Genomic DNA, 110,145 nt, shown 5'->3' with positions numbered 1-110,145 from the left:
GCCCATGGACGGGCTCCCGCCCTCCATGGGCCCGGGCCGGCGTGCGCGGGGGCTACTCCGCCGGGTCCACGCCCGCGCGCAGCAGCCCGTACGTGTACGCGTCCTCCAGCGCCTGCCACGACGCCGCGATCACGTTCTCCGCGACACCGACCGTGGACCACTCGGCCTTGCCGTCCGACGTGGAGATCAGGACTCGGGTCGTGGACTGGGTGCCGTGCCTGCCCTCCAGGATGCGGACCTTGTAGTCGACCAGGTCGAGGGCGGCGAGCTGCGGGTAGATCTTCTCCAGGGCGACGCGCAGGGCGCGGTCCAGGGCGTTCACCGGGCCGTTGCCCTCCGCCGTCGCGACGATGCGTTCGCTCTTCGCCCACAGCTTGACCGTCGCCTCGTTGGCGTGGGTGCCGTCGGGGCGGTCCTCCACGATCGCCCGCCAGGACTCCGTGCGGAAGTAGCGCAGCGGCCGGCCCGCCGCCTCCTCGCGCAGCAGCAGTTCGAAGGACGCGTCCGCCGCCTCGTAGGTGTAGCCCTTCAGCTCGCGTTCCTTGACGCGCTCGACCACCCTGCCGACCAGCTCGCGATCGCCGCCCAGGTCGACGCCCAGTTCTTTGCCCTTGAGCTCCACGGAGGCGCGGCCGGCCATGTCGGAGACCAGCATCCGCATGGTGTTGCCGACCAGCTCGGGGTCGATGTGCTGGTACAGGTCGGGGTCCACCTTGATGGCGGACGCGTGCAGGCCCGCCTTGTGGGCGAAGGCGGACACGCCCACGTACGGCTGGTGGGTGGACGGGGTGAGGTTCACCACCTCCGCGATCGCGTGCGAGATGCGCGTCATCTCGCGCAGCCTGCCCTCGGGCAGCACCTTCTTGCCGTACTTCAGCTCCAGGGCGGCCACCACCGGGAACAGGTTGGCGTTGCCCACCCGCTCGCCGTATCCGTTGGCGGTGCACTGCACGTGGGTCGCGCCCGCGTCGACCGCGGCGAGGGTGTTCGCGACCGCGCAGCCCGTGTCGTCCTGCGCGTGGATGCCGAGGCGGGCACCCGTGTCCGCCAGCACCGTGGAGACGACCGCCTGCACCTGCGCGGGAAGCATGCCGCCGTTCGTGTCGCAGAGGACGACCACGTCCGCGCCCGCCTGGGCCGCCGCGCGGACCACGGACTTCGCGTACTCCGGGTTCGCCCGGTAGCCGTCGAAGAAGTGCTCGCAGTCCACGAAGACCCGGCGGCCCTGCGCCCGCAGGTGGGACACCGTGTCGCGGATCATCTCCAGGTTCTCGTCGAGGGTGGTGCGCAGGGCCAGCTCGACATGGCGGTCGTGGGACTTGGCGACCAGGGTGATCACCGGCGCTCCCGAGTCGAGCAGGGCCTTGACCTGCGGGTCCTCCGCCGCCTTGCCGCCCGCCCGCCGGGTGGCGCCGAAGGCGACCAGCCGGGCGTGCTTGAACTCGATCTCCTGCCGCGCGCGGGCGAAGAACTCGGTGTCCCGCGGGTTGGCGCCGGGCCAGCCACCCTCGATGAAGCCCACGCCGAAGTCGTCCAGGTGCCGTGCGATGGCCAGCTTGTCCGCGACGGTGAGGTTGATGCCCTCGCGCTGCGCCCCGTCGCGCAGCGTGGTGTCGAAGACGTGGAACGAATCGTCGAGCTCGCTGGATGCGGTCATGGTCTCAAGGCTCCTGTGTCGAATCTCGGTCTTACCGGAATGACCGGCTCCACCGTCCCTCCCATGGTCCCTCGCGCTCCCCTCCTGGCGTGGGGTGGTCCAGGAAAACGAAAAACCTCTCGCGGGTGCGAGAGGTCTGCGCGCGGGTCGAGGACGACGGTGGCCGCCCGCACCTGGTCGTACGTGGCGGTCACTGCGGACCGGCGCGCCTGCTGCCAATAATCATGGCGAACGTGAGCACAGGGGCAGTCTGGCACAATCCGCCCCCTGTGCTCACAGCCGTCTCAGGATGCGGTCGTCAACGACGACGACTGCGATTCCTTCGACAGGGCCTACCCCAGCCGGTGCATCCAGCCGTGGGCGTCCTCGCGGGTGCCGCGCTGGAGGTCCAGGAGGGCCTCGCGGAGCCTGAGGGTGACCTTGCCCGGCCCGCCGTCCGCCTGCTTCCACTCGGCGCCCGCGCGCTTGACCGTGCCGACGGGGGTGATGACCGCCGCCGTGCCGCAGGCGAAGACCTCGCTGAGGGAGCCGTTCTCGGAGTCCTCCTGCCACTGCGCGACGGAGACGCGGCCCTCCTCCGCCTCGTAGCCGAGGTCGCGGGCGACCGTCAGCAGGGAGTCACGGGTGACACCCTCCAGGATGGAGCCGGTCAGCGACGGGGTGACGATCCTGTTGCCGTACACGAAGTACAGGTTCATGCCGCCGAGTTCCTCGACCCACGTGTGTTCCACGGCGTCGAGGTAGCAGACCTGGTCGCAGCCCTGGGCCGCGGCTTCCGCCTGGGCGAGCAGGGACGCCGCGTAGTTGCCGCCCGTCTTGGCGTCGCCCATGCCGCCGGGGACGGCGCGGACGCGGTCCTCGGAGATCCAGATGGAGACCGGCTTGACGCCGCCCGCGAAGTAGGCACCGGCCGGGGAGGCGATCACCAGGAAGAGGTACTCGTTGGCCGGCTTCACCCCGAGGCCGACCTCGGTGGCGATCATGAACGGGCGCAGGTAGAGCGACTCCTCGCCCCCGTGTGCCGGGACCCACGCCTTGTCCTGCTGGACGAGCACGTCGCACGCCTCGATGAACGTCTCGACCGGCAGCTCGGGCATGGCCAGGCGGCGGGCGGAGCGCTGGAAGCGCCGGGCGTTCATCTCCGGGCGGAACGTGGCGACCGAGCCGTCGGGCTGCCGGTACGCCTTGAGCCCCTCGAAGATCTCCTGCGCGTAGTGCAGGGTCATGTTGGCGGGATCGAGGGAGAGCGGGCCGTACGGGACGAGCTGGCCGTCGTGCCAGCCCCGGCCCTCGGTCCACTTGATCGTCACCATGTGGTCGGTGAAGTGGCGGCCGAACCCGGGGTTGGCCAGGATCGCCTCCCGCTCGGCGTCGGAGAGCGGGTGGGCGGAGGGCTTCAGCTCGATCGTGGGCATCGTCATGAATGGTTGTCCTTCACCGGTTGTTGTGACGGGCCGCGCTCACGCCCGTACGGCCAGTGGCCAGTGCTGGGACGTCCGAGCATTCCCTCATTCCGCGGCTCCGCGCTCGATTATCGCAAGCCGGGGCGGCGGGCAGAACGGTGTGGACGCGGCCCTTTGGTTGCCCAGGGGTGGGTTGATGGTGGCACCCGGCGAGGGCATGGGAAAGCCGCCGGGTGCGATGACGACCCGGCGGCTTCTCTGGAGGGGGTGAGCGGCGCGGCGGGTCAGCCGGCTACTCGTACGGCGAGGGTGTCGCCGATCTCGTCGGTGGTGCGGGCGGGCCTGCCCACGCGCTCCGCGAGGTCGGCGGAGACGGCCTCCTCGATGCGGGCGGCCTCGGTCTCGTAGCCGAGGTGGCGCAGCAGGAGGGCGACGGACAGCACGGTGGCCGACGGGTCGGCCTTGCCCTGGCCCGCGATGTCGGGCGCCGAGCCGTGCACCGGCTCGAACATCGACGGGAACGCGCCGGACGGGTTGATGTTCCCGGAGGCGGCCACGCCGATGCCGCCGGAGATGGCGGCGGCCAGGTCGGTGATGATGTCACCGAAGAGGTTGTCCGTGACGATCACGTCGAAGCGCTCGGGCTGCGTGACGAGGTAGATCGTCGCCGCGTCCACGTGCATGTACTCGGTGGTGACCTCGGGGAACTCCTCGCCGACCTTGGTGAAGATGTCCGTCCACAGATGACCGGCGTGCACCAGCACGTTGTTCTTGTGGACCAGGGCGAGCTTCTTGCGGGGGCGGGCCTGGGCGCGGGCGTAGGCGTCGCGCACGACGCGCTCGATGCCGAAGGCGGTGTTCAGCGAGACCTCGGTGGCGACCGCGTGCGGGGTGCCAGTGCGGATGGTGCCGCCGTTGCCGGTGTACGGGCCCTCGGTGCCCTCGCGGACCACGACGAAGTCGATCTCGGGCTGGCCCGCGAGCGGGGTCTCGACACCCGGGAGCAGCTTGGAGGGCCGCAGGTTGACGTGGTGGTCGAAGGCGAAGCGGAGCTTGAGCAGGAAACCGCGCTCCAGGACACCGGACGGGACCGACGGGTCGCCGATCGCGCCGAGGAGGATGGCGTCGTGCTGCTTGAGCTGTTCCAGGTCGGCGTCGGTGAGGGTCTCGCCGGTGGCGTGGTAGCGCCGGGCGCCGAAGTCGTACTCCTTGGTCTCCAGCTTCACATCCTGCGGGAGAACGGTGGAGAGGACCTTGAGCCCCTGGGCCACGACCTCCTGGCCGATGCCGTCACCGGGAATCACTGCGAGATTGATGCTGCGAGACATGACGGCACCGTACTCCTTGTCCCATGGGATGACACGGGGTGTCCGGGATGCGGACATGCCCCGGTCATCCGGATGGGGGTGCGGCTCAGTGGCCGGTCTCGCCGCCGTTGTCCCGGCGGTCGAGGGCGCGCTGGAGGGCGGCGGCGGCGTTCTTGCGGTCGGACTCACTCGTCCGGGAAACACGACGGACTCGGCGGCGGGCGGTCGTCTCGGCCATGGGGGGATCGACTCCTTCGACATTCCTGGAGCGCGGAGAAACGGGGGGTTGCGAGACTCCCCCACTGCCTGATGGGCGTGGGCGGTGCCCTCAAGGGGCGGGGAGCGGTGCCGCAGGGGTGACCTGCACAGGGCCCGGCTCACGACCGCCATTCGCTTGATCGAGCGAGACGTTCGGCTCCTACAAAGCTAAGGGAGGAGCGCGCCACTGTCTCCACAATTACTCGGACTTCCTACTATCTGAGACGGCCGATCCGGTCACACCGATGTGACCTGCGAGAACGCCGGGACCGTCAGAGGACGTCCCCGTCCCTCCAGTCGAAGACCAGCTCGTGCGCCGGGTCGAGGGGACGCGCGGCCGCGGTGCGCACGAAGGTGCAGTCCTCCTCCTCGGGGAGGCGCACCACGCCGCCGGGGCCGAGGGCGCAGACGCGGCCGGACCACAGTCGCCAGCCGCGGGCGTGGTACAGGGCGGCGCCGTCGTCGCTGGCGGAGAGCGCGCCGAGGTCGTAGGCGCGGTCGGTGATCCGCTCCAGCTCGGCCATGACGCGTCCGCCGAGTCCCCGGCGGCGCACGTCGGCGCGGACGCCCACGGCCTCGACGTAACCGACGCGCAGCCACCTCCCCCGGTGGCCGGCCCGCCGCTGGACGACCGATCCGTAAGCGGCGAGCCCCCGCTCGTCGTGCACGAGCACATGCAGCCCGCCCAGCGCGTGCTCCCAGTCCCGGTCCCCGAAGTCGCCCTCGAACACGGCGTCGAGGAGGTCGCGGGCGGCCCGGAGCTCGACGGGGTCGAGGTCGGCGGTGTGGACGGTACGGACCCGGACGGTCATCGGCCCAGTATTCCGCACCGGCATGCCCCGGCCGCCGCCACGACGCCGCCCCCGGCCCGGGGCCCGGGGCGGGGGCCCGGGGCGGGGGTCCGGGCCGGGGGCGGGGGCGGCGTCGCGTCCTGCGGGCGTCAGCCCATGTGCGGGTAGGTGTAGTCGGTCGGCGGGACCAGCGTCTCCTTGATGGCGCGGGTCAGGGTCCAGCGCAGCAGGTTCTGCGGGGCGCCCGCCTTGTCGTCGGTGCCGGAGGCGCGGCCGCCGCCGAAGGGCTGCTGGCCGACCACGGCACCGGTCGACTTGTCGTTGATGTAGAAGTTGCCCGCCGCGTAGCGCAGCTTCTGCGCCGTGTACGCCGCCGCCGCGCGGTCGTCGGCGATGACCGAGCCGGTCAGTGCGTAGTCCGACACCGACTCCATCTGGGTCAGCATCTCGTCGTACGCCCCGGCGGAGCTGTCGTCGTAGACGTGCACCGCGAGGATCGGGCCGAAGTACTCCGTGCGGAAGACCTCGTTCTCCGGGTCGGTGCACTCGATGACGGTCGGGCGCACGAAGTAGCCGACCGAGTCGTCGTAGGTGCCGCCCGCGACGATCGTGCAGGACGGGTCCTGCTTGGCGCGGTCGATCGCCGCCTTGCTCTTCGCGAAGGCGCGCTCGTCGATGACCGCGCCGATGAAGTTCGACAGGTCGGTCACGTCACCCATGGTCAGGTAGTCGACCTCGGCCGCGAACTCCTCCTTGAAACCGGAGTTCCAGAGGGACGCCGGGATGTACGCCCGGGAGGTCGCCGAGCACTTCTGGCCCTGGTACTCGAAGGCACCGCGGGTCAGCGCCGTCTTCAGGACCGCCCGGTCCGCGCTCGGGTGCGCGACGAGGAAGTCCTTGCCGCCGGTCTCGCCGACCAGACGCGGGTACGAACGGTACTTCTCGATGTTCTGGCCGACCGTCCTCCACAGGTACTGGAAGGTCTTCGTCGAGCCGGTGAAGTGGATGCCCGCGAGGTCCCGGTGCTCCAGGGCGACCTCGGAGACCTCGATGCCGTCACCCGTCAGGAGGTTGACGACGCCCTTGGGCAGACCCGCCTCCTCCAGCAGCCGCATCAGCAGCACGGCGGCGTGGGTCTGGGTCGGGGACGGCTTCCAGACCACCACGTTGCCCATGAGGGCGGGGGCGGTGGGCAGATTGCCCGCGATCGCCGTGAAGTTGAACGGGGTGATCGCGTAGACGAAGCCCTCCAGCGGGCGGTGGTCGAGGCGGTTCCACACGCCCGGGGAGTTCACCGGGGGCTGCTCGGCCAGGATCTGGCGGGCGTAGTGGACGTTGAAGCGCCAGAAGTCGACCAGCTCGCAAGGGCTGTCGATCTCGGCCTGCTGGGCCGTCTTGGACTGGCCGAGCATGGTGGAGGCGGCGATGGTCTCGCGCCACGGTCCGGCCAGCAGCTCGGCGGCGCGCAGGAAGATCGCGGCGCGGTCGTCGAACGACATCGCACGCCAGCCGGGCGCGGCGGCCAGGGCCGCGTCGATGGCGTCCCGCGCGTCCTGCCGGGTGGCGTTGCGGTACGTGCCGAGGACCGACGAGTGGTGGTGCGGCTGCACGACGCGGAAGGGCTCACCGCCGCCCATGCGCTTCTCGCCGCCGATGGTGCACGGCAGGTCGACCGGGTTGTCGGCCAGTTCCTTGAGCCGGGCCTCCAGACGGGCGCGTTCGGGCGACCCGGGGGCGTAGCCGTGCACCGGCTCGTTGACGGGGGTGGGGACCTGGGTCACAGCGTCCATGGATTCCGTAACTCCTTTTGCGAGCGGGTGGGTGTCAGCCCCTGGTGAGGACCGGAAGGGGGAGGAGGCGCGGGCCGGCCTCAGCCGCGTGTGATCATGCTCCGCAGGAAGAAGCGCAGGTTGGCCGGCTTCTCCGCGAGGCGCCGCACGAAGTAGCCGTACCAGTCCGTGCCGTACGCCGTGTAGACGCGCATGCGATGGCCCTCGGCGGCCAGCCGCAGGTGCTCCTCGCTGCGGATGCCGTACAGCATCTGGAACTCGTACTCGTCGGGCTTGCGCCCGGCGCGCCGGGCGAGCTCCTGCGCGATGGAGACGATCCGCGGATCGTGGGAGCCGATCATCGGGTATCCGTCGCCCTCCATGAGGGTCTTCAGGATGCGGACGTACGCCTTGTCGATCTCGTGCCTGCTCTGGTGCGCGACCGACGCGGGCTCCTTGTACGCCCCCTTCACGATACGCACCCGGCTGCCGTCGGCGGCCAGACGCCGGGCGTCGGACTCGGTGCGGAAGAGGTACGCCTGGATCACGCAGCCGGTCTCCGGGAAGTCCTTCCGCAGCTCCTCGTGGATGGCGAACATCGAGTCCAGGGTGGTGTGGTCCTCCGCGTCCAGCGTGACCGTCGTGCCGATGGCGGCCGCCGCCTCGACGACCGGGCGCACCTGGGTGAGGGCCAGGTCGTGGCCGTCGTCCAGTGCCTGGCCGAACATCGACAGCTTCACGGACATCTCGACCCTCGGGCCCAGTTCGAGGTCCTTGATCCGGTCGATCAGTTCGAGGTACGCGTCGCGGGCGACGGTGGCCTGGCCGGGGGTGGTGATGTCCTCGCCGACGACGTCCATGGTCAGGTCCAGGCCCTTGCCGGTGAGGTCCTCGACGACCGGGACGATGTCGTCCACGGTCTCGCCGGGGATGAAGCGGTCGACGACCTGCCTGGTCACCGGGGCCGCCGAGATCAGGCGGCGCATGCGGTCGCTGCGCGACGCGGCGAGAATCACGGGACCCAGCACGGGGCACCTCCACAGGGCGACAGGAGGCCGAATCCCGACCGAGCGGGTACGGCACGGAGAACCACCGTGAAACCTAGGGATCCCTCCGATCGTCGGCCATCGACAGCTGTCACGCATCCGTGCCCCGGATCTCAGACATCTGTATGAGCGGCGGGGAACCGTGCGGGAGAATGGTCGTGTGGCGGATGTTTTCACGGCAGGCCGGGGCGACTACCAGGAGCTCGTCGACGAGATCTCGGCACTCCTCGGCGCCCCGGCGACGCTGGAGAACCGGGACTTCGAACTGATCGCCTTCGCCGCGTACGACAGCGACGCCGAGTTCGACGAGGCGTCCCTCGACCCGGTCCGCACCCGCTCGATCCTCACGCGCCGTTCCACGGCCGCGGTGCGCGCGTGGTTCGAGGGTTTCGGCATCGCGCGCGCCACCGGACCGGTGCGCATCCCGCCCACCCCGGAGGCGGGCGTCTACCGGGGGAGGATCTGTCTGCCGGTACGCCATCGGGGTGTCGTCCTCGGCTATGTGTGGCTGCTGACCGACGAGCCGGGCCCGTCCGAGGAGCAGCTGTCGGCCGCCACGGAGGTCACCGCCCGCATCGGCGCCCTGCTCGCCGACGAGGCGCAGGCGGGCGCGGACCTGACGCGCGAACTGCGCGCCGTCCTGGTCGCCGAGGACGGCTGGCAGCGCGACATGGCGGTGGCCGAGCTGCGTACGGCGCTGGGGGCGCGGGGCGAGGGCCTGCACACGGTGGTCTGCGTCGCCCCCTGGCCCTCGGCCGACCCCGACGACGCCCCCTCGGTCCGCACGCTGCCCGCGGCCACCGCGCTGTGCACCGTGCCGTGGGGCGAGGACGCCTCCGGCGCCCCCGAGACGGAGGACGAGGCGGGCCGCGGCCTGGCCCTGCTGGTGCGGCTGCGCTCGACGGACGTCCTGACCCCGGCGCTGACGGCGGCCACGCGGCTGCTGCGGGAGGCGGAGGGCAGAGCGGGCGGCGGACGGACCGCGGCCGGGGTGGCGGCGGTGCGCCACGGACTCGCCGATCTGGGCACCGCCTGGCGGGAGGCGTCGGCGGCGGCCCGCGCGGCCCTGGCGGAGACCCGGCTCGGCCCGGTCGCCCAGTGGTCGGCCATCGGGCCGTACCGCCTGCTGACGTCGCTGCCGCCACGGGCGGCCGACGACCCTGCCGTGCGCGCCCTCCTGACCCCCGCCCACCATGAGCTGGCCCGCACGGCCGAGGTGTTCCTCGACCGCGCGGGCCAGGCCGGGCGGACGGCGTCCGAGCTGGGCATCCACCGCCAGACGCTGTACTACCGCCTGTCCCGGATCGAGCAGCTCACCGGGTTGGACCTGGACGACGGCGAGGACCGGCTGCTGCTCCACATGGCGCTGAAGGGCGCGCGGCTGCAAGGAGCCGGGAGCGGGCGGGGAGCCCAGAACCGGCCCTAGTGCCGAACGTCGCCTGCGGGGGTACTAGGTCTACGGAGATCCGTCAGAAGGGCCCCGAGAGGCCCCGCTCCCCTTCGCGGTTCGCTCGATCACCCGTCGCAGCCCCTCGGTGAGCTGCTCGGCGCCGGTCGCCGCGTCGGCATCGAAGACCCACTGGACCATCAGCCCCTGCAGCAGCGTCTGGTAGAAGCGGCCCTCGGTGTCGATCGCCTCCTTGGTCTGCTCCGCCTCCGGGATGTCGTTGAACAGCGGCAGCAGCCCCGAACGGCCCTGCTCCTCGGCCTCGCTGAGCATTCGGCGCACCTCCGGGAGGCGGTCGCCCTGGACGACCAGCTCGAAGCTCAGCAGCCAGATCGCCCGCGACTCGGGCAGCGAACGGATGATGTTCGCCCACACCTCCTGGAAGCGCTCCAGCGAGCCCGCCGGCGACTGCATTCCGCCTCCCGCGCCCCAGCCGGGGGCGAAGCCGTCGCCCATCCCCTCGATCAGCGCGACGTACGCCTGCGCCAGCAGGGCGTCCTTCGAGCCGTAGTGGTAGCCGATCGACGCCAGGTTGGTCCCGGACTCCTTGACGATGTCGCGCGCCGTCGTACGCAGGAAGCCCTTCTCCAGCAGGCAGCGTTTGGCGCCCTCGAGCAGATCCTCACGGTGTCCCATGCCGCCACCCTACCCGGATCAAGACAGGCGTCCCATACGACCGACTTACACAATCGTATGGAACAGTCGTCCTAGACAAGCGTTTAATACGTGCGTACAGTCACCGCCATGACGAATCCGACGAGCACGACCGACCCCCTCGGCGGGCACCGCGCCCCCGCACCGGCTCGCGCCGGCCGCCGCGAATGGACGGCCCTGGGCGTCCTGATGCTTCCGCTGCTCCTGGTCTCGATGGACGTCTCGGTCCTCTACTTCGCGATCCCCGCGATCACCGCGGACCTGGAGCCGAGCAGCACCCAGCAGCTGTGGATCTTCGACATCTACGCCTTCGTCCTCGCCGGACTGCTGATGACCATGGGCTCGCTCGGCGACCGCATCGGCCGGCGCAGGCTGCTGCTGTTCGGGGCCGCGGCCTTCGGAGCGGCCTCACTGGTGGCGGCGTACGCGAACAGCGCCGAGACCCTCATCGCGGCCCGCGCCGTCCTCGGCATCGGCGGCGCGACCCTCATGCCGTCGACGATGGCGCTGATCCGCACCATGTTCACGGACCCGGGCCAGCGGGCGAAGGCGATCGGACTGTGGTCCGGCGTCATGACGGCCGGGATCGCCCTCGGCTCGGTGATGAGCGGAATCCTCGTCGAGTACTTCTGGTGGGGCTCGGTGTTCCTGGTCAACCTGCCCGCGATGGTCCTGCTGCTGGCCCTCGGCCCCTTCCTGCTCCCGGAGTCGAAGAACCCCGAGCCCGGCCGCTTCGACCTGATCAGCGTGCCCCTGTCGATGGCGGGCGTGCTGCCGGTGATCTACGGCCTGAAGGAGATCCCGTCGCAGGGCTGGAACATCCGCTACGTGACGGCGGTGACGGTGGGCCTGCTGTTCGCGGCGCTGTTCGTGCACCGGCAGCGCACGGCGGCCTCCCCGCTGATCTCACCGGCCCTCTTCCGCGCCCGGGGCTTCACGCCGGCGCTCGTGCTCAACCTGGTCTCGTCCTTCGCCATGCTGGGCTCGGCGTTCTTCACCACGCAGTACCTGCAGTCGGTCCTGGGCAAGAGCGCGCTGGAGGCCGCCCTGTGGGCCCTGCTGCCGTCGGTACTGATCGGCTTCGCGGCACCGGTGACGACCCAACTGGTGCAGAAGGGCGTGAACAGGGCCTATGTGGTGACGGCCGGCTTCGTGGTCGCGGCCTGCGGCTACGGCATGCTGGCGCTCGCCGGCACGGACTCGATGTGGCTGGTGCTGGCCGGGGCCGGCGTGCTGGCCTCCGGGATCGTCACCGTGATCTCCCAGATGACCGACCTGGCGATGGGCGCCGCGCCGGTGGAGAAGGCGGGCGCCGCGTCCTCCCTCATGGAGACCGGTGCGGAGTTCGGCGGCGCGCTCGGCATGGCGGTCCTCGGCTCCATCGGCACGGCGGTCTACCGCCACGGCATCCCCTCCTCGGCCCCGTCCCCGGCGCACGAGACGCTGGGCGGAGCGCTGGCGGTGGCCGACGGGATGCCGGGCCGGGCGGCGGAGCACCTGCTGGCCACGGCGCGCGAGGCGTTCACGCACGGCATGCAGGCGGCGGCCGTCACCGGGGCGGTCCTGCTGCTGGCCTCGGCGGCCCTGGCCGGGGCGGGTCTGCGGGCGGTACGGGTGCGGGACGCCCGGGAGTAGGACGACGCCCGGGAGTAGGACGACGCCCGGGCGTGGGGCGGAGGAGGAACGAGCGGGGCCCGGCCACCCCAGGTGGCCGGGCCCCGACTGCCGAGCGCCGGTGGTGCCGGACTCAGACGAGGTTCACCGAGCGCGCCGAGGTCGCGCCGATCTCCTCGGCCACCTCCGTCAGAACGCTCTGCGCGACCGTGTCGTCGACCGTGAGGACCGCGAGGGCCTCGCCGCCGGCGATCGCGCGGGACACCTGCATGCCCGCGATGTTGATGCCCGCCTCGCCGAGGATGCGGCCCAGCGTGCCGACCACGCCCGGGCGGTCGGTGTAGCGCAGCACGACCATGTGGTCGGCCAGCGCCAGGTCCACGTCGTACTCGCCGACGGCCACGATCTTCTGGTGGTGCTTGGGGCCGGCCAGCGTGCCGGACACCGAGACCTCCTCGCCGCCCGCCAGCGTGCCGCGCACGGTGACGACGTTGCGGTGGTCCGGGGACTCCGAGCTGGTGGTCAGGCGCACCTCGACGCCGCGCTCCTGGGCGAAGAGCGGGGCGTTGACGTACGAGACCGTCTCGTCCACCACGTCCTCGAAGACGCCCTTGAGCGCGGACAGCTCCAGCACCTTCACATCGTGCTGGGTGATCTCGCCGTACACCTCGACGTCGAGCCGGACGGCGACCTCGCCCGCGAGCGCGGTGAAGATCCGGCCGAGCTTCTCGGCGAGGGGCAGGCCCGGCTTGACGTCCTCGGCGATGACACCGCCCTGGACGTTGACCGCGTCCGGCACCAGCTCACCGGCGAGCGCGAGGCGCACCGACCGGGCGACGGCGATACCGGCCTTCTCCTGGGCCTCGTCCGTCGACGCGCCCAGGTGCGGGGTGCACACGACCTGGTCCAGCTCGAACAGCGGCGAGTCCGTGCACGGCTCCTTCGCGTACACGTCCAGGCCCGCGCCAGCCACCCGGCCCTCCTTGAGCGCCGAGTACAGCGCCTCCTCGTCGACGATCCCGCCGCGCGCGGCGTTGACGATGCGGACGCCCGGCTTGACCTTGTGCAGCGCCTCGGTGCCGATGAGGCCGAGAGTCTCGGGGGTCTTGGGGAGGTGGACGGTGATGAAGTCGGAGACCTCGAGCAGCTCGTCCAGCGACACCACCTTGACGCCCATCTGCGCGGCCCGGGCGGGCTGCACGTAGGGGTCGTAGGCGACGACCTTCATGCCGAACGCGGACATGCGCTGCGCGACCAGCGCGCCGATGCGGCCGAGCCCGACCACGCCGAGGGTCTTCTCGGCGAGCTCGACGCCCGTGTACTTGCTGCGCTTCCACTCGCCGTTCTTCAGCGCGGCATTGGCCTGCGGAATGTTGCGGGCGGTGGCGACGAGCAGACCGCAGGCCAGCTCGGCGGCGGTCACGATGTTCGACGTGGGGGCGTTGACGACCATCACGCCGGCCTTGGTGGCGGCGGAGACGTCCACGTTGTCCAGGCCGACGCCGGCTCGTGCGACGACCTTCAGCTTGCCCGCGGCCGCGACGGCCTCGGCGTCCACCTTCGTGGCGGAGCGGATCAGGATGGCGTCGACATCGGCGATCGCCGGCAGCAGCTCCGCGCGGTCCGCGCCGTTGCAGTGCCGGATCTCGAAGTCGGGGCCGAGGGCGTCGACGGTCGCCGGCGACAGTTCTTCAGCGATGAGTACGACGGGTTTCGAGCTCACGTGAGTCCTCACATGTCCAATGCGGACGGCCGTCCCGACGGCCGCAGGCGGTGGAGGGGAGTGGCACCGGGGCGGCGCGGGGCGTGCCTGCACTTCCTCGGTGTCGCTTAGCCGCGTGGAAGACGCACGACGCTGTGGGCCTGACGCGTTCTTAGTGCAGCAGTGTAGTGGCGTCGCACGCGTCGTCTTACGCCGCTGCGGAAGGATCACCCGTCCGTGGTGGACGGGCCGGACAACGCCTGTCCCCAGGTGTTGTCCACAGTTCGCCGGAGGGGCCGGAGCGATCGGCTCCGGCCCCTCCGGCACAAGGCTTACGCCTCCTCGTCGACCCAGCTCATGAGCTTGCGGAGCTCCTTGCCGGTGGTCTCCAGCAGGTGCTCGGAGTCCTGCTGCTTGTACTCGTTGTACTTCTTCAGACCGCCGTGGTACTCGTCCATCCAGTTCTGGGCGAACGTGCCGTCCTGGATCTCCGCGAGGACCTTCTTCATCTCGGCCTTGGTGGCGTCCGTGATGATGCGCGGGCCGGTGACGTAGTCGCCCCACTCGGCGGTCTCGGAGATCGACCAGCGCATCTTCTCCAGGCCGCCCTCGTACATGAGGTCCACGATCAGCTTCAGCTCGTGCAGGCACTCGAAGTAGGCGATCTCCGGCTGGTAGCCCGCCTCGACCAGGGTCTCGAAGCCGGCCTTGACCAGCGCGGAGGTGCCGCCGCACAGGACGGCCTGCTCGCCGAACAGGTCGGTCTCGGTCTCCTCGGTGAAGGTCGTCTTGATGACGCCGGCCCGGGTGCCGCCGATGCCCTTGGCGTACGACAGCGCCAGCGCGAACCCGTTGCCCGAGGCGTCCTGCTCGACGGCCACGATGCAGGGAACGCCGCGGCCCTCCTCGTACTGGCGGCGCACCAGGTGGCCCGGGCCCTTCGGGGCGACCATGCAGACGTCCACGCCGGCCGGGGGCTTGATGAAGCCGAACCGGATGTTGAAGCCGTGGCCGAAGAACAGGGCGTCGCCGTCCTTCAGGTTCGGCGCGATGGACTCCTCGTAGACCTGGGCCTGGATCGGGTCCGGCACCAGAATCATGATCACGTCGGCCTCGGCGGCGGCCTCCGCCGGGGTCACCACGCGCAGCCCCTGCTCCTCGGCCTTCGCCTTCGACTTGGAGCCCTCGGGCAGGCCCACCCGGACGTCGACGCCCGAGTCACGCAGCGACAGCGCGTGGGCGTGGCCCTGGCTGCCGTAGCCGATGACCGCGACCTTGCGGCCCTGGATGATGGACAGGTCGGCGTCGGCGTCGTAGAACAGCTCGGCCACTTTGGGTTCTCTCCTTGGAGTGCAGGTGTTGCGTCCCACCGTATGACGGTCGGGGGAGGTGACGTCTCGGGGTCTCGGAATACGGGCGGCCGGCCACTGGCCCGACCGCCCGTTCCCGGCGTGCGGGGATCCTCTTCGGGTCCTACGCGGAACGGTCGAGGGCGCGCAGCGACCGGTCCGTGATGGAGCGGGCGCCGCGGCCGATCGCGATCGTGCCGGACTGGACCAGTTCCTTGATGCCGAACGGCTCCAGCATCTTCAGCATCGCCTCCAGCTTGTCGCTGGAGCCGGTGGCCTCGATGGTGACGGCCTCCGGGGAGACGTCGACCGTCTTGGCGCGGAACAGCTGGACGATCTCGACGATCTGGGAGCGCGTCTCGTTGTCGGCGCGCACCTTCACCAGAACGAGTTCCCGCTGAACGGCCGACGACGGCTCCAGCTCGACGATCTTCAGCACGTTGACGAGCTTGTTGAGCTGCTTGGTGACCTGTTCGAGCGGCAGGTCCTCGACGCCCACCACGATGGTGATGCGCGAGATGTCGGGGTGCTCGGTGACGCCGACCGCCAGCGAGTCGATGTTGAAGCCGCGGCGGGAGAACAGGGCGGCGATCCGGGCGAGGATGCCGGGCGTGTTCTGGACGAGGACCGAGAGGGTGTGCTTGGACATGTTTCTCACTCAGCTCTCACTCAGTCGTCTTCGTTGTCGCCGAAGTCGGGGCGGACGTCCCGTGCGGCCATGATCTCGTCGTTGGAGGTGCCGGCGGCGACCATCGGCCACACCATCGCGTCCTCGTGGACGATGAAGTCGATGACGACGGGCCGGTCGTTGACCGCGTTCGCCTCCTGGATGACCTTGTCCAGGTCGTCCGGGGACTCGCAGCGGATCGCGTGGCAGCCCATGGCCTCCGACAGCTTCACGAAGTCGGGGACGCGGGTGCCCGCGTTCGGCTGCGTGCCGTCCGCCTCGGGACCGGAGTGCAGCACGGTGTTGGAGTACCGCTGGTTGTAGAAGAGCGTCTGCCACTGGCGGACCATCCCGAGGGCGCCGTTGTTGATGATGGCGACCTTGATCGGGATGTTGTTCAGGGCGCAGGTGGTCAGCTCCTGGTTGGTCATCTGGAAGCAGCCGTCGCCGTCGATCGCCCAGACCGTGCGGTCCGGGGCGCCGGCCTTCGCGCCCATCGCGGCCGGCACCGCGTACCCCATCGTCCCGGCGCCGCCGGAGTTGAGCCAGGTGGCGGGCTTGTCGTACTGGATGAAGTGCGCGGCCCACATCTGGTGCTGGCCGACGCCCGCCGCGAAGATCGTGCCCTCGGGCGCGAGCCGGCCGATGCGCTCGATGACCTGCTGCGGGGAGAGCGTGCCGTCCTCGGGCATGTCGTAGCCGAGCGGGTAGGTCTCGCGCCAGCGGTTCAGGTCGTTCCACCAGGCGCTGTAGTCGCCCTTGTGGCCCTCGCTGTGCTCCTTCTGCACGGCCTGGATCAGGTCCGCGACGACCTCGCGGGCGTCACCGACGATCGGCACGTCCGCGGTGCGGTTCTTGCCGATCTCGGCCGGGTCGATGTCGGCGTGCACGATCTTGGCGTACGGGGCGAAGCTGTCCAGCTTGCCGGTGACGCGGTCGTCGAAGCGGGCTCCGAGGGCGACGATCAGGTCGGCCTTCTGCAGCGCGGTGACGGCGGTGACCGAACCGTGCATGCCCGGCATTCCCACGTGCAGCGGGTGGCTGTCGGGGAATGCGCCGAGCGCCATCAGGGTGGTGGTGACGGGCGCTCCGGTGAGTTCCGCGAGGACCTTCAGCTCGGCGGTGGCGTGCGCCTTCAGGACGCCGCCGCCGACGTAGAGGACGGGCCGCCGGGCGGACGTGATCAGCTTGGCGGCCTCACGGATCTGCTTGGCGTGCGGCTTGGTCACCGGACGGTAGCCGGGCAGGTCCGTGACGGGCGGCCAGCTGAAGGTGGTCTGCGCCTGGAGGGCGTCCTTGGCGATGTCGACGAGGACGGGGCCCGGACGGCCGGTGGAGGCGATGTGGAAGGCCTCCGCGATCGTGCGGGGGATGTCCTCGGCGCGCGTCACCAGGAAGTTGTGCTTGGTGATCGGCATCGTGATGCCGACGATGTCCGCCTCCTGGAAGGCGTCGGTGCCGATCGCCTTGGAGGCGACCTGGCCGGTGATGGCGACCAGCGGCACCGAGTCCATGTGGGCGTCCGCGATCGGGGTCACCAGGTTGGTGGCGCCGGGGCCGGACGTCGCCATGCAGACGCCGACCTTGCCGGTGGCCTGCGCGTACCCGGTGGCCGCGTGGCCCGCGCCCTGCTCGTGCCGCACCAGCACATGGCGCACCCGCCGGGAGTCCATCAGGGGGTCGTACGCCGGAAGGATCGCACCGCCGGGAATACCGAATACCGTGTCGGCGCCGACCTCCTCGAGAGAGCGGATGAGGGACTGCGCACCCGTGACGTGCTCGGGGGCGGACTGCTGTCCTCCGGATCGGGGCCGCGGCTGCGGATGGGCCCCGGTGGCCTGCTCGGTCATCGTCATTCTCTTCTCGATGCTGAGGGTTTTTGCGAAGTTCGGGCGTTGTTCGGCTGGTGCCTGTGCAACAAAAAACCCCTCGTGCCGTGAGGCAAGCGAGGGGAGCGCGCCGGGTGCGGTCGCTGGGTGTTCCGGTGCATGTCCGGTCGGTCCAGCTCAGCCGACGCGCTGTCCAAGTACGAGAATTCGGGTGCGCATGGCACTGACCCTCTCCCCGCACGCCGTCGATGTCAAGTTGGTGGGACAGGAGTCTCATTATGTGAGCGTAGAGCCGGTCCACCTCCGACGACGGCAGCCACACCGCTGGTGTACACCCCCGCGCCGCCGCCGGCAAACGCCGGCTCCGCCGGGCCGTACGGCACCGGATAACGGCCGGACGTCAGCGCCCGGCGCAGCCGGTACTCGTCCAGCGGTCCGGAGAACGCCATGCCCTGCCCGTGGGTGCAGCCCATGGCGCGCAGGGCGACGACCTGCTCGGGCAGGTCCACGCCGTCCGCGACCGACTGCAGTCCGAGGTCGGTGGCGATGCGCAGCAGCCCTCTGGTGATCTTGTGCAGCCGGGCGGACTCGACGACTCCCTCGACGAGACCGCGGTCCAGTTTCAGGACGTCGACGGGCAGCCGGCGCAGTGCCGTGATGGCCGCGCAGCCGCTGCCGAGGCCGTCCAGGGCGATCCGCACCCCGATCCTGCGCAGGGCGCCGAGCCTGCGCTCCAGATCGTCCAGGGAGATCCTCGGTTCCACGCCGGACAGCTCGATCACCATGGCTCCGGAGGCCAGGCCGTGCCGGGTGAGCAGGGCCTCGACCGAGCCGAGCGGCAGGGACCGGTCGAGGAGGCGGCGGGCGCTCATCCGCACGGCGACGGGCACGGCGAGCCCGGCCGCCGTGCGCTCGACGGCCTGCTCGACGGCCTGCTCCAGCGTCCAGCGCCCCAGCTCGGCGGTCTTGTCGCTGTCCTCCGGGACCCGCAGGACCTCCTCGGGCGTGAAGAGCACCCCTTGGGAGGAACGCCAGCGCGCCTGGGCGCTGACCGATGCGATCCGGCCGTCCGCGAGGGACACCACGGGTTGGTGCAGCAGGGTGAACTCGCCCTCCTGCAGGGCGGACCGCAGCCGGCCGGCCAGCCCCGTCCTGCGCACGGCGTCCTGCTGCATCTGCGGCCCGTACAGCTCGACGCGGCCCTTGCCCGCGGCCTTGGCCCGGTACATGGCGAGGTCGGCGTTGCGCAGCAGCTCACCCGCGCCCAGGCCCGGTTCGGAGAAGGCCACGCCGATGGACGCGGCGACCCGGACATCGTTGCCGTCGATCTCGTAGGGCTGGGAGAGGGTGACCCGGAGCCGGTCGGCGAGCTCCAGGATGTGGCGTTCGCGGGCGGTGCGGTCGCGGGCGCCGTCGCCGACGATCAGGGCCGCGAACTCGTCCCCGCCCAGACGGGCGGCGGTGTCGCCCTGCCGCACCGCGTCCTGGAGCCTGCGGGCGGCCTGGACGAGGAGTTCGTCCCCGGCCTGGTGCCCGATCGTGTCGTTGACGGCCTTGAAGCCGTCGAGGTCGATGAAGAGGACGGCGGCTTGTCGGTCGGAGGCGCGGCGGCCGGACAGCGCCTGCTGGACGCGCCTGGTGAACAGGGCTCGGTTGGGCAGGTCGGTGAGCGGGTCGTGCTCGGCGTTGTGCTGCAGCTGTGCCTGCAGCCGCACCCGCTCCGTCACGTCCCGGCTGTTGAAGATCAGTCCGCCCTGGTGGCGGTTGACGGTGGACTCCACGTTCAGCCAGCCGCCGTCGCCCGATCTGAAGCGGCACTCGATCCGGGTGGTGGGCTCCTCCGCGTGGCCGGCGGTGAGGAAGCGGCGCACTTCGTGCACGACGCAGCCGAGGTCCTCCGGGTGGATGAGCGCGGCGAGTTCGGTCCCCACGAGTTCCTCGGCGGGCCGTCCGTAGACGCCGGCGGCGGCCGGCGAGACGTACCGGAGGATGCCGTTGGGCGCGGCGATCATGATGACGTCGCTGGAGCCCTGCACCAGGGAGCGGAAGTGGTTCTCCTTCTGTGCGAGTTCCTGGGTGAGGGTGATGTTGTCGAGCAGCATGATGCCCTGGCGCACGACCAGCGCGAGCACCACGGCGCCCGCGGTGACGAGCACCACGCGGTCGACCCGGTGGCCGTTGAGGACGTTGTAGAGGATCCCCAGGGTGCAGACCGCGGCGGCCAGGTAGGGCGTGAGCGCGGCCAGCGATCCGGAGATGGGGCGGGTGGCCGGATACCGGTCGCGGTCGGGATCCGGCGGCAGCCCGCGGGCGGCGGGGGCCGGAGCCGGGGAGGGCGGGTGCGGGCGCCCTCCCCGGTGGTCCTCTCCGCGCGGTGCCGTGTGCCGCCGGCCCGGTACGTGCTCGTGCACCACGCGCGCGTGCCCGCCGTCGTCCGGCTGTCCGGGCCGGGGGGCGGCCCAGGGGGCGTAGGCGAGGAGCAGCGAGCCGGAGAACCAGCCCGCGTCCAGCAACTGGCCGGAGTGGTAGCTGCTGTGGAGCAGCGGCGAGGTGAAGAGGGCGTCGCACAGCACGGTCAGGGCGAGCGCCCCGATGGCGGTGTTGACCGCGGAGCGGTTCACCGCCGAGCGCCGCAGGTGCAGGGCGACGACCATGCTGATCAGGGCGATGTCCAGCAGCGGATACGCGAGCGAGAGCGCGGTGTGCGCCACGCTCGGGCCCTCTAATCCGGCCGTCTGGGCGAGCGCGAGGCTCCACGAGAGGGTGAGCAGCGAGCCGCCGATGAGCCAGGCGTCAAGCACGAGACATACCCAACCCGCCTTGGTGACGGGCCTTTTGGCGAGCACGAGCAGTCCTATGATGGCGGGCGGAGCGAAACAGAGGAAGAACAGGTCGGCGCAGCTGGGCGACGGGACGGGACGGTCGAGGACGACCTCGTACCAGCCCCAGACGCCGTTGCCGAGCGCCGCCATCGCGGAGGAGAGCGAGAACAGCAGCCAGGCGGGTCGAAAGCGGCCGTGCCGGCTGCGGGCGCGGAGAAGGCACGACACCGACGCGGTACCCGCCGCGGCGCTCAGCCCGAAGTCACCCATGAAGAGCGCGAGACTCCGGGAACCCCAGCCGAGAGCGGAACCGACGGCGTATGCCGCGCACACCAGGGCCACGGCGAGCGGCGGCACCAGGCTCGTCCGGCCTCCCGGCGCCGGACGCCGGGCCAGCAGCGCTCCCGGGGAACTCACCGGCTTCTCCCCGTCCGGGGCGCCGCCGGGTCCCGCCGGTCGTGGCGCGTCGGGTGGGCGTGCGTCCTGCGGCCGCCGGGCCGGCGGTGGTGATGGTGATGACCGCCGTGGCCGCGTCTGCGCGTCGCCGCCCGCCAGAGTCGCCGCCCGCGGCCTCGCCGCGTCGGATGGTTGGTCCATGGGCCGTGCATCGCCGTCGCCCCCCTCGCATGTCTCAAAAGTCCATCCCCGGCGCCGAACGGTCGCGGCGCCACCCCAGTCGGGACGATACACCAGTGTCGTCACTCAGGGACATAGTCCCTCTACGCTCCGTGACGAACGGGCGAGATGTGCACACGTACCGCATATGAGGGACTGCGGAGTGTGCCCGAAGCATGGACGGAGTGAACGGGATTCCCCGTGCACGCCGGTGGTGCGACCGGCGGGGCCGTCGAGCACGGAGCGCGGCCATGGCTGGAAACGTGCGCCACACGCGCCTTCACGCGCCTTCGGCTTCTTCACGCACCCGCCTGCGCCCGCCTGCGCCCGCCCCGTCACGTGCCGATCGTCCGCACCGTGTTCGCCAGCGGTTCTCCCCGCGCGAAACGGTTCAGCTGGGCGCTCAGGAGGCGCCCCGCGCGAGGCCAGAACGCCGAGGTGGGACCGCCCACATGAGGGCTGATCAGGACGCCCGGCGCGTGCCACAGCGGGTGGCCCGCCGGCAGCGGTTCGGGGTCGGTGACGTCCAGCGCGGCCGTGATGCGGCCGGTCCGCAGCTCGGCCAGCAGCGCCTCGGTGTCGACGACGCCGCCGCGGGCCACGTTGACCAGCAGCGCGCCGTCCTTCATGCGGGCCAGGAACTCCGCGTCGACCAGGCCCCTCGTCGTCTCCGTGAGCGGCGTGACGAGCACCACGACATCGGCGCCGGGAAGAAGTTCGGACAATCGGGAGACGGGATGCACGAGACCGCGCTCCGTCTCCCGCTGATGGCGCGCGACGCGCGCCACCCGCGCGAGCTCGAAGGGCGCGAGCCGGTCCTCGATGGCGGCGCCCACGGACCCGTATCCGACGATGAGGACGGACTTGTCGGCGAGCGCCGGGCGGAACCCGCTGCGCCATTCCTCGCGATCCTGCCCGCGGACGAAGTCGGGGATGCCGCGCAGCGAGGCCAGGATCAGCCCCAACGTCAGCTCGGCGGTGCTGGCGTCGTGGACCCCCGCCGCGTTGCACAGCCGCGTGCCCTCGGGCAGCAAGGCGAGGCCCGGTTCGACGTGGTCAATGCCGGCGGAGAGGGTCTGCACGACGCGGACGGACGTCATCGCGGGCAGCGGGCGCAGCGCGACCTCGCCGCCCTTCATGTAGGGCACGACGTAGAACACACAGTCGGCGGGGTCCGCGGGGAAGTCCTCGCCACCGTCCCAGAAGCGGTAGCCGAGGCCCTCCGGGAGACCTTCCAACTCGTCGGCGCGGAACGGGAGCCACACGTCATCAGTCATGGTCGGGAGGCTATGCGAAGGACCGGAGACCCCATTGGTTAGTTTGGGACGCCGGGACGAGGGAGGACACGGCCAGGTGGAGCGCAGGACGATCGGCGCGGCGACGCTCGAAGTGGGGGCCGTCGGACTCGGATGCATGCCGATGAGCTGGGCGTACTCCGGTTCGCGGCAGCGGGGCGACGAGTCGCTGCGGACGGTGCACCGAGCACTCGAGCTGGGGACGACGCTGCTCGACACCGCCGACATGTACGGGCCGTTCACCAATGAGCTGCTGGTCGGCCGGGTGCTGAAGGAGCGGCGCGCCGAGGCGTTCGTGTCGACCAAGGTGGGCCTGCTGGTGGGCGAGCAGCACATCGTGGCCAACGGCCGCCCCGGCTATGTGCGGCGCGCCTGCGACGCGTCGCTGCGGCGGCTGCAGACGGACGTCATCGACCTCTACCAGCTGCACCGCGCTGACCCCGAGGTCCCCGTCGAGGAGACGTGGGGGGCCATGGCGGAGCTGGTGCGCGCGGGCAAGGTGCGGGCGCTGGGGCTGTGCGCGGTGGGTGCGCGGGGCGGCCGGCGGACCGGGGCGCGGCTGTACGACGGCACCGTCCGGCAGCTGGAACGGGTGCAGCAGGTGTTCCCCGTGAGCGCGGTGGAGGCCGAGCTGTCGGTGTGGTCGACGGAGGCGCTGGACGCGCTGGTGCCCTGGTGTGCGGCGCGCGGGGTCGGCGTCCTGGCCGCGATGCCGCTCGGCAACGGCTTCCTGACCGGCACGCTCACGCCGGGCGAGGGCTTCGAGGCGGACGACCTGCGCGCCCGTCACCCGCGTTTCACGGCCGAGATGATGGCGGCCAACCAGCCGATCGTGGCGGGACTGCGCCGGGTGGCACGGCGCCACGGCGAGGACGTCACGCCCGCCCAGGTGGCGCTGGCCTGGGTCCTGGCGCAGGGGCGGCACGTGGTCCCGGTGCCGGGCGCCAAGCGGGGGCGGTGGGTCGAGGAGAACGCGGGTGCCGCCGGGCTGCGGCTGACGCCGCAGGACCTGGCGGAGCTGGCCGGGCTGCCGCCGGCGCGGGGGTCGTGGGACTGACCGCGGCCGGTAGCGGCGGATGCGGCGGGTTCGGGCTGTCGTGGGGAACTCCGGGACGCGAGCGGTGTAGGAAGGGAAGAAGCCCCGCGTCGAAGGGACCTGGAACGTGCAACATCGAGCTGTGTGGGCCGTGTTGGCCACGACCGCACTCCTGCTGACGGCCGGCTGCTCGTCCGGCGGCGCAAGAACGCCGGGCGGCGGCAGGAGCGCCACGTCCACGGTCACGGGGGCGGCGTCGTCCTCCTCCGGGCAGGTGGCCGAGGAGACCCCTCCGGCGAAGGGATCGGTACGGGTGGTGCGTACGGTCGCCGGGAACCTCAGGACACCCTGGGGCCTCGCCCCGCTGCCCGGCGGCGGGCTGCTGGTCTCCTCCCGTGACGACGGGACGATCACGCGGATCGACGAGAGGACCGGCAGGAGGACGGAGCTGGGTTCGGTGCCCGGCGTCGCGGCCGCCGGCGAGGGCGGTCTGCTGGGCATCGCCCTCTCCCCCGGCTACGCCTCGGACCATCTGGTCTACGCGTACCTGACGACGGACTCGGACAACCGCATCGTGCGCATGCTGTACGACGCGAAGAAGCCGGCCGGGCAGCAACTGGGCGCGCCGGACACGGTCTTCAAGGGCATCCCCAAGGGCCTCATCCACAACGGCGGCCGGATCGCGTTCGGCCCGGACGGCATGCTGTACGCGGGCACGGGGGAAACGGGCGACCGGGGACTGGCCCAGGACAGGAACTCGCTCGGCGGCAAGATCCTGCGCATGACCCCGGACGGACGGCCGGCTCCGGGCAATCCCTTCGTCGGCTCGCCCGTCTACTCCTACGGCCACCGCAACGTCCAGGGTCTGGCCTGGGACGGCAGGCAGCGCCTGTTCGCCTCGGAGTTCGGCCAGGACACCTGGGACGAGCTGAACGCGATCAAGCCGGGCGGCAACTACGGCTGGCCGGAGGCCGAGGGCCGGTCCGGCAACCCCGCCTTCCAGAACCCGATCGCCCAGTGGCACACCGACGAGGCGTCCCCCAGCGGCATCGCCTGTGCCGAGGGGTCGATCTGGATGGCGGGACTGCGCGGTCAGCGCCTGTGGCGCATCCCCCTGAAGGGAACGCGGGCCTCCGCACCCCCGCAGGCGTTCCTGAGCGGCGCTCACGGCCGGCTCCGCACCGTCGTCGCGGCGGGCGGCGACACGCTGTGGCTGACGACGAGCAACACGGACGGCCGGGGCGAGCCGTCGAAGACCGACGACCGGATCCTGGAACTGAAGGTGTCGTAGGGCGGGCGGCGCCGTTCGGGTCCCGTCCGGCCCGCGGCGCCGTTCAGGCCCCGTCGGCCTCGGGCCCGGCGGGAGCCGGGTCGGGCAGGCGGATGACCACCTTCCCCGAGCCCAGGTCTATGGGACCGCGGCCCGGGTCGCCGTCGGTGGCGTCCACGCGCGTCAGCTCCAGGCGTCTCTTCTCGTCGTGGGTGTGCTTGCGGCCCGGTGCGAACAGTTCCTCGAACATGTTGAACACGGCGCCTCCTCGGCCCGGATCCCGACAGCCTATGCCCTACCCCGCCGCCTGGACAGCGGCCGTCTCGGGCGGGAACAGCCGCAGCCGGTGGGCCAGCGCCGCCGCCTCGCCCCGGCCGGAGACGCCCAGCTTCGCCAGGATGTTCGACACGTGGACGCTGGCCGTCTTCGGGGAGATGAACAGCTCCTCGGCTATCCGGCGGTTGCTGCGGCCGGCCGCGACCAGGCGCAGCACGTCCCGTTCGCGACTGGTCAGCCCCAGGGACTCGGCCGGGTCGGCGACGGCTGCCCGCTCGGCGGCGCACGTCAGCGTGAGTCGCGCCCGCTGGGCCAGCAGGGCCACCGCCTCCGCGAGCGGCCGCGCACCCAGATGGTCCGCCACCGCGCCCGCCAGCCGCAGCAGTTCCGTGGCGCGGTCCCTCGCGTCCTCGTCGGCCCCCGCGGTCAGCAGGGTCTCGGCGAGACGGTGACGGACGCGGGCGAGGTCGTACGGACGGTCCAGGGACTCGAACGCGGTCACGGCCTCGGACCAGGCACCGGGGTCCGCGCGTCCCTCCGCGCGCAGCAGCTCGGCGCGCACCCAGCGTGCGTACGCCTGCCAGACCGGCACGTTCGCGGCGAGCGTTCCGGCCGTGTCCCGGATCCCCTTCAGGACCTCGGCGCGGCCCGGTTCCGTGCCGGGCAGGCCCCGGGCGTCGGCCTCGGCGGCCGCGCCGGTGAGCAGCAGCGGCCAGCCGTAGCGCTGGGTGCCGGGTGGAAAGCCGGCCGCCAGCACGCGGTGGAGGGTGGCGCGGGCGTCGGCGAGGCGCCCCTCGCTCGCGGCGACGGCGATCTCGACACGGACCAGCGGCAGCTCGTGCTGCGGCGTCACATCGTGTGTACCGAAGTGGCCGCGGGCGGCGACCAGTTGCCGTCCCGCCTCGGCCAGGTCGCCCCGGGAGAGGGCGAGATGGGCGTGGATCGCGGCCCGGAAGCCACGGGGGCTGGCGCTGTTGCTGACGCGCTCGGCGTTCACGCCCGCCTCGGCGGCCTCGTCCCACCGGCCGAGGGCGAAGAGGGATTCACCGAGGTTGCCCCACACCCATGCCTCGGAGTCCCGCAGACCCAGCTTCCGGGTGACCTCGATCCCCCGGCGCAGCACCTCGACGGCCTCCCGGGAGCGGCCGATGCCGTCCAGGTGCGACGGCAGGTTCACATGGACGCGCCCCGTCACGTAGGCGTTGCCGACGACCGCCGCCTGCTCCTTGACCTCGTGGATCTCCGCGAGCCCGGTGTCGATGTCGCCCGACTCGACCATCAGGCCGCCGAGGGTGAGCCGTGCGTTCAGCTCGATGTCGCGGGCGCCCACCATGCGCGCGTACTCCACGGCGCGCTCGGCGGCCGTGACCGCCTCGGGACCCGGTACGTGCACCATCGACCAGTTGGCGACCGCGGCGAGCACCTCGGCGTGCACCTCGGAGGGCGGCAGCCCGCGCACCAGCTCCTGGGCGGTCGTGAGCTCCTGCCGGCCGTCGCCGCGGGCCGTGTGCTGGGCCAGCCGGGAGCGCTGCACCCAGAACCAGGCGGCGCGCAGGGGGTCCTTCTCCTCCTCCAGGAGGCGCAGCGCCCGTTTGGTGATCTTCAGGGCGCGTTCCCGCTGCCCGCTCAGCCGGCCGGCCACGGCGGCCTCGGCCATCAGGTCGAGATAGCTCAGGGGCGTGGTCGCCGGGTCGCAGCCGCAGGCCGGATACGCCTCGGCGTAGTCGAGGGGGCGCAGGTCGGCCCGTACCGGGTCGGGGGCGACGTCCCACAGCTCCATCGCCCGCTCCAGCAGCCGCAGTTGCTCGGAGTGGGCGTGCCGGCGGCGGGCCTCCACGGCGGCGTGCAGGACCGCGGGCAGGGCCTTGGCGGCGTCGTGCGCGTGGTACCAGTAGCTGGCCAGGCGGGTGGCGCGCTGGTCGGCCGGCACGAGGGTGGGGTCGGCCTCCAGCACCTCGGCGTACCGCCGGTTGAGGCGGGAGCGTTCACCGGGCAGCAGGTCGTCGCTGACGGCCTCGCGGACCAGGGAGTGGCGGAAGCGGTAACCGTCGCCGTCGGGCGTGGCGAGCAGGATGTTGGCGCCGACGGCCGCCCGCAGGGTCTCGATGAGGTCGTCCTCGGTGAGCCCGGCGACGGCCGCGAGCAGGCGGTGCTCGACGGTGGAGCCGCCCTCCGCCACGATCCGGGCGACGCGCTGCGCGGTCTCGGGCAGCTTCTCGACGCGGACGAGCAGGAGGTCGCGCAGGGAGTCGGTGAGTCCCGTGCAGCAGCCCTCGTGGGCGGCCACCGCCAGCTCCTCCACGAAGAAGGCGTTGCCGTCGGAGCGGGCGAAGATGTCGTCCACCTGGGCCGCGTCCGGTTCGGCGGCGAGGATGCCGGCGATCTGGCGTTCCACCTCGGCGCGGGTGAACCGGGCCAGTTCCACCCGGCGGACCGTGCGCAGGCGGTCGAGTTCGGCGAGGAGGGGGCGCAGCGGGTGGCGGCGGTGGATGTCGTCGGAGCGGTAGGTGGCGACGACGATCAGGCGGCCGCTGCGCAGCGTACGCACCAGGTAGGCGAGGAGGTTGCGGGTGGACGCGTCGGCCCAGTGCAGGTCCTCGAGGGCGAGGACGACGGTGCGCCGGGCGGCGACCTTTTCGAGCAGCCGGACGGTGAGCTCGAACAGGCGGGCCATGCCCTCCTCGTCCTCGCGGGGACCGCGGCGCGCCTCGCCCAGTTCGGGCAGCAGCCGGGCCAGTTCCTCCTCCTGCCCGGCTGCGGCCGCGGCGAGTTCCTCCGGGAGCTGCCGGCGCAGCGCGCGCAGGGCGGCGGAGAACGGGGCGAAGGGCAGTCCGTCGGCACCGATCTCGACGCAGCCGCCGAGCGCGACGACCGCGCCCGCGCGGGCCGCCGCGACGGCGAACTCCTCGATCAGCCGGGTCTTCCCGACCCCCGCCTCACCGCCGACGAGCAGCGCCTGCGGCTCCCCTGCCGTGCCGGGCGCCCGGGCGGTGCGCCCACCGGTGGCGCGGGCGAGCGCGTCGTGCAACACCCCCAGCTCAGCGGCGCGGCCGACGAACACGGGGCTGACGGACCTGGTATCCACGCCTGTGAGGATGACACGGAGGTCGGGCGACGCGGCACCGAATATCACCGGCCGCGGATCACGCCGGGACGCGCACGGTCCCGGCGTCCGGCCGGGCGCCGGGCGCAGCACGGCGGCCGCCACGGCCGAAGCCGGGGCGGCCGCCACGACGGGGGCGCCGGCCGTGCCGCCGTGCTCCCGCGGCCGCACGCTCATGCGGCGCGCACCAGGCGGGACCGGCCGGGCCCGTCGGTCCGGTCCTCCGGTTCAGGGTCCTGTCCGGTCGTGCGGGCGGCGGGCCGGCGGCGGAGCACCTCGCGGCGCAGCCGGTAGGCCTCCGCCTGGCGGATCAGCTCGGTGGAACGGATCCGGTGGAGTTCGTGATGGAACATGGCGTGTCCCTCCGGGAGAGGTTCGGGGCTTCGCGTTCTGCGATGCCTCGACCCTCGTCTCCCAGGGGGTGCCCCGCATCGGGAGGTTTCCGCATCTTCCGCGGCGGCCGCGGGCCTTAGACGCAGCCGGAGGTCCCGGGTCCTCCCTAAGCACCGCGCGGAGGGTCTAAGACCCCTCCGCGCCGGTTCAGCCCGCGGACGGCAGTCCGAGCAGGATGTCGGTGTACTTGAGGACGGCCAGGAACAGGCCGACGAGGCCGAGCGCCACGCCGCCCCAGGCGACCGACCTGATCCAGGGCTGCTGCGGCTCACCCGGCACCCCGAAGGCCGGGCGGACCAGCACCACGACGCCCACGGTCAGCGCGGCCAGCGCGAACAGGCCGCCCCACACCGCGGTGGCGTGCCAGGCGTCGCCGTACACCTTGACCTGCCGGGCGACACTCGCCGACGACGAGGTCCGGAGCTGGCCCACGAGGGCCTCGCGCGCCGAGGCCACCGTGCCGATCCAGCTGCCGCTCAGCGAGACGATGCCGAGCCCGGCGGAGACGACCGCACCGGCCCCCTGACCGATGCCGGAGGGGCCCTTCGGCGCGGTCTCCTCGGCGGCCCCGTCGGGGCCGTCCCCGGTCCCGGGCTCCGTTCCCCGCGCGGCCTCCGGGGCCGTGGCGGCCTCCGGCTTCTCGTCGTTGTTCGCCGCGGCGCCGTCGGCGGCCCCGGCCTCGTCAACTGTTGTGGTTCCCATGCCTCGCACCGTATGGACGCTGTCTGAGAGATCTCTTAGTGATCGTCGCGGGCGTGCCGCGCGCGTGCCGCCCGCCATTCGGGCGCGAGCACCGACCACACCTCGCTGTCCTGGCGCTCGCCGCGGTACAGGTAGCGTTCCCGCAGCACGCCGTCACGGCTCATGCCCAGCCGCCGCGCCGCGTTGACGCTCGGTACGTTGGCGGACGACGCGTACCACTCCACACGGTGGATGCCGCGCTCGTCAACCGCCCAGTCGATGAGTACCCGCATCCCGCGCGTGACCAGTCCCCGGCCGGTCGCGGCGGGCTCCAGCCAGCAGCCGACCTCGCAGGTGCCGCCTTTCGCGTCGAAAACGCGGAAGAGGAGGCCGCCGACCAGCTTTCCGTCCAGCCACAGCCCGTGCAGGCTGCCGGTGTCGGCGGCGCGCTTGTCGGCGTAGGACTGCAGGACGGCCCGGGCCGAGTCGGCGTCCGTGGCGTTCGCCCCGAAGGGGATGTGCCGGTTGATGAACTCCCGCCCGCGGTCGAGGTGCGCCAGGAACTCCTCGGCGTGCCAGGGTTCCAGGGGGCGCAGTTGCGCTCCGTCGTCACCCAGGGATATCGCGTACATCCTGCTGCCGCTCCTTCACCAGTACGTCCGCCGGCGCGTCGTCACCGGCGCGCCGTGCCGGAATCGTCGCACGGCACTCGGGCGGTTCGATGCTGATGCGCGGCAGCCGTCGCTCCAGCCAGGAGGGCAGCCACCAGTTGGCGCTGCCCAGCATGTGCATGAGAGCGGGGACGAGGAGCGTGCGCAGGATGAAGGCGTCGAGGGCGACGGCGGAGGCGAGGGCGATGCCGAACATGGCGATCACGCGGTCGCCGCTGAGCACGAAGGCGAGGAAGACGGAGATCATGATGACGGCCGCCGAGTTGATCACCCGGCCGGTCTCGGCGAGACCGACGCGGACGGCCCGCCGGTTGTCGCGGGTCTCCAGCCACTCCTCGTACATCCGGCTGACCAGGAACACCTGGTAGTCCATGGAGAGCCCGAAGAGCACCGAGACCATGATCACGGGAAGGAAGGGCTCGATCGGCCCGGCACGGCCGAGGCCCAGCAGTTCGCTCCCCCATCCCCACTGGAAGACGGTGACGACCACGCCGAACGCGGAGGCGACGGCCGCGACGTTCATCGCGGCGGCCTTGAGGGGTATGCCGAGGGAGCGGAAGGCGAGCAGCAGCAGCACGCAGCCCAGCCCGATCACCACGCCCATGAACAGCGGCAGCTTGCCGACGATCACGCCCGCGAAGTCGTCGTAGGCCGCCGTGATCCCGCCGACCTGCAGATCGAGCGAGGTGCCCCGTTCGGCGCGCGGCAGCACGTCGGTGCGCAGGCGCTGGACGAGGTCACTGGTCTTCTGCGACTGCGGGGAGGAGTCGGGTACGACGGTGAGGTAGGCCGTGGTGCCGCCGCTGTTGTACGTCACCGGGGTGACCGAGGCGACACCCTCGGTGGCCGTGAGCGTGCCGCCGAGGTTGTCGAGGGCGAGCTTGTCCTGGGCGCCGTCGACGCGGGTGACCAGGGTGAGCGGGCCGTTGACGCCGGGCCCGAAGCTGTCGGCGACGAGGTCGTACGCCTGCCGTGTGGTCGTCGTCCTCGGGTCGTTGCCCTGGTCGGAGCTGCCCAGGTGCAGGGAGAGCGTGGGCAGCGCGAGCAGCGCCATGACGGCGACGGCGACGGCGCCCAGTTTCTTGGGGTGGCGTTCGACGAAGGCCGACCAGCGGGCGGCCAGCCCCGCCGGCACCTCCGGCTCGGGTCCGCGCAGGGCGAGCCTGCGCCGCTCGCGCCGGCTGAGCGCACGGGGGCCGATGAAGGACAGCAGGGCGGGCAGCAGGGTCACGGAGGCCGCGACGGTGAGCAGGACGGTCAGACAGGCGGCGATCGCCACTCCGTTGAGGAAGCCGAGCCGCAGGATCAGCATGCCGAGCAGCGCGATGCACACCGTCGCGCCCGCGAAGACGACGGCGCGTCCGGTGGTGGCGACGGCGCCCACGGCCGCCTCCGTGACCGGGGTGCCGCGCTTCAGGCCGCGCCGGTGCCGGGTCACGATGAACAGGGCGTAGTCGATGCCGACGCCGAGCCCGATCAGCAGGCCGAGCATCGGCGCGAAGTCGGCGACGGTCATCGCGTGCCCGAGCAGTCCGATGCCGGCGTAGGCGGTGCCGACCCCGATCAGGGCGGTCGCGATGGGCAGCAGGGAGGCGGCGAGCGAGCCGAAGGCGAGGAAGAGGACCAGGGCGGCGACGGCCACGCCGACGGCCTCGGCGAGGTGGCCGCCCTGTGACTGGGTGACGCTGACGGCGCTGCCGCCGAGCTCGACCTGGAGCCCGCTGGTCTCGGCGGCCTTGGCGGCGTCGACGACGGCCTGGGCCTCGCCCTTGCCGATGTCCTGGGCCTGCTGGTCGAAGGTGACCGTGGCGTAGGCGGTGCGGCCGTCCCGGCTGACGAGGCCGCTGTGGCCGCCCTCGTAGGGGCTGGTGACGGAGGTGATGCCCGGCAGGTCCGCGATGCGGTCCAGGGTGCGGGTCATCGTCTGTTCGACGTCGGCGGCGCGCACGCTCCCGGTGGGGGTGTGCCAGACGACGGTGTCGCTGTCGCCGCCGAGACCGGGGAAGCCCTCCTGGAGCAGCTGGGTGGCGCGGCCGGCCTCGGTACCTGGCACCGAGTAGTCGTTCGAGTACGCGGATCCCGCGACGGACCCGGCGACGGTGATCCCGGTGAAGGCGATCAGCCAGAGCAGGACGGTGACAAGGCGGTGGCGGACACACCAGCGTGCAAGGGCTGCCACGAACGTGCTCCCTGAGCCGAATTGAGCATCCTTGACCGGGAACAGCCGTAAATGGAACTGAACAACCCGCAAAGAACGCGTGAGTAATGCACTTCCACTGTTACATCCGGAAGCGATCGTTTGTCGGGTTCGTGGGCCCGCTCACGTGAGTGGGATTCAAATCACAGGAGCCCCGGCAGCGCGGTCGTGGCGCCCGGTCCCCCGGACACGCCGCGGGGGCGGTGCACCAAATCCGGTGCACCGCCCCCGCGGTCCCTGCGCCGTGCTCTCTCAGCCCTCGCCGACGCCCAGCTTCTGAAGGATCAGCTCCTTGACGCGGGCGGCGTCGGCCTGGCCGCGGGTGGCCTTCATGACCGCGCCGACCAGGGCGCCGGCCGCGGCGACCTTGCCGCCGCGGATCTTGTCCGCGACGGCCGGGTTGCCGGCGATGGCCTCGTCGACGGCGGCGGTCAGGGCGCCCTCGTCGGAGACCACCTTCAGCCCGCGCCTGTCGACGACCTCGTCCGGCGTGCCCTCGCCGGCGAGGACGCCCTCGATCACCTGGCGGGCCAGCTTGTCGTTCAGGTCGCCGGAGGCCACGAGCTGGGCGACACGGGCCACCTGCCCGGGCGTGATGGCCAGCTCGTCGAGGGCCTTGCCCGACTCGTTGGCGTTGCGGGCGAGCTCGCCCATCCACCACTTGCGCGCGGAGGCCGCGTCGGCGCCCGCCTCGATGGTGGCGACGATCGGGTCCAGGGCGCCGGCGTTGAGGATCGCCTGCATGTCGGTGGCCGAGACGTCCCACTCCTGGCGCAGCCGGCTGCGCCGCACCAGGGGCAGCTCCGGCAGCCCGGCCCGCAGTTCCTCGACCCACTCACGGGAGGGGGCGACCGGCACCAGGTCCGGCTCGGGGAAGTAGCGGTAGTCCTCGGCCTCCTCCTTGACACGGCCCGAGGTGGTCGTGCCCGCGTCCTCGTGGAAGTGCCGGGTCTCCTGGATCACCGTGCCGCCGGCGCCGAGCACGGCGGCGTGGCGCTGGATCTCGTAACGGCAGGCGCGCTCCACGGAGCGCAGCGAGTTGACGTTCTTCGTCTCGCTGCGGGTGCCGAACGTGTCGGAGCCCTTGGGCATCAGCGACAGGTTCACGTCGCAGCGCATCTGGCCCATCTCCATCCGGGCCTCGGACACGCCGAGCGCCCGGATCAGTTCGCGCAGCTCGCGGACGTACGCCTTCGCCACCTCCGGAGCGCGCTCGCCGGCGCCGACGATCGGCTTGGTGACGATCTCGATCAGCGGGATGCCGGCGCGGTTGTAGTCGAGCAGCGAGTGCTGGGCGCCGTGGATGCGGCCGGTGGCACCGCCGACGTGCGTCGACTTGCCGGTGTCCTCCTCCATGTGGGCGCGCTCGATCTCCACGCGGAAGGTCTCGCCGTCCTCCAGCTGCACGTCGAGGTAGCCGTGGAAGGCGATCGGCTCGTCGTACTGGGAGGTCTGGAAGTTCTTCGGCATGTCCGGATAGAAGTAGTTCTTCCGGGCGAAGCGGCACCACTCGGCGATCTCGCAGTTCAGCGCGAGACCGATCCGGATCGCGGACTCCACGCCGGTCGCGTTGACGACCGGGAGCGAACCGGGCAGGCCGAGGCAGGTGGGGCAGGTCTGCGCGTTCGGCTCGGCGCCGAGCGCCGTGGAGCAGCCGCAGAACATCTTGGTCCTGGTGCCGAGTTCGACATGGACCTCGAGGCCCATGACGGGGTCGTAGGACGCCAGCGCGTCCTCGTACGACACCAGGTCGGTCATGGTGGTCACGGTGAAACTTCCCTCTCAGCCCAGCAGGACGTCGTCGTCGCCCAGGCGCTTCAGCTCGCGGTAGAGGATGGCGAGGCCGGTGACGATGGCGGCGGCGGACACGGCGGCGTCGATCAGGCGCAGCGTGTCGTTCTCGAGGCGGGCCTTCTTGGCCTGCTTCGCGACACCGAGCGCGCCGAACGCGGTGGTGGCCATGGACAGGTACATACCGGACTTGGACTTCTTGAAGCCCTTGGCCTTGGACAGTGCCTTACTCACAGCGACGGAGCCTCCTCGAGCAGCGGGTGCCCCCACTTTTCCACGTAGGCGGCCTCGACGGCGGCGCCGACCTTGTACAGCCGGTCGTCCTTCATCGCCGGGGCGATGATCTGGAGCCCGACCGGGAGGTTGTCCTCCGGGGCGAGGCCGCAGGGCAGCGACATCGCGGCGTTGCCCGCCAGGTTGACCGGGATGGTGCACAGGTCCGCCAGATACATCGCCATCGGGTCGTCGGCGCGCTCGCCGATCGGGAAGGCGGTGGTGGGCGTCGTCGGCGACACGATCACGTCCACCTGCTCGAACGACTTCTCGAAGTCGCGGGTGATGAGCGTGCGGACCTTCTGCGCGGAGCCGTAGTACGCGTCGTAGTAGCCGGAGCTGAGGGCGTACGTGCCGAGCATGATGCGGCGCTTGACCTCCGGGCCGAAGCCCGCCTCGCGGGTGACGGAGGTGACCTCCTCCGCGGAGTGCGTGCCGTCGTCGCCGACGCGCAGGCCGTAGCGCAGACCGTCGAAGCGCGCGAGGTTGCTGGAGCACTCGCTCGGCGCGATCAGGTAGTACGCGGCGAGCGCCAGGTCGAACGAGGGGCAGTCCAGCTCGACGATCTCGGCGCCCAGGTCCTTGAGGAGGGCGACCGTCTCGTCGAAGCGCTGCAGGACACCGGCCTGGTAGCCCTCGCCGCGGAACTGCTTGACGACGCCGATGCGCAGGCCGGCCACGCTGCCGCTCCGCGCCGCCTCGACGACCGGCGGGACGGGCGCGTCGACGGAGGTGGAGTCGAGCGGGTCGTGGCCGGCGATGACCTCGTGCAGCAGGGCGGCGTCCAGGACCGTACGGGCGCACGGGCCGCCCTGGTCGAGGCTGCTGCTGAACGCGACCATGCCGTAGCGGGAGACGCCGCCGTACGTCGGCTTGACGCCCACCGTGCCGGTGACGGCGGCGGGCTGCCGGATGGAGCCGCCGGTGTCGGTGCCGATGGCGAGGGGCGCCTGGAAGGAGGCGAGCGCGGCGCTCGAACCGCCGCCGGAGCCGCCGGGGATGCGGGTGAGGTCCCACGGGTTGCCGGTCGGGCCGAAGGCGCTGTTCTCGGTGGAGGACCCCATGGCGAACTCGTCCATGTTGGTCTTGCCGAGGATGACGACGTCGGCCGCCTTCAGCCGCCGGGTGACGGTGGCGTCGTACGGCGGGATCCAGCCCTCCAGGATCTTGGACCCGACGGTGGTGGGCACGCCCTTGGTGGTGAAGATGTCCTTCAGCGCGAGGGGCACTCCCGCGAGCGGGCCCAGTTCCTCGCCGCGCTCGCGCTTCTCGTCGACGGCGCGGGCCTGCGCCAGCGCGCCCTCGCGGTCGACGTGGAGGAAGGCGTGCACCTTCTCGTCGACGGCCTCGATCCGGGCGAGGTGGGCCTCGGCGACCTCGACCGCGGTCAGCTCGCCGGAGGCGATCTTCGCGGCCGTCTCGGCGGCGGTGAGCCGGATGATGCTGTTCTTGTCCGTCATGGCGGGTTACTCCTCCCCCAGGATCTGCGGCACCTTGAAACGCTGCTGCTCCTGGGCCGGGGCGCCGGACAGCGCCTGCTCGGGGGTGAGCGAGGGACGGACCTCGTCCGGGCGCATGACATTGGTCAGCGGCAGCGGGTGGGAGGTCGGCGGGACGTCTTGGTCGGCGACCTCGCCGACGCGGGCGACCGCGCCGATGATGTCGTCGAGCTGGCCGGCGAAGTGGTCGAGCTCTTCGGGCTTCAGCTCCAGACGCGCCAGCCGGGCGAGGTGGGCGACCTCCTCGCGCGTGATGCCAGGCATGCAGCGTTCCTCTGGGGTGAGTGTGTGTGGTTTGGCCCAATCCTATGGGGCCGGGCCCCGTGCCCGTGCCACGGTTTCCCCCGCCCCGCCGCTCAGCGGCGGCCGTCCCAGGCGGCGCTCGGCAGGAAGTGGTTGTCGTACAGTTCCTGGACCTCCAGCAGGCTCTCCGGGGTGGCCTCGCCGAGGGCTATGCGCTGGAGATGGCGGAAGTACTCGAAGCGCTCGACGCCCGGAGTGATCACGACGAGGATGTCGGCGTCGGCCCCGGGGACCGCGGCGAAGGCGTGCGGCGTGCCGGGCGGCACGACGACGAGGTCACCGCGCTCGGCGGTGACGATCTCCTCGCCGGAGAGGACTTCGGCGGCGCCGTCGAGCATGAAGAACATCTCGGCCGAGTTGTCGTGCCAGTGCGGTCGGGCGCCGTCCGCGCCCCCGGTGAGGGTGATGCGCTGGGTGGACAGCGCCCCGCCGGTCCGGCTGCTGTCGGCCAGCAGCCGGATGGTGGTGGGGGCGCGGCCGACGACCTCGGCCTCGGCGTCACGGACGATCACGGTCGAGTCGAACTGCGGGACGATCAGCGACATGGCGCGGCTCCCTGTCTGGTTCCGTGTGGTCTTTCGGTGCTTCTTCCGGACGGTCGTCCCCCGTGTGCCGGGGCATACCGCTCACACCGCGAACAGCAGCCCCGCGGCGACGAGGACGACGACCGCGGTGGCGAAGTGAATGCCGTACGCCACCGCCTTGGTGCCGCCGTGGCGCAGCACTATCAGGGTGTCACCCAGCGGCACCAGGGCCACGGTCAGCATGAACCACGCCTCGGCGCGTGCGCCGGCGAAGGCCAGCAGGGCCAGCCCGAGCACACCGAAGGTTCCGTCCCTGAGGCCCTTGACCGCGAGGTAGGCCGCGGCGCCGTCCTGCTCGGCGGGCACGCCGTACCCGGCGGCCGCCGGGCGGGGCTGCAGCAGGAAGCGGGCCCCGATGAACAGGACGAACAGGTCGAGCACCACAGCCAGGACATAGGCGGTGACGGTCATGGGTGTCTCCCGGAGGTCTGGATGCGCTGGATGCGCTGGATGCTAGCAACGCTAGGAATAAGAGCGAAGCTAGCAGAGCGCCGATAGAAACGCTAGCGCTGCTAGGATTCGGCATATGTCGATTCAGACGCGCAGGGAACGCGAGCGGGCGGAGCGGGAACGGTTGATCGTCACGGCCGCGCGCGAGCTGGCGGAGGCCGAGGGCTGGGACGCCGTCACCACACGGCGGCTCGCCGCCGAGATCGAGTACAGCCAGCCCGTCCTCTACAGCCACTTCAAGGGCAAGGCCGCGATCATGACCGCGGTCGCGGTGCAGGGCTTCACCGAGATGGCCGCCGAACTGCGCGCCGCGCGTACGGCGGCCGACGGCACGCGCGAGGCCCTCGCGGCCGTCGGTGCCGCCTACACCGCCTTCGCACGGCGGCAGCCCGCGCTGTACGACGCGATGTTCACCCACACCGTGGAGCTGCCGTTCGCCACGCCGCAGGCCCCCTCGGCCCTGCGCGAGGGGTTCACCGAACTGCTGCGGGCCGTCGAGCCCGTCGTCGCCGAGGGCGAGGATCCCGGCCTGCTCACCGAGACGTACTGGGCCGGACTGCACGGCCTGGTCACGCTCATGCGCAGCGGACGCCTCCCGGCCGAGGCCCATGAGCGCCGACTCGCCCTGCTGACGGGGCACTTCGCGGCGGGGGCGAGCTGATCACGCCGGGTCGCCCCAGGGAGCCCGCGGGGCCGGCCGGACGTGCCGGACGCCACCGGGACCCGCAACACCGACCTGTTCCGAACGACAGGGCCCGGCCGTGGCCGGCCGTGGCCTAGCCGAGCCGCCCCTGGTCGTCCGCGGCGGCCGCCGGCAGTGCGGCCCTCGGGCGCTGCCAGCCGCGGGAGCCGCGGGCGCGCAGCCATGCCGTGGTCTCCTCGGCCGGCATCGCGGCGGCGACCAGCCATCCCTGCACGGCGTCGCAGCCGAGGTCGCGCAGGTGCTCCCAGGTCTCGTCGTCCTCGACCCCCTCCGCGACGACGAGCAGGCCCAGCGAGTGCGCGAGGTCCACCGTGCAGCGCACGATCTCCGCGTCCTCCGCGTCCACCGCCAGCCGTGCCACGAACGAGCGGTCGATCTTCAGCTCGCTCACGGGCAGCCGCCGCAGATGCACCAGCGACGAATAGCCCGTGCCGAAGTCGTCGAGGGACATCTTCACGCCGTGCCCGGCCAGCCCCGCCAGCGTGTCGGCCGCCCGCTGCGGGTCCTCCAGGAGCACGTGCTCGGTGATCTCCAGCTGCAGCGCACCCGCGGGCACCCCGTGCCGGGCCAGCCGTGCGGCCACCGAGCCCGCGAAGCCCGGCGTGTGCACGTCCCGCGGCGAGACGTTCACGGCCACCGGCACGTTCAGGCCCTGCGCCCGCCACCGCGCCACCTGGGCGAGCGCCGTCTCCAGCACGTACTCCGTCAGGTGCGGCATCAGCCCGGACGACTCCGCGATCGCGATGAACTCGTCCGGCGGGACCTTCCCCCGTTCGGGGTGCACCCACCGCACGAGCGCCTCGAGGCCGGCGACCTTCCCGTCGAAGCGGACCTTCGGCTGGTAGTGCAGCTGGACCTCGTGCGCGTCCAGGGCGCGCCGCAGATCCCCCAGCAGGCCGAGCCGGTCCGGCGTGTTCGAGTCCCGCTTGGACTCGTACACCTCCACGCCCGTGCGGTCCCGCTTCGCCTGGTACATCGCGACGTCCGCCCGCTGCAACAGCCCCTCCGCGTCGAGCGCGTGGTCGGGGAAGACCGCGACGCCGGCGCTGGCCTCCAGGACGAGCGTGAGCCCGTCGAGGTCGAGCGGGGAACCGAGCACCGCGACCAGGTTGCGGGCCGCCCGGGACGCGGACGTGGTGGAGTCCGCGACCGGCAGTAACACCGCGAACTCGTCCCCTCCCAGGCGCGCCGCCTCCGCGCCGCGGGGCAGCGCCAGCCGCAGCCGGTCGGCGATCTGCAGCAGCAGCCGGTCGCCGGCGAGGTGGCCGAGGGTGTCGTTCACCGACCGGAAGCGGTCGAGGTCGATCAGCATCAGGGCCGCCCGGGCCCCGACCCGCTCGGCGTCGTCCAGGGCCGTCCAGGTGCGCTCCAGCAGCCACTGCCGGTTGGGCAGCCCCGTCAGCGGGTCGCGCAGCTGCTCCTCGGCCCGGGCACGGGCCATCCACAGGGTGGAGTCGAGGGCGATGAGGGGGATGGAGAACAGCGGCAGCAGGACGGGGAGCGCCACCGCGACGACGCAGATCAGCGGTGCGATGCCGAGCAGCGCGACCGCGACGAGTCCCTGCCGGACCAGCGCGGTGCGGGCGACGGTGGGCAGCCCGCCGGAGCGGGGCGCGTGCAGGTACCACAGCAGCACCCGGGTGACCGCGACGTACGAGGTGGCGACGAGGACCACCTCGGGTGCGGTGTAGACGGTCCAGCTCTGCGGGTTCCAGGGCGTCTCGACGGTCGGGACGCTCCCGAAGGCGGCCAGGACGAGCGCTCCGGCCCCGATGCCGAGGATGTCGACCGCGCCGTGCAGAACACCCTGGCGCCAGCGGCCCAGCCGGGCGATGCCGACCAGGACGACGACGGTGAGGCTGACCATGCCGGCGGGCACCCAGCCGTACAGCAGCAGGACGGCGAGGGTCAGGGCCGCCCCCGAGCCGGTGCCGCCCCACCAGCGGGCGCGGCCCAGCGCGACGAGGTGGCCCACGATGATGCCGGTGAGCACGGCCAGGGACCAGCCGGCGGTGCCGGAAGGGAAGAGCGCGTGCTGTCCGCCGAACGCGCGATAGAAGCCGGCACCGAGGACGAACCCGGCGGAGGCGACGACCGCGGCGGGCAGGGCGGGCCAGGACAGGTGCCGCTCGCCCTCGTGACCGGGCAGGGCCGGCGCGCGGCCGGCGACCGGGCCCCCGGGCCCGAGGGCGAGGCCCGGCAGCGGTCCGCCGGCCGGGGCGCTGCCGAGTGCCGCGGCGCCGGGGGCGGCGCGCGGCGCGGGAGTCACCCCGGAGACGGTGCCCGGCGCGGCGCCGCGGCCGGCCGCGGCCACGCGCTGCGGCAGCCGCACCGCCCGGCGGCCCGCCCGCCAGACACCGGTCATGCGGCGCAGGCGCAGCCGTGAGTCCGAGGCGACGCTCTCGGTCGGTTCCATTCCCGTCCCTCTCACAGCCGGCGGTGCCCACGCCACGCGGCCCGCTGCCCGACGAACCGTCAACGGCACCGCGTCTGAAAACCCACCACGCGACCGGCACGGCAGGCGCACATCTCAACAGTAGGCCGCGGAACGCGTCCACGGGCAGCGGTCGTCGACGGTTGCCTGAATGCGCCCCGATCACCCCTATGCATCCGATATGCGCCGAACGGGTGATCTTCGCCCCCTACTCCCCGGCCGGAAGCACCACCTCCGCCGCGGCTTGCGGTCCTCGCTCCAGCAGCACGGCGAAACCGTCCTCGTCGAGCACCGGAACCTTCAGCTGGACCGCCTTGTCGTGCTTCGACCCGGGGTTGTCGCCGACGACGACGAACGACGTCTTCTTGGACACCGAACCGGTCACCTTCGCCCCGCGGGTCTGCAGGGCCTCCTTCGCGCCGTCGCGCGTGTACTGCGCGAGCGTTCCGGTGACGACGACCGTGAGGCCCTCCAGCGGGCGCGGCCCCTCGTCCTCGCCGGTGCTCTCCTCCTCCATGCGGACGCCCGCGGCCCTCCACTTGCGGATGATGTCGCGGTGCCAGTCCTCGGCGAACCACTCCTTGACGGAGCGCGCGACGATCTCGCCCACGCCGTCCGTGTTCCTGAGCTCCTCCTCGGTGGCCTGGTCGATGCGGTCGATCGAACGGAAGGCACGGGCCAGCGCCTCCGCCGCGACCGGGCCGACATGACGGATCGACAGCCCGGTCAGGACGCGCGCGAGCGGGCGCTCCTTGGCGGCCGCGATGTTCTCCAGCATCGCGATCGCGTTCTTCCTGGGCTCGCCCTGCTGGTTGGCGAAGACCGTGGCGGTCTTCTCCTCGCCGGTCTTCGGGTCGCGCTTGGGCAGGCCGCTGTCCTGGTCGAGGACGTACGCCTTGATGGGCAGCAGCTGCTCGACGGTGAGGTCGAACAGATCACCCTCGTCCATCAGCGGCGGTTCGGCCGGCTCCAGGGGGCGGGTGAGAGCCGCGGCGGCCACGTAGCCGAAGTGCTCGATGTCCAGTGCCTTGCGGCCCGCCAGGTAGAACAGGCGCTCGCGCAACTGGGCGGGGCAGGCGCGTGCGTTCGGGCAGCGGAGGTCGACGTCGCCCTCCTTCATGGGCCGCAGCGGCGTGCCGCACTCGGGGCACTCGGAGGGCATCACGAACTCGCGCTCCGTGCCGTCGCGCAGGTCGACGACCGGGCCGAGGATCTCCGGGATGACGTCACCGGCCTTGCGCAGCACCACCGTGTCGCCGATGAGCACGCCCTTGGCCTTGACGACGTCCTGGTTGTGCAGGGTGGCGAACTCGACCTCCGAGCCGGCGACGGTGACCGGCTCGACCTGCGCGTACGGTGTGACCCGGCCCGTACGGCCCACGCCCACGCGGATGTTGACGAGTGTGGTGTTCACCTCTTCCGGCGCGTACTTGTACGCGATCGCCCAGCGCGGGGCGCGCGAGGTGGAGCCGAGGCGGCCCTGGAGCGGGATCTCGTCGAGCTTCACCACGACGCCGTCGATCTCGTGCTCCACGGAGTGGCGGTGCTCGCCGTAGTGGGCGATGAACTCCCGTACGCCGGCGAGGTCGTCGACCACCCTGTTGTGCCGGGCCGTGGGCAGGCCCCAGGAGTGCAGCAGGTCGTACGTCTCCGAGAGGCGGGCGGCGCCGTCGAAGCCCTCCAGGGCGCCGACGCCGTGCACCACCATGTGGAGCGGCCGGGTGGCCGTGATGCGCGGGTCCTTCTGGCGCAGGGAACCCGCCGCCGCGTTGCGCGGGTTGGCGAAGGGCTTGTCGCCGCCCGCCACCAGACGGGCGTTCAGCTCCTCGAACTCCTCCATCGGGAAGTAGACCTCGCCCCTGATCTCCACCAGCTCGGGGATGCGGTCGCCGTCGCCCCGGAGGCGGTCCGGGATCTCCGCGATGGTACGGACGTTGGGCGTGATGTCCTCGCCCGTGCGGCCGTCGCCGCGGGTCGCCGCGCGGGTGAGGCGGCCGTGCTCATAGGTGAGGTTGACCGCGAGACCGTCGACCTTCAGCTCGCACAGGAAGTGGTACGCGGAGGTGCCGACCTCCTTGGCGACGCGGTCGGCCCAGGCGGCGAGCTCCTCGTCGTCGAACGCGTTGTCCAGGGAGAGCATGCGCTGCCGGTGCTCGACGGCGGTGAACTCCGTCGCGTAGGCCCCCGCGACCTTCTGCGTCGGCGAGTCGGGGGTGCGCAGCCCCGGATACCGCTCCTCGAGCGCTTCCAGGGAGCGCAGGAGTCGGTCGAACTCCGCGTCGCTGACGACGGGAGCGTCCTTCACGTAGTACCGGAAGCGGTGCTCCTCGATCTGCTCAGCGAGTTGCGCGTGCTGCTCCCGTGCCTCGGCGGGCACCGTCGTCTCCGCTTGCCTGTCGCCGGCCACCGTGTTGTCCTCCCGTTACTCTGGGTTGTCCGCGAGGGATCTCGCCGCCCGGACGCAGTGGGCGAGCGCCCTGCGCGCGTAGTCCGGGGAGGCGCCCGCGAGCCCGCACATCGGCGTGAGGGTGACCGCGTCCGCGAGAAGCCCCGGACGCAACCCCAGCCTGCGCCACAGCGTCCTGACACCCATGACGCTACCGGCAGGGTCCGACAATGGGCCGTCCGTGCCGGGCACGACTCCGGCGAAGAGCCGGGTACCCCCTTCGACGGCTTCCCCGATCGCCTCCTCGTCACGCTCGGTGACGAGCGAGAGGTCGAAGGAGACGGCGGCCGCGCCCGCCCTGCGCAGGAGCGCGAACGGGACGTCCGGCGCGCAGGAGTGGATCACGACCGGACCGCCTGCGTGCACCGCGACGAGGTCCCGCAGCGTGGCCTCCACCACCTGGCGGTCGACGGCCCGGTGGGTCCGGTAACCGCTCGCGGACCTCACCTGCCCCCGCAGGACGGCCGTCAGGGACGGCTCGTCGAGCTGCAGCACGAGCCGGGCCCCGGGCACGCGCCGCCGCACCTCGTCGAGGTGGAGGCGCAGGCCCTCGGCGAGCGATCCGGCGAGGTCGCGGCAGGCGCCCGGGTCCGACAGCGCCGCCTCGCCGTTCCTCAGCTCCAGGGCGGCGGCCAGCGTCCACGGCCCCACCGCCTGCACCTTCAGCGGCCCCTCGTAATCCTGGGTGAACTCCTCCAGCGCGTCGAGGTCCTCACCGAGCCAGGACCGGGCCCGCCTGGTGTCCCGCCCCGGCCGGTCACCGAGCCGCCAGCCGCTGGGCTCCACGCGCGCGTACAGATCGACGAGGAGGCCGGCCGTGCGCCCGATCATGTCCGCGCCGGGCCCCCGGGCGGGCAGTTCGGCGAGGAACGGGAAGTCCTCGAGGCTTCCGGTGACGGTCTTGGCCGCCTCCCGCGCGTCGCCGCCGGGCAGGGACCCGACGCCGGTGGCGGCGCCGAAGGGGGACTCGCTGTTTTCACTCACCTGGGCAGCCTACGGAACGGCCCGGCGGGGGGTCAGCGCCCGGGCCGCACCGTCAGGTCGTTGACCTCGGCGTCTCCCGGCAGGTCCAGGCACATCAGGACCGCCGTCGCCACCGACTCCGGGTCGATCCACCGGGACGCGTCGTACTCCTTGCCCTCCTGGCGGTGGACCCTGGCCTGCATCGGGCTCGCCGTGCGGCCGGGGTAGACGGAGGTGACGCGGACTCCGTTCGGATGCTCCTCCTGGCGCAGGGAGTCGGCGAGGGCCTTCAGACCGTGCTTGGAGGCCGCGTACGCCGACCAGTCCGCGTGCGCGTTCAGGCCCGCGCCCGAGTTCACGAACACGACGTGGCCGCGCGCGGCGCGGAGCTGCGGCAGGAAGTGGCGGGTCAGCTCGGCGGGAGCGATCAGGTTGACGTTGAGCTGGTGGCGCCAGGACTTCGGGGTCAGCTCGGCGACCCGGCCCAGGTCGACCACGCCCGCGATGTGCAGGAGGGAGTCCACCCGGTCGGGCAGCGTCTGGAGCGAGAACGCCCAGGACAGCTTGTCCGGGTCCGCGAGATCGCCCACCAGGGTGCGGGCCCCGGGGAACTCGGCCGCCAGGTCCTTCGCGCGTCCCGCGTCCCGCGCGTGCAGGACGAGTTCGTCCCCGCGCGCGTGCAGGCGGCGGGCGACGGCCGCGCCGATGCCGGAGCCCGCCCCGGTGATCACATGAGTAGCCATGCCCGTCATGCTCGCACCCTCGCTTCCGTACGCGGGAAGAACCGGGGCACCGCGAGTGCTCTCCCGGTATGACCCGAGGACACACCATCACCATCGAGCAGAGCGACCGGCACGTGCGCGTGGTGCACGGCGGACAGGTCCTGGCGGAGAGCGACCGGCCGCTCGTGCTGCGCGAGACCGGCTGTCCCGAGCGGTACTACATCCCCGCCGAGGACGTACGCCTGGACCTGCTGACCCCGTCGGACACCCACACGCACTGCCCCTTCAAGGGGACCGCCTCGTACTGGTCCCTGCCGGACGCGCCCGACCTGGTCTGGGCGTACCCCGAGCCCGAGCCGGACGTCGCCCGGATCAAGGACCACTTCTGCTTCTACGAAGCAGAAGTGTCGTGACCGGTGAACGCCGCGCTCTGCGGCAGTCTTCACTGACATGGACAAGCAGATCATCTCCCGCGACGGCACCCGCCTCGCGTACCAGCGCACCGGACAGGGCCCGGCGGTCGTCCTCGTGAGCGGTGCGATGTCCACGGGCGCCACGGTGGCGCCCCTGGCCGCGCACCTCTCGGACCGCTTCAGTGCCGTCGTGTACGACCGCAGGGGCCGCGGCGCCAGCGGCGACACGGCGCCGTACGCGGTGGCCCGCGAGGTGGAGGACCTCGCGGCGCTCATCGACGCGGTGGGCGGCGAGGCGGCGCTGTACGGCGTCTCGTCGGGTGGCGCGCTGGCGCTGGAGGCGGCCGCGAGCGGGCTGCCGGTCCGGCAGGTGGCCGTCTACGAGGCGCCGTTCGCCGACTACGGGGGTGGTGCGCAGGAACGCGCGGAGTACACCAGGAATCTCGGTGAGGCCCTGGCCCAGGGGCGGCGCGGGGACGCGGTCGAGCTGTTCCTCCGGCTCACCGGTCTGGCGCCGGAGATGATCGCGAACGCCCGCCGGTCCCCCATGTGGGACGGCATGGAGGCGATCGCACCTACCCTCGCCCACGACGACGCCGTGATGGGCGACGGACTGGTGCCGCGCGACCGGCTCGCCGCGATCGGCGTCCCCGTGCTGGCCGTCGCGGGCGGCGCGAGCCCGAAGTGGCTGCGCAGGGCCGCCGAGGCGGTCGCGGACTCGGCCCCCCAGGGCGTGTACCGCGTTCTGGAGGACCAGAACCACATGGTGGAGCCGCGGGTGCTCGCGCCGGTGCTGGCGGAGTTCTTCGGCGCCTGACGCGCCGGGGCGCATGGCGGGCCCGGGCGCATGGCGGGCCGCCGCGCGGGTGTGCAGGGCGGGTGTGCCGCCCTCACGGCGGGCGTGCCGCGTCACGACGGGCCGCCCGGCGGAGCGCCACGCGGTCGTGCCGCGTGGTGGTCCGGCACGCCCGCGTGCCGCGGCACCGGTCAGACCCGGGCTCCTCGGGGGAAGTGGCCCACCGGCTGCCCCATCACCTCTTGCGCCGGCCAGGCGGGGTGCGCGCGGGAGGCCAGGGGCACCGTGCCGGCGACCGGGTCGTGCCGGATGCGGTCGGCCGCCAGCCCGAGGCCGGACAGCCGCCACACGACGGCGTTGACCATGGCGGACGGGCCGCTGGTGTAGGCGACGTGGTCGGCCCAGTCGCCCTGCCGGGCCACCGCCTCGACCAGCGATCCCTCCCCGGGCCCGCCGGGGCCCTCGCCGATCACGGGGACGACCCGCAGCCACGGGCAGCGCTTCTCCAGCCGCTCCAGTGCCTGTGCGTCGTACAGGTCCTCGGCGGTGCGGACGCCGAGGAACAGATGCGCTCGGCGGCCCGGCGCGCGCCGCGCGGCCAGCTCCTCCAGCAGCGGCCGGGCGGTGGCCCATCCGGTGCCGCCGGCCACGATGAGCACGTCGCGGCCCAGGTCGTCGTCGAGGGTCATCGCGCCCTGGGCGGGGCCGAGGCGCAGCGTGTCGCCGACGCGGGTGCGCAGGGTGAGGGCGTCGCTCACCCCACCGGAGCCGACGCGGCGGACGTGGAACTCCAGTTCGCCGTCCGGCGCCCAGGCGTTGGCGATCGAGTACGGCCGCCAGGTGTGCGGGAGCAGCGGGGACTCCAGGCGCGCGTACTGGCCGGGCAGGTACGGGTACGGCTCGGCCGTGCGCACCCGGAGCACCGCCAGGTCCGGGCGGCGCAGCTGATGGGACGTCACCGTACCCGTCCATGCGGCCGGTTCGGTCAGCGCGCCGTCCGAGCCCGCCACCATGGCCTCGGCGGTGAACCGGATCGCGCGCCGCCACGCCTGCTCCACGTCCACGCCGAGCGCCCCGCGGGAGGAGCGGTGCAGCGCCTCGGCGAGCGCGTCCTCGAACACCTCGTAGTGCACGGGACGCACCCCCAGCTTGCGGTGGTCGCGGCCCAGCCGGGCGCAGAACGCCGCCAGTTCCTCGGGGTCGTGCAGGTGCTCGATCAGGTACCAGAAGGCCCGCTCCAGATGGCCCCGCTGGAACTCCATCGAGTCGGGGAACAGCTGGCGCAGGTACGGGTGCCGCTCGAACAGCGCTTCGTAGAGGTGGGTGATGAGGTCGCCGAACGGGGTCACCAGCGCGAGGTTCCGGACGATCAGCTCCTGGTCGGCGGCACCGTCGTAGCCGTGGCGGGAACCACGCGCGGTGCTCGCGGGGCGGGCGGGGGCGAGCAACCGGTCACGCAGCCGCATCGCGTCCTGCCGGGCGAGGAGTGCGTGGTAGTCGTCGCCCTTGACGCCGCCTCTCGTACCGGAGTTGCAGTCGATGTCCATGGTGCTCTCCTCATGGCGGCGCCGCCCCGGCGCATCGTTCGGGGTGATCATCAGCGGGTCTTCATCTCGCACACACCGCAGGCGTCACATGCGGTGCGCTCCTGACAGGCCGCGGCCGCGGCCGGGGCCGCGGACCGGGCCGAGACCGTCGAGCCGCGCCTGGCGCGGCGGAAGGAGTACCAGGCCATGTTGGAGGTGAGTCCGGCCAGCAGCACCCACACGACGCCCACCCAGGCGCCCCGGGCGAAGGACACCACGGCGGCGGCCGTGGCCAGGACACAGAAGGTGAGGGCGAGAAGGGCGGGGCGGGGCATGGGGCGGCTTTCTCTGCGTGGGTGCGGGCGCGCCGCCCGTACCCGTTCCGTGCCCCGCTCAGGGGGGCACGGCCGAAGACGCGGGGGCACGTGTCGGCGGCGCTCTCCGGCCGTCGGCCGGAAGGCGCACGTGTATTACATCGTTGCGAGAGGCCGGAAGGGCGTGGCCGAAGGGCCCACTCCCGCACCCGACAAGACCCTGTTAACAGGGCCGACAGGCCCTGTTTACGCGACGGCCGTCAGGCTACGGAGGGCGCCGTCGCGCGCGTGGTCGACGCGATGGTGGCCGAGCCCACCACGCGCGTGCCGTCGTACAGGACGATCGCCTGGCCCGGGGCCACGCCGCGCACGGGCTCGGTGAAGCGCACCCGCAGTTCGCCGTCGACCGGCTCCGCCGTCACCCGTGTCTCGCCGCCGTGGGCGCGGAGCTGGGCCGTGTAGGTGCCGGGGCCGGCCGGGGCGGCACCGCACCAGCGGGGTTTGACGGCGGTCAGTGCCGCGACGTCGAGGGAGGACGCCGGACCCACCGTCACGGTGTTGGTGACGGGCGAGATGTCGAGGACGTAGCGCGGCTTGCCGTCGGGTGCCGGGGTGCCGATCCGCAGCCCCTTGCGCTGGCCGATGGTGAAGCCGTACGCGCCGTCGTGCGTGCCCAGCCTGGCACCCGACTCGTCGACGATGTCGCCCTCGGCCCTGCCGAGCCGCCGGGCGAGGAAGCCCTGGGTGTCGCCGTCGGCGATGAAGCAGATGTCGTGGGAGTCGGGCTTCTTGGCGACCGCGAGGCCCCTGCGCTCGGCCTCCGCGCGGATCTCGTCCTTCGTGGTGACCGTGTCGCCGAGCGGGAACAGGGCGTGCGCCAGCTGCTTCTGGTCGAGCACGCCGAGGACGTACGACTGGTCCTTCGCCATGTCGGAGGCGCGGTGCAGTTCGCGGCCGCCGTCGTCGCGGACGACGATCCTGGCGTAGTGGCCGGTGCAGACCGCGTCGAAGCCGAGGGCGAGCGCCTTGTCGAGCAGCGCCGCGAACTTGATCTTCTCGTTGCAGCGCAGACAGGGGTTGGGTGTGCGCCCCGCCTCGTACTCGGCGACGAAGTCCTCGACCACGTCCTCCCGGAACCGCTCGGCGAGGTCCCAGACGTAGAACGGGATGCCGATGACGTCGGCGGCGCGGCGGGCGTCGCGCGAGTCCTCGATGGTGCAGCAGCCGCGCGCGCCGGTGCGGAACGACTGCGGGTTCGCGGACAGCGCGAGGTGGACTCCGGTCACCTCGTGGCCCGCTTCGGCGGCGCGGGCGGCGGCGACGGCGGAGTCGACTCCACCGGACATGGCGGCGAGGACGCGGAGGGGGCGCTGCGGAGTGTCAGTCATAGCCCTTCAAGAGTACGGGGCCGCGGGAACCGGGGCCCGCGAGTATCCGCCGTCGATCGTCGGGGGATCACGGGGGCGCCGGAAGTCCCGCCGTCAGGTCAGCCCGGCGGCGCGGGCGCGTTCCACGGCGGGGCCGATGGCCTTGGCGACCGCCTCCACGTCGGCCTCCGTGGACGTGTGGCCCAGCGAGAAGCGAAGCGTGCTGCGGGCGAGGTCCGGATCGGCGCCGACGGCGAGCAGGACATGGCTGGGCTGGGCGACGCCCGCCGTGCAGGCCGATCCCGTGGAGCACTCGATGCCCTGGGCGTCCAGCAGCAGGAGCAGGGAGTCGCCCTCGCAGCCGGGGAAGGTGAAGTGGGCGTTGGCCGGGAGCCGCTCCACCGGGTCCCCGCCCAGGATCGCGTCCGGCACGGCCGCACGGACGGCGGCGATCAGGTCGTCGCGCAGGGCGCCGATCTCCCGGGCGAACCACTCGCGCTGCTCGGCGGCGAGCCGCCCGGCGACCGCGAAGGAGGCGATGGCCGGCACGTCGAGGGTGCCGGAGCGCACATGGCGTTCCTGGCCGCCGCCGTGCAGCACCGGTACGGGGCTGTGCTCGCGGCCGAGGAGCAGCGCTCCGATGCCGTAGGGGCCGCCGATCTTGTGGCCGGAGACGGTCATCGCGGCGAGGCCGGAGGCACCGAAGTCGACCGGGACCTGACCGACCGCCTGGACCGCGTCGGCGTGCAGCGGGATGTCGAACTCCCGGGCGACCTCGGCGAGTCGGTGGATCGGCAGGACCGTCCCGATCTCGTTGTTCGCCCACATGACGGTGGCCAGGGCCACGTCGTGGGGGTCGCGGGCGATGGCCTCGCGCAGGGTCTCCGGGTGGACGCGGCCCTGGGCGTCGACCGGCAGGTACTCGACCGTGGCCCCCTCGTGCTCCCCGAGCCAGTGCACGGCGTCGAGGACCGCGTGATGCTCGACGGGGCTGACGAGGACGCGGGTGCGGGCGGGGTCGGCGTCGCGGCGGGACCAGTACAGGCCCTTCACGGCGAGGTTGTCCGCCTCGGTGCCGCCGGAGGTGAAGACGACCTCGCTGGGGCGGGCGCCGAGCGCTTCGGCGAGGGTCTCGCGGGCCTCTTCGACGGTGCGCCTCGCCCGCCGTCCGGATGCGTGCAGCGAGGAGGCGTTGCCGGTGCTGCCGAGCTGCGCGGTCAGCGCCTCTGCCGCCTCGGGGAGCATCGGGGTGGTCGCGGCGTGGTCGAGGTATGCCATGGTGCGGTCAATTCTAGGACCGACCGTTTTCCGCGCGGGCCGCGACCCAAGTCCCGCGCGCGGGGCGCAGCCCGAGTCCCGCGCGCGGGGCGCAGCCCGAGTCCCGCGCGGGGCGCGACCCGAGTCCCGCACGGGGCGCAGCCCGGGCCCCGCGCCGGGCACGCCGCGGCCGACGGGCCGGAAGCTCCCCCGGACCCAGCTCCCGGAGGCTCCCCCCGGACCCTAGAAACTCCAGGACACCGTGTGGTCCAGCTGCACGACGGTCGCCAGGACCACCAGGTCCGCGAGGCCGAGACCGAGACCGAGGAACGCACGGCCCCGGCGGCGGGTGCCGCGCCACAGGGCCACGAGCGCCAGGGTGATGGCGACCGGGCCGAGGAAGACGTTCAGCACGAGGAGTCCGAGCAGGCCCAGGATGAAGGACGCGACGGCCATGCCGTCCGCGTCGCGTGCGCCGTCCCGGAGGGCCGGGGCGGTGGTGTGCTCGGTGCGTGCGGCGATGAGATGCATGGTGCGGTCAGCTCCAACGATCGGTCGGTGCGGGGCGGTCAGCGGGCCGAGGTGTGCCGGTGGCGGCCGTGCCGCTCACGGACCGCGAAGACCACGAGCCACACGGCGATGACGGACGCGGCGACAAGGGTGAAGGAGAGCGGGGCGTGGGCCACGGTGCCCAGGATGGCGCCCAGCAGCAGGAGTGCGGCGACGAGGAACAGCATGGGATGAGATCCCCCTCCGAGATGCCTCGGTCGACGTTCGGCGAACAGATGAGTGAACATTTGTGGTTACAGTTGTTCACTGACTCCTCAGTCTAGCGCGTCGGACGGGTTCCCAATCCCGGAGAACAGTTGTTAACTGCATGGCATGAGTCACACCCTCGGCATCCGGCAGGCCCAGAAGCAGAAGACCCGGCAGGCGCTTCTGGACGCCGCGCTGGCCCTGCTGGAGGAGCAGAGCCTGAGCAGCCTGGGCCTGCGCGAGGTCACCCGCGCGGTCGGCGTCGCCCCGACCGCCTTCTACCGGCACTTCCGCTCCACCGCGGACCTGGGCGTGGAACTGGTGGAGGAGGCTCTCGGCAGCCTCCACCCGATGATCGGGTCCACGGTCTCCGCGGCCGGCGACAGCGACGAACGCATCGTCCGCGCCGTCGGCCTGATCGCCCGCCACGTGGACGCGTACCCCGCACACGTACGGTTCATCGCACGCGAGCGGCACGGCGGCGTGCAGCCGGTGCGGGAGGCGATCCGGCGTCAACTCGCCAGGTTCGCGGAGGAGGTGAAGGTCGCGCTGGCCGACCACCCGGAGTCCGCGGGGTGGAGCGACGAGGACCTGCTGATGCTGGCCGGCCTGTACGTCGACCAGATGCTGATGACGGCCTCCCAACTCCTGGAGGCGCTGGAGGGGCCCGCCGAGGAGCGGGACCGCGTGACCCGGATGGCGATCCGGCGACTGCGGCTGATCGACCTGGGACGCCGCCACTGGCAGGACTAGTCCCCCGCCCCGCGCACGAGGGGAACGGGGCAGCCCGAGGGGAGCGGGGCAGCCCGAGGGGAGCGGGGCAGCCGGGCCCGGGGTCCGGTGGGCCCGGGCTGATCCCCGCGCGAGGGAGCGGCCCCTGTGTGAAGGAGCGGCTCCCGCGGGAGGGGACGGCCCCCGCGCGAGGGGGCCCGCTCCCGCGGGAGCCGACCGCGGCCCCCGGCCCGGCCGAGCCGTGCCGGCGGGGGCCTCCTACGTCAGCCGAGCCTGACCCGGGCCAGCTGACGGGACTGTGCGACCAGACGGTCCGCGCTGTCCCACACCTCGGCGTCCTCTTCCAGGAAGCCGCCGGCGAGGTTGCGCGTGGTGATCGAGACCCGCAGCGGTCCGGGAGCCGGGCGGGAGCGGACGTGCACCGTCAGCTCGACCGTCGGCACCCAGCCGGAGAGCCCGAGCTCGAAGGCGGTGGGCGGCAGCGCGTCGACCGCCAGGAGCAGCGAGAGCGGATCCGCGTCGCGGCCGTCGGCGAGCCCGAACCAGCCTCGCATCTCCCCCTTCCCGGACGGCGAGCCGAGCGCCCAGCCCAGGGTGGCGGGGTCGAGCTTGAGCATCAGCCGGTCGGTGATGGCCGAGCTGCCGGGGACCGGCGCCGGACCGTCGCCGGCACCGAGGCACTGGTCGATCGGCGGGAGGGCGGGGGGTGTCGCGCTCGTACGGACGTCGTCGGGCAGGGAGTCCAGGTCGCCGTAGGAGGCGAGGACGCGGATCCGTTCGATCTCGCGCCCCTCGTCGTCGAACTGGAACAGCGACGCCTGACCGGTGGACAGGGTGCGGCCGGTGCGGACGACGTCCGTGCGCACCACCGCGGGGCCGGGCTGCGACGCGGTGAGGTAGTGCGCGGAGACCGTGAACGGGTCCGCGTGCGGCAGGGCGTCTCCGAGGGCCCGGCCCAGAACGGCCAGCAGATACCCTCCGTTGACGGCGTTGACGATCGTCCAGCCGTCGGAGAGGTCGATGTCGTAGACGCCGGGTTCACGGCGGGCGACCGCGGTGTCGCGGTCGAACTCGCTGGCGCCGATCGCGGCCCGGGCGGCCCGTGCGGTAGCTGCTTCTGGCATGCCTGAACCGTACAATAAGAAATTACTAAGCGGTCGCTTTCGTCGGTTTCGGCTTCGTGACGTTTCACCCGGCCACCCGCACACTTCCGGCCGGTGAGGGGTGAGATTTCGGCAATTTCTCGGTAAGTGTCCGCACTCGTCCGTCACCGACGGGACCGGTTCTCCCTCTCACAGGACGTACGACCAGACCCGTTCGTTCACAGGAAGAGCCGCACACGCCGATGAGCCTCACCGGGACGCCGTTCCTCCTCACGTCGATCGCCCTCGTGGCGGCCGCCCTCATCCTGCCCCTGCTCCTGTGGTCCCGGATCCGCGGCCCCGTGCTCCTGCGTCACGCCGCCCGGATGGTCATGCTGCTGTTCGCGCAGGCGACGGCGATCACCCTGGTCTTCGTCCTGGTGAACAACAGCAACAACCTGTACGACAACTGGGCCGACCTGCTCGGCACCGGCAACCACGTGGCCCAGGCCGCCGACCTGGGCCCGGACGGCACCGGCGGAATCCAGGTCAGCACCCTGCCGAAGGTCCGCCAGACGTTCCGGCAGGCCGACGGGCCGGGCATGCACGCGGCCGGCGGCGTGCGCGTCACCCAGCTCAAGGGGCGGGTGTCCGGCGTCCACGCCGAGGTCTATGTGTGGCTGCCTCCGCAGTACGGCGAACCCGCCTACAGGAACCACAAGTTCCCGGTCGTGGAACTGCTGTCGGGCTACCCCGGCTCGGCCAAGGCGTGGTTCGGCTCGCTGAAGGTGCACGAGCAGCTGCTGCCGCTGATGCGCAGCGGGCAGGTGGCGCCGTTCATCCTGGTGTCGCCGCGCACCAACCTGATCGCCAAGGTCGACACCGGCTGCGCCAACATCCCCGGCGCCGTGAACGCCGACACCTGGCTCAGCATCGACGTGCCCAAGATGGTGACGGACAACTTCCGCGCCCAGCCCGCGCCGAACGGCTGGGCGACGGCCGGCTACTCCGCGGGGGCGCACTGCGCGACGAAACTCACGGTCGCGCACCCCGACCGCTACCGGGCCGCGATCAGCCTGTCCGGCTACAACGACCCCATCGGCGAAAGCCATTCGCTCGCCACGCAGAGCCTGCGGCTGCGGCGCGAGAACAACCCCTTCTTCCTGCTCAAGGGCCGGCCCGCCCCGCCCCGCATCTCGCTGTACCTGTCCGGCCAGTACGGCGACGGCTACCAGGCGGCCGCGGCGCTGGAGGCGATCGCCAAACCGCCGACGGTGGTCCGCGCGATGCTGATCCCGCACAGCGCCGGCGGGCACAGCATGGCCCTGTGGCGGCCGCAGATCCCTCCGGCGTTCACCTGGCTGACCCGGCAGCTGTCCGGCCGGCCGGCCACGGCGACTACTCCTCCGCGACGGTTGAGCGCCGGTTCCAGGCGCGCGGAGCTCGCCAGTGGAACCTCATCGCCAGCAGGCGTAGTACGAAAGCGGTGACGACCGCGAGGCCCGAGGTGAGCGGGGTCAGCGCGTCCCAGCGGATGCACAGCGCGACCAGTGCGGCGCCCACGATCGCCGGCACCGCGTACAGGTCGCGGTCCCAGCGCAGCAGTGAGGGCACCTCGTTGGCGAGGACGTCGCGCAGGACGCCACCGCCCACCGCCGTGGCGAGGCCGAGGGCCGCGGACGACGTCAGGCCGAGTCCGTGGTCGTACGCCTTCGTCGTCCCGGCGACGCAGAACAGGCCGAGGCCGGCCGCATCGAAGACGTTGACGGCCACCTGGATCCGCTCCACCTGCGGGTGGAGGAAGAAGACCAGGAGGGCGGCCAGCAGCGGGGTCAGGAAGTACCCCAGGTCCGTGAAGGCGGCCGGTGGCACCGCGCCGATGACGAGGTCGCGGAACAGCCCTCCGCCCAGCGCGGTGACCTCGGCGAGCACCGCGATGCCGAAGACGTCGAAGTTCTTGCGCACGGCCAGCAGCGCACCGGAGATCGCGAAGACGAAGATGCCGACGACGTCCAGCGTGTGCTGGACGGAGGGGCTGAACAGTTGCAGGATCACCCTTACATTCTCACCCATCAAAGGCGGTGAGCCTTACAAACGCAAGGTGTATGGCTCCAACAGTTGAGATTGCAAGGCCGCCTGTGATCCCTTACAGGGCGTCGCAGATGCTGCGGAAGACCCGGGCGTGCGCGCCGGACCAGTAACCGCTGGTCGCCACCGGCAGGCTGGAGAACTTCACGACGACCACCTCCGCCGTGGGGTCGATCCACAGGTACTGCCCGTAGATCCCGGTCGCGTAGACGCTGCCGTGGTCGTCACCGGTCACCCACCAGTGGTTGCGGTAGGAGCCCCGGGGGTGCACGGTCCGGAAGACGGTGCCGTCCGCGGCGGCGACATCACCACCGCTCAGGATCGCCGCCACCCAGTCGGCCGGGACCACCTGGCGGTCGCCGACGGCTCCCTGCTCCAGGACCATGCGGCCGACCAGGCTGAGGTCACGCGCGGTGGCGGACATGCCTCCGTTGGCGAAGGCGAAGCCGACCGGGTCGACCGTGATCTGGGCGTCCTCGTGGGTCGGAAGGTGCCGCCAGAGTCTCGCGGAGAGCAGATCCGGGTAGCGGACGCCGGTCACCCGCTCCGCCACCCAGGCCAGCACGTCGGTCGCGGCCGAGCAGTACTGGAAGCGGCCCCCGTGCTCACCGGCCGCCCGTAGCGAGGCGAGGAACTCGAAGGTGGTGCCGGGGTCGCCGTCGAGGCGCGGCCGCCAGCCCGCCAGGCGGTCCTGCAACTGCACGTGGGAGGCCGGATCGTGGTAGTCCTCGCTGTACTCGACCGCCGCGGTCATGTCGAGGATCTGCTGGAGGGTGGCCGTCCCGAACGCCGAACCGGCCAGTTCCGGCACGTACCGGTGCGCCGGCTCGGCGAGCTCGACGGTCCCCTCGCCGACCAGTTGCCCGATCAGCAGGGCGCACAGCGACTTGGAGACGGACATCAGCAGATGCCTGCGGCGACGGTCCATGACGCCGCCGTACATCTCGTACCGGACACCGGACCGGTCGCTGATCACCAGAGCGTCCGTGGCCGAGAGGGCCAGGAACCGCTCGAGGGTGACCCGTGACTGCTCCAGCGGGACCGGGAGGTGCGCGATGCGCGGGTCCTCGGAGCCCCTCGGTCCTTCCTCCTCCGGCCAGGCGGCGCCCCGGATCGTCGCGGTCGGAACGATCTCCTCCACGTGGGCGAAGCCCCACCGGCTCAAGGGCGCGTCCTGCCAGTTGTCCAACGTGATGGGCCAGGGACGGCCGCCGATGCCCACCTGGACCCGGCCGTTGCCGGCCGGCTGGTCCATGACCGGCCCGGTGTCCTTGGTGCGGGTCACGCGGAACTCCTCTTCGTGGCGGAACCGGCCTCTTCGGCCAGGTGGCAGGCGACGTCGTGGCCGTTGAGGGGCCGCAACAGCGGGATGGTGGTGGAGCAGGAGCCGGCGGGCGTGGCCCGCGCCACCGGGCACCGCGGCCGGAAACCGCATCCGGTGGCCGGGGTCCCGGCTCCGACGGTGTCGACGGGGTCCGTGGCGAGGGCACCCGGGCCGAGCAGGCGTTCCCGGCCCTGTCCGGGAATCGCGTCCAGCAGGTTGCGGGTGTACGGGTGGGAGGGCGCCGCGAGGACGCTGTCCGCCGGCCCCTGTTCGACCAGGCGCCCGCGGTACATCACCCCGACCGTGTCGCTCATGTGACGGATGACGTCGAGGTCGTGGGAGATCAGCAGATAGGTCAGGCCGTGCTCGTGCTTGAGGTCGAGCAGCAGGTTCAGGATCTGGGCCTGCACCGACACATCGAGGGCCGAGGTGGGCTCGTCGAGGACCAGGAGGGCCGGTCGGGTCGCCAGGGCACGCCCGATACCCACCCGCTGGCACTGGCCGCCGGACAGTTCGTGCGGCATGCGCTCGCCGTGGCCACCGGTCAGTCCCACCTGGTCCAGCAGGACGGCGACGCGCCGCTCGACCTCGTGGCGCGGCAGCCCCTGCAGCCGCAGGGGCTCGGCGATGCTGGCCGCGGCGGTGCGCCGCGGGTTGAGTGCGGCGACCGGGTTCTGGAAGACCATGGCCGCCTCGCGGCGCAGCCGGCGCAGCGTGCTTCCGCGCGCGCTTGCGACATCCGTCCCGTTCACGGTGGAGCCGCCGCCCGTGGGGCGGATCAGTCCCAGGGCGGCCCTGGCCAGGGTGCTCTTGCCCGAACCGGACTCACCGACCAGACCGAAGGTGGTGCCCTCGGCCACGGAGAGGCTGACCTCCGCCACCGCCCGGGTGCTCCCCCGGGCGCGGGCGGCACGTGAGCGGAACTCGACGACGAGGTCGCGCACCTCGAGGACTGCCCGGCTCACGGCGTCGTCTCCACAGGACATGCGACCTCCTGGGTCGGCCCCACGGCGATCAGCCGCGGGTCGGAGTCGGTACAGACGTCCCGTGCCACCGGGCAGCGCTCCGCGAAGGCGCAGCCGCGCACGCTTCCCGGATCGCTCGGCACCGAGCCGGGGATCGCCGTGAGGGGCCGTCCCGGCGCGCCCTGTCCGGGCACGGCTCCCAGCAGGCCCCGGGTATAGGGGTGCCGGGGGTGGCGGAGCACCTCGCCGGTCCGCCCGTGCTCGACGACCCGGCCGGCGTACATCACGGCGGTGGAGTCGCAGACATCGGCGACCACGCCGAGATTGTGGGTGATCAACAGGACGGTGAAGCCCGACTCGGCCTGCAGTTCCAGGACGAGCCGCATGATCTGCCGGGCCACGGTGACATCGAGAGCGGTGGTCGGCTCGTCGAGGATGAGCAGGCGGGGACCGCTGATCAGCGCCATGGCGATCATCGCGCGTTGCAGCATGCCGCCGGAGAGCTCATGGGGGAACGACGCGGCGACCCGGCCGGGGTCGGGCAGTCCGACCCGGCCGAGGTGGTCGAGGGCGGTGGTGTCGGCACTCCTGCGGTCCAGCCCCAGGTGCCGCCGGGCGACCTGACGCAGCTGCCTGCCGATGCTCAGCACGGGGTTGAAGGCCGTCCCGGGGTCCTGGAAGACCAGCGAGATCGAGCCGCCGCGCAGTGCCGCACGCCGGTCCGGAGGCAGTGTGGTCAGCTCCGTCCCCTCCAGGCGGATGCTGCCGCTCACCCGGGCCTGCGCGGGCAGCAGGCCCAGGATCGCCATCCCGGTCAGGGTCTTGCCGCACCCGCTCTCGCCGACGATCCCGAGGACCTGCCCGGACGGTACGGCCAGGTCGACGCCGCGCACCGGCCGGCTGGGCGGCAGGTCGCGGCGGGGGAAGGACACGGCCAGGTCCGTCACTTCCAGCAAGGTGCTCATGAACGTACCGACCTGGGGTCGAGGAGGTCCCGCAGGGAGTCTCCGAGCAGGTTGAAACCGAGCACGGTGGCGAAGATGGCCAGGCCCGGGAAGGTGGAGATCCACCAGGAGTCGAACAGGGAGGCGCGGCCCTCGGCGACCATCAGGCCCCAGTCGGGGGACGGCGCCTGGGCGCCCAGGCCGAGGAAGGCCAGGGAGCCGGCGGCCAGGATCACGGAGCCCAGGTCGACGGTCGCCTGCACCAGGATCGGGCCGAGGCAGTTGCGCACGATGTGGCGGTAGAGGATGGCCGGCACCGGCACGCCCATGGAGCGTGCCGCCTCCACGAAGGGCCGGTCGCGCAGCGAGCGTGCCTCGGCGCGCACCAGGCGTGCGTACCACGGCCACCAGCTCACCGCGAGGGCGATGCCGGCGTGGAACAGTCCGGGGCCGAGGAGGGCGACCGTGACCATGGCCAGCAGCAGCGGTGGGAAGGACTGGAACAGCTCGGTGACGCGGGAGATCACCTGGTCGACCCAGCCTCCGCGGTAGCCGGCGAGCGCACCGAGCGGCACTCCGACGAACGCGGCGACCGCCACGACGGCCAGCGAGACCAGCAGTGCCGGCTGGGCGCCGAAGACGATGCGGGACAGCACGTCCCGGCCGACCTCGTCGGTGCCGAACCAGTGGGCCGCGCCGGGGGCGAGGCCGCGGGCCGCGACGTCCGCGGTGCCGCGGCCCTGTTCGGGATAGGGGGCGAGCAACGGCGCGCAGAGGGAGAGCACGACCAGGCCCGCCACGATCAGCACGCCCACGGTCCCGAAGCGGTCCCGGCGTGCGACGCGGAGCAGCCGCTGGACGGTTCCGGGCCGGGCGGGGACGGCGTCGGCGGCTTCGGCGGTGGTCGCCTTGGCGAGGCTGGAGGTCATGACGTCCTCACTCGGGGGTCGATCTTCGCCTGGAGGAGGTCCACGGCGGCGTTGGCGACGAGGTAGCCGACCGCGCCGAGAAGGGTGACGGCCATGATGGACGGATAGTCCACGGCGAGCATCGTCTCGGTCGCGAACTGCCCGATGCCCGGCCAGTTGAAGACCGTCTCCACGAAGAAGGTGCCGGTCAGCGAGTAGGCGACGGCCATGCCGAGGACGGTCAGCGTGGGCGGGAGCGCATTGCGCAGGGCGAGCGACCAGACGATGACCGGCTCCCGCAGGCCGTAGGCCCGGGCCGCGGTGATGTGGCCCTGCGACAGCACTTCGATCATGGAGGCGCGGGTCATCCGGGCGACCAGTCCCAACGGGTAGGCGGCCAGGGTGACCGCCGGCAGGATCAGATGGCCGAAACCGTCGCTGAAGGCCGTCCAGTTGCCGGTGAGCACACTGTCGAGCAGCGGAAAGCCGGTGACACCGCGGATCGGGTCGGTGAACTTCAGGGTGTTGCTGAACTCTCCGGTGGCGGGGAAGAGGTGCAGCCGGTCCACGAAGAGCACCTGGAGCAGCAGCCCGAGCCAGAAGGCCGGCATGGACACCCCGCCGATCGACAGCAGGCGGATCAGCCCGTCGAGCCGGCCGCCGGGGCGGGTGGCCGCCACCACGCCGAGGACCGTGCCGAGCAGTGCGGCGAGCACCATGGCGGCGCCGATCAGCTCCAGCGTGGCGGGCAGCCGGCCGGCGATCTCGCCGAGCACGGAGCGTTTGGTGGTCAGCGAGTAGCCCCAGTCACCGCGTACCAGCCCGGACAGGTATTTCCCGTACTGGACGGTCAGCGGCTGGTCCAGGCCGAGTTCGGCGCGCAGCCGGGCGGTCTGGGCGGCGGTCGCCTTGGGGCCGATGTAGGCCACGGCGGGATCGCTGGGCAGGACCCTCGCCAGAACGAAGGTGCCCATGGTCAAGGTCAGCAGGACAGCTGCCGACGAGGCCACCAGCCGTGCGAGATGTCGGAACATGTCCTTCGGTTCTCCAGTGTCGGTCTGCGGGGGTGTTCCGGCGGCAGGCCGCCGGAACCCGGCCCGAGGTCACGCGCCGGCGGGCTTCATCGAGGCGAAGAACACCGTGAAGGGATAGTTCTCGTTGAACCGGAATCCTTCAATCCTCTTGGGGACCACATAGACGGCCCGCGCGTCGTAGAGGGACAGTCCGGGCGCCTCGTCGTGGAGGACCTTCATGGCCTGGGCGTACAGCTCCTTGGCCCCGGCCGGGTCGGTGCCGGTCAGCGTGCCCGCCTTGTCGACCAGCCCGTCGTAGCGGGCGTTCTTCCAGTAGCTCAGGTTGAAGGACGGCTTGGCGCTGCTGTGGTAGAGCGAGAAGAGGTTGTCCGACCCGGCGTCGCTGTAGGTGGGCCAGTAGTAGAGGACGAACATGTCCTGGGCGGTGGCCGGGCCGGCCTTGGCGGCCTCCCACTGCTGGTTGAAGAGCTTGGACGTGACGTTCACGGTCACGCCGACCTTGGCGTACGCGTCCTTGATCAGCGGGACGAACCGGGCCTCGGCCTGGTTCTCGGCGGCGTAGGTGAGGTTGAGGGTGAAGCCGCCCTTGGGACGGCCCGCCTCGGCGAGCAGCGCCCTGGCCTTGTCGAGGTCCTGGGTGTAGGCGGGGACGGTGGGGTCGGAGGGGAAGATGCCCTGGGGCACCGGTCCGTGCGCCTGTGTTCCGTAGCCCTGGGCACCGACGGTGATGATGTCCTTGTACGGGGTGGCGTACGACAGGGCGCGACGGACCCTGGGGTCCTTCAGGGGTCCCCGGGTGGTGTTGAAGAAGGCGACGAAGTTGAACGGCGAGGCGTAGTCCCGGACCGTGTAGTCCCGCTTGCCCTTGAAGTCCTTGACGTTCTGCAGCGGGAAGGAGGTGGTGAAGTCGACCTCCTTGGCGGTGAGCATCTGCTGCGCGGTGACGGCGTCCGGCGTGATGCGCACGTCCACCGTCCGGTAGCCGGACGCGTGCCCCTTGTTCCAGTACGCGTCGTAACGGTCGAGCACGACCTCCTTGCCGGGGGTGTAGGAGGTGAGCCGGTAGGGGCCGGTGCCGCCGTCGGCGCCCTTGTTCTCGTAGTAGGACTTGTCCTTCGCGGCCGCGGCCAGCGCCTTGGGCGCGACGATCCAGGAGCCGTAGGTGGAGGAGGCTATGAGTTCCATGGGAGCGGCGTACTTGAGGTGCATCACGACCGTGTGGCGGTCGGGGGTGTCGATGGAGGCGAGCGGCGCCCAGATGAAGGACGCGCCGCTGTCCTTCTGTGCGGCCAGGATGCTCGCCTTCACCGCCGCGGCGTCCACCTTCTCGCCGTCGTGGAAGGTGATCCCCTGGCGGATCCTGAAGGTCCAGGTCTTGGCGTCCTGAGACTTCGTCCAGGACTCGGCGATCGCGGGGGTGTACTCCTCCACCGACCCCACCGGGTTCTTCCACAGCAGCGGCTCGTAGATGTTGCCGAGGTACATGGCCTCCGTGGAGAAGGACTTCACCGGGTCCAGGGTGGTGACGGCGGCCGACGACGCGACGGTCAGCACGGTGGCCCCTCGGCCGGTCGAGTCCGAGCCGGCGCAGGCGGTCAGGGTGAGGCCGCCGGCGGTGATCGCCGCCACGGCCGACAGGCCGAGTCGGCGTGGGGGAAGACGTCTCGGATGCACGGGGCACCTCCGGGGTTCGCAACGGGGGGAGGGATGGGATCCGGCCGCAGCGGCGGCGTTTCGGACAGTGTTGACCTGGGAGGTATAACTTGCAAATACCTGTCTTCCGTACTTCCCATGCCCTGGAGGCATAGTGGAGCTGCGCGTCCTTGAGTACTTCCTGTCGATCGTGGACCTGGGTTCGGTCACCGCCGCCTCCCAGGAGGTGCACGTCACGCAGCCGTCGCTGTCCCGCCAGATACGGCAGCTCGAGCACGAGCTCGGGCTGACGCTGTTCCGTCGCGGTGAGGGGGCCCTGCGGCTCAGCCCGGCCGGCCGGGCCTTCCTGCCCGTCGCCCGCGATCTGGTCGCCCGGGCCAGGCTGGCCCGGGACACGGCGCGCTCCATGGCCTCCGGCGCGGGCATCCCGCTGACCGTCATCGCCCCGGCCACCACCGTCACCGACGTGGTGGCCCCGTTCATCGTCGCCGGTGGCCCGCAGGGCCAGATCGTCGACGTCGTCGAGGCGTCCCCGCACGGTGTCTATGCGGCGCTCACCGTCGGCCAGGCCGACTTCGCCATCGGCACCCGGCCGCCCGGCTCGGAACTGGAGTATGTCGTCCTCGCCCAGGCCCCGGTCTGGGCCCAGGTCGCGCCCGACCATCCGTGGGCCGGCCGCGACCGGGTGAGGCTCGCCGACATCAGCAGCGGCCCGGTGATCGTCATGGACGAACTCCACGGGGTCCGCCGGGTTCTGGACGAGGCGGCGGCCAAGGCGGGCCTCGGGTACGACGCCGCCCACGTCGCCCGGGCGCCGGCGGTGGCCCAGGCACTCGCGGCGGCCGGCAAGGGTGCCTGCATCCTCTCCGACGACCCCCGCTTCGGGCTGCGGTCACTGCCGATCGATCTCGCCGACGGACCGCTGCTCGTCACCCTGTTCGGCGCCTGGGACCCGACCCACTACGCGGCCTCGCAGATCCGGGCCTGCCTGGACGATCTCGCCCGGTTCTGCCGGGAGCTGTTCGGCCCGGCCGGGTGACGGGCCGTCACCCGCCCATGCGCCAGCGGCATGAGGCACCGCCATGACAGGCATTCGACAAACTTCACCGGGCCGGAGCACGGTTCTGCATCACAGATGCCCGCGCCGCACAAGAACGGTGGAGCAGCATGAGAAACAGCAGAATCAGCAAGGCCCTGGCGGCCCTGGTCGTGGTGGTGGGCCTGCCCCTCACCGGCGCCGGCAGGGCATCGGCCACCACGGTCACCCCCGTCCCGGGTGACCCCCTCACCGGCAGCGGCTCGGTCAGCCGCACGCTGCTGACCCGTGCGGACCTGACCACCGGAAGCAGCACGGCACCGGTCGACGACTCCGCCTTCGCCCTGCCGGCCGGCGCGGCGCCGCCGAGCCACACCTTCGAGGGCACCCTCACGCTGAACGGGACCGCGACCGGCGGCGGGTTCAGCGAGCTGGTCGACACCTACAACCGGACCTCGTTCAGGGACTCGGTGTGGAAGCACCTGCCGCCCGTGTCGGTCACCTTCGTCCAGAACGGCAGCCATCTGATCCCCACGGTCCGCGGCCTGACCTACACGGGGTCGACGGTCTGGAACCTGGCCACGGGCCCCGGCAGGGTCTGGGACGAGAACGCGGACAACGGGATGACCCGCGCCTCCTTCCCCTTCGCGCTCGTCGAGCGGAACGCCAACTGCGTCCACAACGGCGAGATGACCTTCCTGTTCGACTCCAGCACCATCACCAAGGTGCGCTACCAGGTCACCCAGGAGACCTGCGAGTACCAGAAGTTCACCATGTGGGGGCAGCTGTCCGCCGGGTACACCCGTGCGACGGTCCCCGACGGCCCCGCCGTCGAGAACGCCTACGCGGCCGAGGTCGCCGACCGGCTGCCCACCAAGCCGATCAGCGCGCTGGCCACCGACTACCCCGGCGCCGGCATCGACCTCAGCCAGTTCGGGGCAGGGGTCACCCCGGCCGACATGACCTCCTACGGGCTGTTCGTCAACGGCGTCAACTACACCTCCGGCTGCACCACCCGCTACGGCGGCTACGCCTTCTGCTCCGAGATGCTGCTGCCGTCGTACTCCACCGCGAAGACGGCCTTCGCCGGCGTGGCCGCGATGCGGCTGCAGCAGCTCTACGGCGACGGCGTCACCCAGGAGCTCATCAGGACCTGGGTGCCCGAGACGGCCTCCGGTTCCGGTGACTGGTCGGGCGTCACACTGGACGACGCGCTCGACATGGCGACCGGCAACTACACCTCGTCCGGCTACGAGGTGGACGAGGGCGGGACGCAGATGTCCAACTTCTTCACCGCCGAGGCGTACACGTCCAAGATGGCCGACGCCCTGGTCTTCCCCCATCAGGCGGCCCCCGGCACCCAGTGGGTCTACCACAGCTCGGACACGTTCCTGGCCGCCCGCGCCGAGAACAACTACCTGCGGTCCAGGGCCGGCAGCGGCGCCGACATCTTCAACCTCCTCCGCGACGACGTGCTCACCCCGCTGCACGTCGGTCCCGACTCGCTGGCCGGCGAGCGCACCGACAACTCCGCCACCGGTGTGCCCTTCGGCGGCTACGGCATGTTCTGGACCCAGGACTCGATCGCCAAGGTCGCCGGGTTCCTCAACAACGACTCGGGCCGGATCGCCGGGGCCCAGGTGATCAGTCCCACCGCCCTGGCGGCCGCCATGCAGCGCGACCCGGCCGACCGCGGGCTGGTCACCACGGGCACGACGCCCTTCCGGTACAACAACGGCGTGTGGGCGAAGCAGTTCACCCCGGCCGCCTACCCGCAGTACAGCTGTTCCTTCTACGTGCCGTTCATGTCCGGCTTCGGCGGCATCACCGTGGCCATGGCACCCAACGGCGCCACGTACTACTACTTCAGCGACAACGACGAGTACTCCTGGTCCGGCGCCGTGAACGAGACCGACAAGATCAGTCCCATGTGCTGACCAAGCCGAACGGGAGAGTGCCGTGAGTCCCTCAGGGCGGGCCGTCGATCAGACGGACGCCCGGGACCCGGCACTCTCCCGTTCGGTATGCGCATGACGTCGCCGAGCGGTCATGCGTCACGTGTCGCCGGACCCCCGGCGGTCGGCCTCCGGCCCCTCCTCGGAGGGCGCCTCCGCGGCGGTCCCTTCGGTCGGCTCCTCCGCGGCGGCACCTCCGGCCGGCTCCTCCGCGGCTGCCTCCTCGGCTGCCTCTTCGGCCGACGTCTCCGCAGGCGCCTCAGCCTGGGTCTCCGCCTCCGCCTCCGCCTCGACCTCGGCCTCCACGGACGCCGCCGCCTCGGCCTCCACCTCCGCGGCCACCGCCGCCGACGTCTCCGCCGACTCCGCCAGGACCTCGTCGGCCACCAGCTTCGCCGCCTCCTTGGCGTCGGACAGCAGCACCGTGTCCTGCGGCGCCTGGTCCTCGAAGTTCTCCGGGTGGTGGCAGGCCACCCGCTGTCCCGGCTTCAGCTCCAGGAGCTGCGGCTCGGTCGTGCGGCAGATCTCCGTCGCCTTCCAGCACCGGGTGTGGAAGCGGCAGCCGCTCGGCGGCGCGATCGGTGAGGGGACGTCGCCCTGGAGCAGGATGCGCTCGCTCTTCGCCGCCTTGCGCCTCGGGTCCGGGATCGGCACCGCCGACATCAGCGCCTTGGTGTAGGGGTGCATCGGCGCCTTGTACAGCGAGTCGCGGTCGGCGAGCTCGACGATCTTGCCGAGGTACATCACCGCGATCCGGTCCGAGACGTGCCGGACCACCGAGAGGTCGTGCGCGATGATCACGTATGTCAGGCCGAGTTCCTCCTGGAGGTCGTCCAGCAGGTTCACGACCTGCGCCTGGATCGACACGTCCAGCGCGGAGACCGGCTCGTCGGCCACGACCAGCTTGGGGTTGAGCGCGAGCGCGCGGGCGATGCCGATGCGCTGGCGCTGACCGCCGGAGAACTCGTGCGGATAGCGGTTGTAGTGCTCGGGGTTGAGGCCCACGACCGACAGCAGCCGCTGTACTTCCTTCTTGATGCCGCCCTCGGGCGTGACACCCTGCAGCCGGAAGGGAGCGCCCACGATGGTGCCGATCGTGTGCCGCGGGTTCAACGACGAGTAGGGGTCCTGGAAGATCATCTGCACGTCGCGGCGCAGCGGGCGCATCCCGCCGACGCCCAGGTGCGTGATGTCCCGGCCCTCGAACTCGATCGTCCCGGCGGTCGGTTCGAGCAGCCGGGTGATCAGCCGGCCCATCGTCGACTTGCCGCAGCCGGACTCGCCCACCACGCCGAGCGTCTCACCGGCCTTGACCTCGAAGTCCAGACCGTCGACGGCGCGCACCGCACCGACCTGGCGCTGGAGCAGGCCCTTGCGGATCGGGAAGTGCTTCTGGAGCCCGGTGACCTTCAGCAGGGTCTCGCCGGGGGCGGCCTCCTCGGTGAGGGTGGCACCGCCGGTCTGCGCAGGAATCGTCACTGCCGCGTCTTTGGGGTTCTCGCTCACAGCTTCGGCGCAATCTCTTCGGTCCAGATACGCTCCCGCTGCTCCTGCGTCAGGTGGCAGGCGGCCCAGTGCCGGCTGCCGACCTCGGTCAGCTCGGGGCGGACCGTGCGGGTGACGTTGTCCTTCGGGAGGTCGGCGTACGGGCAGCGCGGGTTGAAGGCGCAGCCGGACGGGACGTTGATGAGGGAGGGCGGGGAGCCCTTGACCGGGATGAGGCGGTCGGTCTGCTCGCGGTCGAGGCGCGGCATCGAGCCGAGCAGACCCCAGGTGTAGGGGTGCCGGGGCTCGTAGAACACCTTCTCGGCAGGGCCCCGCTCGACACAGCGACCGCCGTACATCACCAGGATGTCGTCGGCGAGTTCGGCGACGACGCCCAGGTCGTGGGTGATGATGACGACCGCGGAACCGAACTCCTTCTGCAGGTCGCGGATCAGGTCGAGGATCTGCGCCTGCACGGTCACGTCGAGTGCCGTGGTCGGCTCGTCCGCGATGAGCAGCTCGGGGTTGTTGACCAGCGCCATCGCGATCATCGCGCGCTGGCGCATACCGCCGGAGAACTCGTGCGGGTAGCTGTCGACCCGCTTGTCCGGCTGGGGGATGCCAACCCGGTCGAGCATCTCGATCGCCCGCCTGCGGGCGGTCTTCTTGTCGACGTCGTGGTGGATGCGGTACGCCTCCACGATCTGCTGGCCGATCGTGTAGTACGGGTGCAGCGCGGACAGCGGGTCCTGGAAGATCATCGCCATCTCGCGGCCGCGCAGCTTGCGCACATGGTCCGGGTCGGCGGACAGCAGTTCCGTGCCGTCCAGCCAGATCTCGCCGGAGATCTGCGCCTTGCGCTTGCCGTACTGGCCGGCGGTGTGCAGGCCCATGATGCCGAGCGAGGTCACCGACTTGCCGGATCCGGACTCGCCCACGATGCCGAGGGTCTTGCCCTTCTCCAGCTGGAAGCTGAGCCCGTCGACGGACTTGACCAGGCCGTCGTCGGTCGGGAAGTGCACCTTCAGGTCGCGCACTTCGAGGAAGGCCGTCGGCGCGGGCGAACCGCTCGTGGGCTCGCCCACGGCCGCTCCGCTCTTGCTGAGTTCGGTCATGCGAGCCTCACTCGGGGGTCGATCACGGCGTACAGGACGTCCACCACGAGGTTGGCGATCAGCACCGCGAGAGAAGTGATCAGGGTGACGCCCAGGATGATGGGCAGGTCCTGGTTCTTGATGGCGTTGAGCACCGCCTGCCCGAGACCGGGCAGGTTGAACGTCGACTCGGTCAGGATGGCTCCGCCGATGAGGGCGCCGAGGTCCATGCCCAGCATGGTGAGGATGGGCGTCATCGTGGAGCGCATGGCGTGCTTGCCGATGACGGTCTGCTCCTTGAGGCCCTTCGCGCGCGCCGTGCGGATGTAGTCCTCGCCGAGGATCTCCAGCATGGTGGCGCGGGTGATCCGGGCGTACATCGCCGCGTACAGGAACGCGAGGGTGATCCAGGGCAGGATCATGGCGCCGAACCAGCCGCTGAAGCTCTGGTCCAGGGGCACGTACTGCGCGTCGATCCACTTCAGGCCGAAGACGAAGATCGCGGAGGCGAGCATGCCGGTGAAGTAGATGGGGAGGGAGACACCCGACAGTGCGACGACCATGGCAGTGCGGTCCCAGAGGCTGCCGCGCTTGAGCGCCGAGAGGACACCCGCCGAGACACCGAAGAGCAGCCACAGGACGGCGGCACCGAGGGCGAGGCTCACGGTCACCGGGAAGCGGTCGGTCAGCACCGGCCAGACGGCCTGCTCGCTGCGGAAGGAGTAGCCGAAGCACGGCGCGGCGCAGTGGGTCACGTCGCCGCCGCCCGAGTAGGTGCGGCCGACGAAGATGCCCTTGAAGAACTCCCAGACCTGGGAGTAGATCGGGTCGCCGAGTCCGAGCTTCTGCCGCACCGCCTCGACGGCGGCGGGGTCGGCCTGCTTGCCCACGAAGCTCGAGGCGATGTCGACCCCCGCCCACTTGGGGATGAGGAAGAAGATGCCGAAGACCACCATGACGATGACCACGAGCATCACTGCGGCGGCGAACAGCCGCCTGATGAGGTAAGCGAGCACAGCTAACGGCCCGCCGCGGACCGCGGGCCACCGGTGGGGGTACCTCCCACGCCTTTTGGGCGGTGGGGGACTCCCGGTGGCCCGCGGTCACGCCGCGCCGGCCTTCACCTGCCTTTCGTGCCGTACGGCGGGTGTGCCGGGTTTACTTCGCGGACTTCAGACCGAGGTTGACGAAGTCGTACATGCCGCTGTAGCCGTCGGTCGTGTAGACGTTCGCCAGGTTGTCCGAGCGCCAGTTGATGAACTTCTCGAAGACGAAGGGCAGGTAGTAGCCGCCCTCCATGACCTTGTGGTTGATCTCCGTGGCGATCTTGGTCTTGCCCGCGTCGTCCAGCGTGTTGACGTACTGGTCGAACAGGCCGTCGATCGCCTTGTCCTTGATCAGCGCGTAGTTGGAGTTACCGCTCTGCAGGATGTACTTGCTGTTCCACAGCGGCAGACCGAAGCCCTGGACGGACGGGAAGTCCGGGCCCCAGCCCATGATGATGATGCCGTAGCCCTTCTTCGCGACGTTCGAAGGGCTGCCGATGATGCCGGTGGTCTGCGAGCCGTCGTACTGGTCGATCTGCGCGGTGATGCCGACCTTCTTCAGCGACGCCTGCAGGGACTGGGCGGTGGCCACCTCGACCGGCTTGTTGTTGCGGACGGCGATGGTGGTCGAGAAGCCGCTGGGCTTGCCGCAGGCCTTCAGCTCTTCCTTGGCCTTGGCGGCGTTGCCGTTCTTGTTGGCGCCGGAGAGCTCGTACGGGTCGTACTTCTGGCCCTCGGCACCCGCGACGGACGGCGGCAGCATGTTGGTGCCGATGTCACCACCGGCGACCGGGCCACCACGGGCGGTCTGCAGCGACACGTGGTCGGCGCCGTAGATCACGGCCTTGCGGCAGTGCTCGTTGTCGAACGGCTTCACGCTCTGCGGGAAGACCGCGTAGCGGATGTAGCCGGAGACCGGGTTGTCCAGGTTGGCCTTGTGCTGCTTCAGGGCGGTGGTGCGGCCCTGCGGCGACATGCCGGTCTGGTTGATGTCCAGGTCCAGGTCACCGTTGATCAGGCGCTGGTCGAGCTGGTTGGCGTCCGAGAAGAACTGGACGTGGATCTTGTCCGGGTACGCCTTGCGGATCGGGTCCGAGGACTGCTTCCACTGGGGGTTGCGGACCAGCGTCAGGTCCTTGCCCGGGCTGTACGACTGGAACTTGTACGGACCGGAGGAGAAGGGGTGCAGACCGTACTTGGACTTGGTGTCCATGTCCTGGCGGACCGGGGAGGCCGAGACCAGGGCCAGCATCTCCTCGAAGTCCGAGTTGGCCTTCGGGAGGTGGAAGACGATGGTCTTGTCGTCCGGCGTGTCTATGGCCTTCAGACCCAGCTTGTCCTTGCTGGTGTCCTTGTAGGGGCCCTTGTACTCGCCCTTGGGGTCGAGGACGTCCTTCAGGTACACCGGGCCGCCGGACAGCACGTCCTGCGCCCACACGCGCTCGATGCCGTACTTGATGTCCTTGGACGTGATCGGCTTGCCGTCCTCCCACGTGACGCCGTCACGCAGGGTGTACGTGTAGGTCTTGCCGTCGTCGGAGACCTTGGCGAGCCCGGTGGCGAGGTCCGGGGTCAGCTCGGCACCGGCCTTGCCCGGCTGCGTCTGGTTCGTGACGAGCTGGCGGCTGTAGTAGCGGGCGAAGTTCCACATGAAGCCGTAGTAGCCGCGCGTGGTGTCCCACGAGTCGGCGTCCTGGGCGCCACCGAAGTTCAGCGTCCCGCCCTTCTTGGCCGCGGAGGCCTGGGCGACCTTGTTGTTGGCGGCGTCGAAGCCGGCCGCACCGGTCTTCGAGCCGCCGCCGTTGTCATCGCCGCCGCCGCACGCCGCCGTGGTCAGCAGCGCGGCGACCGCGGCAGCAGCGGCCAACGCCTGCTTACGCCGCCCTGAGGTGCGTTGGGTAGTCACGATCTCGGATCCTCCGGATTGATGAGAGACCCCGTGCAGGTGCCACGGGACGCTTGGGGTACGGCAGTCAGCGGGAACCCTTCGGGTCCAGCGCGTCCCGCACGCCGTCGCCGAAGAGGTTGAAGGCAAGAACGGTGATGAAGATCGCTACACCCGGGACCACCATGTACATGGGGTCCGACTCGTAGTAGTCGATCGCGCTCGAAAGCATCTGCCCCCAGGAGGAGGTGGGCGGCTTGACGCCCACGCCCAGGAAGCTGAGTGCCGCCTCGGTGAGGATGTTGGTGGGGATCATCATCGTCGTGTAGACGATGATCGGGGCGACGAGGTTGGGCAGCAGTTCCTTGAACAGGATGTAGAACCGCCCCGCGCCCAGCGATCGCGCGGCCTCGACGTACTCGCGCTCGCGCATCGAGAGCGTCTGGCCGCGCACCACGCGTCCGATGTAGGGCCAGCCGAAGAAGCCGATGACCAGGATCATCACGAACACGCGCACACTGGATCCGGTCAGGCCCAGCATGTCGTTCGGCATGACGGAGACCAGGGCGATCGTGAACAGCAGCTGCGGGAAGGCCAGCAGACCGTCCATCACGCGGCTGATGAGCGAGTCGACCCAGCCGCCGAAGAAGCCGGCGAGGATGCCCAGCACGGTGCCCAGCACGACGGCGACCATGGCGGACAGGAAGCCCACCAGGAGCGAGACGCGGGCGCCGTAGAGGACGCGCGCGAAGATGTCGCGGCCGTTGACCGGCTCCACGCCCAGCAGGTGGTCGCCGCTGAGCCCGCCGAGCGACCCCTTGGGAGTGCCGAACAGCGGGTCGATCAGGTTCTCGTGGTAGGCGTCCGGATCCTGGCCGACCAGGTTCGTGATCAGCGGGGCGAGCAGGGCGACCGCGATGAGGACGAGCACGACGACGCCGCCCGTGAGGGCGAGTTTGTCCCGCTTCAGGCGCTCCCAGGCGATCCGGCCCAGGGAACGCCCCTGTACGGCCTTCACCCCGGCGCCGGCGAGCGCTGCTTCCTCGGCAGCGCTCGGAGCCGCTTCCGTGGTGGGCTCGTGCAATGGTGCCGTCATGTGGCAGGGACCCCTCTCAACCGGCGGTGGCCGGCCCGCACTCGCCGCGGTGGCGGCGTCTTCAGTCCGTCGTACGCAGGGGTGGACACCCCTGGTGCGGGAGTCTTCAACGGTTCTGCGATCTGTTGCCAGACTTGGCGGTGAATGGATGCGTAAACGTGATGCGAGCAGGAGTGTTCCGTTATCCGGACAGTGGGTAACGGGGGGCGGACGGGAGCGTATGGGACACGTGGGGCGAAAACCGCCTCATCCACCCTCATCTACGCGCGAAGAGGAACCGCCGTCGTCGAGCACGTCCGAGGCTGTCGAGAACGTCCGGGGCCGGGGAGCGCGTCCGGGGCCGGGAACCGTCCGGGTCAGTATGCTCCCGAGACGGGTGGATAGCCGTAGCCGCCGACGGCGGGGGCCTGGGCCGGTGCCGCGTGCGCCTCGCGGTCGTAGAAGGGGCGGGCGCGGGCCCGGAGCCACATCGCGACCGGGTCGTACTCGTCGGACATCACGACGGTCGACACCGGCAGCCCCTCGGGAACGGCGACGACGGACTGCTGCATCATCGCGCGCACCGAGTCCACGGCGGGCGGCGAGGTGTCGTACACATCCAGGCCGATCGCCAGGTACGGCGCTCCCAGCGCGGGCTGCACCCAGGCACGGCGCAGCGAGCGCACGGCGGGCGTCCGGTGCGCGTTCTGTGCGAGGAGGGCGTAGAACTGCGGGATCTCGACGGCCGGTTCCGAGAGTCTGAGGGGTCCCGCGGGCTGGCGCTCCAGGCCGGTGGCGATGCGGCGCAGGTCCAGCCAGGGGATGCCGACACCGCCGCCGGGCGCGTGCGGGTTGAGCCAGAGGCCGTGGTGGTCCGGGTAGAGGGTGCGGGCCGCGTCGAGGCCGTCGATCACCTCGTACGAGCGGTTCCAGCCGCTGGCCGACAGTTCCTGGGCGGAGGTGACGCAGGGCGCGTAGCCGTGGCCGCCCACCTCCATGGTCCCGTACTGGGCGTCGGGCGAGCCGGCCTGGCCGCGCCACAGCAGCATCCAGACCTGGCCGGACGACGGGGTCGCCAGCGTGTGAAGGAGCGCCTCGTAGGCGTCGTAACGCCCGGGCGTCACCTGGCGCAGCATGTGCTCGACCTGCCCGGCCGCGGCCGTGCCCGACGCGCTCACCCTCTACCGCCCCTTCACGAACAAGCCCGACCGTCCCGACGGATGTCCTCCGCGCGTCGCGCGCGGACGTCAGCCGCACCACCCCGACCGGACCATTCTCCACTGTCCGGGAACCGACCCCGGCTCCCGGCCGGGAGCGACTCCCGCTCCGGCCATGAAACCAGGTTACGGCGCGCAGGGGACAGCAACGCGACGCGCGCCGCCCCGCCGTGGGCCGCCCCTCGGCCCGCCGCCGGCCGCGCGCCGCCCACCGTCCGCGGGCCGTTCAGCAACCGCGCTGGTAGAAGGGCCGCACCCGCTCCCGCAGCCAGTCGCACACCGGGTCCTGGGCCATGTCGAGGAACACCATGTTCACGGGTGTGGCGACGGGTACCTTGCCGAGCGCCCGGCCGAGTGCCTCCAGCGGGAGCGCCTGCGGGTCGGCCTCCGCGGGGGAGGCGAGTTCGACCCCGATGACCATGACCGGGTCGGCCGTCTCGATGGCGGCCAGGCAGCGGCGCGCGGTGACCACCACGCCGGCCTGGTCGAACTCGGCCGACGCGGCGGCGAGGAAGTCCACCGGATCCTCCTGCCAGTCGGGTTCGAAGAGACGCACACGGCCGCCGCTCGCCGGGCCGTCGAGCGGGGTGCGGCCGGCCCGGCACAGCTCGGCCACCGCGTCCGGCGGCAGCGGCACACCGACCACACCGCCGGGATTGACCGCGATGCCGACCTGCGGGGGCAGTCCGCGGGCGAACTCCGCGGCGGGCGCGATCGTGTACGACATGTGCGGGCCGACGACCTGGCGGAACTGCTCCTCCGAGCTGAACACCGGCACGTACGCCTGGCCCTCGATGTCCAGGGTGGGCAGGTCGAGGGGACCGCTGTGCGGGCCGCCGCCGTCCGGCAGCGGTACCCAGAGGAAGCTGCGGCCGAGGACCTCGACGATCCGGCCGGCTGCCGAGGGGACGCCGAGCGAGGCGGAGAGCACCTCCTCCAACTCGTTGCCCGGCCATCCGCCGTGCGGATGGGGGTGCGCCTGTGCCGGGAAGTCCGCGGGAAGATCCGCTGGGAAGTCCATCTGCCTACCGCCTGCTCAGAACCGCTGCTGTGGCAGCAAAGGCTAACGCGTGCGCGCCGGCAGCCGGTCAGCCCGCGAAACCGATCCGGCGCAGGGCGTCCGCCGCGTCCCGGTCCAGCAGCACCGCCGAGCCGCAGCCCCGCGGCAGACGGCCCCGCTCGACGGAGCGCAGCAGCCGCCGCATCGCCCGGCGGTGCCTGAGGAAGGCGTACCGCGAGACGCCGCGGCCGCGGCTGCGCTGGCCGGCCAGCGCCGTGTCGGCGCCGACGTCGAGCACGACCAGGTGCAGCGTGCCGCCGCGGCGGCGGGCCTCCCGGGCCAGCCAGCCGCGCACCCATGCCTGGGTGCCGCAGTCGTGCACGACGATCCCCGTGCCCGCGCGCAGCGCGCGGCGCAGGCCCGCGTAGTGGGCCAGACGGACGAGGGGGCGGTAGACCGCGTACGGCAGGACGCCTGCCATACGGGTGTCCCAGCGGTCGCGGGTGTCCTGGGAGTCGATGCGGGTGCCCCGCACGGCGCGCCGCATGAGTGTGGACTTGCCGCTGCCGGGCAGCCCGGTGATCACGACGAGGTCGCCCGCGCGGAAGGTGAGCCCGTGGGGGCTGCGCCCCGCGCGCTCGCGCAGGTCGCGCACCACGGCCGCCCGCAGGGGGCCGCAGGTCTCCAGGGCCCTCGCTCCGGGCTGCTTGCGCACTGTGACGCCCGAGGTCGTGGCGTATGCCGTGGTCCTGTTCACCGTGATCGTCCTCCCTTGGGGCCGGGACGTACCTGTCCCCGTCGAGCGTAAAGAGAAGGTAATGCACGGTGTCTCGCGTTTTCGTGCCCGTACCGCCACAAGCCGGTTACAGATGGGGTCTGCCACCACCGGGTGGGGCGTGCGATGATGAGCGCGCCAACTGCATACCGGCCGCTTGAATCCGCGCGGGAGAGTTCCGGGTACCGACGTGTGCCCGGGCGCCGAAGGAGCAAGTCCCTCCCTTGAATCTCTCAGGCCCCGAACCGCGCGGGCGAGGCACATCTGAAAAGCGGGCCGCCGACCAGTGGCTCCACCCAAGGTGCAAGCCGTGACGACCCCGCGGGAGTCATGGCGAACCTCTCAGGTTCCGATGACAGATGGGGAGGAACGACCCCGTCCTCCCCACGCACGGCTCCGTCCGCGCGGGGGACTCCATCGCCCTGGGAGCACACACCGATGAGCAGCAGCCCCCCGCGTCGTACCGCGCTCGACGCCCTGCATCGTTCGCTCGGCGCGACGATGACCGACTTCGCCGGCTGGGACATGCCCCTGCGATACGGCTCCGAGCGCGAGGAGCACCTCGCGGTCCGTACGAAGGCGGGCCTCTTCGACCTCTCGCACATGGGCGAGATCACGGTCACCGGTCCCGAGGCGGACCGCTTCCTGGACCACGCCCTGGTCGGCAGCATCTCCTCCGTCGGCGTCGGCCGCGCCCGCTACACGATGATCTGCCGGGAGGACGGGGGCATCCTCGACGACCTGATCGTGTACCGGCTGGCGGAGCGGGAGTACATGGTCGTCGCCAACGCCTCCAACGCCCAGGTGGTGCTGGACGCGCTGGTGGAGCGCTGCTCCGGCTTCGACGCCCGGGTGCGCGACGACCGGGACGCCTACGCGCTCATCGCCGTCCAGGGCCCCGAGTCCCCCGGCATCCTGGGGTCCCTGACCGACGCCGACCTGGACGGCCTGAAGTACTACGCGGGCCTTCCCGGCACGGTCGCCGGCGTCCCGGCTCTCATCGCGCGCACCGGGTACACCGGCGAGGACGGCTTCGAACTGTTCGTCGCCCCCGAGCACGCCGAGAAGCTGTGGCAGGCGCTGACCGAGGCGGGCGCGCCCGCCGGCCTCGTCCCGTGCGGGCTGTCCTGCCGGGACACGCTGCGCCTGGAGGCCGGCATGCCGCTGTACGGGCACGAGCTCAGCACCTCCCTGACACCCTTCGACGCCGGGCTCGGCCGGGTCGTGAAGTTCGAGAAGGAGGGCGACTTCGTGGGGCGCGCGGCGCTGCGCGAGGCCGCCGGGCGGGCGGCGCAGAACCCGCCGCGCGTGCTGGTCGGCCTGGTCGCGCAGGGCCGGCGGGTCCCGCGGGCCGGGTACGCGGTCGTCGCCGGCGGCGAGGTGGTCGGCGAGGTCACCTCGGGCGCCCCCTCCCCCACGCTGGGCAAGCCCATCGCGATGGCGTACGTCGACGCGGCGCACTCCGCGCCCGGCACCACCGGGGTCGCGGTGGACATCCGGGGCAGCCACGAGCCGTACGAGGTCGTGGCGCTGCCGTTCTACAAGCGCCGGAAGTAGACACTGGGCGCGGGCCGGACGTGCCCACGGCGCCCCTCCGCCCCGCTCACGAACACCTTCAGCAGTCCCCCACTCACCACCACTCCCGCGTGTACAGGAGAATCCAGGCCATGAGCAATCCCCAGCAGCTGCGTTACAGCAAGGAGCACGAGTGGCTGTCGGCCGCCGAGGACGGCGTCGCGACGGTCGGTATCACGGAGTTCGCGGCCAACGCGCTCGGCGATGTCGTGTACGTCCAGCTCCCGGAGGTCGGTGACACCGTGACCGCGGGCGAGACCTGCGGCGAACTGGAGTCCACCAAGTCCGTGAGCGACCTGTACGCCCCGGTGTCCGGCGAGGTCACGGAGACCAACGAGGACGTCGTCAACGATCCGTCGCTGGTGAACTCGGCCCCGTTCGAGGGTGGCTGGCTGTTCAAGGTGCGCATCACCGAGGAGCCGGCCGACCTGCTGTCCGCCGACGAGTACGACGCCCACATCGCCGGCTGAGGGGCCGTGGCACACATGTCGGTTCTCAACACGCCCCTGCACGAGCTCGACCCCGACGTGGCCGCCGCGGTCGACGCCGAGCTGCACCGTCAGCAGTCCACCCTCGAGATGATCGCCTCGGAGAACTTCGCCCCGGTCGCGGTCATGGAGGCCCAGGGCTCGGTGCTCACCAACAAGTACGCCGAGGGCTATCCCGGCCGCCGCTACTACGGCGGCTGCGAGCACGTCGACGTGGTCGAGCAGATCGCCATCGACCGCGTCAAGGAGCTCTTCGGCGCGGAGCACGCCAATGTGCAGCCGCACTCGGGCGCCCAGGCCAACGCGGCGGCGATGTTCGCGCTGCTCCAGCCCGGTGACACGATCATGGGTCTGAACCTGGCGCACGGCGGGCACCTGACCCACGGAATGAAGATCAACTTCTCCGGCAAGCTCTACGCCGTGGTGGCCTACCACGTCGGCGACGACGGCGTCGTCGACATGGACGAGGTGGAGCGGCTGGCCAAGGAGTCCCGGCCGAAGCTGATCGTGGCCGGCTGGTCCGCCTATCCGCGTCAGCTGGACTTCGCCGCCTTCCGCCGGATCGCGGACGAGGTCGGCGCCTACCTCATGGTCGACATGGCGCACTTCGCCGGCCTGGTGGCGGCGGGCCTGCACCCCAACCCGGTGCCGCACGCCCATGTCGTCACCACCACGACCCACAAGACGCTGGGCGGTCCGCGCGGCGGAGTGATCCTCTCGACGGCCGAGCTGGCCAAGAAGATCAACTCCGCGGTCTTCCCGGGTCAGCAGGGCGGCCCGCTGGAGCATGTGATCGCGGCCAAGGCGGTCGCCTTCAAGGTCGCCGCGTCGGAGGAGTTCACGGAACGGCAGCGGCGGACGCTGGAGGGCGCGAGGATCCTCGCCGAGCGCCTGGTCCGGGACGACGTCAAGGCCGTGGGGGTGGACGTGCTGTCCGGCGGCACCGACGTGCACCTCGTCCTGGTCGACCTGCGCGACTCGGAGCTGGACGGCCGGCAGGCCGAGGACCGTCTCCACGAGGTCGGCATCACGGTCAACCGCAACGCGATCCCGAACGACCCGCGGCCGCCGATGGTGACCTCCGGCCTGCGGATCGGCACGCCCGCCCTGGCCACCCGCGGCTTCACGGCCGAGGACTTCGCCGAGGTCGCGGACGTCATCGCCGAGGCGCTGAAGCCGTCCTACGACGCGCAGGCGCTCAGGACCCGGGTGAAGGCCCTGACCGACAAGCACCCGCTGTACCCCGGTCTGAAGTAATTTCGTACGCTTTCCGTCGTACGGATGTCCGGGGCACCGCGCACACTGGGTGGGTGAGCGCGGTGCCCCGTCTCATGGACCACTCCTCCGTCCCCTCCCCCTCCGGGCGCCTCCCGCCCCCGGAGCCCAGCTCCCACGACGGACAACGGCGTCCGTCGAGACCCTAGGAGACCTTCCGTGGCCATCTCGGTCTTCGACCTGTTCTCGATCGGCATCGGCCCCTCCAGCTCCCACACGGTCGGGCCCATGCGGGCGGCGCGCATGTTCGCCCGCCGGCTGCGCAACGAGGGGCTGCTGGACTCCGTCGGGTCGCTGCGCGCGGAGCTGTACGGCTCCCTCGGCGCCACCGGCCACGGCCACGGCACGCCCAAGGCGGTGCTGCTCGGCCTGGAGGGCGCCTCACCGCGCACGGTGGACGTGGAGACGGCCGACGACCGGGTGTCGGCGATCAGGGAGTCGGGCCGGATCCGGCTCCTCGGTGACCACGAGATCGCCTTCTCCTTCGACGACGACCTGGTCCTGCACCGCCGCAAGGCCCTCCCCTACCACGCGAACGGCATGACCCTGCGGGCCCACGACGCCTCCGGGGCCGAGCTGCTGACGAAGACGTACTACTCGGTGGGCGGCGGCTTCGTCGTGGACGAGGACGCGGTCGGCGCGGACCGCATCAAGCTGGACGACACGGTCCTGAAGTACCCCTTCCGCACCGGCGACGAGCTGCTGACGCTGGCCCGCGAGACGGGCCTGTCCATCTCCTCGCTGATGCTGGAGAACGAGCGGGCCTGGCGCACCGAGGAGGAGGTCCGCGCGGGGCTGCTGGAGATCTGGCGGGTGATGCGGGCGTGCGTGGCGCGCGGCATGTCCCGCGAGGGCATCCTGCCGGGCGGCCTGAAGGTGCGCCGCCGTGCCGCGGTCACCGCCCGCCAACTGCGCGCCGAGGGCGACCCGGTGGCCCGCGCGATGGAGTGGATCACGCTCTACGCGATGGCGGTGAACGAGGAGAACGCGGCCGGCGGGCGGGTCGTGACCGCGCCCACCAACGGCGCCGCGGGCATCATCCCGGCGGTCCTCCACTACTACATCGACTTCGTGCCCGGCGCGGACGAGGACGGCGTGGTCCGCTTCCTGCTCGCCGCCGGCGCGATCGGCATGCTCTTCAAGGAGAACGCCTCCATCTCCGGCGCCGAGGTCGGCTGCCAGGGCGAGGTGGGCTCCGCCTGCTCGATGGCGGCGGGCGCCCTGGCGGAGGTGCTGGGCGGCACGCCGGAGCAGGTCGAGAACGCGGCCGAGATCGGCATGGAGCACAACCTCGGCCTGACCTGCGACCCGGTCGGCGGCCTGGTCCAGATCCCGTGCATCGAGCGCAACGGCATGGCCGCGGTGAAGGCGGTCACGGCGGCACGGATGGCGATGCGCGGCGACGGCTCGCACAAGGTCTCGCTGGACAAGGTCATCAAGACCATGAAGGAGACCGGCGCGGACATGAGCGTGAAGTACAAGGAGACGGCCCGGGGCGGGCTGGCGGTGAACATCATCGAGTGCTAGATCGGTTCGGTGTTCGTCACCGCGGGAGCCCGCCGGCGGAGAGCTGGTGCCGTGTTCCATCGGCCACCGGACGCGCCGTGACCGTGTGCGGCACACTGCTCGGCAGCGGAACTCGCCGCAGCAGTTGATCCCGCCGCGCAAGGATGCCTGAATGCCCCACGAGCTCGTGTCCCACCACATATCGGCGAGCGACTTGTCGCTCCTCGACGTCCTGGAGGGCGCCGGACCCGGATCGGTCGGCCTCCAGGTCACCGATCTCGACAGGCCCGGCTACGAGCGTGTGGCGGACTTCCTCACCGACCACGGGGGGCTGGTCCGCGTTCTGACGCTCCACCCCCACCGGGGGTTCTTCGACCATGGCGACCTGCGGGATGTCGACTTCGCGGCCCGTTGTCCGAACCTCGAGTCGCTGGACGTCAGGCGGGTCCTGTTCGACGGGTCGGTGTTCGTCCATCCCGTCCTGCGGGATCTGCGGCTGAAGCAGTCGAAGTACACCGGCGGCCCCCGGATCTCCGTCGGCGCGGCGCAGCCGCTCGAGGTGCTCGAGGTCGAGGACTGCCACATCGAGGCGGACGTCCTCGCGATCGGTCCGGAATCACGACTCGAGGTCTTCAGGTACTCCCTCGACGAGGACTACGCGGAGGCATGCCCGGATCGCTTCGAGCTGCTCGGCACGCGGCTGGAGGAGATCTACGTCAACGCCTGCTGGGCGTACAGGGTGACCACCAGCACGGCGTCGGAACGGCTCAACCGGCGCCGGACCTTCCTCGCCGGACAGTACGGCAGCGTGACCCACGTGCGCGACGACGGCGACGGGGAAAGGCTCGTCCTCCGGCAGGGACCGCAGGACGACTGACGGGCCGCCCGCGGCAAGCACGGCGGACGGCTGATGCCCGGGACCTTCGGGGCAATCGCGGCCGATGTTCCTCCCGGGGCTACCGGGCGGTAACCGCTCTCTCCTAAGCTGCCGTCAACTCGACGGCAGTGAAGGGGAGTTGACAGGTGCGACTGGTAGGGGCGACAAGACGGCTGGCGGCGCTGCTGGGTGCCGCCGCGATACTGGTGTCGGCAGGGGGCACCGCCCGGGCGGCGGACCCCTCGTTCTCCGGCACGACCGCGATCGGAACGCACAACGCGTACGAGAAGGACAAGTACACGTACTTCGCGCAGGCCCTCGACTCCGGCGCCTCGCTGCTGGAGCTGGACGTCTACGCCGACATCCTCAGCAAGCGCTGGCGGGTCAGCCACAGCAATCCGCTCGGCAACGACAACAACTGCGAGGCCGCGAAGACCCCGGCCGAGCTCTACAGCAAGAGCCGCAACCAGGATCTCGGCAGCTGCCTCGACAACATCGCCGCCTGGCACCAGCTCCACCCCGACCACCGGCCGATCATCTTCAAGGTGGAGATGAAGGTCGGCTTCTACGACAAGGGCGGGCTGGGCCCGGACGAGTTCGACGCGCTGGTGTCCTCGAAGCTGGGGGACATCGTCTACAAGCCGTCGGACCTGCTGGGCGCCACCCATCCGACGCTCGACGCGGCCGCCAGGGCGGGTGCCTGGCCCTCCCGCGACGACCTCCGGGGCAAGGTCATGTTCGAACTCATCCCCGGCACGGTCGAGATGAACAACCCGTTCGACTCCTACTGGACGGACGAGGAGTACGGCGACCACCTGCGCGACCTGTACGCCGCCGGGAACATCTCCAGGGCCCAGGCGTTCCCGGCCGTCCTGGGCGCCGCCGCCGGTGATCCGCGCGCCGGCCGCTACGACGCCTCGATCCGCCCGTGGTTCGTGTTCTTCGACGGGGACGCGGGGTCCTACGTCACCGGCGGCTACGACACGTCCTGGTACGACAGCAGCCACTACATCCTGATCATGACGGCCGCGGCCGACGTGTCGCCGGCCATCTCCTCCACGAACCCGACCGACGAGGAGGTGGCCGCGCGGCTGTCGCTGCTGGCCCGGGACCACGCGAGCGTCATCACCTCCGACTGGTCGGCGAAGTCGGCCTCGGTCCTCAGTTCGGTCGCCGACAGGGGCTGACACGCGCGCCGACGGGGCATACCACCCGTGCCGGATGATTCAGGCATCGGTCCCTGTTTCCCCCCACCAGCACGTCAGGGAGCCCCCATGCTGCGAGGCGCAGACGTCAGCGCGTACCAGTCGTCGTCCTACGACACGGACGGCCTCTCCTTCGTCTTCATCAAGGCGACGGAGGGGCGTTCGTACGTGAACCCCAAGCTCTCCGCCCAGACCAAGACCGCCCGGGACGCGGGCTGTGTGGTCGGGTTCTACCACTTCCTGTGGCCCGGCGACATCACCGCCCAGGCCGAGTACTTCGTCGGCAAGGCCCCGGAGAGGGCGGGGGACCTCCTCGCCGTCGACTGGGAGACGACCGGCGACGGCACCCACGCCGGCAACCCCGAGAAGGACCGCTTCATCCGCAAGGTGAAGGAACTCCGGCCGCACCACCGCGTGGTCCTCTACGCCAACCGCCACTTCTGGCTGAACATCGACACCACCTCGTACGCCGGAGACGGCCTGTGGATCGCCGACTACGTCACCGCGGGCAAGCCCCGTATCAAGGCCGCCTGGCGCTTCCACCAGTACACCTCGAACCCGCTGGACAAGAACGTCGGGAACTTCGCCGGCAAGGCCGCGCTGCACACCTGGGCCACGAGCGCCTGACCGCGGGCGACGTCGCGGCCCCGCTCGTGCGGGCCCGGGTCGCGAGGGCGGCCGGCCGCATCGGACGGCACCGTCATGTCGATGCCGTGCGGTGCGGTTGCCGGGCGTCCGCCCGGCCCGGACCGCCGGAGTCCCCGGCGGACAGCCCTCGGTGGCCGTCGTCGGCGAGCCGACGGTCGAGTACGGTGCGCAGCGCCCGGAAGTCGAGGGGTCTGCCGGCCGCCACGGCACCGACGGGGCGTCCGTCCGCGGTCGCCAGGGCCGCGAAGTCGAACCCCTCGACATCGCCCTGCACGGTCAGGGCGTCGGCGGCCGCGTCGGCGGGATGGCCGGCGATCTGGAGCAGGACACCGTACTGGTCGGTCCACGACCAGGGCACCGCGGTGAACGGTGTGGCGGCGCCGAGCATGTTCCTGGCCACGGCGGCGGCGTGCTGCTGGGCGTGGTTCCACTGCTCGTTGCGCACCCGCCGCCCCAGCAGAGGGTCGGGGCAGCGGGCCACGTCTCCGGCCGCGAAGACGTGCGGACGGCTGGTGGCGCCGTAGGCGTCGACGAGGATCCCGTCGTCCACGTCTATGCCGGCCCGGGCGGCCAGCGTCGTGTGGGGCAGGAGGCCCACCGCCACCAGGACCGTGTGCGCCCGCCAGCTCCGTCCGTCCCGGGCGGTCGCCACCAGGGCGCCGCCCTGCCGGGCCAGGTGCTCGATCGTGACCCCGGTGTGCACCCGGGTCCCGTGCGCCCGGTGCAGTTCCAGGACGGCCCTGCGCACATGTGCCGGCAGCACCCGGCTCAGGGGCTCGGGCGCGGCCTCCACGACGGTGACGTCAAGTCCCGTCGAGCGGGCGCTCGCGGCGACCTCCAGGCCGACCAGTCCGGCACCGATGACCAGCAGCGGTCCACCGGACTCCAGGTCGGCGCGGAGGGCGGCCACGTCCCCGAGGCTGCGCAGCGTGTGCACATGGTCGTGCCCGGCGGCGTAGGGCAGGGTGCGGGCGCGCCCGCCGGTGGCCAGCAGCAGTCGGTCGTACGGCTGCCGGCTGCCGTCGGCCAGTTCGAGGGAGCCGTCGCCGATGCCGGTGACCGCGGTGCCCGTGCGCAGTTCGATGTCACGGTCCCGCCAGACCGTCGGCGCCTTCAGGCGGATCCGCTCGGCCGGTACGGCCCGCTTGAGGAAGTCCTTGGACAACGGCGGGCGCCGGTAGGGCGCGTGGGGTTCGTCGCCGATCAGCAGGACGCGCCCGTCGAAGCCCTCCTCGCGCAGCGTGAGCGCGGCGGTGGCCCCGGCGATTCCCGCGCCGACGACGGCGATGGTGCGGGGCGTGGTCTCAGGCACGGGACGCCTCGGCCATCCGGAAGTCGGCCTTGGCGGCGCCGCAGTCGGGGCAGCACCAGTCGTCCGGGACGTCCTCCCAGCGGGTGCCGGGAGGGATGCCCTCCTCGGGCCAGCCCTCGGCCTCGTCGTAGACGAAACCGCACACCAGGCATTCCCAGACCTTCACGACAGCTCCTCGAAGTCGATCTTCTCGCGCACTCCGCAGTCGGGGCAGCACCAGTCGTCGGGCACGTCGGCCCAGGGTGTGCCCGCGGGGAATCCCTCGCGGGGCGCACCGGCACGTTCGTCGTAGACGTAGTCGCACACGGGGCACTGGTGACGGCTCATCGACGCGCCTCGTGGCGGGCCAGGACCCTCTCCCTGGTGCGGGGGTGGATGTTGGCCCGGGTGACGTCGCCGTCGTAGTGGGCGAGCAGCCTGCGGTCCATCACGCGCCGCCACAGCGGCGGCAGGACGGCGAGCAGGATCATGCCGGCGTATCCGGTGGGCAGTTGCGGGGAGTCGTCGAAGTGGCGCAGCGCCTGGTAGCGGCGGGTGGGGTTGGCGTGGTGGTCGCTGTGCCGCTGGAGGTGGTAGAGGAAGACGTTGGAGGCGATGTCGTCACTGTTCCAGCTGTGCTGGGGGGTGCAGCGCTCGTAACGGCCCGAGGGGGCCTTCTGCCGCAGCAGGCCGTAGTGCTCCAGGTAGTTGACGACCTCCAGCAGGCAGAAGCCGATGACGGCCTGTGCCGCCAGGTACGGCAGCACACCGGGACCGAACACGGCGGTCAGCGCGGCGAAGAGGACCGCCGACATGGCCCAGGCGCCCAGCACGTCGTTGTGCAGCGTCCACGGACTCTTCCCGAGCCGGGCGAGCCGTTCCTTCTCCAGGTGCCAGCCGGAGCGGGCGCTGCCGTACACGGAGCGGGGCAGGAACACCCAGAAGGACTGGCCGAGGCGCGAGCTGGCCGGGTCCTCGGGGGTGGCGACCCGCACGTGGTGGCCGCGGTTGTGCTCGATGTAGAAGTGGCCGTAGCAGGTCTGGGCGAGGGCTATCCGCGCGAGCCAGCGCTCCAGCGCTTCCTTCTTGTGTCCCAGCTCGTGCGCGGTGTTGATGCCGAAACCGGCCACGAGGCCGAGGGTGACGGTCAGCCCCGCCTTGTCCACGGCCGACAGGCCGGGACGGGACCACAGCCAGCAGGCCAGCACCAGCCCCGCGTACTGCAGCGGGAGGAAGAGGTAGGTGCACCAGCGGTAGTAGCGGTCGGATTCCAGCCAGGCGAGGATGCTGTCCGGCGGGTTGTCGGAGTCCTTGCCGACCAGCAGGTCCACCAGCGGTATCACGCCGAAGACGATCAGCAGCAGGAACCACCAGAAGAAGCCCTGCCCGGTGGCCGACGCCAACCCCCAGGCGGCGAAGGGAAAGGCCGGCAGCACCAGCCCGAGCAGCCACAGATACCGCTTGCCGTCCCGCCAGGTCACCTGCGACACCGACGGTCCGAGCGGGTACGCGGTCCCCGCCATGACACCACCTCCTGGACACTTTGGCCTTTGAGTGTCCAGAAACTAGACAGTAACTTAGGGCACCGTCAAGAGAGGGAACACGGCTGGTTAGGATGGGGCGAGATGACGCGCTATCGAGAGTCGGTCCGTTCCCTGCTCAAGGAGCGGATCCTGGACGCCGCCTACGAGCGGGTCGCAGCCGAGGGCTGGGACCGGCTGAAGATGACCCATGTCGCCACCACCGCGGGCGTGAGCAGGCAGACCCTCTACACCGAGTACGGCTCCAAGGGAGCCATCGGGCAGGCCCTGGTGATGCGCGAGGTGGAGCGCTTCCTCACCGGCATCCAGGACCAACTCCTCGCGCATCCCGATGACATGAAGGCGGCCGTGACCGCCGCCATCGAGTACACGCTGCGCACCGCGGCCGACAATCCGCTCCTCAAGACCATCCTGACCAGCCCCCGCGGCGGCGAGGAGGATCTGCTCGCCCACCTCACCACCCGCTCGGAGCCCCTCCTGGAGACGGCCACCGGCATGCTCACCGCCTACGCGGCGGAGGTCTGGTCCGACATCGACGCGCACGCCCGGGACCTCGCGATCGAGGCCGTCGTACGCCTGACGGTCAGTCATCTGGTCCAGCCGGTCCTGCCCCCCGATCTCACGGCGGAGCGCATCGCCGAGATCACCATGCGGGTCGCCGGACGCTGAGCACCCGGTCGCCCGGGACCCCGGGCGCGGGTGACCGGGGTCATCGGGCGCGGGTGACCGGGGACATCGGGCACGGGTGACCGGGGACATCGGGCACGGGTGACCGGGGACATCGGGCACGGGTGACCGGGGACATCGGGCACGGGCGGCCGCGACACCGAGCACGAGCGACCGAGGACACCGAGCACGGGCGGCCGCGGGCGGAGACCGCGGCCGGCACCGCGCTCGGATCCGGTGCGTGCGGCGACAGCGCCGCGGATGTGCTAGGCGCGGAAGTCCGCGGTGCGCTCGGGTGACGCCTCCGCCAGCGCCTTGGTGACGGCGTCGACGCCGGCCCGCAGACCGTACACCGGGGTGCCGGGCTGCTGGCGCCAGGAGTCGTCGATGCCGCCCGCGTCGACCGTGTCGAAGCCGAGTTCGTCGATCAGGTCCCGCACGCGCCGTTTGGCCGCCTCGTCGTCGCCCGCGACCGGGAGCGCCATGCGCTCGGGATCCCCGGCAGGCCGGGGACGCTCCAGGATGTCCTGGGCGAAGGTGCCGTTGAACGCCTTGATCACGGGATGGCCGATCTGCCGCTCGGTCCAGCGGCTCTCGGTCAGGCCCTCGTCCTCGATCGCCGCGATCCGTCCGTCCCGCTGCCGGGGGTAGTAGTTGCCGGTGTCGATCACCGCGACGTCGTCGGCCGCGCCGTCGAGCAGCCCGGACGGCAGGTCCGGTACCGCCCTGACCGGGATCGTGACCACGACGACCTCGGCGCCGCGGGCCGCCTCCGCCACGGTGACCGGGGTCGCGCCCGTCTCCTCGGCCAGTGCGGTCAGCGTGCGCGGGCCGCGGGAGTTGGCGACGGAGACGTCGTGGCCGAGGGCGGTGAGCCGCCGGGTGAGGTTGCCGCCGATGTTGCCCGCGCCGATGATGCCGATCTTCATGTCCTGACTCGCCTCGCCCTTCCGGGGGTGTGTCCGGCGGAGCCTCGTGGCCCCGTCGCTGGGCAGCACCAACCTCCGGGCGGTGCGGGCTATTCCGGGTCTGCGCCGTACGGGTGACGGCGGCCGCCGGTGCGCTCTACGAGGGCCGCCCGCCGAACTGCCAGTTGTGCACCTCGATGTCGGCGTACCGGTCCGGCGTCAGGACGGCGCGTGCCGTCTCCGGGTCCGGCGCCCGGAGCAACACCGCCGTGCCCAGCCAGGTGGTGCCGTCGTCGGACAGCAGCGGCCCGTGGGCGATCAGCTCGTCCCGGTCGGGCGGCACCGCGAGGTCGGCGGCCTGCCCCGCACCGAGGCCCAGCACCAGATACCGGTTGCCGCCGGTCCGGCCGCCGGGGAAGTCCCACATGGTGCGCCCCAACGTGTTGCGCCACCGTCGCAGCAGCACGTCCCTGTAGGCGCCGGCCTGGTAGTTCGGCTCGTCGAAGGCGAACGCACGGGCCGCGGCGGGATCGGGCAGGTCGACGATGTGCACGCTTCCGGTGGGTGTGTCGCCGTCGTCGGCGAGCGTCGGGCCCCGGGCGATCATCTCCTTCGCGTACCGGTCCATGTAGGACCAATGCTCTTCCAGCAGTTCGTCGCGCAGCGGCAGCGAACCGGGCCGGTCGCGGTGGTAGCAGAGGAACTCCATGCCCCTAGGGTCTCTTCGAGGAGGCGACCAGGTCGAGCGAGTTTCACCGCGACGACCGCTCCGCAGCCTCACGCAGAAGTCAGGTGTCGGTGCCGAAGTATGCAGCGGCAGCATCGATGAAGCGGTCGTGTGCGGCTCGTGCAGTGTCCTGCGCTGCGGTCAGCTCCTCGATGCTCGTGGCGGCATCGACCATGTCGTAGGTGGCGACGACCATCGCCTGTGCGGTGGTGTGGACAGCCGGGTCGGGCACGAGGAGCCGCAGCGCAACCAGGGGGCGGGTGATGGCGGAACGGGTGGCATGAGACCTGGCTCGCAGTTCTTCCAGCTCGACCTCGTCGGCGCCGCGCAGCCGAGCCTCCCCACGCATCCACAGGGCTCGGCGGTGGTCGGAGCCGGCGGAGGCCAGTGTGGTCACCGCGTCGAGCCGGTCGCGGCGCAACTGCTCGGCGGCGGCTGCACGCTCGGCGCGGCCGGCCGCCAGGTGCTGGAAGGTACCGGTGACAACCGATCCGAGGAGCGTCCCGACGACGGCAAGGACTGTGGCGATCATCATGTGCTTTCTCGGTCGGGCGACCGGCCTCGGGGGCGCAGACGGGCAGGGCGCCCCCGACAAGACGGAGTGACGGCGCAGAGCCCACCGCACGCCACAGGGACACCCGGCCGTTCCCGGCACGGGTGTCCCTGTGGCGTCGGGCTCACTTGTTCAGGTAGGTCCAGAACTCGTCGAAGGACAGCACCTTGTCGCCGTTGAGGTCCCTCGTCCTGATGATGGCCTCGGCCACCGCCTCGGTGACGTTCCAGTCGCCCTCCTGGGCCAGGGCGGACTTCAACTCGGCGGCGGTGATGAACCCGTCACCGTCCGCGTCGATCCGCTGGAACTGCTTGCGTGCTTCCTCGATGTCCGCCACCGATCCGCCCCTTTGTGTCGCGTTTCTTCTGTCCTGCTGTCGTACCGACGCAGGTCAGACTAACGGCCCGTGCGCGCCCTCAGTGCGGCGACCACCCAGGCGAACTCCTCCCGGTGGGCGGGCTCGCACCGGCCGTTGACGACGGACAGCAGTTCGCGGTAGCGGGCGACGCGCTCGTCGAAGGCCGTCTCCATGCGCTCCAGCACCGTGCACGGGTCCGCGTCGCCGAGCAGTTCGCGCAGCACCCGGTCCGCCTCGGGCGCCTCCGGCGCGATCCCGCGCTCCCGTGCCGCCCCCACCAGTTCGACGAGGCGTCCGACGAACCACAGGGACGCGCCGGCCGGAACGCCGGGACCCCGGTCGGCCGCGTTGAACTCGGCCGCCTTCCGCATCAGGGACCGGAACCCCGGGTCCTGGAGCATCTCCGCCAGCTCCACCCAGGCATCGACCTGCTCGGGCGTCGGATCCTCGGGCAGGTCCACCGAGGTGCGGCGCATCCGCTCGCGGATGTCGGGGTCCACGGTGTCGAGTCCGTGCAGCATCTCCTCCACGAACTCGTCCACGATCCGCTGCCGCTCGGCGGCCGACAGCCGCGCAAGCCTGTTCATCAGGGTCATCTCCGCTGCGGTCGAACCACGTCGCGCCACGGTCGACAGCACCGCCCGGGTCACTTTCAACGAACGCAATTGCGCGTCCAGCGCGGCCACGTGTCGCGCGGCCACCTCTGCCACCGTCGTCTCGCCGGCCAGCACCCTGCGGACGTCGCCCAGGCCCAGACCCAGTTCACGCAGGGTGCGGATCAGCTCGAGCCGCGCCGCGGACTCCGCGTCGTACAGGCGGTAGCCGCCCGGGGAGCGGGCCACCGGGGGCAGGGCGCCCTCGTCCGACCAGTAGCGGACGGTGCGCACGGTGAGTCCGGTGGCGCGGGCCAGTTCGCCGATGGTGAAGAGACCGGTGCCGTCGTCGATCATGTCTGCGAGTGTGGGCCTTCCAGTGGGTGGAGGCTCAAGCCTGAGGAGACGACCGACTCATGTCCGACAGTCTGCGGGACATCCTGGACGCGGCGGCCCGTGGACTGTTCCTTCCGGCGGACGGCGCCACCACCGTCGTACGGCAGCACTCGCCGCGCGACGCCGGGGTCATCGCCTTCACGGCGCACTCCGTGGTCTTCACGGACGAGGACCCGCGGTGGGTGCGCGACACGCTGGGCTCCGTCGGCTGCGACGCGCTCGCCGCCACGATGAATCCGCGGTTCCTGGAGGCGTTCATGCGGCGGACGGGGCGGACGCACGACACCATCGACCTGCTCGCCGTGGCCGCGCCGCTGCCGGGGGACCCCCCGCTGGCGCTGACCGCGGCCGACGATCCCGGCCACGACCGGGTCGCCCGGGCGCGCCGGCGTCGGGACGCGGTGCGTGTGTGGGCGGCGGACGGCGGTGTGCTGGTGCTGGGGCGGGGCGTCGCCGGGCGGCTGGAGGTCGCCGTGGAGGTGGACGAGGCGGCCCGGCACCGGGGGCTGGGCCGGGCGCTCGCGTCGGCGGCGCGGCACCTGGCCGGCGAGCCGGTCTGGGCCCAGGTGGCCCCGGGCAACGCCCGCAGCCTGCGGGCGTTCCTGGCGGCGGGTTATGTGCCGGTGGGATCCGAGGCGCTGTTCGTCGCGCCGTAGGCACCGGCGGCCCGCCGGCCGCGGCCGGTGACGCGGCCCTCGGTGTCCGCCGCGGTCGCGGTGCGGGCGGGCCCGGTCAGCGGAAGACGCCCGTGTGTCCCAGCGAGTAGCGGCCCGGCTGCGGGTAGACCGCGAGTCCGTGCGGCCCGCTGCCCACCCTGATGCGGGCGAGCTGCTCACCCGTCCGTGTGTCGATCGCGTACACCTCGGAGTGGTAGCGGCCGGACAGCCACAGGACCCTGCCGTCGGCCGAGACGCCGCCCATGTCGGGGCTTCCGCCGTCCGGCAGGCGCCACTTCCGGGTCAGCCGGTCGTGTGCGAAGTCGAAGACGGAGATGGTTCCCTCACCCCGGTTGGAGATGTACATCTCGCGGGAGTCGCGGCTGACGTAGAGGCCGTGGGCCCCCTTGCCGGTGGCGAGGAAGGACGGCGTGCCGAACCGGGCGCCGTCCAGCACCCACAGGCCGCCCGCCACCATGTCGGCGATGTAGAAGCGGCTGCCGTCGGGTGAGACCTTCACGTCCTGCGGCATGGCGCCGTGGAGCGGCAGCCGCTGCCGGCCGATCACCTTCATCCTCGCGGTGTCGACCTTCAGCAGTTCGCCGCTGAACTCGCAGGACACGATGAAGTAGCGGCCGTCGAGCGAGAAGTCGGCGTGGTTGACGCCGTAGCAGCCGACCGGAACGGCCTTCACCACCTTCATCGTGTGCGCGTCGCGGAAGACCAGCTGCCGGTCCTTGGAGGCCATCACGACCGCGTGTCTGCCGTCCGGCGTGAAGTAGAGGTTGTACGGGTCGTGGACGGCGACCGGCGCGCCCGCCTCGCCGGTCCTCGGGTCGATGGGGGTGAGGGAGTTGCCCAGGTCGTTGTTGACCCAGAGCGTCCTGAGGTCCCAGGAGGGCACGACGTGCTGGGGCTGGTGGCCGACCGGGATGGTGTCGATGACCTCGTACGTCTCCGGGTCGATGACCGACACCGTGTCGGAGTTGGTGTTGGGGACGTACACGCGCGAGGGGACGTCCTTGACCACCGGGGAGAGCAGGCCCGGCCGGTCGGCCGCGTAGACGTCCTTCGGGTCGAGCAGGGGCGGCATGCCCGGCAGGGCCTGGACGGCCCGCTGCTTCGGTTCGGCGCGGCCCGCGGGCGTCCGGGAGGGGAGGGTCCGGTCCTGGTGCGGGGAGCCGCCGGTGCAGCCGGCCAGCACGGCGAGGGCGGCGCCGGCGGCGAGTACACGCGCGAGGGTCGTGGGGTGCATCAGCTCAGCAGCTCCGTGGTGGTCACCGCGGCCAGGCCGCGGCGGTCGAGTTCGTGGAGGAGGGCGGGGAGGGCGGTGCGCGTGTCCGCGTACCCGAGATGCAGGCTCACCACCGATCCGTTGCGCACCTCGCCGATGACCTTGCGGGTGACGGCCGCGGCGCCCGGCGAGGTGTGGTCGAGCGAGTCGACGTCGTACGACAGGACGTGCGGGTAGCCGGCGTCGCGGGCCAGCCGTTCGACGAGCGGCGTGGCGCCCGGGGCGCGGGAGGGCCGGAACCAGGTGCCGATGGACCCGGTCAGCCGCCGCAGCCGGCGGGCGCATCCCTGGATCTCGGCGCGGGCGTCGGTCTCGGACAGGGTGTTGATGCCGAGGTGGCGCAGGGTGTGGTTGCCGAGGTCGTGGCCGCCGTCGAGGATGCGGCGGGCGACGTCGGGGTGTTCGTCGAGCCAGGTGCCGACCGCGAGCACGGTGATCTTGGCGCCCGCCCTCTCGGCCGTGTCGAGGATCGAGGTGGCGAGGGCGGGGTCGCCCTGGCCGTGGAAGGTGAGGGCCACCCGGGGGCGGTCGCGCGGGCCGTGGGTGATCTGGGCGGGCTGCCCGGGGAAGGCGCGGGGCGCGGCGGCGGGGCGCGAGCCGGCGGAGGCGCGCGGGGCCGGGGTGGGGCGGGCCGGGTGCGACGGGTGCACGGTGGCGCCGGGGGAGCAGGCGGTGGCGAGGGCACCGGCGAGCCCTGCGCCCGTGCGCAGTGCCGAGCGGCGGTCGGGCGCCGTCGGCGCGGTGCCTGCCGCGGGGCCGGGCGGGGCCGAGGGGATGGAAGGGAGGGAGAAGGCGGAGGGGATCGAGGGGATCGAGGAAACGGAGGGGGCGGAGGGGACGGAGGGGACGAAGGGGACGGGCGTGATCACTCTTCCCATTTAAGGGTGAAGTGGTGTGAATTTCAGCGATTGGGTCACCGGTGGGCCGCGGGTCGCGTCGAGCCGGCCCTCCGTACGTGCACGGCGCCGCACCGGGGGTTCCGCGGCCGAGCCGGTCAGCGGTCGGCGACCCGCATCTCGAACCAGGTCGTCTTGCCGCGTGGGAGCAGGTCGACGCCCCAGCGGTCGGCGAGCCGGTCGACGAGGAAGAGGCCGCGGCCGCTCACGTCCAGCTCCTGCGCCGGGATCAGACAGGGCAGCCCGCGGGAGGGGTCGCGCACCTCGATACGGGCCCAGCCACGGCGCCGCCGCATGCGCAGCCCGAAGGCTCGGGCGCCGGTGTGCCGCACGGCGTTGCCGACGAGTTCGGAGACCAGCAGGACCGCGTCCTCGGCCACCTTCGGGGAGAGTCCCCAGTGGCGCAGGATCACGACCTGGGCGAGCCGGCGCGCGGTGGCCGCCGACTCCGGGAGGGACGGCAGGAGGACCTCCGCCTCGGCAGGATTGCCGAACAACTCCAGTGCTCTGAGTGCTCGTTCGTCCTCGATCGCCGGCGACCAGCGTGCCGCAGTGGCACCCCCGTGCCGCCGCGGCTGTTCGACACCCTCCAGCCCCGCCATGCCCCCATCATGGCCGTCCGCCGGGCCGCCCGGAGGCATTACCCGGGAGTAGCCATCCCGGAGCCATGCATTCCGATCCTTCCGATCGGCATATGACATATGCAATCCGGATGCCTCCGCACCCCAACTGGCCTGCGAGAACAGGCCAGTTGGAGGCAACTTCTCGGGCGCGCTCGACGCGACCGGCCCAGGGTCCCCAAGGCTCCGGCGAACCGCCCCTTCGAGGGACACCGGGTTGGACACCGCGTCAACTGGGAGCGGAACGACGCGAATCCGGTGACGGAATCCTGCGGCCTCAGACGAACTTGGCCTTGCCCGGCCCCTCCTCCACGAAGCTGCGCATCCCGCGCTCGCGGTCCTCCGTCGCGAACAGGCCCGCGAACCAGTTCCGTTCCACGGTCAGGCCCGTGTCGATGTCCGTCTCCAGGCCCGTGTCGATGGACTCCTTGGCGGCGCGCAGCGCGATCGCGGGACCCTGCGCCAGCCTCGCGGCCCAGGTGTGCGCCTCGGTGTACACCTCCTCGGCCGGCACCACCCGGTCGACCAGGCCCAGCGTCAGCGCCTCGTCCGCCTTCACCATCCGGCCCGTGAAGATCAGGTCCTTGGCCTTGGACGGGCCGACCAGGCGTGCCAGCCGCTGGGTGCCTCCGGCGCCCGGGATCAGGCCGAGCAGGATCTCCGGCTGCCCCAGCTTGGCGTTCTCGGCGGCGATGCGGTAGTCCGCGCACAGCGCCAGCTCGCAGCCGCCGCCCAGGGCGTAGCCGGTGATGGCGGCGACGACCGGCTTGGGGATGCGGGCGACGGCGGTGAAGGAGTCCTGCAGGGCGCGGGAGCGCAGGACCATCGCGGTGTGGTCCATGCCCTGCATCTCCTTGATGTCCGCGCCCGCCGCGAACACCTTCTCCCCTCCATGGATCACCACGGCGCGCACGTCGTCGCGGCGCGTGATCTCCTCCGCGAGTTCCTTGAGCCGGTCCTGCGTGGCGACGTCCAGCGCGTTCATGGGCGGGCGGTCCAGCCGGAGGGTGCCCACACCCTCGGCGACTTCGAGATGCACAGTCATGCAGGAAGGTTAACGGGCACTAACGGCATCGGGCCCGGTGTGCTCGCTCACAGCGGCGCACCGGGCCCGGAGGCGGGGGTCGGTCGCTACTTGATCCACTCGGCCCAGGGCATGTTCCAGCCGTTCAGCCCGTTGTCGGGGGCGACCGTCCGGTCGTGGGAGTTCTTCACGACGACGACGTCACCGATCATCGAGCTGTTGAAGAACCAGGCGGCCGGCACCGACTTGTCGTAGCCGCCGCGCACATCGCGCAGGCCGACGCAGCCGTGGCTGGCGTTGTAGTTGCCGAACGCGCCGCCGCCCCAGTAGTTGCCGTGGATGAAGGTGCCGGAGTCGGTCAGGCGCTGGGCGTGCGGCACGTCCTTGATGTCGTACTCGCCGCCGTAGCCGACGGTCTCACCGTTCATCCGGGTCACCACGAGGCGCTCGCTGATGACCATCTGGCCGTTCCAGGTCTCGTAGCCCGGCTTGCCGGTGGTGATCGGGAGGGTCTTGACGACCTTGCCGTCGCGCCTGACGACCATCTTGTGGGTCTTGGCGTCCACGGTGGAGACCTGGCTGCGGCCGATGGTGAAGCTCACCGTCCTCGCCTGCTTGCCGTAGACGCCGGGCCTGCCCTCGACTCCGTCGAGGTTGAGGTTCACGGTGACCTTGGTCCCGGCCTTCCAGTAGGTCTCGGGCCGGAAGTCGAGACGGTCGTTGCCGAACCAGTGGCCGCGGACCTCGACGGCCGGCTCGGTCTTGACGGTGATGGCCTTCTCCACGTCCTCCGGGTGGGTGATGCCCCGGGTGAAACGGATCGAGAACGGCATGCCGACCCCGACCGTGGAGCCGTTCTCCGGTGTGTAGAGGCCGACGAAGGTGTTCTTCGGGGTGAGCGTGGTGAAGGAGGACTCCTCGGCGGACGTGAGACCCGCCGGGTCCTTGGCCACCGCGTGGACCTTGTAGGTGGTGGACGCGGCCAGATGGGTCGAGGGGGTCCAGGTGGCGCCCGAGCCGGATATCGTCCCGGGGACCCCGCGGCCCTTGGCGTCCTTCACCGTGATCTCGGTCAGCTTGCCCTTTGCGGCGCTCACCTTCAGGGCGCCGCTGGTCTCCACGGCCTTGGCGCCGTCCTTCGGGGCTATGGTGACCACGGCCTGCGACTGCTTGGTGCCGGTCTTGCCGGACGCCCCGCCCTTGCCGGCACCGGACCCCGTGCCGGACCCCGCCCCTCCCCCGCCGCACGCGGTGGTGGTGAGGAGAAGGGCACCGAGTATCAGTGCCGGCAGTCCCCTGCGTCCCCGCATCCGCGCGCCAACCGACGCCCCCGATATCGGTCGCCCGTTCACGTTCCCGTCTCCCCTCGCACGGCCTGATGAGGCCCGCACTTCAACGCGACCCACGCGCGCATTGCGCCAATTAATCACACCCCCCGGCCCGATGACTCCCCGCGATTGTCACTGTTCAGTCCCAAAGTGGGACGGCGTGGAGGAGCATCGGGCGGCTCCGGGCGCACACCCGGTGTGCCCCTCGCGTCCCACCGTGCCGCGCGTGCCGCCCGTGCCCTCGCGTCCCACCGTGCCGCACGTGCCGCCCGTGCCGTTGCGTGCCGCCCGTACCCCCCGTGCCGTCCATACCCCCCGTGCCGTCCGTGCGTTGCCTGCCGTTCGTGCCGGGCTACGGGATCGCGCCGCCCGCCTTCCACCGGCTCCAGCTCATGTTCCAGCCTCCGAGCCCGTTGTCGGGCGCGACCTTCTTGTCGTCGCTCCCGACGACCTCGATCACGTCGCCGACGAGGCTGCGGTCGTAGAACCAGCCCGCGGGGGTGTCCGAGCCGCCGCCCCTGACGTCCTTGAGGCCCACGCAGCCGTGGCTGACGTTGACGTGCCCGGGGGCGTCGGGGGCCCAGTAGTTGCCGTGCAGGAAGGTGCCGGAGTCGGTCAGGCGGAGGGCGTGCGGGACGTCGGGGATGTCGTACTCGCCGCCGAAGCCGACCGTGCGGCTGTCCATGCGGGTGACCTTCAGCATCTCCATCACCACCATCCTCCCGTTGTACGTGGTGGTCTCCGGGGCGCCCGCCGTGATCGGCACGGTGGCGATCAGCGTGCCGTCGCGACGGACCTTCATGGTGTGGGCGCCCGCGTCGACGAGCGAGACCTGGCTGCGGCCGATGGTGAACGAGACGGTCTTGTACTGGAGTCCGTACACCCCGGGCGCGCCTTCCACGTCGCGCAGCCGCAACGCGACGGTGACCTCGGTGCCGGGCTTCCAGTACTCCTCGGGCCGGAAGTCGAGGCGGTCGTTGCCGAACCAGTGCGGGCGGACCTCGACGGCCGGGCGCGCGGTGACCCGGATCGCGCGCTCGACGGCGGCCCGGTTCTCGATCGCCCGGTTGAACTGCAGGGAGACGATCATGCCGGTGCCCACGGTCGAGCGGTCCTCCGGGGTGAGATACCCGATGAACCGCCGGTCGGGCACGAACGTGGTGAAGACCGCGTGCCGGGCCGAGCGCCGGCCCTGGACGTCGAGGGCCACCGCGTCGACCGTGTACTTGGCGGCGAGGGCCAGCCGGGGGTCGTCGGGCTCCCAGAGCAGGCCGTCGGCGGAGACGTGCCCGGGCACGGGGGAGTCCTGCGCGTCCAGGGACCTCGTGACGGTCACCGACTCCAGGCGGCCGCTCGGCACCCGCACCCGCAGCCGCCGGCCGGAGGGCACGGCCCTGCTGCCGTCGTCCGGGGTGACGCTGATGAAGTCCTCGGGCGCGGGCGCCTTGCCGAGCACGTCGTCGAGTCCGTGGGAGGTGCAGCCGGACAGGAGGCCCGCCCAGGTCAGTGCGGCGGCCAGTGCGGCCGCTGCGCGCCGCGCGCGCATCTGTACGTGCATCACGACCATCCCAACGACCCGGCCCCTGCTGGGGAAACGTGAGTGCGAGCCACGCCGTGGGCAGAACAGTGGGGAGGACGACACGACGGGGAGCCGCGCCGTCGAGCCGCAGGGCGCGCTCGGGCACCCCGGAGGCGGGCGGGCCACGAAGGAGCGGGGCACCGCGCGCCCTCTTCCCTGCCGTCCCACCGAGCCGCGGGAGGCCGACAGGTGTCGAGCGCAGCCGAGCAGGAGGCAGTGCAGCAGGGGCGGGCGGACGAGGGACGGTCCGCGCATCCGGCCGCCGTGCTGAACGGCAGCCGACGCCCGGTGCCGGCCGTGCCCGTGTGGCCGGGCGCGCCCACCCCGCTCGGGGCGCGCTTCCACACGGGCCCGGACGGTGCCGTGGGCACCAACTTCGCGCTGTGGGCGGGCGGCGCGGAGGCCGTCGACCTGTGTCTGTTCGACGGGCGCGGCGCCGGGAGCCGCGAGACGCGGGTGCGGCTGACCGAACTGACCCACGAGATCTGGCACGGCTTCGTGCCGGGGGTGCTGCCGGGGCAGCGGTACGGCTATCGGGTGCACGGCCGCTGGGACCCGTGGACCGGCGCCCGCTGGAACCCGGCGAAGCTGCTCCTCGACCCGTACGCACGTGCCGTGGACGGGGACTTCGCCCTGCCGCCGGAGGTGTACGGGCACGTACGGGACTGGCCGGACCAGCGGGTGGCGGACACGGTGCGCGACGACCGGGACTCGGCGCCGTTCGTCCCCAAGGGCGTGGTCGTGCACGACGACGACGACTGGGCCGACGACCACCGCCCGAAGACGCCCTGGGCGGACTCGGTGATCTACGAGCTGCACGTGCGCGGTTTCACCCGGCGGCACCCGGGCGTCCCCGAGGAACTGCGCGGCACGTACGCGGGCCTCGCGCACCCGGCGGCGATCGAGCACCTGCTGGCGCTGGGGGTGACCGCGGTGGAGCTGCTGCCGGTGCACCAGTTCGCGCACGAGGACCATCTGCTCGCGCGGGGCCTGCGCAACTACTGGGGCTACAACTCGATCGGCTATTTCGCGCCGCACGCCGCCTACGCGTCCGGCGGCACGACCGGCCAGCAGGTCGGCGAGTTCAAGCGGATGGTACGGGCGCTGCACGCGGCCGGCATCGAGGTGATCCTGGACGTCGTCTACAACCACACCGCCGAGGCGGGCGAGCTGGGCCCCACGCTGTCGCTGAAGGGGATCGACAACCGCGGCTACTACCGCCTGCAGTCGGACGCGCGCCGGTACACGGACTACACGGGCTGCGGCAACACGCTGCACGTGGTCCAGCCGCAGGTGCTGCGGCTGATCACCGACTCACTGCGCTACTGGGTGACGGAGATGGGCGTGGACGGCTTCCGCTTCGACCTGGCGGCCGCGCTGGCGCGGTCGATGCACGACGTCGACATGCTGTCCCCGTTCCTCGCGGTGATCGCCCAGGACCCGGTGCTGCGCCGGGTGAAGCTGATCGCGGAGCCGTGGGACGTGGGCTCGGGCGGCTACCAGGTCGGCGCCTTCCCGCCGTTGTGGACGGAGTGGAACGACCGCTACCGGGGCGCCGTGCGGGACTTCTGGCGCGGGGCGCTGCCGGACGTGCGGGACCTGGGGTACCGCCTGTCCGGTTCGAGCGACCTGTACGCGTGGGGCGGCCGGCGGCCGTACGCCTCCGTCAACTTCGTGACGGCGCACGACGGTTTCACGCTGCGCGACCTGGTGTCGTACGCGCACAAGCACAACGAGGCCAACGGGGAGGGCAACCGCGACGGGTCCGACGACAACCGCTCGTGGAACTGCGGAGCGGAGGGCGAGACCGACGACGAGCGGGTACGGGCGCTGCGCCGCCGCCAGATACGCAACCTGCTGACCACCCTGCTGTTGTCGACGGGCGTGCCGATGCTGGTGGCGGGCGACGAGATGGGCCGTACCCAGCGCGGCAACAACAACGCCTACTGCCAGGACAACGAGACCGGCTGGGTGGACTGGAGCCTGCTCGAGGAGCCGGGCTGGCGCGCGCTGTTCGACCTCACCGCCCGTCTGGTCGGGCTGCGCCACCGCCACCCGGTGCTGCGCCGCCGGGCGTTCTTCTCCGGCCGTGCCCACTCCGCGGACGGTCTGCGGGACCTGGCGTGGTTCACGGCCCGCGGAACGGAGATGACGGAAGGCGACTGGTACGCGCCGGCGGCGAGCCTGGGCATGTATCTGTCCGGCCGCGACATACCGGGCCGCGACCGTCGGGGCGCGGCGGTGGTGGACGACAGCTTCCTCGCGGTCCTGCACGCCGGGGACCGCCCGGCGGACTTCGTGCTGCCGGGTCCGCCGTGGGCGCGACGGTACGAACTGGTCGTGGACACGTCCCGCGAGGAGCAGGCGCAGCCGCCGGGCACACCGCACCGGGCGGGGGCGGCGGTGACGGTGCCGGCGCGGTCGGTGCTGCTGCTGAGGGTGGCGGACTGACGACCGTTCGGCTGACGGTGCCGTGGGACTCCGCAGGCCGGTCGGTGGCCCGGTGGCGCTGGAGGCGCAGGTCGTAGGACTCACGGCGGATCCAGGTCCGGCCAAAACTCGGTGGGCACTGTCAGTGCCGATCCGTAGGCTCGCTGCTGATGTCGACGACACGTGCACCCGCCAAGGACCGCTCCGCCGTCCGCACCCTGCTGCGCCTGTGGCCGTACGTGCGCCCGGTGCGCGTGCGGTTGTCGGCCGCCGCATTCGTCGCGGTCGTGGCGTCGTGCACCGGCCTGGTGATCCCGCTGGTCCTGAAGTGGATGGTGGACGGTCCGGTGGCGGACCGGGATCCGGCCGGCGTGTGGCTCGGCGCGCTGTACCTGCTGCTGCTCGGCGTCGCCGAGGCGGTGCTGTTCGGGATACGGCGTCGGCTGGTGGCGCGGCCGCTGGCGCGGGTCGAGGCGGACATGCGGGCGGATCTGTACCGGCATCTGCAGCGGCTTCCGGTCGCCTTCCACGACCGTTGGGCGTCCGGGCAGTTGCTGTCCCGCGGCACCACCGACCTGATGCTGCTGCGGATGTTCCTCGCCTTCCCGTTGACCTTCCTGCTGGTCAACGGGGTGACCATCCTCGTCGGCGTGCTGATCCTGCTGGGGCAGGACCGGACGCTCGGGCTGGTGCTCCTGGGACCGGCCGTCCCGGTGATGGTCACCTGCGCGATCTTCGAAAAGCGCTATGCCCGGGTCGCCCGGCTCGCGCAGGACCAGGTCGGTGACCTGACGACGGTCGTCGAGGAGAGCGTGCTCGGCATCCGCGTCGTCAAGGGCTTCGGACGGCACCGGAGCCAGGCGCTCGCCTTCCGGGAGCTGTCGGGCACGCTGCGCGGCACCGAGCTGCGCAAGGCCCGGCTGCTGGCGGCGATCTGGGCCGTCATCATCACGCTGCCGGAACTGGCCATCGGTGCGGCGCTGGTGCTGGGGACGGTGCGGGTGGCGGACGGCGACCTGTCCGCGGGGACCCTGGTGGCGTTCCTGTCCACGGCGCTGGCGCTGCGGTGGCCCGTCGACTCGATCGGCTTCCTGCTGGCGATGAGCCAGGAGGCGGCCACGGCGACGGAGCGGTACTTCGAGGTGCTGGACGCGGAGCCGGAGGCGGAGACCGCTCCCGCCGTCCGGCCGGCCGCCTCCGGGGACCGGGGCCTCCGCTTCCACGCCGTGCGGTTCCGCTACCCCGACGCTCCCCCCGGCTCCGCGCCCGTCCTGGACCACATCGACCTGCACGTCCGCCCCGGCGAGTCCATGGCGCTCGTCGGAGCGACCGGGAGCGGCAAGACCACCCTGACCGCCCTCATCCCCCGACTGCACGAGGTGACGTCCGGCCGCATCACGCTGGACGGCGAGGACATCACGGCGATGACCCGCGCGGAGCTGCGCGCCAAGGTGGCCGTCGCCTTCGAGGAGCCCACCCTCTTCTCCACCGGGGTCGGCGACAACGTTCTCATGGGGGCCCCGGCCACCGCGGGCGCGCCCGAGCTGGAGCGCGCCCTCGCCGTCGCGCAGGCCGACTTCGTGCACAGGCTCCCCGAGGGCGCGGACACCCGGGTCGGTGAGCAGGGCCTGAGTCTCTCCGGCGGGCAGCGGCAGCGGCTCGCGCTCGCCCGGGCCGTCGTCGGCCGGCCCGGGTTCCTGGTGCTGGACGACCCGCTGTCCGCCCTCGACGTCCACACGGAGGCCGCTGTCGAGGCCGCCCTGCGGCAGGTCCTCGCCGGGACCACGGCCCTGATCGTGGCGCACCGCCCGTCCACCGTCCTGCTCGCCGACCGGGTCGCCCTCCTGGCGGGCGGCCGTATCGCCGCGGTCGGCACCCACCAGGAACTGCTGCGCACGAACGCCGAGTACGCCCATCTGATGTCCGGGTCCGGGGAACAGGAGGACGAGCGATGACGGCGCCGACGACACCTTCGGCCACCGCGCGGAGCACCGACGACGACCCGGAGGTCCCCCGCCCCCAGGACGGCGACGCCTTCGACCGCGACGTCCTGCCCGTCCAGCCCGGCGCGACGGCCGCGCTCCTGCGCTCCCTGCTCGCCCCGATGAAGGGGCGCGTCGCCGTCACGACGCTTCTGCTGCTGCTCCAGCAGGCGGCCGTCCAGGCGGGCCCGCTGCTGGTGGCGTACGCCATCGACGACGCCGTGCCGGCCTTCCGCGGCCACGACCACGGCCCGCTGATCGCGGTGGCCGCGGGCTGTCTGCTGTGCGCGCTGGCCTCCGGCGGGCTCCAGTACGCGTTCATCGTCGCCTCCGCCCGCGTCAACCAGGACGTGCTCCTCGACCTGCGCGGGCGCATCTTCCGCCATGCGCAGGCGCTGAGCATCGACTTCCACGAGCGCTACACCTCCGGCCGCCTGATCTCCCGCTCCACGACGGATGTCGAGTCGCTGCGCGAGTTGCTCAGCGAGGGCCTGCAGGAACTGATCACGGTCATCCTGTCGTTCGTCTACATCGCGGCGATGCTGCTCTGGCTGGACGCGGGGCTCGGCGCCGTCGCGGTGGCGTCCTTCGTGCCGCTGTACCTGCTGGTGCGGAACTACCGGCGGCGTGCCGAGCGGGTGTACCGGCTGCGGTCCACGGCGATCGCCGCGGTCATCGTGAAGTTCGTGGAGACGATGAACGGCATCCGCCCGGTGCGCGCCTTCCGCCGCGAGGAGGCCAACGACGCCGACTTCCGCGTCCTCAACGCGCGGCACGGACGGACCAACGGGGACGCGCTGCTGGAGATGGCCCGCTATGTCACCGGCTCCCGGCTGGTGGCCAACACGGCGGTGGCCGGGATCGTGCTGTGGGGCGCGTACCGGGTGGCGGACGGCTCGCTGGCCCTCGGGGTGCTGGCGGCCTCGGTGCTGTACCTGCGACGCCTGTACGACCCGATCGACCGGCTCGGCATGTTCCTCAACTCCTACCAGTCGGCGTCGGCCTCGCTGGAGAAGATCGCGGGGCTGCTGGCCCAGACGCCGTCGGTGCCCGAGCCGTCGGTGCCGCGGCGCCTTCCGGCGCTCCGGGGCGAGCTGCCGGGCCGCGAGGTCGTGTTCGAGGACGTCCGGTTCACCTACCGCACGGGCGGGGAGGTGCTGCCCCGCTTCTCGCTGACGCTCCCGGCCGGGCAGACGGTGGCCGTGGTCGGCGCGACGGGCGCCGGCAAGTCGACGCTCGCGAAGCTGCTGGCCCGCTTCTACGACCCTTCCGCGGGCCGGGTCCTGCTGGACGGGGTGGACCTGCGCGACCTCGCCCTGCCCGACCTGCGGCGCGGGGTGGTGATGGTGACGCAGGAGGCGTTCCTGTTCTCCGGCACGGTCGCCGAGAACATCGCCATCGGCCGCCCGGACGCGACCCGCGAGGAGATCGAGCGGGCCGCGAAGTCGATCGGCGCCCACGACTTCATCAGCGCGCTGCCCGACGGCTACGACACGGACGTCCGCAAGCGCGGCGGCCGGATCTCCGCCGGGCAGCGCCAGCTGGTGGCGTTCGCACGGGCGTTGCTGGCCGACCCGGCGGTGCTGATCCTCGACGAGGCGACCAGTTCCCTGGACGTCCCCGGGGAACGGGCGGTGCAGCGGGCGATGGTGACGGTGCTGCGCGGCCGTACGGCGGTGGTGATCGCGCACCGGCTGTCGACGGTGGCCATCGCCGACCGGGTGCTGGTCATGGAGGGCGGCCGCGTCGTCGAGGACGGCAGTCCGGCCGAACTGATCGCGGGGGCCGGACGGTTCGCCGACCTGCACCGGGCCTGGCGGGACAGCCTGGCCTGAGGAAGACGGGGAGACGGGGAGACGGGGACGGATGATCGACGCGTACGAGGATCCCGGGACGCCCGACTGCCACGGCGGTGCCCGGTACCTGTGGTGGCTGGTGACCCGGCAGCCGGGCCGGTGTGCGGCCGGGGCGCTGCTCGGCAGCACGTGGATGGTGCTGCTGGCCGCGACCCCGTACCTGATGTCCCGCGCGGTCGACGAGGGGCTGGAGCCGGGCGACATGGGCGCGCTGGCCGGGTGGACCACCGCCTTGTTCGCGGTCGGCTCGTTCAACGCCTGGCTGAGCATCATGCGGCACCGCACGATGACCCGGGTGCGGATGGACGCCAACTTCCGCACGGTCAAGGTCGTCGTCGGACAGGCGGTCCGGCTGGGCGCGGCGCTGCCCGCCCGGGCCGGGGCCGGCGAGGTGGTCACCATCGGGGTGGGCGACGTGCAGACGATCAGCCAGTCCCTGACCGTCGTCGGCCCCGGCATCGGCGCGGTCGTCGCCTACCTGGTGGTCGCCGGGCTGCTGCTGTCGGTCTCCGGGCAGCTCGCCGCGGTGGTGCTGCTCGGGCTGCCGCTGATCGCGCTGCTCGTCGGGCCGCTGATGGGACGGCTGCAGGGGACGGAGTCGGAGTACCGCGAACGGCAGGGCGCGCTGACCGCGCGGATCGGCGACCTCGCGGCCGGTCTGCGCGTCCTCAACGGCCTCGGCGGCAAGGAGCTGTTCGCCGACGCCTTCCGCCGGGACTCGCAGCGGCTGCGGGAGCAGGGGTACCGGGTGGGGGCGGTGACCAGTTGGATCCAGGCACTCGGCGTGGGGCTGCCCACCCTGTTCCTGGCCGTGGTGACCTGGCTGGCGGCGCGGCTGGCCGCCCGGGGGGACATCACCGTGGGCGAGTTGGTGTCGGTGTACGGCTATGTCGCCGTCCTGGTGGGTCCCGTGGCGTTCTTCATCGAGTTCTGCTACCAGCTCAGCCGGGGCGTGGTCGCGGCCCGTCGCGTCGTGGGGCTGCTGCGGCTGGAACCGGCACCGGCCGGTGGCACCGCGGACCCGCCCGGGGTGGCGTCGGTGCTGCGCGACCCGGAGTCGGGGGCACGGGTGGCGCCGGGGCGGCTGACCGCGCTGGCGGCCACCCGCCCCGGTGACGCCACAGCCGTCGTCGACCGTCTGGGCCGTTACGCCCCGTCGGCGGCGACCTGGGGCGGCGTGCGCCTGGACGAGGTCCTGCTGCCGCAGGTCCGCGCACGGATCCTGGTCGCCGACCACGAGGCGGATCTGTTCGCGGGCACGCTGCGCGAGCTGGTGTGCGGACGCCGGGACCGAGACGACGCTGCCGTCGAGCGGGCGGTGCACGCGGCCGCCGCCGACGACATCGTCCTCGGCCTGCCCGACGGCCTCGACTCGCCGGTCGCCGCCCAGGGCCGCAGTCTGTCGGGCGGTCAGCGGCAGCGGGTACGGCTGGCGCGGGCGCTGCTGGCCGACCCCGAGGTGCTGCTGGCCGTCGAGCCCACCTCGGCGCTCGACGCGCACACCGAGGCGACGGTGGCCGACCGGCTGCGCGCGGCCCGCGACGGCCGCACCACCCTCGTCACCACCACCTCCCCCCTCGTGCTCGACCGCGCGGACACCGTGCTCTACCTGGTCGACGGCAAGGTGACGGCCACCGGCAGCCACCGCGAACTCCTCGGCCGCGAGCCGGGGTACCGGGCGTTGGTGGCCCGGGACAGCGAGACGTCCGCCGCCGAGGAGGTCGTGGGATGACGCGGTCCGGGGACCATCTGCCCGTCGCCGAGCGCGCCGACGTGCGGCGGGCCACCGTGCGGCTGGTACGGGCCGACGGGCGTGCCTTCGGCGTGGTCCTCGCCCTGAACGCGGCGGCCGCGGGCGTGGGGCTGGCCGGGCCGTGGCTGGTGGGGCGGATCGTCGACGAGGTCCGGGCCGGGCACGGCGTCGGCGCCGTGGACCGGCTGGCGCTCGGCATCCTGCTGTGCTCGCTGGCCCAGTTGCTGCTGGCGCGCTGGGCCCGGTACGTGGGGCACCGCTTCGGGGAGCGGACGCTGGCGCGGGTGCGCGAGCAGTTCGTCGACCGGGCCCTCGCACTGCCCTCGTCCGTCGCCGAGCGGGCGGGCGCCGGCGATCTGACGGCACGCGGCACCGCCGACGTGGCCACCGTCGGCACCACGCTGCGCGACACGGGCCCCGAGCTGCTCATCAGCACGGTGCAGGGGCTGTTCCTGCTCGGCGCCGTCTTCGCCCTGAACCCGCTGCTCGGTGCCGTCGGGGTGCTCGGCCTGATCCCGATCTGGTGCGCGCTGCGCTGGTATCTGCGCCGGGCGCGGGACGGCTATCTCGCCGAGGGCGCGGCCACCTCCGAGGTCGCCGAGGTCCTCGCGTCGACCGCCGCCGGTGCCCGTACCGTCGAGGCGTTCCGGCTGGAGGAGCGGCGGATCGCAGCGAGCAGACAGGCGCTGGACGCATCGCGCCGCACCCGGCTGTACACGCTCTGGCTGCGCACCGTGTTCTTCCCGGTGGTGGAGGTGTCGTATCTCGTCCCGGTGGCGGGGGTGCTGCTGGTCGGCGGGGTGCTGCACGCGCGGGGCGCGATGAGCCTGGGCGCGGTGGTGGCGGGTGCGCTGTATCTGCGCCAGTTCGCCGAGCCGCTCGACGAGATCCTGGTGCGTGTCGAGCAGTTGCAGAGCAGCGGCGCCTCCTTCGCCCGGGTGGAGGGGCTCGCCCGGGTGGAAGGGCTCGCCCGGGTGGAGGGCCTCGCCCGGGCACCGCTGGCCGCCTCGGACGGCGGGCCACGATCGCCGGCGGACGACCGGATCGACGTGTCCGGGGTGCGCTACGCCTACGAGCGCGGGGGCGAGGTGCTGCGCGGGGTCGACCTGACCGTGCGGCCCGGGGAGCGGCTGGCGGTGGTCGGCCCCTCCGGAGCCGGCAAGACCACCCTGAGCCGGCTGCTGGCCGGAATCGACGCCCCGAGCGCGGGTTCGGTGACGGTGGGCGGGGTGCCGATCGCCGGCCTGGGCCCGGAGCGGCTGCGCCGCCAGGTCGTCCTGGTCACCCAGGAGCACCATGTGTTTCTGGGCACGGTGCGCGACAACCTGCGGATCGCCGAGCCGTCGGCCGCGGACGAGGAGCTGTGGGCGGCCCTCACCGCCGTGGGCGCCGCCGCATGGGTGCGCGAGCTGCCGGACGGGCTGGACACCCCGCTGGGCACGGACGGCAACCGCACCGACGGCTCGCAGGCCCAGCAACTCGCCCTGGCCCGGGTGGTGCTGGCAGACCCGCACACCCTGATCCTCGACGAGGCGACGGCGCTGCTCGACCCGACGACCGCCCGCCGCACCGAGCGCGCGCTGGCCGCCGTCCTGGAAGGCCGGACGGTCATCGCCATCGCCCACCGCCTGCACACCGCGCACGACGCGGACCGGGTGGCGGTGATGGAGGACGGCCGGCTCACCGAACTCGGGCCCCACGACCGCCTGGTGGCGGCGGACGGGGCGTACGCGGCGCTGTGGCGCTCGTGGCACGGCGCACGTCCGCCGGCCGGTTGAGCGGACCTGGGCCCGGCGTGGCGGGGGTGTGCTCCGGGAGCCCCGGCCCCTCCCCCGGCCCCGTCCCCGGCCCCGCCCGGGTGACTCGCCCCTGAACGGTTCGTATATCGAACATGACTATCCGGGCAACGAACCATTTCCGGCCAAGTTGTTGATGCGGTCCTGACAACGCCACCGCCCTCTGCGACGCTTCCCACGGCCCCGTCGCAGCAGCCCCACAGCACCACCGCTGCGTCGTACGGCCCGTGACCTCGATGCATCTGGTTCCGCGTTCCGCCTGTTCTGCCCGGACGGCCGACCATCCGTCCGGTCTCCCCTGGCCGCGCGACCCGCGGCCACGCAGAAGGAGTCAGTGTTGAGCAGCAGTTCCTCTCGCAGACGCACCCCCCACACCCCTTCCCGCCGCGCCGCCGCCGTCGCCCTCGTCGGCGTCTCGGCCCTGCTCGCCGCCGCCGTCCAGGCGGGCGCCGCGAGCGCCGCCCCGGCCGGTCCCGCCGCCGGGAAGATCAACCCCGCCCACACGGCCCTGAAGCTCTCCCCCTCGCAGCGCGCCGAACTGCTGCGCGACGCCACCGCGGCGCGGGCGGGCACCGCCCGGTCGATCGGACTCGGCGCCCAGGAGAAGCTGGTGGTCCGCGACGTCGTCAAGGACGCCGACGGCACCCTCCACACCCGCTACGAGCGCACCTACGCCGGACTCCCGGTCCTCGGCGGCGATCTGGTCGTCGACACCTCCAAGTCCGGGAACACCCAGCGGGTCGTCAAGGCCACCCGGGCGACCATCAAGGTGGCCTCGCTCAAGCCGCAGATCACCGCCACGAAGGCCGAGAAGCAGGCCGTGCAGGCCGCGCAGGCCGCGGGCTCGAAGAAGACCGCCGCGGACCGTGCGCCCCGCAAGGTGATCTGGGCGGCGAGCGGCAAGCCGGTCCTCGCCTACGAGACGGTCGTCGGCGGACTGCAGGACGACGGCACCCCCAACGAGCTGCACGTCATCACCGACGCCGCCACCGGCAAGGAGCTCTTCCGCCACCAGGGCATCGAGACGGGCGTCGGCAACACCCAGTACAGCGGCCAGGTCACGCTGACCACCACGCAGTCGGGCTCGACGTACACGCTGAACGACGGCTCGCGCGGCGGCCACAAGACCTACAACCTCAACCACGGCTCGTCCGGCACCGGCACGCTGTTCTCCCAGTCGAGCGACACCTGGGGCAACGGCACCACCTCGAACGCCGCGACCGCGGGCGCCGACGCCCACTACGGCGCCGCCGTGACCTGGGACTTCTACAAGAACACCTTCGGCCGCAGCGGCATCAAGAACGACGGCGTCGCGGCCTACTCCCGGGTCCACTACGGCAACTCGTACGTGAACGCGTTCTGGGACGACAGCTGCTTCTGCATGACCTACGGCGACGGCTCCGGCAACGCCGACCCGCTGACCTCGCTGGACGTGGCCGGTCACGAGATGAGCCACGGCGTCACCTCCAACACCGCCGGCCTCGACTACAGCGGTGAGTCCGGCGGCCTCAACGAGGCCACCTCGGACATCTTCGGCACCGGCGTCGAGTTCTACGCGGCCAACAGCTCCGACGTCGGTGACTACCTCATCGGCGAGAAGATCGACATCAACGGCGACGGCACCCCGCTGCGCTACATGGACCAGCCCAGCAAGGACGGCGGCTCCGCCGACTACTGGTCCTCCGACGTGGGCAACCTCGACGTGCACTACTCCTCGGGCGTGGCGAACCACTTCTTCTACCTCCTGTCGGAGGGCAGCGGTTCCAAGACCATCAACGGGGTCACCTACAACTCCCCGACGTACGACGGCCTGCCGGTCACCGGCATCGGGCGCGACAAGGCGCTACAGATCTGGTACCGGGCGCTCACCACCAAGTTCACCTCGACCACGGACTACGCCGGGGCGCGCACCGGCACGCTCGCGGCGGCGGGTGAGCTGTACGGCACGTCGAGCGCCGAGTACACGGCCGTGCAGGACGCATGGGCGGGCGTCGCGGTCGGCACACGCCCCGGCGGCGGCAGCGGCACGTCGTACGACAGCACGACCGCGGTGGCGATTCCGGACAACGGGCCGGCGGTCACCTCGTCGATCACCGTGAGCGACCGCACCGGCAACGCGCCGAGCAACCTCCGGGTCACCCCGAACATCACGCACACCTGGCGTGGCGACCTGGTGATCGACCTGATCGGTCCGTCGGGCACCGCGTACCGGCTCAAGAACTTCAGCTCCTCGGACTCGGCGGACAACGTGACCCAGACCTACACGGTCAACGCCTCCTCCGAACCGGCCAACGGCACCTGGCAGTTGAAGGTCCAGGACCAGGCCTCGTACGACACGGGCACCATCAACGGCTGGACGCTGACGTTCCCGTAGGCCGTACCTGACGGCGCGCCACGGCGCGTCGGCGGCGGGAGTCCGCTCCGGGGGTCCGCCTCCCCCGGAGCGGCCTCCGTGCGCCGCGCGCCGCGCCGGGCTCCGCCGGCGCCCGGCGCCCGGCCGGCGGTCGCTCGGGGCACCCGCCGTTCACTCCATGGACGATTTTCAGCCAAGGTCGTTTTGCCCTCCTGACATGTACGCGTCTGGGATGCCACGCTTCCACCACACGCCTCACCCGCACATCTCACCCGCACCGCAACTTCACACCCTCTTCGTTCGGCCACCCCACGCCGCACGGAAACCCCCACAGAAGGAGCATGCAGTGACTCCCCTCTACGCGCGTCACAAGCGCACCACCCTGGCCATCGCCACCGCCGTCGCCGCCGGAGCCCTGCTCACCACCGGTCTGACCACCGGTGTCGCCTCCGCCCAGACGCCGGCCTCCGCGTCCGGCCAGACCGCGAAGCCGCTCGCCGCCGCCCCCCTCGCGCTGTCCGCGGCCGCGCGCACCTCCCTCATCAAGGACGCCCAGGCGACCGCGTCCGAGACGGCCCGCTCCATAGGCCTCGGCGCCAAGGAGCAGCTGGTGGTCCGCGACGTCGTCAAGGACGCCGACGGCACCCTCCACACCCGCTACGAGCGCACCTACGCCGGACTCCCGGTCCTCGGCGGCGACCTGGTCGTCCACGAGTCGAAGTCCGGCAAGACCCAGGGCGTGACCCGGGCGACGAACGCGTCCATCAAGGTGGCCTCGCTCAAGCCGCAGATCACCGCCACGAAGGCCGAGAAGCAGGCCGTGAAGGCCGCGCAGTCGGCGGGTTCGGCGAAGACGGCGGCCGACAGCGCGCCCCGCAAGGTGATCTGGGCGGGCACCGGCACGCCGGTCCTCGCCTACGAGACGGTCGTCGGCGGCCTGCAGGACGACGGCACCCCCAACGAGCTGCACGTCATCACCGACGCCGCCACCGGCAAGAAGCTGTACGAGTACCAGGGCGTCGAGACCGGCACCGGCAAGACCCTGTACTCGGGCACGGTCACCCTCAACACGACGCTGTCGGGTTCGACCTACCAGCTGTACGACACCACGCGCGGCGGCCACAAGACGTACAACAAGAAGCACGCCAGCAGCTCGAGCACCGGCACCCTCTTCACCGACGCGGACGACGTCTGGGGCACCGGCGCGGCCTCCAGCTCCACCACCGACCAGACCGCGGCCGCCGACGCCGCCTTCGGCGCGCAGGTCACCTGGGACTTCTACAAGAACACCTTCGGCCGCAGCGGCATCAAGAACGACGGCGTCGCGGCCTACTCCCGGGTCCACTACGGCAACCAGTACGTGAACGCGTTCTGGGACGACAGCTGCTTCTGCATGACCTACGGCGACGGCTCCGGCAACAACCACCCGCTGACCTCGCTGGACGTGGCCGGTCACGAGATGAGCCACGGCGTCACCTCCAACACCGCCGGCCTCGACTACAGCGGTGAGTCCGGCGGCCTCAACGAGGCCACCTCGGACATCTTCGGCACCGGCGTCGAGTTCTACGCCAACAACGCCTCCGACCCCGGTGACTACCTCATCGGCGAGAAGATCGACATCAACGGCGACGGCAGCCCGCTGCGCTACATGGACAAGCCCAGCAAGGACGGCGGCTCCGCCGACTACTGGTCCTCCAGCGTGGGCAACCTCGACGTGCACTACTCGTCGGGTGTGGCGAACCACTTCTTCTACCTCCTGTCGGAGGGCAGCGGTTCCAAGACCATCAACGGGGTCACCTACAACTCCCCGACCTACAACGGCTCCACGGTCACCGGCATCGGCCGCGCCAAGGCGCTGCAGATCTGGTACAAGGCGCTGACCACGTACATGACGTCGACGACGAACTACAAGGGCGCCCGCACGGCGACCCTGAGCGCGGCGACGGCGCTGTACGGCTCCGGCAGCGCCGAGTACAACGCGGTGGCGGCGGCCTGGTCCGCGGTCAACGTGGCCTGACGCGCAACGCCCAGGAGGCGGCCCCCGGCGGGAACACCACGCCGGGGGCCGCCCTACGCTTGGGGCCCATGTCCTTCACGTACGAGGAAGTCGGCGCGACCCGGACGGCCGGCCACTGCCCCGAGGGCTTTCGTCCGCTGCACCTGCGCACGCGGATCGGCGAGGGCGAGGGGGTGTTCCGCCGGGCCTCCGAGGCCCTGTCGACCT

The 110,145-nt window shown here is 71.9% G+C and carries 95 protein-coding genes and 1 riboswitch (1 of these 96 cut by a window edge); of the genes, 28 read left to right on the top strand and 67 right to left on the bottom strand.

What is annotated here, in order from left to right:
* Nucleotides 1-52: 52 nt before the first annotated feature.
* The 7 genes from cimA to ACFYMU_RS14400 all read right to left on the bottom strand — a co-directional run bounded on the left by cimA (nucleotide 53) and on the right by ACFYMU_RS14400 (nucleotide 8,213).
* Entirely contained in the window at nucleotides 53-1,657 is a 1,605-nt protein-coding gene (cimA, locus tag ACFYMU_RS14430) for a citramalate synthase (RefSeq protein ID WP_388372593.1), read from the bottom strand.
* Between the two features lie 332 nt (nucleotides 1,658-1,989).
* The gene (locus ACFYMU_RS14425) at nucleotides 1,990-3,078 is read right to left on the bottom strand and encodes a branched-chain amino acid aminotransferase (protein ID WP_388372591.1); all 1,089 of its coding nucleotides are present in this window, start codon (nucleotides 3,076-3,078) and stop codon (nucleotides 1,990-1,992) included.
* Nucleotides 3,079-3,344: 266 nt separating this feature from the next.
* A complete protein-coding gene (locus tag ACFYMU_RS14420) occupies nucleotides 3,345-4,388 on the bottom strand; it encodes a 3-isopropylmalate dehydrogenase (RefSeq protein ID WP_388372589.1) in 1,044 nt (347 codons plus the stop codon).
* 85 nt (nucleotides 4,389-4,473) lie between these two features.
* On the bottom strand, nucleotides 4,474-4,605 hold the full coding sequence (locus tag ACFYMU_RS14415; protein WP_381087093.1) for a hypothetical protein: 132 nt from the start codon (nucleotides 4,603-4,605) through the stop codon (nucleotides 4,474-4,476).
* Between the two features lie 292 nt (nucleotides 4,606-4,897).
* Nucleotides 4,898-5,437 (bottom strand): GNAT family N-acetyltransferase, encoded by a 540-nt coding sequence (locus ACFYMU_RS14410; protein WP_388372587.1) that lies wholly within the window; start codon nucleotides 5,435-5,437, stop codon nucleotides 4,898-4,900.
* Nucleotides 5,438-5,565: 128 nt separating this feature from the next.
* Nucleotides 5,566-7,206 carry an L-glutamate gamma-semialdehyde dehydrogenase gene (gene pruA, locus ACFYMU_RS14405; protein ID WP_388372585.1) on the bottom strand — a complete coding sequence of 547 codons (1,641 nt, stop codon included), beginning with the start codon at nucleotides 7,204-7,206 and terminating at the stop codon, nucleotides 5,566-5,568.
* A gap of 80 nt (nucleotides 7,207-7,286) precedes the next feature.
* Nucleotides 7,287-8,213, bottom strand: a complete 927-nt coding sequence (locus tag ACFYMU_RS14400; protein WP_388372583.1) for a proline dehydrogenase family protein — start codon at nucleotides 8,211-8,213, stop codon at nucleotides 7,287-7,289.
* A gap of 160 nt (nucleotides 8,214-8,373) precedes the next feature.
* Between ACFYMU_RS14400 and ACFYMU_RS14395 the strand changes: the two genes are divergently transcribed.
* Entirely contained in the window at nucleotides 8,374-9,657 is a 1,284-nt protein-coding gene (locus tag ACFYMU_RS14395) for a PucR family transcriptional regulator (protein ID WP_388372581.1), read from the top strand.
* A gap of 30 nt (nucleotides 9,658-9,687) precedes the next feature.
* On the opposite strand, the gene ACFYMU_RS14390 is transcribed toward ACFYMU_RS14395, so the two are convergent.
* On the bottom strand, nucleotides 9,688-10,314 hold the full coding sequence (locus ACFYMU_RS14390; protein ID WP_388372579.1) for a TetR/AcrR family transcriptional regulator: 627 nt from the start codon (nucleotides 10,312-10,314) through the stop codon (nucleotides 9,688-9,690).
* Nucleotides 10,315-10,422: 108 nt separating this feature from the next.
* Here ACFYMU_RS14390 and ACFYMU_RS14385 point away from each other — a divergent pair, with 108 nt between their 5' ends.
* Nucleotides 10,423-11,967 (top strand): MFS transporter, encoded by a 1,545-nt coding sequence (locus ACFYMU_RS14385; RefSeq protein ID WP_388372577.1) that lies wholly within the window; start codon nucleotides 10,423-10,425, stop codon nucleotides 11,965-11,967.
* 112 nt (nucleotides 11,968-12,079) lie between these two features.
* Here the strand turns inward: ACFYMU_RS14385 and serA are convergent, their stop codons facing one another.
* The 6 genes from serA to ACFYMU_RS14355 form a co-directional block, all read right to left on the bottom strand.
* Complete coding sequence (gene serA / locus ACFYMU_RS14380) at nucleotides 12,080-13,669, bottom strand: phosphoglycerate dehydrogenase (protein ID WP_388372575.1); 1,590 nt, start codon at nucleotides 13,667-13,669, stop codon at nucleotides 12,080-12,082.
* 311 nt (nucleotides 13,670-13,980) lie between these two features.
* Nucleotides 13,981-14,979: a ketol-acid reductoisomerase gene (gene ilvC / locus ACFYMU_RS14375; RefSeq protein WP_388372573.1), complete on the bottom strand. Its 999-nt coding sequence runs from the start codon at nucleotides 14,977-14,979 to the stop codon at nucleotides 13,981-13,983.
* A gap of 142 nt (nucleotides 14,980-15,121) precedes the next feature.
* On the bottom strand, nucleotides 15,122-15,646 hold the full coding sequence (ilvN, locus tag ACFYMU_RS14370) for an acetolactate synthase small subunit (RefSeq protein WP_388372571.1): 525 nt from the start codon (nucleotides 15,644-15,646) through the stop codon (nucleotides 15,122-15,124).
* Nucleotides 15,647-15,666: 20 nt separating this feature from the next.
* Complete coding sequence (locus tag ACFYMU_RS14365) at nucleotides 15,667-17,520, bottom strand: acetolactate synthase large subunit (RefSeq protein WP_388372569.1); 1,854 nt, start codon at nucleotides 17,518-17,520, stop codon at nucleotides 15,667-15,669.
* Nucleotides 17,521-17,744: 224 nt separating this feature from the next.
* Nucleotides 17,745-20,912 (bottom strand): EAL domain-containing protein, encoded by a 3,168-nt coding sequence (locus tag ACFYMU_RS14360; protein ID WP_388372568.1) that lies wholly within the window; start codon nucleotides 20,910-20,912, stop codon nucleotides 17,745-17,747.
* 353 nt (nucleotides 20,913-21,265) lie between these two features.
* Nucleotides 21,266-22,207, bottom strand: coding sequence for a 2-hydroxyacid dehydrogenase (locus ACFYMU_RS14355; RefSeq protein WP_388372566.1), 942 nt, complete (start codon nucleotides 22,205-22,207; stop codon nucleotides 21,266-21,268).
* Nucleotides 22,208-22,283: 76 nt separating this feature from the next.
* Here ACFYMU_RS14355 and ACFYMU_RS14350 point away from each other — a divergent pair, with 76 nt between their 5' ends.
* Together ACFYMU_RS14350 and ACFYMU_RS14345 are read left to right on the top strand one after the other, a co-directional pair.
* Nucleotides 22,284-23,282, top strand: coding sequence for an aldo/keto reductase (locus ACFYMU_RS14350; protein ID WP_388372564.1), 999 nt, complete (start codon nucleotides 22,284-22,286; stop codon nucleotides 23,280-23,282).
* A 106-nt stretch (nucleotides 23,283-23,388) separates the two neighbouring features.
* Nucleotides 23,389-24,552, top strand: a complete 1,164-nt coding sequence (locus ACFYMU_RS14345; protein WP_388372562.1) for a PQQ-dependent sugar dehydrogenase — start codon at nucleotides 23,389-23,391, stop codon at nucleotides 24,550-24,552.
* A gap of 43 nt (nucleotides 24,553-24,595) precedes the next feature.
* Here the strand turns inward: ACFYMU_RS14345 and ACFYMU_RS14340 are convergent, their stop codons facing one another.
* The 12 genes from ACFYMU_RS14340 to ACFYMU_RS14285 all read right to left on the bottom strand — a co-directional run bounded on the left by ACFYMU_RS14340 (nucleotide 24,596) and on the right by ACFYMU_RS14285 (nucleotide 36,713).
* Nucleotides 24,596-24,781 (bottom strand): DUF6191 domain-containing protein, encoded by a 186-nt coding sequence (locus tag ACFYMU_RS14340; protein ID WP_388372912.1) that lies wholly within the window; start codon nucleotides 24,779-24,781, stop codon nucleotides 24,596-24,598.
* Between the two features lie 45 nt (nucleotides 24,782-24,826).
* On the bottom strand, nucleotides 24,827-27,904 hold the full coding sequence (locus ACFYMU_RS14335) for an AAA family ATPase (protein WP_388372910.1): 3,078 nt from the start codon (nucleotides 27,902-27,904) through the stop codon (nucleotides 24,827-24,829).
* 179 nt (nucleotides 27,905-28,083) lie between these two features.
* Nucleotides 28,084-28,263: a hypothetical protein gene (locus ACFYMU_RS14330; protein WP_388372560.1), complete on the bottom strand. Its 180-nt coding sequence runs from the start codon at nucleotides 28,261-28,263 to the stop codon at nucleotides 28,084-28,086.
* A 187-nt stretch (nucleotides 28,264-28,450) separates the two neighbouring features.
* Entirely contained in the window at nucleotides 28,451-29,005 is a 555-nt protein-coding gene (locus ACFYMU_RS14325) for a hypothetical protein (RefSeq protein ID WP_388372558.1), read from the bottom strand.
* A gap of 35 nt (nucleotides 29,006-29,040) precedes the next feature.
* The gene (locus ACFYMU_RS14320; protein WP_388372556.1) at nucleotides 29,041-29,616 is read right to left on the bottom strand and encodes a GNAT family N-acetyltransferase; all 576 of its coding nucleotides are present in this window, start codon (nucleotides 29,614-29,616) and stop codon (nucleotides 29,041-29,043) included.
* A complete protein-coding gene (locus ACFYMU_RS14315; protein WP_388372554.1) occupies nucleotides 29,594-31,834 on the bottom strand; it encodes an MMPL family transporter in 2,241 nt (746 codons plus the stop codon). The genes ACFYMU_RS14320 and ACFYMU_RS14315 overlap by 23 nt, the downstream gene beginning before the upstream one ends.
* A 270-nt stretch (nucleotides 31,835-32,104) precedes the next feature.
* Nucleotides 32,105-33,619 (bottom strand): Asp-tRNA(Asn)/Glu-tRNA(Gln) amidotransferase subunit GatB, encoded by a 1,515-nt coding sequence (gene gatB / locus ACFYMU_RS14310; RefSeq protein WP_388372552.1) that lies wholly within the window; start codon nucleotides 33,617-33,619, stop codon nucleotides 32,105-32,107.
* 15 nt (nucleotides 33,620-33,634) lie between these two features.
* Nucleotides 33,635-33,877 carry a hypothetical protein gene (locus ACFYMU_RS14305; RefSeq protein WP_388372550.1) on the bottom strand — a complete coding sequence of 81 codons (243 nt, stop codon included), beginning with the start codon at nucleotides 33,875-33,877 and terminating at the stop codon, nucleotides 33,635-33,637.
* Nucleotides 33,874-35,376, bottom strand: coding sequence for an Asp-tRNA(Asn)/Glu-tRNA(Gln) amidotransferase subunit GatA (gene gatA, locus ACFYMU_RS14300; RefSeq protein WP_388372548.1), 1,503 nt, complete (start codon nucleotides 35,374-35,376; stop codon nucleotides 33,874-33,876). Before gatA ends, ACFYMU_RS14305 begins: the two co-directional genes overlap by 4 nt.
* 6 nt (nucleotides 35,377-35,382) lie before the next feature.
* Complete coding sequence (gatC, locus tag ACFYMU_RS14295; protein WP_388372546.1) at nucleotides 35,383-35,679, bottom strand: Asp-tRNA(Asn)/Glu-tRNA(Gln) amidotransferase subunit GatC; 297 nt, start codon at nucleotides 35,677-35,679, stop codon at nucleotides 35,383-35,385.
* 92 nt (nucleotides 35,680-35,771) lie between these two features.
* Entirely contained in the window at nucleotides 35,772-36,263 is a 492-nt protein-coding gene (locus tag ACFYMU_RS14290) for a cupin domain-containing protein (protein WP_388372544.1), read from the bottom strand.
* Nucleotides 36,264-36,344: 81 nt separating this feature from the next.
* Nucleotides 36,345-36,713 carry a DUF4267 domain-containing protein gene (locus tag ACFYMU_RS14285; protein ID WP_388372542.1) on the bottom strand — a complete coding sequence of 123 codons (369 nt, stop codon included), beginning with the start codon at nucleotides 36,711-36,713 and terminating at the stop codon, nucleotides 36,345-36,347.
* A 115-nt stretch (nucleotides 36,714-36,828) separates the two neighbouring features.
* On the opposite strand from ACFYMU_RS14285, the gene ACFYMU_RS14280 reads away from it, so the two are divergent.
* Nucleotides 36,829-37,413: a TetR/AcrR family transcriptional regulator gene (locus ACFYMU_RS14280; RefSeq protein WP_388372540.1), complete on the top strand. Its 585-nt coding sequence runs from the start codon at nucleotides 36,829-36,831 to the stop codon at nucleotides 37,411-37,413.
* Nucleotides 37,414-37,528: 115 nt separating this feature from the next.
* On the opposite strand, the gene ACFYMU_RS14275 is transcribed toward ACFYMU_RS14280, so the two are convergent.
* From ACFYMU_RS14275 to ACFYMU_RS14260, 4 genes are all read right to left on the bottom strand, one after another.
* Nucleotides 37,529-39,871: a putative bifunctional diguanylate cyclase/phosphodiesterase gene (locus ACFYMU_RS14275; protein WP_388372538.1), complete on the bottom strand. Its 2,343-nt coding sequence runs from the start codon at nucleotides 39,869-39,871 to the stop codon at nucleotides 37,529-37,531.
* Nucleotides 39,872-40,097: 226 nt separating this feature from the next.
* Nucleotides 40,098-42,296 (bottom strand): NAD-dependent DNA ligase LigA, encoded by a 2,199-nt coding sequence (ligA, locus tag ACFYMU_RS14270; protein ID WP_388372536.1) that lies wholly within the window; start codon nucleotides 42,294-42,296, stop codon nucleotides 40,098-40,100.
* A gap of 15 nt (nucleotides 42,297-42,311) precedes the next feature.
* A complete protein-coding gene (locus ACFYMU_RS14265; RefSeq protein ID WP_388372534.1) occupies nucleotides 42,312-43,319 on the bottom strand; it encodes a methionine synthase in 1,008 nt (335 codons plus the stop codon).
* A 32-nt stretch (nucleotides 43,320-43,351) separates the two neighbouring features.
* Entirely contained in the window at nucleotides 43,352-44,050 is a 699-nt protein-coding gene (locus ACFYMU_RS14260) for an SDR family oxidoreductase (RefSeq protein ID WP_388372532.1), read from the bottom strand.
* Nucleotides 44,051-44,109: 59 nt separating this feature from the next.
* Between ACFYMU_RS14260 and ACFYMU_RS14255 the strand changes: the two genes are divergently transcribed.
* Together ACFYMU_RS14255 and ACFYMU_RS14250 are read left to right on the top strand one after the other, a co-directional pair.
* The gene (locus ACFYMU_RS14255; protein WP_388372531.1) at nucleotides 44,110-44,433 is read left to right on the top strand and encodes a DUF427 domain-containing protein; all 324 of its coding nucleotides are present in this window, start codon (nucleotides 44,110-44,112) and stop codon (nucleotides 44,431-44,433) included.
* Between the two features lie 37 nt (nucleotides 44,434-44,470).
* Nucleotides 44,471-45,250: an alpha/beta fold hydrolase gene (locus ACFYMU_RS14250; RefSeq protein ID WP_388372529.1), complete on the top strand. Its 780-nt coding sequence runs from the start codon at nucleotides 44,471-44,473 to the stop codon at nucleotides 45,248-45,250.
* Nucleotides 45,251-45,420: 170 nt separating this feature from the next.
* Here ACFYMU_RS14250 and ACFYMU_RS14245 read toward each other — a convergent pair whose 3' ends face one another.
* From ACFYMU_RS14245 to ACFYMU_RS14220, 6 genes are all read right to left on the bottom strand, one after another.
* A complete protein-coding gene (locus tag ACFYMU_RS14245; RefSeq protein WP_388372527.1) occupies nucleotides 45,421-46,827 on the bottom strand; it encodes a globin domain-containing protein in 1,407 nt (468 codons plus the stop codon).
* Nucleotides 46,827-47,090, bottom strand: coding sequence for a hypothetical protein (locus tag ACFYMU_RS14240; RefSeq protein ID WP_388372525.1), 264 nt, complete (start codon nucleotides 47,088-47,090; stop codon nucleotides 46,827-46,829). The genes ACFYMU_RS14245 and ACFYMU_RS14240 overlap by 1 nt, the downstream gene beginning before the upstream one ends.
* 239 nt (nucleotides 47,091-47,329) lie before the next feature.
* Nucleotides 47,330-48,457, bottom strand: a complete 1,128-nt coding sequence (mnmA, locus tag ACFYMU_RS14235) for a tRNA 2-thiouridine(34) synthase MnmA (protein WP_388372523.1) — start codon at nucleotides 48,455-48,457, stop codon at nucleotides 47,330-47,332.
* A 93-nt stretch (nucleotides 48,458-48,550) separates the two neighbouring features.
* On the bottom strand, nucleotides 48,551-49,714 hold the full coding sequence (locus ACFYMU_RS14230) for a cysteine desulfurase family protein (protein ID WP_388372521.1): 1,164 nt from the start codon (nucleotides 49,712-49,714) through the stop codon (nucleotides 48,551-48,553).
* Between the two features lie 222 nt (nucleotides 49,715-49,936).
* Nucleotides 49,937-50,224, bottom strand: a complete 288-nt coding sequence (locus ACFYMU_RS14225; RefSeq protein ID WP_388372519.1) for a DUF4190 domain-containing protein — start codon at nucleotides 50,222-50,224, stop codon at nucleotides 49,937-49,939.
* Between the two features lie 38 nt (nucleotides 50,225-50,262).
* Nucleotides 50,263-50,430 (bottom strand): hypothetical protein, encoded by a 168-nt coding sequence (locus ACFYMU_RS14220; protein WP_388372517.1) that lies wholly within the window; start codon nucleotides 50,428-50,430, stop codon nucleotides 50,263-50,265.
* Between the two features lie 145 nt (nucleotides 50,431-50,575).
* On the opposite strand from ACFYMU_RS14220, the gene ACFYMU_RS14215 reads away from it, so the two are divergent.
* Nucleotides 50,576-51,202: a TetR family transcriptional regulator gene (locus tag ACFYMU_RS14215; protein WP_388372515.1), complete on the top strand. Its 627-nt coding sequence runs from the start codon at nucleotides 50,576-50,578 to the stop codon at nucleotides 51,200-51,202.
* A gap of 242 nt (nucleotides 51,203-51,444) precedes the next feature.
* On the opposite strand, the gene ACFYMU_RS14210 is transcribed toward ACFYMU_RS14215, so the two are convergent.
* A complete protein-coding gene (locus ACFYMU_RS14210; protein ID WP_388372513.1) occupies nucleotides 51,445-52,305 on the bottom strand; it encodes a thioesterase family protein in 861 nt (286 codons plus the stop codon).
* 221 nt (nucleotides 52,306-52,526) lie between these two features.
* Here ACFYMU_RS14210 and ACFYMU_RS14205 point away from each other — a divergent pair, with 221 nt between their 5' ends.
* Nucleotides 52,527-53,753 carry an alpha/beta hydrolase gene (locus ACFYMU_RS14205; protein ID WP_388372511.1) on the top strand — a complete coding sequence of 409 codons (1,227 nt, stop codon included), beginning with the start codon at nucleotides 52,527-52,529 and terminating at the stop codon, nucleotides 53,751-53,753.
* Here the strand turns inward: ACFYMU_RS14205 and ACFYMU_RS14200 are convergent.
* From ACFYMU_RS14200 to ACFYMU_RS14170, 7 genes are all read right to left on the bottom strand, one after another.
* Nucleotides 53,662-54,318, bottom strand: coding sequence for a trimeric intracellular cation channel family protein (locus ACFYMU_RS14200; protein WP_388372509.1), 657 nt, complete (start codon nucleotides 54,316-54,318; stop codon nucleotides 53,662-53,664). The genes ACFYMU_RS14205 and ACFYMU_RS14200 overlap by 92 nt on opposite strands.
* Nucleotides 54,319-54,409: 91 nt before the next feature.
* Nucleotides 54,410-55,636, bottom strand: coding sequence for a serine hydrolase domain-containing protein (locus tag ACFYMU_RS14195; RefSeq protein WP_388372507.1), 1,227 nt, complete (start codon nucleotides 55,634-55,636; stop codon nucleotides 54,410-54,412).
* Complete coding sequence (locus tag ACFYMU_RS14190; protein WP_388372505.1) at nucleotides 55,633-56,640, bottom strand: oligopeptide/dipeptide ABC transporter ATP-binding protein; 1,008 nt, start codon at nucleotides 56,638-56,640, stop codon at nucleotides 55,633-55,635. Before ACFYMU_RS14190 ends, ACFYMU_RS14195 begins: the two co-directional genes overlap by 4 nt.
* Nucleotides 56,637-57,605, bottom strand: a complete 969-nt coding sequence (locus tag ACFYMU_RS14185) for an ABC transporter ATP-binding protein (RefSeq protein WP_388372503.1) — start codon at nucleotides 57,603-57,605, stop codon at nucleotides 56,637-56,639. Before ACFYMU_RS14185 ends, ACFYMU_RS14190 begins: the two co-directional genes overlap by 4 nt.
* Nucleotides 57,602-58,513, bottom strand: a complete 912-nt coding sequence (locus ACFYMU_RS14180) for an ABC transporter permease (RefSeq protein ID WP_388372501.1) — start codon at nucleotides 58,511-58,513, stop codon at nucleotides 57,602-57,604. Before ACFYMU_RS14180 ends, ACFYMU_RS14185 begins: the two co-directional genes overlap by 4 nt.
* Entirely contained in the window at nucleotides 58,510-59,526 is a 1,017-nt protein-coding gene (locus ACFYMU_RS14175) for an ABC transporter permease (RefSeq protein ID WP_388372499.1), read from the bottom strand. The genes ACFYMU_RS14180 and ACFYMU_RS14175 overlap by 4 nt, the downstream gene beginning before the upstream one ends.
* Nucleotides 59,527-59,595: 69 nt before the next feature.
* The gene (locus tag ACFYMU_RS14170) at nucleotides 59,596-61,200 is read right to left on the bottom strand and encodes an ABC transporter substrate-binding protein (protein ID WP_388372497.1); all 1,605 of its coding nucleotides are present in this window, start codon (nucleotides 61,198-61,200) and stop codon (nucleotides 59,596-59,598) included.
* 133 nt (nucleotides 61,201-61,333) lie between these two features.
* On the opposite strand from ACFYMU_RS14170, the gene ACFYMU_RS14165 reads away from it, so the two are divergent.
* Both ACFYMU_RS14165 and ACFYMU_RS14160 read left to right on the top strand, forming a co-directional pair.
* Nucleotides 61,334-62,218 (top strand): LysR family transcriptional regulator, encoded by an 885-nt coding sequence (locus ACFYMU_RS14165; protein WP_388372495.1) that lies wholly within the window; start codon nucleotides 61,334-61,336, stop codon nucleotides 62,216-62,218.
* 128 nt (nucleotides 62,219-62,346) lie between these two features.
* Complete coding sequence (locus ACFYMU_RS14160; protein WP_388372493.1) at nucleotides 62,347-64,152, top strand: hypothetical protein; 1,806 nt, start codon at nucleotides 62,347-62,349, stop codon at nucleotides 64,150-64,152.
* Nucleotides 64,153-64,269: 117 nt separating this feature from the next.
* Here the strand turns inward: ACFYMU_RS14160 and ACFYMU_RS14155 are convergent, their stop codons facing one another.
* The 8 genes from ACFYMU_RS14155 to ACFYMU_RS14120 form a co-directional block, all read right to left on the bottom strand.
* Entirely contained in the window at nucleotides 64,270-65,649 is a 1,380-nt protein-coding gene (locus tag ACFYMU_RS14155; RefSeq protein WP_388372491.1) for an ABC transporter ATP-binding protein, read from the bottom strand.
* A 23-nt stretch (nucleotides 65,650-65,672) separates the two neighbouring features.
* Complete coding sequence (locus ACFYMU_RS14150; protein ID WP_388372489.1) at nucleotides 65,673-66,770, bottom strand: ABC transporter ATP-binding protein; 1,098 nt, start codon at nucleotides 66,768-66,770, stop codon at nucleotides 65,673-65,675.
* Complete coding sequence (locus ACFYMU_RS14145; protein WP_388372487.1) at nucleotides 66,767-67,765, bottom strand: ABC transporter permease; 999 nt, start codon at nucleotides 67,763-67,765, stop codon at nucleotides 66,767-66,769. Before ACFYMU_RS14145 ends, ACFYMU_RS14150 begins: the two co-directional genes overlap by 4 nt.
* Before the next feature lie 142 nt (nucleotides 67,766-67,907).
* Nucleotides 67,908-69,701, bottom strand: a complete 1,794-nt coding sequence (locus ACFYMU_RS14140) for an ABC transporter substrate-binding protein (protein WP_388372486.1) — start codon at nucleotides 69,699-69,701, stop codon at nucleotides 67,908-67,910.
* Nucleotides 69,702-69,768: 67 nt separating this feature from the next.
* A complete protein-coding gene (locus tag ACFYMU_RS14135) occupies nucleotides 69,769-70,776 on the bottom strand; it encodes an ABC transporter permease (protein ID WP_388372484.1) in 1,008 nt (335 codons plus the stop codon).
* A 356-nt stretch (nucleotides 70,777-71,132) separates the two neighbouring features.
* A complete protein-coding gene (locus ACFYMU_RS14130) occupies nucleotides 71,133-71,933 on the bottom strand; it encodes an enhanced serine sensitivity protein SseB C-terminal domain-containing protein (protein WP_388372482.1) in 801 nt (266 codons plus the stop codon).
* A gap of 265 nt (nucleotides 71,934-72,198) precedes the next feature.
* Entirely contained in the window at nucleotides 72,199-72,993 is a 795-nt protein-coding gene (locus tag ACFYMU_RS14125) for an enhanced serine sensitivity protein SseB (protein WP_388372481.1), read from the bottom strand.
* 67 nt (nucleotides 72,994-73,060) lie between these two features.
* Nucleotides 73,061-73,729: an AAA family ATPase gene (locus ACFYMU_RS14120; RefSeq protein WP_388372480.1), complete on the bottom strand. Its 669-nt coding sequence runs from the start codon at nucleotides 73,727-73,729 to the stop codon at nucleotides 73,061-73,063.
* Between the two features lie 176 nt (nucleotides 73,730-73,905).
* Nucleotides 73,906-74,005: riboswitch (glycine riboswitch) on the top strand.
* A 180-nt stretch (nucleotides 74,006-74,185) separates the two neighbouring features.
* On the opposite strand from ACFYMU_RS14120, the gene gcvT reads away from it, so the two are divergent.
* The 7 genes from gcvT to ACFYMU_RS14085 all read left to right on the top strand — a co-directional run bounded on the left by gcvT (nucleotide 74,186) and on the right by ACFYMU_RS14085 (nucleotide 81,300).
* Nucleotides 74,186-75,304 (top strand): glycine cleavage system aminomethyltransferase GcvT, encoded by a 1,119-nt coding sequence (gene gcvT / locus ACFYMU_RS14115; RefSeq protein WP_388372478.1) that lies wholly within the window; start codon nucleotides 74,186-74,188, stop codon nucleotides 75,302-75,304.
* A 110-nt stretch (nucleotides 75,305-75,414) separates the two neighbouring features.
* Nucleotides 75,415-75,792, top strand: coding sequence for a glycine cleavage system protein GcvH (gene gcvH / locus ACFYMU_RS14110; protein WP_388372476.1), 378 nt, complete (start codon nucleotides 75,415-75,417; stop codon nucleotides 75,790-75,792).
* Nucleotides 75,793-75,807: 15 nt separating this feature from the next.
* Entirely contained in the window at nucleotides 75,808-77,067 is a 1,260-nt protein-coding gene (glyA, locus tag ACFYMU_RS14105) for a serine hydroxymethyltransferase (RefSeq protein WP_388372474.1), read from the top strand.
* A 177-nt stretch (nucleotides 77,068-77,244) separates the two neighbouring features.
* Nucleotides 77,245-78,612, top strand: a complete 1,368-nt coding sequence (locus tag ACFYMU_RS14100; protein WP_388372472.1) for an L-serine ammonia-lyase — start codon at nucleotides 77,245-77,247, stop codon at nucleotides 78,610-78,612.
* Nucleotides 78,613-78,763: 151 nt separating this feature from the next.
* The gene (locus ACFYMU_RS14095; protein ID WP_388372470.1) at nucleotides 78,764-79,468 is read left to right on the top strand and encodes a hypothetical protein; all 705 of its coding nucleotides are present in this window, start codon (nucleotides 78,764-78,766) and stop codon (nucleotides 79,466-79,468) included.
* A gap of 146 nt (nucleotides 79,469-79,614) precedes the next feature.
* The gene (locus ACFYMU_RS14090) at nucleotides 79,615-80,655 is read left to right on the top strand and encodes a phosphatidylinositol-specific phospholipase C domain-containing protein (RefSeq protein ID WP_388372468.1); all 1,041 of its coding nucleotides are present in this window, start codon (nucleotides 79,615-79,617) and stop codon (nucleotides 80,653-80,655) included.
* Between the two features lie 87 nt (nucleotides 80,656-80,742).
* Entirely contained in the window at nucleotides 80,743-81,300 is a 558-nt protein-coding gene (locus ACFYMU_RS14085) for a glycoside hydrolase family 25 protein (protein ID WP_388372466.1), read from the top strand.
* Between the two features lie 73 nt (nucleotides 81,301-81,373).
* Here the strand turns inward: ACFYMU_RS14085 and ACFYMU_RS14080 are convergent, their stop codons facing one another.
* The 4 genes from ACFYMU_RS14080 to ACFYMU_RS14065 are packed head-to-tail and all read right to left on the bottom strand — an operon-like array spanning nucleotide 81,374 to nucleotide 84,135.
* Complete coding sequence (locus ACFYMU_RS14080; protein ID WP_388372464.1) at nucleotides 81,374-82,633, bottom strand: NAD(P)/FAD-dependent oxidoreductase; 1,260 nt, start codon at nucleotides 82,631-82,633, stop codon at nucleotides 81,374-81,376.
* The gene (locus tag ACFYMU_RS14075) at nucleotides 82,626-82,799 is read right to left on the bottom strand and encodes a rubredoxin (RefSeq protein WP_388372462.1); all 174 of its coding nucleotides are present in this window, start codon (nucleotides 82,797-82,799) and stop codon (nucleotides 82,626-82,628) included. Before ACFYMU_RS14075 ends, ACFYMU_RS14080 begins: the two co-directional genes overlap by 8 nt.
* Nucleotides 82,796-82,960 carry a rubredoxin gene (locus ACFYMU_RS14070; protein ID WP_388372460.1) on the bottom strand — a complete coding sequence of 55 codons (165 nt, stop codon included), beginning with the start codon at nucleotides 82,958-82,960 and terminating at the stop codon, nucleotides 82,796-82,798. The genes ACFYMU_RS14075 and ACFYMU_RS14070 overlap by 4 nt, the downstream gene beginning before the upstream one ends.
* Complete coding sequence (locus ACFYMU_RS14065; RefSeq protein WP_388372458.1) at nucleotides 82,957-84,135, bottom strand: alkane 1-monooxygenase; 1,179 nt, start codon at nucleotides 84,133-84,135, stop codon at nucleotides 82,957-82,959. Before ACFYMU_RS14065 ends, ACFYMU_RS14070 begins: the two co-directional genes overlap by 4 nt.
* A gap of 102 nt (nucleotides 84,136-84,237) precedes the next feature.
* On the opposite strand from ACFYMU_RS14065, the gene ACFYMU_RS14060 reads away from it, so the two are divergent.
* The gene (locus tag ACFYMU_RS14060) at nucleotides 84,238-84,822 is read left to right on the top strand and encodes a TetR family transcriptional regulator (RefSeq protein WP_388372456.1); all 585 of its coding nucleotides are present in this window, start codon (nucleotides 84,238-84,240) and stop codon (nucleotides 84,820-84,822) included.
* A 263-nt stretch (nucleotides 84,823-85,085) separates the two neighbouring features.
* Here the strand turns inward: ACFYMU_RS14060 and ACFYMU_RS14055 are convergent, their stop codons facing one another.
* The 5 genes from ACFYMU_RS14055 to ACFYMU_RS14035 all read right to left on the bottom strand — a co-directional run bounded on the left by ACFYMU_RS14055 (nucleotide 85,086) and on the right by ACFYMU_RS14035 (nucleotide 88,315).
* Nucleotides 85,086-85,817: an NADPH-dependent F420 reductase gene (locus tag ACFYMU_RS14055; RefSeq protein ID WP_388372908.1), complete on the bottom strand. Its 732-nt coding sequence runs from the start codon at nucleotides 85,815-85,817 to the stop codon at nucleotides 85,086-85,088.
* A gap of 67 nt (nucleotides 85,818-85,884) precedes the next feature.
* Entirely contained in the window at nucleotides 85,885-86,436 is a 552-nt protein-coding gene (locus ACFYMU_RS14050; RefSeq protein ID WP_388372454.1) for a YciI family protein, read from the bottom strand.
* A 79-nt stretch (nucleotides 86,437-86,515) separates the two neighbouring features.
* Nucleotides 86,516-86,986 carry a hypothetical protein gene (locus tag ACFYMU_RS14045; protein WP_388372906.1) on the bottom strand — a complete coding sequence of 157 codons (471 nt, stop codon included), beginning with the start codon at nucleotides 86,984-86,986 and terminating at the stop codon, nucleotides 86,516-86,518.
* 145 nt (nucleotides 86,987-87,131) lie between these two features.
* Nucleotides 87,132-87,344, bottom strand: coding sequence for an EF-hand domain-containing protein (locus tag ACFYMU_RS14040; protein WP_388372453.1), 213 nt, complete (start codon nucleotides 87,342-87,344; stop codon nucleotides 87,132-87,134).
* A 59-nt stretch (nucleotides 87,345-87,403) separates the two neighbouring features.
* Complete coding sequence (locus ACFYMU_RS14035; RefSeq protein WP_388372451.1) at nucleotides 87,404-88,315, bottom strand: MerR family transcriptional regulator; 912 nt, start codon at nucleotides 88,313-88,315, stop codon at nucleotides 87,404-87,406.
* Between the two features lie 59 nt (nucleotides 88,316-88,374).
* On the opposite strand from ACFYMU_RS14035, the gene ACFYMU_RS14030 reads away from it, so the two are divergent.
* The gene (locus ACFYMU_RS14030; protein ID WP_388372449.1) at nucleotides 88,375-89,010 is read left to right on the top strand and encodes a GNAT family N-acetyltransferase; all 636 of its coding nucleotides are present in this window, start codon (nucleotides 88,375-88,377) and stop codon (nucleotides 89,008-89,010) included.
* A gap of 76 nt (nucleotides 89,011-89,086) precedes the next feature.
* Here the strand turns inward: ACFYMU_RS14030 and ACFYMU_RS14025 are convergent, their stop codons facing one another.
* The 6 genes from ACFYMU_RS14025 to ACFYMU_RS14000 all read right to left on the bottom strand — a co-directional run bounded on the left by ACFYMU_RS14025 (nucleotide 89,087) and on the right by ACFYMU_RS14000 (nucleotide 95,730).
* The gene (locus tag ACFYMU_RS14025) at nucleotides 89,087-90,265 is read right to left on the bottom strand and encodes a hypothetical protein (RefSeq protein WP_388372447.1); all 1,179 of its coding nucleotides are present in this window, start codon (nucleotides 90,263-90,265) and stop codon (nucleotides 89,087-89,089) included.
* Nucleotides 90,265-91,080 carry a polysaccharide deacetylase family protein gene (locus ACFYMU_RS14020; protein WP_388372904.1) on the bottom strand — a complete coding sequence of 272 codons (816 nt, stop codon included), beginning with the start codon at nucleotides 91,078-91,080 and terminating at the stop codon, nucleotides 90,265-90,267. The genes ACFYMU_RS14025 and ACFYMU_RS14020 overlap by 1 nt, the downstream gene beginning before the upstream one ends.
* A 218-nt stretch (nucleotides 91,081-91,298) precedes the next feature.
* Complete coding sequence (locus tag ACFYMU_RS14015) at nucleotides 91,299-91,901, bottom strand: ATP-binding protein (protein ID WP_388372445.1); 603 nt, start codon at nucleotides 91,899-91,901, stop codon at nucleotides 91,299-91,301.
* A gap of 196 nt (nucleotides 91,902-92,097) precedes the next feature.
* Nucleotides 92,098-92,865, bottom strand: coding sequence for an enoyl-CoA hydratase/isomerase family protein (locus ACFYMU_RS14010; protein ID WP_388372443.1), 768 nt, complete (start codon nucleotides 92,863-92,865; stop codon nucleotides 92,098-92,100).
* 86 nt (nucleotides 92,866-92,951) lie between these two features.
* Nucleotides 92,952-94,196, bottom strand: coding sequence for an Ig-like domain-containing protein (locus ACFYMU_RS14005; protein WP_388372441.1), 1,245 nt, complete (start codon nucleotides 94,194-94,196; stop codon nucleotides 92,952-92,954).
* A 328-nt stretch (nucleotides 94,197-94,524) separates the two neighbouring features.
* Complete coding sequence (locus tag ACFYMU_RS14000; RefSeq protein WP_388372440.1) at nucleotides 94,525-95,730, bottom strand: Ig-like domain-containing protein; 1,206 nt, start codon at nucleotides 95,728-95,730, stop codon at nucleotides 94,525-94,527.
* A gap of 210 nt (nucleotides 95,731-95,940) precedes the next feature.
* Between ACFYMU_RS14000 and glgX the strand changes: the two genes are divergently transcribed.
* The 8 genes from glgX to ACFYMU_RS13960 form a co-directional block, all read left to right on the top strand.
* Entirely contained in the window at nucleotides 95,941-98,202 is a 2,262-nt protein-coding gene (gene glgX / locus ACFYMU_RS13995; protein WP_388372438.1) for a glycogen debranching protein GlgX, read from the top strand.
* 149 nt (nucleotides 98,203-98,351) lie between these two features.
* On the top strand, nucleotides 98,352-100,136 hold the full coding sequence (locus ACFYMU_RS13990) for an ABC transporter ATP-binding protein (RefSeq protein WP_388372436.1): 1,785 nt from the start codon (nucleotides 98,352-98,354) through the stop codon (nucleotides 100,134-100,136).
* Nucleotides 100,133-101,998: an ABC transporter ATP-binding protein gene (locus ACFYMU_RS13985; RefSeq protein ID WP_388372435.1), complete on the top strand. Its 1,866-nt coding sequence runs from the start codon at nucleotides 100,133-100,135 to the stop codon at nucleotides 101,996-101,998. The genes ACFYMU_RS13990 and ACFYMU_RS13985 overlap by 4 nt, the downstream gene beginning before the upstream one ends.
* Before the next feature lie 31 nt (nucleotides 101,999-102,029).
* Complete coding sequence (locus ACFYMU_RS13980) at nucleotides 102,030-103,751, top strand: ABC transporter ATP-binding protein (RefSeq protein ID WP_388372433.1); 1,722 nt, start codon at nucleotides 102,030-102,032, stop codon at nucleotides 103,749-103,751.
* Nucleotides 103,748-105,550 carry an ABC transporter ATP-binding protein gene (locus ACFYMU_RS13975; protein ID WP_388372431.1) on the top strand — a complete coding sequence of 601 codons (1,803 nt, stop codon included), beginning with the start codon at nucleotides 103,748-103,750 and terminating at the stop codon, nucleotides 105,548-105,550. Before ACFYMU_RS13980 ends, ACFYMU_RS13975 begins: the two co-directional genes overlap by 4 nt.
* A 355-nt stretch (nucleotides 105,551-105,905) precedes the next feature.
* A complete protein-coding gene (locus ACFYMU_RS13970; protein WP_388372430.1) occupies nucleotides 105,906-107,942 on the top strand; it encodes a M4 family metallopeptidase in 2,037 nt (678 codons plus the stop codon).
* 325 nt (nucleotides 107,943-108,267) lie between these two features.
* Nucleotides 108,268-109,938 (top strand): M4 family metallopeptidase, encoded by a 1,671-nt coding sequence (locus tag ACFYMU_RS13965; RefSeq protein ID WP_388372428.1) that lies wholly within the window; start codon nucleotides 108,268-108,270, stop codon nucleotides 109,936-109,938.
* Between the two features lie 68 nt (nucleotides 109,939-110,006).
* A protein-coding gene (locus ACFYMU_RS13960) for a DUF1990 family protein (RefSeq protein ID WP_388372427.1) crosses the window boundary here: on the top strand, nucleotides 110,007-110,145 show its beginning. It continues 371 nt past the right edge of the window; 139 of the gene's 510 nt are visible here — the first part of the coding sequence; the start codon lies at nucleotides 110,007-110,009; the stop codon falls past the right edge of the window.

The sequence above is a fragment of the Streptomyces sp. NPDC007264 genome (genome assembly GCF_042869095.1).
Classification (GTDB): domain Bacteria; phylum Actinomycetota; class Actinomycetes; order Streptomycetales; family Streptomycetaceae; genus Streptomyces.
Note: the sequence above shows the minus strand (reverse complement) of the source record. Positions and strands in the feature narration are given on the sequence as shown.

Bases quoted from the DNA above. Each gene is read 5' to 3' on its own strand.
- cimA (WP_388372593.1), bottom strand. From the start codon at position 1,657: ATGACCGCATCCAGCGAGCTCGACGATTCGTTCCACGTCTTCGACACC.
- ACFYMU_RS14425 (WP_388372591.1), bottom strand. From the start codon at position 3,078: ATGACGATGCCCACGATCGAGCTGAAGCCCTCCGCCCACCCGCTCTCC.
- ACFYMU_RS14420 (WP_388372589.1), bottom strand. From the start codon at position 4,388: ATGTCTCGCAGCATCAATCTCGCAGTGATTCCCGGTGACGGCATCGGC.
- ACFYMU_RS14415 (WP_381087093.1), bottom strand. From the start codon at position 4,605: ATGGCCGAGACGACCGCCCGCCGCCGAGTCCGTCGTGTTTCCCGGACG.
- ACFYMU_RS14410 (WP_388372587.1), bottom strand. From the start codon at position 5,437: ATGACCGTCCGGGTCCGTACCGTCCACACCGCCGACCTCGACCCCGTC.
- pruA (WP_388372585.1), bottom strand. From the start codon at position 7,206: ATGGACGCTGTGACCCAGGTCCCCACCCCCGTCAACGAGCCGGTGCAC.
- ACFYMU_RS14390 (WP_388372579.1), bottom strand. From the start codon at position 10,314: ATGGGACACCGTGAGGATCTGCTCGAGGGCGCCAAACGCTGCCTGCTG.
- ACFYMU_RS14385 (WP_388372577.1), top strand. From the start codon at position 10,423: ATGACGAATCCGACGAGCACGACCGACCCCCTCGGCGGGCACCGCGCC.
- ilvN (WP_388372571.1), bottom strand. From the start codon at position 15,646: ATGTCCAAGCACACCCTCTCGGTCCTCGTCCAGAACACGCCCGGCATC.
- ACFYMU_RS14365 (WP_388372569.1), bottom strand. From the start codon at position 17,520: ATGACGATGACCGAGCAGGCCACCGGGGCCCATCCGCAGCCGCGGCCC.
- ACFYMU_RS14360 (WP_388372568.1), bottom strand. From the start codon at position 20,912: ATGGACCAACCATCCGACGCGGCGAGGCCGCGGGCGGCGACTCTGGCG.
- ACFYMU_RS14355 (WP_388372566.1), bottom strand. From the start codon at position 22,207: ATGACTGATGACGTGTGGCTCCCGTTCCGCGCCGACGAGTTGGAAGGT.
- ACFYMU_RS14340 (WP_388372912.1), bottom strand. From the start codon at position 24,781: ATGTTCGAGGAACTGTTCGCACCGGGCCGCAAGCACACCCACGACGAG.
- ACFYMU_RS14330 (WP_388372560.1), bottom strand. From the start codon at position 28,263: ATGTTCCATCACGAACTCCACCGGATCCGTTCCACCGAGCTGATCCGC.
- ACFYMU_RS14325 (WP_388372558.1), bottom strand. From the start codon at position 29,005: ATGGGAACCACAACAGTTGACGAGGCCGGGGCCGCCGACGGCGCCGCG.
- ACFYMU_RS14320 (WP_388372556.1), bottom strand. From the start codon at position 29,616: ATGTACGCGATATCCCTGGGTGACGACGGAGCGCAACTGCGCCCCCTG.
- gatA (WP_388372548.1), bottom strand. From the start codon at position 35,376: ATGACGGACAAGAACAGCATCATCCGGCTCACCGCCGCCGAGACGGCC.
- gatC (WP_388372546.1), bottom strand. From the start codon at position 35,679: ATGCCTGGCATCACGCGCGAGGAGGTCGCCCACCTCGCCCGGCTGGCG.
- ACFYMU_RS14290 (WP_388372544.1), bottom strand. From the start codon at position 36,263: ATGTCGCTGATCGTCCCGCAGTTCGACTCGACCGTGATCGTCCGTGAC.
- ACFYMU_RS14285 (WP_388372542.1), bottom strand. From the start codon at position 36,713: ATGACCGTCACCGCCTATGTCCTGGCTGTGGTGCTCGACCTGTTCGTC.
- ACFYMU_RS14280 (WP_388372540.1), top strand. From the start codon at position 36,829: ATGTCGATTCAGACGCGCAGGGAACGCGAGCGGGCGGAGCGGGAACGG.
- ACFYMU_RS14275 (WP_388372538.1), bottom strand. From the start codon at position 39,871: ATGGAACCGACCGAGAGCGTCGCCTCGGACTCACGGCTGCGCCTGCGC.
- ACFYMU_RS14260 (WP_388372532.1), bottom strand. From the start codon at position 44,050: ATGACGGGCATGGCTACTCATGTGATCACCGGGGCGGGCTCCGGCATC.
- ACFYMU_RS14255 (WP_388372531.1), top strand. From the start codon at position 44,110: ATGACCCGAGGACACACCATCACCATCGAGCAGAGCGACCGGCACGTG.
- ACFYMU_RS14250 (WP_388372529.1), top strand. From the start codon at position 44,471: ATGGACAAGCAGATCATCTCCCGCGACGGCACCCGCCTCGCGTACCAG.
- ACFYMU_RS14245 (WP_388372527.1), bottom strand. From the start codon at position 46,827: ATGATCACCCCGAACGATGCGCCGGGGCGGCGCCGCCATGAGGAGAGC.
- ACFYMU_RS14240 (WP_388372525.1), bottom strand. From the start codon at position 47,090: ATGCCCCGCCCCGCCCTTCTCGCCCTCACCTTCTGTGTCCTGGCCACG.
- mnmA (WP_388372523.1), bottom strand. From the start codon at position 48,457: ATGACTGACACTCCGCAGCGCCCCCTCCGCGTCCTCGCCGCCATGTCC.
- ACFYMU_RS14230 (WP_388372521.1), bottom strand. From the start codon at position 49,714: ATGGCATACCTCGACCACGCCGCGACCACCCCGATGCTCCCCGAGGCG.
- ACFYMU_RS14225 (WP_388372519.1), bottom strand. From the start codon at position 50,224: ATGCATCTCATCGCCGCACGCACCGAGCACACCACCGCCCCGGCCCTC.
- ACFYMU_RS14220 (WP_388372517.1), bottom strand. From the start codon at position 50,430: ATGCTGTTCCTCGTCGCCGCACTCCTGCTGCTGGGCGCCATCCTGGGC.
- ACFYMU_RS14215 (WP_388372515.1), top strand. From the start codon at position 50,576: ATGAGTCACACCCTCGGCATCCGGCAGGCCCAGAAGCAGAAGACCCGG.
- ACFYMU_RS14210 (WP_388372513.1), bottom strand. From the start codon at position 52,305: ATGCCAGAAGCAGCTACCGCACGGGCCGCCCGGGCCGCGATCGGCGCC.
- ACFYMU_RS14205 (WP_388372511.1), top strand. From the start codon at position 52,527: ATGAGCCTCACCGGGACGCCGTTCCTCCTCACGTCGATCGCCCTCGTG.
- ACFYMU_RS14185 (WP_388372503.1), bottom strand. From the start codon at position 57,605: ATGAGCACCTTGCTGGAAGTGACGGACCTGGCCGTGTCCTTCCCCCGC.
- ACFYMU_RS14180 (WP_388372501.1), bottom strand. From the start codon at position 58,513: ATGACCTCCAGCCTCGCCAAGGCGACCACCGCCGAAGCCGCCGACGCC.
- ACFYMU_RS14175 (WP_388372499.1), bottom strand. From the start codon at position 59,526: ATGTTCCGACATCTCGCACGGCTGGTGGCCTCGTCGGCAGCTGTCCTG.
- ACFYMU_RS14160 (WP_388372493.1), top strand. From the start codon at position 62,347: ATGAGAAACAGCAGAATCAGCAAGGCCCTGGCGGCCCTGGTCGTGGTG.
- ACFYMU_RS14150 (WP_388372489.1), bottom strand. From the start codon at position 66,770: ATGACCGAACTCAGCAAGAGCGGAGCGGCCGTGGGCGAGCCCACGAGC.
- ACFYMU_RS14135 (WP_388372484.1), bottom strand. From the start codon at position 70,776: ATGACGGCACCATTGCACGAGCCCACCACGGAAGCGGCTCCGAGCGCT.
- ACFYMU_RS14125 (WP_388372481.1), bottom strand. From the start codon at position 72,993: ATGGACTTCCCAGCGGATCTTCCCGCGGACTTCCCGGCACAGGCGCAC.
- gcvT (WP_388372478.1), top strand. From the start codon at position 74,186: ATGAGCAGCAGCCCCCCGCGTCGTACCGCGCTCGACGCCCTGCATCGT.
- gcvH (WP_388372476.1), top strand. From the start codon at position 75,415: ATGAGCAATCCCCAGCAGCTGCGTTACAGCAAGGAGCACGAGTGGCTG.
- glyA (WP_388372474.1), top strand. From the start codon at position 75,808: ATGTCGGTTCTCAACACGCCCCTGCACGAGCTCGACCCCGACGTGGCC.
- ACFYMU_RS14095 (WP_388372470.1), top strand. From the start codon at position 78,764: ATGCCCCACGAGCTCGTGTCCCACCACATATCGGCGAGCGACTTGTCG.
- ACFYMU_RS14085 (WP_388372466.1), top strand. From the start codon at position 80,743: ATGCTGCGAGGCGCAGACGTCAGCGCGTACCAGTCGTCGTCCTACGAC.
- ACFYMU_RS14070 (WP_388372460.1), bottom strand. From the start codon at position 82,960: ATGAGCCGTCACCAGTGCCCCGTGTGCGACTACGTCTACGACGAACGT.
- ACFYMU_RS14065 (WP_388372458.1), bottom strand. From the start codon at position 84,135: ATGGCGGGGACCGCGTACCCGCTCGGACCGTCGGTGTCGCAGGTGACC.
- ACFYMU_RS14060 (WP_388372456.1), top strand. From the start codon at position 84,238: ATGACGCGCTATCGAGAGTCGGTCCGTTCCCTGCTCAAGGAGCGGATC.
- ACFYMU_RS14050 (WP_388372454.1), bottom strand. From the start codon at position 86,436: ATGGAGTTCCTCTGCTACCACCGCGACCGGCCCGGTTCGCTGCCGCTG.
- ACFYMU_RS14045 (WP_388372906.1), bottom strand. From the start codon at position 86,986: ATGATCGCCACAGTCCTTGCCGTCGTCGGGACGCTCCTCGGATCGGTT.
- ACFYMU_RS14035 (WP_388372451.1), bottom strand. From the start codon at position 88,315: ATGATCGACGACGGCACCGGTCTCTTCACCATCGGCGAACTGGCCCGC.
- ACFYMU_RS14030 (WP_388372449.1), top strand. From the start codon at position 88,375: ATGTCCGACAGTCTGCGGGACATCCTGGACGCGGCGGCCCGTGGACTG.
- ACFYMU_RS14025 (WP_388372447.1), bottom strand. From the start codon at position 90,265: ATGCACCCCACGACCCTCGCGCGTGTACTCGCCGCCGGCGCCGCCCTC.
- ACFYMU_RS14015 (WP_388372445.1), bottom strand. From the start codon at position 91,901: ATGTCATATGCCGATCGGAAGGATCGGAATGCATGGCTCCGGGATGGC.
- ACFYMU_RS14010 (WP_388372443.1), bottom strand. From the start codon at position 92,865: ATGACTGTGCATCTCGAAGTCGCCGAGGGTGTGGGCACCCTCCGGCTG.
- ACFYMU_RS14000 (WP_388372440.1), bottom strand. From the start codon at position 95,730: ATGCACGTACAGATGCGCGCGCGGCGCGCAGCGGCCGCACTGGCCGCC.
- ACFYMU_RS13990 (WP_388372436.1), top strand. From the start codon at position 98,352: ATGTCGACGACACGTGCACCCGCCAAGGACCGCTCCGCCGTCCGCACC.
- ACFYMU_RS13985 (WP_388372435.1), top strand. From the start codon at position 100,133: ATGACGGCGCCGACGACACCTTCGGCCACCGCGCGGAGCACCGACGAC.
- ACFYMU_RS13980 (WP_388372433.1), top strand. From the start codon at position 102,030: ATGATCGACGCGTACGAGGATCCCGGGACGCCCGACTGCCACGGCGGT.
- ACFYMU_RS13975 (WP_388372431.1), top strand. From the start codon at position 103,748: ATGACGCGGTCCGGGGACCATCTGCCCGTCGCCGAGCGCGCCGACGTG.